Annotated in this window: 106 protein-coding genes and 2 pseudogenes (1 of these 108 cut by a window edge); 47 read left to right on the top strand and 61 right to left on the bottom strand. The window is 63.8% G+C overall.

The annotated features are described in order from the left end of the window. The 8 genes from FJ417_RS16695 to FJ417_RS16660 form a co-directional block, all read left to right on the top strand. On the top strand, positions 1-540 hold the 3' portion of the coding sequence (locus FJ417_RS16695) for an ABC transporter permease (protein ID WP_140784216.1). 474 nt of this gene lie to the left of the window's left edge; 540 of the gene's 1,014 nt are visible here — the last part of the coding sequence; its start codon lies beyond the left edge, outside the window; it ends in the stop codon at positions 538-540. 10 nt (positions 541-550) lie between these two features. Next, positions 551-1,402: an ABC transporter permease gene (locus FJ417_RS16690; protein ID WP_181183231.1), complete on the top strand. Its 852-nt coding sequence runs from the start codon at positions 551-553 to the stop codon at positions 1,400-1,402. Then, the gene (locus FJ417_RS16685; protein ID WP_140784215.1) at positions 1,399-2,451 is read left to right on the top strand and encodes an ABC transporter ATP-binding protein; all 1,053 of its coding nucleotides are present in this window, start codon (positions 1,399-1,401) and stop codon (positions 2,449-2,451) included. Before FJ417_RS16690 ends, FJ417_RS16685 begins: the two co-directional genes overlap by 4 nt. Continuing rightward, positions 2,444-3,478, top strand: a complete 1,035-nt coding sequence (locus tag FJ417_RS16680; RefSeq protein ID WP_140784214.1) for an oligopeptide/dipeptide ABC transporter ATP-binding protein — start codon at positions 2,444-2,446, stop codon at positions 3,476-3,478. The genes FJ417_RS16685 and FJ417_RS16680 overlap by 8 nt, the downstream gene beginning before the upstream one ends. 37 nt (positions 3,479-3,515) lie before the next feature. Next, entirely contained in the window at positions 3,516-4,769 is a 1,254-nt protein-coding gene (locus FJ417_RS16675; RefSeq protein ID WP_140784213.1) for a CaiB/BaiF CoA-transferase family protein, read from the top strand. Positions 4,770-5,015: 246 nt separating this feature from the next. Further along, on the top strand, positions 5,016-6,323 hold the full coding sequence (locus FJ417_RS16670; protein WP_140784212.1) for an LLM class flavin-dependent oxidoreductase: 1,308 nt from the start codon (positions 5,016-5,018) through the stop codon (positions 6,321-6,323). A gap of 63 nt (positions 6,324-6,386) precedes the next feature. Further along, positions 6,387-7,271, top strand: coding sequence for a transketolase (locus tag FJ417_RS16665; protein ID WP_140707821.1), 885 nt, complete (start codon positions 6,387-6,389; stop codon positions 7,269-7,271). 1 nt (position 7,272) lies between these two features. Beyond that, on the top strand, positions 7,273-8,250 hold the full coding sequence (locus tag FJ417_RS16660) for a transketolase C-terminal domain-containing protein (RefSeq protein ID WP_140707819.1): 978 nt from the start codon (positions 7,273-7,275) through the stop codon (positions 8,248-8,250). Positions 8,251-8,353: 103 nt separating this feature from the next. Here FJ417_RS16660 and FJ417_RS16655 read toward each other — a convergent pair whose 3' ends face one another. From FJ417_RS16655 to FJ417_RS16645, 3 genes are all read right to left on the bottom strand, one after another. Then, positions 8,354-9,010, bottom strand: a complete 657-nt coding sequence (locus FJ417_RS16655; protein WP_140784211.1) for a DsbA family protein — start codon at positions 9,008-9,010, stop codon at positions 8,354-8,356. A gap of 81 nt (positions 9,011-9,091) precedes the next feature. Beyond that, positions 9,092-9,430, bottom strand: a complete 339-nt coding sequence (locus tag FJ417_RS16650) for a hypothetical protein (RefSeq protein ID WP_140784210.1) — start codon at positions 9,428-9,430, stop codon at positions 9,092-9,094. A gap of 161 nt (positions 9,431-9,591) precedes the next feature. Next, positions 9,592-10,104, bottom strand: a complete 513-nt coding sequence (locus FJ417_RS16645; RefSeq protein ID WP_140784209.1) for a flavin reductase family protein — start codon at positions 10,102-10,104, stop codon at positions 9,592-9,594. Positions 10,105-10,284: 180 nt separating this feature from the next. On the opposite strand from FJ417_RS16645, the gene FJ417_RS16640 reads away from it, so the two are divergent. Both FJ417_RS16640 and FJ417_RS16635 read left to right on the top strand, forming a co-directional pair. After that, entirely contained in the window at positions 10,285-11,355 is a 1,071-nt protein-coding gene (locus FJ417_RS16640; protein WP_140784208.1) for a LysR substrate-binding domain-containing protein, read from the top strand. Positions 11,356-11,517: 162 nt separating this feature from the next. Continuing rightward, a complete protein-coding gene (locus FJ417_RS16635) occupies positions 11,518-12,189 on the top strand; it encodes a TetR/AcrR family transcriptional regulator (protein ID WP_140707809.1) in 672 nt (223 codons plus the stop codon). A gap of 110 nt (positions 12,190-12,299) precedes the next feature. On the opposite strand, the gene FJ417_RS16630 is transcribed toward FJ417_RS16635, so the two are convergent. Next, positions 12,300-13,616 carry an LLM class flavin-dependent oxidoreductase gene (locus FJ417_RS16630; RefSeq protein WP_140784207.1) on the bottom strand — a complete coding sequence of 439 codons (1,317 nt, stop codon included), beginning with the start codon at positions 13,614-13,616 and terminating at the stop codon, positions 12,300-12,302. A gap of 176 nt (positions 13,617-13,792) precedes the next feature. On the opposite strand from FJ417_RS16630, the gene FJ417_RS16625 reads away from it, so the two are divergent. From FJ417_RS16625 to FJ417_RS16615, 3 genes are all read left to right on the top strand, one after another. After that, the gene (locus tag FJ417_RS16625; RefSeq protein ID WP_140707805.1) at positions 13,793-14,689 is read left to right on the top strand and encodes a shikimate dehydrogenase; all 897 of its coding nucleotides are present in this window, start codon (positions 13,793-13,795) and stop codon (positions 14,687-14,689) included. 62 nt (positions 14,690-14,751) lie between these two features. Then, a complete protein-coding gene (gene otnK, locus FJ417_RS16620; RefSeq protein ID WP_140784206.1) occupies positions 14,752-16,089 on the top strand; it encodes a 3-oxo-tetronate kinase in 1,338 nt (445 codons plus the stop codon). Further along, positions 16,086-16,739 carry a class II aldolase/adducin family protein gene (locus tag FJ417_RS16615; protein WP_181183230.1) on the top strand — a complete coding sequence of 218 codons (654 nt, stop codon included), beginning with the start codon at positions 16,086-16,088 and terminating at the stop codon, positions 16,737-16,739. Before otnK (FJ417_RS16620) ends, FJ417_RS16615 begins: the two co-directional genes overlap by 4 nt. 51 nt (positions 16,740-16,790) lie before the next feature. Here the strand turns inward: FJ417_RS16615 and FJ417_RS16610 are convergent, their stop codons facing one another. From FJ417_RS16610 to FJ417_RS16595, 4 genes are all read right to left on the bottom strand, one after another. Beyond that, positions 16,791-17,909, bottom strand: a complete 1,119-nt coding sequence (locus tag FJ417_RS16610) for an ABC transporter ATP-binding protein (protein WP_140784205.1) — start codon at positions 17,907-17,909, stop codon at positions 16,791-16,793. 10 nt (positions 17,910-17,919) lie between these two features. Beyond that, positions 17,920-18,726, bottom strand: a complete 807-nt coding sequence (locus FJ417_RS16605) for an ABC transporter permease (RefSeq protein WP_140784204.1) — start codon at positions 18,724-18,726, stop codon at positions 17,920-17,922. After that, positions 18,723-19,562: an ABC transporter permease gene (locus FJ417_RS16600; protein ID WP_140784203.1), complete on the bottom strand. Its 840-nt coding sequence runs from the start codon at positions 19,560-19,562 to the stop codon at positions 18,723-18,725. The genes FJ417_RS16605 and FJ417_RS16600 overlap by 4 nt, the downstream gene beginning before the upstream one ends. A gap of 187 nt (positions 19,563-19,749) precedes the next feature. Beyond that, on the bottom strand, positions 19,750-20,808 hold the full coding sequence (locus FJ417_RS16595; protein ID WP_140784202.1) for an ABC transporter substrate-binding protein: 1,059 nt from the start codon (positions 20,806-20,808) through the stop codon (positions 19,750-19,752). A 293-nt stretch (positions 20,809-21,101) separates the two neighbouring features. Between FJ417_RS16595 and FJ417_RS16590 the strand changes: the two genes are divergently transcribed. Both FJ417_RS16590 and FJ417_RS16585 read left to right on the top strand, forming a co-directional pair. Beyond that, positions 21,102-22,385, top strand: coding sequence for an aminotransferase class III-fold pyridoxal phosphate-dependent enzyme (locus FJ417_RS16590; protein WP_140784201.1), 1,284 nt, complete (start codon positions 21,102-21,104; stop codon positions 22,383-22,385). Between the two features lie 104 nt (positions 22,386-22,489). Further along, positions 22,490-23,083: a malonic semialdehyde reductase gene (locus tag FJ417_RS16585; RefSeq protein ID WP_140707793.1), complete on the top strand. Its 594-nt coding sequence runs from the start codon at positions 22,490-22,492 to the stop codon at positions 23,081-23,083. A gap of 109 nt (positions 23,084-23,192) precedes the next feature. Here FJ417_RS16585 and FJ417_RS16580 read toward each other — a convergent pair whose 3' ends face one another. The 15 genes from FJ417_RS16580 to otnK (FJ417_RS16510) form a co-directional block, all read right to left on the bottom strand. Then, positions 23,193-24,152 (bottom strand): aminotransferase class IV, encoded by a 960-nt coding sequence (locus tag FJ417_RS16580; protein ID WP_140784200.1) that lies wholly within the window; start codon positions 24,150-24,152, stop codon positions 23,193-23,195. 226 nt (positions 24,153-24,378) lie between these two features. Then, positions 24,379-25,929: an ABC transporter substrate-binding protein gene (locus FJ417_RS16575; protein ID WP_226892237.1), complete on the bottom strand. Its 1,551-nt coding sequence runs from the start codon at positions 25,927-25,929 to the stop codon at positions 24,379-24,381. Positions 25,930-26,017: 88 nt separating this feature from the next. Then, positions 26,018-28,195 (bottom strand): alpha-ketoacid dehydrogenase subunit alpha/beta, encoded by a 2,178-nt coding sequence (locus FJ417_RS16570; protein ID WP_181183229.1) that lies wholly within the window; start codon positions 28,193-28,195, stop codon positions 26,018-26,020. A 21-nt stretch (positions 28,196-28,216) separates the two neighbouring features. Next, positions 28,217-29,752 (bottom strand): 3-hydroxyacyl-CoA dehydrogenase, encoded by a 1,536-nt coding sequence (locus tag FJ417_RS16565; RefSeq protein ID WP_281405336.1) that lies wholly within the window; start codon positions 29,750-29,752, stop codon positions 28,217-28,219. 1 nt (position 29,753) lies between these two features. Beyond that, positions 29,754-30,545: an enoyl-CoA hydratase-related protein gene (locus FJ417_RS16560; RefSeq protein WP_140784199.1), complete on the bottom strand. Its 792-nt coding sequence runs from the start codon at positions 30,543-30,545 to the stop codon at positions 29,754-29,756. Positions 30,546-30,875: 330 nt separating this feature from the next. Further along, positions 30,876-32,543: a N,N-dimethylformamidase beta subunit family domain-containing protein gene (locus tag FJ417_RS16555; protein ID WP_140784198.1), complete on the bottom strand. Its 1,668-nt coding sequence runs from the start codon at positions 32,541-32,543 to the stop codon at positions 30,876-30,878. Positions 32,544-32,580: 37 nt separating this feature from the next. Further along, the gene (locus FJ417_RS16550) at positions 32,581-33,426 is read right to left on the bottom strand and encodes an SMP-30/gluconolactonase/LRE family protein (RefSeq protein ID WP_140784197.1); all 846 of its coding nucleotides are present in this window, start codon (positions 33,424-33,426) and stop codon (positions 32,581-32,583) included. A gap of 26 nt (positions 33,427-33,452) precedes the next feature. After that, positions 33,453-34,472 carry an ABC transporter ATP-binding protein gene (locus FJ417_RS16545; protein WP_246680777.1) on the bottom strand — a complete coding sequence of 340 codons (1,020 nt, stop codon included), beginning with the start codon at positions 34,470-34,472 and terminating at the stop codon, positions 33,453-33,455. 2 nt (positions 34,473-34,474) lie between these two features. Then, positions 34,475-35,461 carry an ABC transporter ATP-binding protein gene (locus FJ417_RS16540; RefSeq protein WP_140707781.1) on the bottom strand — a complete coding sequence of 329 codons (987 nt, stop codon included), beginning with the start codon at positions 35,459-35,461 and terminating at the stop codon, positions 34,475-34,477. Next, a complete protein-coding gene (locus tag FJ417_RS16535) occupies positions 35,458-36,294 on the bottom strand; it encodes an ABC transporter permease (protein ID WP_140707779.1) in 837 nt (278 codons plus the stop codon). The genes FJ417_RS16540 and FJ417_RS16535 overlap by 4 nt, the downstream gene beginning before the upstream one ends. Continuing rightward, positions 36,291-37,304: an ABC transporter permease gene (locus FJ417_RS16530; RefSeq protein ID WP_140784196.1), complete on the bottom strand. Its 1,014-nt coding sequence runs from the start codon at positions 37,302-37,304 to the stop codon at positions 36,291-36,293. Before FJ417_RS16530 ends, FJ417_RS16535 begins: the two co-directional genes overlap by 4 nt. A gap of 30 nt (positions 37,305-37,334) precedes the next feature. Beyond that, complete coding sequence (locus tag FJ417_RS16525) at positions 37,335-38,840, bottom strand: ABC transporter substrate-binding protein (RefSeq protein ID WP_246687479.1); 1,506 nt, start codon at positions 38,838-38,840, stop codon at positions 37,335-37,337. A gap of 245 nt (positions 38,841-39,085) precedes the next feature. Next, positions 39,086-39,796 (bottom strand): GntR family transcriptional regulator, encoded by a 711-nt coding sequence (locus FJ417_RS16520; protein WP_140784194.1) that lies wholly within the window; start codon positions 39,794-39,796, stop codon positions 39,086-39,088. Positions 39,797-39,932: 136 nt separating this feature from the next. After that, positions 39,933-40,577 carry a class II aldolase/adducin family protein gene (locus FJ417_RS16515; protein ID WP_140784193.1) on the bottom strand — a complete coding sequence of 215 codons (645 nt, stop codon included), beginning with the start codon at positions 40,575-40,577 and terminating at the stop codon, positions 39,933-39,935. Between the two features lie 5 nt (positions 40,578-40,582). Beyond that, positions 40,583-41,860, bottom strand: a complete 1,278-nt coding sequence (gene otnK / locus FJ417_RS16510; protein ID WP_140784192.1) for a 3-oxo-tetronate kinase — start codon at positions 41,858-41,860, stop codon at positions 40,583-40,585. 109 nt (positions 41,861-41,969) lie between these two features. On the opposite strand from otnK (FJ417_RS16510), the gene FJ417_RS16505 reads away from it, so the two are divergent. After that, entirely contained in the window at positions 41,970-43,202 is a 1,233-nt protein-coding gene (locus FJ417_RS16505; protein WP_140784191.1) for an aminotransferase class III-fold pyridoxal phosphate-dependent enzyme, read from the top strand. Positions 43,203-43,208: 6 nt separating this feature from the next. On the opposite strand, the gene FJ417_RS16500 is transcribed toward FJ417_RS16505, so the two are convergent. From FJ417_RS16500 to FJ417_RS16490, 3 genes are all read right to left on the bottom strand, one after another. Next, entirely contained in the window at positions 43,209-43,886 is a 678-nt protein-coding gene (locus FJ417_RS16500) for a GntR family transcriptional regulator (protein ID WP_140707769.1), read from the bottom strand. A gap of 102 nt (positions 43,887-43,988) precedes the next feature. Next, positions 43,989-44,966, bottom strand: coding sequence for a transketolase C-terminal domain-containing protein (locus tag FJ417_RS16495; protein WP_140784190.1), 978 nt, complete (start codon positions 44,964-44,966; stop codon positions 43,989-43,991). Then, positions 44,963-45,850 carry a transketolase gene (locus tag FJ417_RS16490; protein WP_140784189.1) on the bottom strand — a complete coding sequence of 296 codons (888 nt, stop codon included), beginning with the start codon at positions 45,848-45,850 and terminating at the stop codon, positions 44,963-44,965. Before FJ417_RS16490 ends, FJ417_RS16495 begins: the two co-directional genes overlap by 4 nt. Positions 45,851-45,953: 103 nt before the next feature. On the opposite strand from FJ417_RS16490, the gene FJ417_RS16485 reads away from it, so the two are divergent. Together FJ417_RS16485 and FJ417_RS16480 are read left to right on the top strand one after the other, a co-directional pair. Then, positions 45,954-47,321, top strand: a complete 1,368-nt coding sequence (locus FJ417_RS16485) for an aminotransferase (protein WP_140784188.1) — start codon at positions 45,954-45,956, stop codon at positions 47,319-47,321. Positions 47,322-47,363: 42 nt separating this feature from the next. Next, positions 47,364-48,797, top strand: coding sequence for an NAD-dependent succinate-semialdehyde dehydrogenase (locus tag FJ417_RS16480; protein ID WP_140784187.1), 1,434 nt, complete (start codon positions 47,364-47,366; stop codon positions 48,795-48,797). Between the two features lie 21 nt (positions 48,798-48,818). Here the strand turns inward: FJ417_RS16480 and FJ417_RS16475 are convergent, their stop codons facing one another. Both FJ417_RS16475 and FJ417_RS16470 read right to left on the bottom strand, forming a co-directional pair. Next, complete coding sequence (locus FJ417_RS16475; protein WP_140784186.1) at positions 48,819-49,499, bottom strand: GntR family transcriptional regulator; 681 nt, start codon at positions 49,497-49,499, stop codon at positions 48,819-48,821. Positions 49,500-49,579: 80 nt separating this feature from the next. Next, complete coding sequence (locus FJ417_RS16470) at positions 49,580-50,128, bottom strand: VOC family protein (RefSeq protein ID WP_210240651.1); 549 nt, start codon at positions 50,126-50,128, stop codon at positions 49,580-49,582. Positions 50,129-50,267: 139 nt separating this feature from the next. Here FJ417_RS16470 and FJ417_RS16465 point away from each other — a divergent pair, with 139 nt between their 5' ends. Both FJ417_RS16465 and FJ417_RS16460 read left to right on the top strand, forming a co-directional pair. Then, on the top strand, positions 50,268-51,188 hold the full coding sequence (locus FJ417_RS16465) for an aminotransferase class IV (protein ID WP_140784185.1): 921 nt from the start codon (positions 50,268-50,270) through the stop codon (positions 51,186-51,188). Further along, positions 51,185-51,952, top strand: a complete 768-nt coding sequence (locus FJ417_RS16460) for an SDR family NAD(P)-dependent oxidoreductase (RefSeq protein ID WP_140784184.1) — start codon at positions 51,185-51,187, stop codon at positions 51,950-51,952. Before FJ417_RS16465 ends, FJ417_RS16460 begins: the two co-directional genes overlap by 4 nt. A gap of 3 nt (positions 51,953-51,955) precedes the next feature. Here the strand turns inward: FJ417_RS16460 and FJ417_RS16455 are convergent. The 3 genes and pseudogenes from FJ417_RS16455 to FJ417_RS16445 all read right to left on the bottom strand — a co-directional run bounded on the left by FJ417_RS16455 (position 51,956) and on the right by FJ417_RS16445 (position 56,140). Continuing rightward, positions 51,956-54,143 (bottom strand): annotated as a pseudogene (locus FJ417_RS16455) (dehydrogenase E1 component subunit alpha/beta). Positions 54,144-54,326: 183 nt separating this feature from the next. Further along, positions 54,327-55,448 carry an NAD(P)/FAD-dependent oxidoreductase gene (locus FJ417_RS16450; protein WP_140652814.1) on the bottom strand — a complete coding sequence of 374 codons (1,122 nt, stop codon included), beginning with the start codon at positions 55,446-55,448 and terminating at the stop codon, positions 54,327-54,329. A gap of 2 nt (positions 55,449-55,450) precedes the next feature. Continuing rightward, a complete protein-coding gene (locus tag FJ417_RS16445; RefSeq protein ID WP_140652816.1) occupies positions 55,451-56,140 on the bottom strand; it encodes a GntR family transcriptional regulator in 690 nt (229 codons plus the stop codon). A gap of 163 nt (positions 56,141-56,303) precedes the next feature. Between FJ417_RS16445 and FJ417_RS16440 the strand changes: the two genes are divergently transcribed. From FJ417_RS16440 to FJ417_RS16405, 8 genes are all read left to right on the top strand, one after another. Further along, positions 56,304-57,680 (top strand): aspartate aminotransferase family protein, encoded by a 1,377-nt coding sequence (locus FJ417_RS16440; protein ID WP_140784183.1) that lies wholly within the window; start codon positions 56,304-56,306, stop codon positions 57,678-57,680. 255 nt (positions 57,681-57,935) lie between these two features. Next, positions 57,936-58,994, top strand: coding sequence for a TMAO reductase system periplasmic protein TorT (gene torT / locus FJ417_RS16435; RefSeq protein ID WP_140784182.1), 1,059 nt, complete (start codon positions 57,936-57,938; stop codon positions 58,992-58,994). A gap of 109 nt (positions 58,995-59,103) precedes the next feature. Further along, the gene (locus tag FJ417_RS16430) at positions 59,104-60,591 is read left to right on the top strand and encodes a sugar ABC transporter ATP-binding protein (RefSeq protein WP_140784181.1); all 1,488 of its coding nucleotides are present in this window, start codon (positions 59,104-59,106) and stop codon (positions 60,589-60,591) included. Further along, a complete protein-coding gene (locus FJ417_RS16425) occupies positions 60,588-61,613 on the top strand; it encodes an ABC transporter permease (RefSeq protein WP_140640376.1) in 1,026 nt (341 codons plus the stop codon). The genes FJ417_RS16430 and FJ417_RS16425 overlap by 4 nt, the downstream gene beginning before the upstream one ends. Next, on the top strand, positions 61,610-62,599 hold the full coding sequence (locus FJ417_RS16420) for an ABC transporter permease (protein ID WP_246687472.1): 990 nt from the start codon (positions 61,610-61,612) through the stop codon (positions 62,597-62,599). The genes FJ417_RS16425 and FJ417_RS16420 overlap by 4 nt, the downstream gene beginning before the upstream one ends. Positions 62,600-62,625: 26 nt before the next feature. Then, a complete protein-coding gene (locus FJ417_RS16415; protein ID WP_140784180.1) occupies positions 62,626-64,686 on the top strand; it encodes a hydantoinase/oxoprolinase family protein in 2,061 nt (686 codons plus the stop codon). A gap of 26 nt (positions 64,687-64,712) precedes the next feature. Then, complete coding sequence (locus FJ417_RS16410) at positions 64,713-66,506, top strand: hydantoinase B/oxoprolinase family protein (protein ID WP_140784179.1); 1,794 nt, start codon at positions 64,713-64,715, stop codon at positions 66,504-66,506. A 227-nt stretch (positions 66,507-66,733) separates the two neighbouring features. Continuing rightward, entirely contained in the window at positions 66,734-67,627 is an 894-nt protein-coding gene (locus tag FJ417_RS16405; protein ID WP_181183227.1) for a DMT family transporter, read from the top strand. A gap of 32 nt (positions 67,628-67,659) precedes the next feature. On the opposite strand, the gene FJ417_RS16400 is transcribed toward FJ417_RS16405, so the two are convergent. Further along, entirely contained in the window at positions 67,660-68,187 is a 528-nt protein-coding gene (locus FJ417_RS16400; RefSeq protein WP_246687471.1) for an RraA family protein, read from the bottom strand. On the opposite strand from FJ417_RS16400, the gene FJ417_RS33530 reads away from it, so the two are divergent. Next, positions 68,186-68,386 carry a hypothetical protein gene (locus FJ417_RS33530; protein WP_246687470.1) on the top strand — a complete coding sequence of 67 codons (201 nt, stop codon included), beginning with the start codon at positions 68,186-68,188 and terminating at the stop codon, positions 68,384-68,386. The genes FJ417_RS16400 and FJ417_RS33530 overlap by 2 nt on opposite strands. On the opposite strand, the gene FJ417_RS16395 is transcribed toward FJ417_RS33530, so the two are convergent. The 3 genes from FJ417_RS16395 to FJ417_RS16385 are packed head-to-tail and all read right to left on the bottom strand — an operon-like array spanning position 68,356 to position 71,010. After that, positions 68,356-69,471, bottom strand: a complete 1,116-nt coding sequence (locus tag FJ417_RS16395) for a mannonate dehydratase (protein WP_140784177.1) — start codon at positions 69,469-69,471, stop codon at positions 68,356-68,358. The two genes, FJ417_RS33530 and FJ417_RS16395, sit on opposite strands and share 31 nt — an antisense overlap. 2 nt (positions 69,472-69,473) lie before the next feature. Continuing rightward, the gene (locus FJ417_RS16390; RefSeq protein ID WP_140784176.1) at positions 69,474-70,259 is read right to left on the bottom strand and encodes an SDR family oxidoreductase; all 786 of its coding nucleotides are present in this window, start codon (positions 70,257-70,259) and stop codon (positions 69,474-69,476) included. A 13-nt stretch (positions 70,260-70,272) separates the two neighbouring features. After that, complete coding sequence (locus FJ417_RS16385) at positions 70,273-71,010, bottom strand: FCD domain-containing protein (protein ID WP_181183226.1); 738 nt, start codon at positions 71,008-71,010, stop codon at positions 70,273-70,275. A 186-nt stretch (positions 71,011-71,196) separates the two neighbouring features. Here FJ417_RS16385 and uxuA point away from each other — a divergent pair, with 186 nt between their 5' ends. From uxuA to FJ417_RS16325, 12 genes are all read left to right on the top strand, one after another. After that, positions 71,197-72,381 (top strand): mannonate dehydratase, encoded by a 1,185-nt coding sequence (gene uxuA / locus FJ417_RS16380; RefSeq protein WP_140784175.1) that lies wholly within the window; start codon positions 71,197-71,199, stop codon positions 72,379-72,381. Positions 72,382-72,481: 100 nt separating this feature from the next. Beyond that, positions 72,482-73,624 carry an extracellular solute-binding protein gene (locus FJ417_RS16375; protein ID WP_140784174.1) on the top strand — a complete coding sequence of 381 codons (1,143 nt, stop codon included), beginning with the start codon at positions 72,482-72,484 and terminating at the stop codon, positions 73,622-73,624. After that, a complete protein-coding gene (locus FJ417_RS16370) occupies positions 73,624-74,475 on the top strand; it encodes an IclR family transcriptional regulator (RefSeq protein ID WP_140784173.1) in 852 nt (283 codons plus the stop codon). Before FJ417_RS16375 ends, FJ417_RS16370 begins: the two co-directional genes overlap by 1 nt. Before the next feature lie 26 nt (positions 74,476-74,501). Beyond that, positions 74,502-75,533, top strand: coding sequence for a sugar ABC transporter substrate-binding protein (locus FJ417_RS16365; protein WP_140652841.1), 1,032 nt, complete (start codon positions 74,502-74,504; stop codon positions 75,531-75,533). 224 nt (positions 75,534-75,757) lie between these two features. Then, positions 75,758-76,741, top strand: a complete 984-nt coding sequence (locus tag FJ417_RS16360) for an ABC transporter permease (RefSeq protein WP_140784172.1) — start codon at positions 75,758-75,760, stop codon at positions 76,739-76,741. Beyond that, on the top strand, positions 76,731-78,263 hold the full coding sequence (locus tag FJ417_RS16355) for a sugar ABC transporter ATP-binding protein (protein ID WP_140784171.1): 1,533 nt from the start codon (positions 76,731-76,733) through the stop codon (positions 78,261-78,263). The genes FJ417_RS16360 and FJ417_RS16355 overlap by 11 nt, the downstream gene beginning before the upstream one ends. 63 nt (positions 78,264-78,326) lie before the next feature. Next, entirely contained in the window at positions 78,327-79,322 is a 996-nt protein-coding gene (locus FJ417_RS16350; RefSeq protein ID WP_140784170.1) for an ABC transporter permease, read from the top strand. 1 nt (position 79,323) lies between these two features. Further along, the gene (locus FJ417_RS16345) at positions 79,324-80,109 is read left to right on the top strand and encodes an SDR family oxidoreductase (RefSeq protein ID WP_140784169.1); all 786 of its coding nucleotides are present in this window, start codon (positions 79,324-79,326) and stop codon (positions 80,107-80,109) included. A gap of 19 nt (positions 80,110-80,128) precedes the next feature. Continuing rightward, positions 80,129-81,334, top strand: a complete 1,206-nt coding sequence (locus FJ417_RS16340) for a CaiB/BaiF CoA-transferase family protein (RefSeq protein ID WP_140784168.1) — start codon at positions 80,129-80,131, stop codon at positions 81,332-81,334. Between the two features lie 2 nt (positions 81,335-81,336). After that, positions 81,337-82,119: an enoyl-CoA hydratase/isomerase family protein gene (locus FJ417_RS16335; RefSeq protein WP_140652853.1), complete on the top strand. Its 783-nt coding sequence runs from the start codon at positions 81,337-81,339 to the stop codon at positions 82,117-82,119. Continuing rightward, positions 82,116-83,972, top strand: a complete 1,857-nt coding sequence (locus tag FJ417_RS16330; RefSeq protein WP_181183225.1) for a CoA-transferase — start codon at positions 82,116-82,118, stop codon at positions 83,970-83,972. Before FJ417_RS16335 ends, FJ417_RS16330 begins: the two co-directional genes overlap by 4 nt. A 10-nt stretch (positions 83,973-83,982) precedes the next feature. Continuing rightward, positions 83,983-84,831 (top strand): SMP-30/gluconolactonase/LRE family protein, encoded by an 849-nt coding sequence (locus tag FJ417_RS16325; RefSeq protein WP_140784167.1) that lies wholly within the window; start codon positions 83,983-83,985, stop codon positions 84,829-84,831. Positions 84,832-84,884: 53 nt separating this feature from the next. Here FJ417_RS16325 and pqqE read toward each other — a convergent pair whose 3' ends face one another. The 4 genes from pqqE to pqqB are packed head-to-tail and all read right to left on the bottom strand — an operon-like array spanning position 84,885 to position 88,010. Further along, on the bottom strand, positions 84,885-86,027 hold the full coding sequence (gene pqqE / locus FJ417_RS16320; protein ID WP_140784166.1) for a pyrroloquinoline quinone biosynthesis protein PqqE: 1,143 nt from the start codon (positions 86,025-86,027) through the stop codon (positions 84,885-84,887). Continuing rightward, positions 86,024-86,320 carry a pyrroloquinoline quinone biosynthesis peptide chaperone PqqD gene (gene pqqD, locus FJ417_RS16315; protein ID WP_140784165.1) on the bottom strand — a complete coding sequence of 99 codons (297 nt, stop codon included), beginning with the start codon at positions 86,318-86,320 and terminating at the stop codon, positions 86,024-86,026. Before pqqD ends, pqqE begins: the two co-directional genes overlap by 4 nt. Then, a complete protein-coding gene (gene pqqC, locus FJ417_RS16310; protein ID WP_140784164.1) occupies positions 86,317-87,075 on the bottom strand; it encodes a pyrroloquinoline-quinone synthase PqqC in 759 nt (252 codons plus the stop codon). Before pqqC ends, pqqD begins: the two co-directional genes overlap by 4 nt. Further along, the gene (pqqB, locus tag FJ417_RS16305) at positions 87,072-88,010 is read right to left on the bottom strand and encodes a pyrroloquinoline quinone biosynthesis protein PqqB (RefSeq protein ID WP_140784163.1); all 939 of its coding nucleotides are present in this window, start codon (positions 88,008-88,010) and stop codon (positions 87,072-87,074) included. Before pqqB ends, pqqC begins: the two co-directional genes overlap by 4 nt. Here pqqB and FJ417_RS33120 point away from each other — a divergent pair. Next, positions 87,994-88,485 (top strand): hypothetical protein, encoded by a 492-nt coding sequence (locus FJ417_RS33120; protein ID WP_181183224.1) that lies wholly within the window; start codon positions 87,994-87,996, stop codon positions 88,483-88,485. The two genes, pqqB and FJ417_RS33120, sit on opposite strands and share 17 nt — an antisense overlap. Here FJ417_RS33120 and FJ417_RS16295 read toward each other — a convergent pair. The 3 genes from FJ417_RS16295 to FJ417_RS16285 all read right to left on the bottom strand — a co-directional run bounded on the left by FJ417_RS16295 (position 88,428) and on the right by FJ417_RS16285 (position 91,886). Beyond that, a complete protein-coding gene (locus FJ417_RS16295; RefSeq protein WP_140784162.1) occupies positions 88,428-89,330 on the bottom strand; it encodes a substrate-binding domain-containing protein in 903 nt (300 codons plus the stop codon). The genes FJ417_RS33120 and FJ417_RS16295 overlap by 58 nt on opposite strands. After that, positions 89,302-89,826: a c-type cytochrome, methanol metabolism-related gene (locus tag FJ417_RS16290; RefSeq protein WP_140640331.1), complete on the bottom strand. Its 525-nt coding sequence runs from the start codon at positions 89,824-89,826 to the stop codon at positions 89,302-89,304. Before FJ417_RS16290 ends, FJ417_RS16295 begins: the two co-directional genes overlap by 29 nt. A 158-nt stretch (positions 89,827-89,984) precedes the next feature. Further along, on the bottom strand, positions 89,985-91,886 hold the full coding sequence (locus tag FJ417_RS16285) for a methanol/ethanol family PQQ-dependent dehydrogenase (protein WP_140784161.1): 1,902 nt from the start codon (positions 91,884-91,886) through the stop codon (positions 89,985-89,987). Between the two features lie 696 nt (positions 91,887-92,582). On the opposite strand from FJ417_RS16285, the gene FJ417_RS16280 reads away from it, so the two are divergent. Then, the gene (locus FJ417_RS16280) at positions 92,583-92,936 is read left to right on the top strand and encodes a hypothetical protein (protein WP_140784160.1); all 354 of its coding nucleotides are present in this window, start codon (positions 92,583-92,585) and stop codon (positions 92,934-92,936) included. A gap of 53 nt (positions 92,937-92,989) precedes the next feature. Here FJ417_RS16280 and FJ417_RS16275 read toward each other — a convergent pair whose 3' ends face one another. From FJ417_RS16275 to FJ417_RS16265, 3 genes are all read right to left on the bottom strand, one after another. Further along, positions 92,990-93,730, bottom strand: a complete 741-nt coding sequence (locus FJ417_RS16275; protein WP_140784237.1) for an ATP-binding cassette domain-containing protein — start codon at positions 93,728-93,730, stop codon at positions 92,990-92,992. Beyond that, on the bottom strand, positions 93,699-94,445 hold the full coding sequence (locus tag FJ417_RS16270) for an ABC transporter permease (protein WP_140784236.1): 747 nt from the start codon (positions 94,443-94,445) through the stop codon (positions 93,699-93,701). The genes FJ417_RS16275 and FJ417_RS16270 overlap by 32 nt, the downstream gene beginning before the upstream one ends. Before the next feature lie 77 nt (positions 94,446-94,522). Beyond that, the gene (locus FJ417_RS16265; protein WP_210240650.1) at positions 94,523-95,512 is read right to left on the bottom strand and encodes an ABC transporter substrate-binding protein; all 990 of its coding nucleotides are present in this window, start codon (positions 95,510-95,512) and stop codon (positions 94,523-94,525) included. A 540-nt stretch (positions 95,513-96,052) separates the two neighbouring features. Between FJ417_RS16265 and FJ417_RS16255 the strand changes: the two genes are divergently transcribed. Then, positions 96,053-96,433 carry a cytochrome c family protein gene (locus FJ417_RS16255; protein WP_140640321.1) on the top strand — a complete coding sequence of 127 codons (381 nt, stop codon included), beginning with the start codon at positions 96,053-96,055 and terminating at the stop codon, positions 96,431-96,433. A 42-nt stretch (positions 96,434-96,475) separates the two neighbouring features. Here FJ417_RS16255 and gph read toward each other — a convergent pair whose 3' ends face one another. The 10 genes from gph to FJ417_RS16205 are packed head-to-tail and all read right to left on the bottom strand — an operon-like array spanning position 96,476 to position 106,356. Further along, positions 96,476-97,174, bottom strand: a complete 699-nt coding sequence (gph, locus tag FJ417_RS16250) for a phosphoglycolate phosphatase (RefSeq protein ID WP_140784157.1) — start codon at positions 97,172-97,174, stop codon at positions 96,476-96,478. Further along, entirely contained in the window at positions 97,171-97,728 is a 558-nt protein-coding gene (locus FJ417_RS16245) for a thioredoxin family protein (RefSeq protein ID WP_140784156.1), read from the bottom strand. Before FJ417_RS16245 ends, gph begins: the two co-directional genes overlap by 4 nt. Before the next feature lie 19 nt (positions 97,729-97,747). Beyond that, complete coding sequence (gene rpe / locus FJ417_RS16240; RefSeq protein ID WP_140677572.1) at positions 97,748-98,434, bottom strand: ribulose-phosphate 3-epimerase; 687 nt, start codon at positions 98,432-98,434, stop codon at positions 97,748-97,750. After that, positions 98,431-99,369 (bottom strand): CbbX protein, encoded by a 939-nt coding sequence (cbbX, locus tag FJ417_RS16235; RefSeq protein WP_140784155.1) that lies wholly within the window; start codon positions 99,367-99,369, stop codon positions 98,431-98,433. Before cbbX ends, rpe begins: the two co-directional genes overlap by 4 nt. Positions 99,370-99,393: 24 nt before the next feature. Beyond that, positions 99,394-99,813, bottom strand: a complete 420-nt coding sequence (locus tag FJ417_RS16230; protein WP_140784154.1) for a ribulose bisphosphate carboxylase small subunit — start codon at positions 99,811-99,813, stop codon at positions 99,394-99,396. 11 nt (positions 99,814-99,824) lie between these two features. Then, positions 99,825-101,285, bottom strand: a complete 1,461-nt coding sequence (locus FJ417_RS16225) for a form I ribulose bisphosphate carboxylase large subunit (protein WP_140784153.1) — start codon at positions 101,283-101,285, stop codon at positions 99,825-99,827. Between the two features lie 35 nt (positions 101,286-101,320). Then, on the bottom strand, positions 101,321-102,400 hold the full coding sequence (gene fba / locus FJ417_RS16220) for a class II fructose-bisphosphate aldolase (protein ID WP_140784152.1): 1,080 nt from the start codon (positions 102,398-102,400) through the stop codon (positions 101,321-101,323). Between the two features lie 11 nt (positions 102,401-102,411). Next, positions 102,412-104,415, bottom strand: a complete 2,004-nt coding sequence (gene tkt / locus FJ417_RS16215; RefSeq protein ID WP_140784151.1) for a transketolase — start codon at positions 104,413-104,415, stop codon at positions 102,412-102,414. A 10-nt stretch (positions 104,416-104,425) separates the two neighbouring features. Further along, entirely contained in the window at positions 104,426-105,298 is an 873-nt protein-coding gene (locus FJ417_RS16210) for a phosphoribulokinase (protein WP_140784150.1), read from the bottom strand. A gap of 8 nt (positions 105,299-105,306) precedes the next feature. Continuing rightward, on the bottom strand, positions 105,307-106,356 hold the full coding sequence (locus tag FJ417_RS16205) for a class 1 fructose-bisphosphatase (protein WP_140652887.1): 1,050 nt from the start codon (positions 106,354-106,356) through the stop codon (positions 105,307-105,309). 119 nt (positions 106,357-106,475) lie between these two features. Between FJ417_RS16205 and FJ417_RS16200 the strand changes: the two genes are divergently transcribed. Further along, positions 106,476-107,465, top strand: a complete 990-nt coding sequence (locus FJ417_RS16200; RefSeq protein ID WP_140640303.1) for a LysR family transcriptional regulator — start codon at positions 106,476-106,478, stop codon at positions 107,463-107,465. Positions 107,466-107,678: 213 nt separating this feature from the next. Beyond that, positions 107,679-107,879, top strand: coding sequence for a hypothetical protein (locus FJ417_RS16195; protein WP_140640301.1), 201 nt, complete (start codon positions 107,679-107,681; stop codon positions 107,877-107,879). A 17-nt stretch (positions 107,880-107,896) separates the two neighbouring features. On the opposite strand, the gene FJ417_RS16190 is transcribed toward FJ417_RS16195, so the two are convergent. From FJ417_RS16190 to FJ417_RS16165, 6 genes are all read right to left on the bottom strand, one after another. Continuing rightward, a complete protein-coding gene (locus FJ417_RS16190) occupies positions 107,897-108,523 on the bottom strand; it encodes a hypothetical protein (protein WP_140784149.1) in 627 nt (208 codons plus the stop codon). Then, positions 108,523-109,383: an ABC transporter permease gene (locus FJ417_RS16185; protein WP_181183235.1), complete on the bottom strand. Its 861-nt coding sequence runs from the start codon at positions 109,381-109,383 to the stop codon at positions 108,523-108,525. Before FJ417_RS16185 ends, FJ417_RS16190 begins: the two co-directional genes overlap by 1 nt. An 11-nt stretch (positions 109,384-109,394) precedes the next feature. Further along, positions 109,395-110,234, bottom strand: a complete 840-nt coding sequence (locus FJ417_RS16180; RefSeq protein ID WP_246687469.1) for an ATP-binding cassette domain-containing protein — start codon at positions 110,232-110,234, stop codon at positions 109,395-109,397. Then, positions 110,231-110,677: a hypothetical protein gene (locus FJ417_RS16175; RefSeq protein WP_140784147.1), complete on the bottom strand. Its 447-nt coding sequence runs from the start codon at positions 110,675-110,677 to the stop codon at positions 110,231-110,233. Before FJ417_RS16175 ends, FJ417_RS16180 begins: the two co-directional genes overlap by 4 nt. A 32-nt stretch (positions 110,678-110,709) precedes the next feature. Further along, entirely contained in the window at positions 110,710-111,636 is a 927-nt protein-coding gene (locus tag FJ417_RS16170; protein ID WP_181183233.1) for a YVTN family beta-propeller repeat protein, read from the bottom strand. 67 nt (positions 111,637-111,703) lie between these two features. Next, positions 111,704-112,951 carry an ABC transporter substrate-binding protein gene (locus FJ417_RS16165; protein WP_140784234.1) on the bottom strand — a complete coding sequence of 416 codons (1,248 nt, stop codon included), beginning with the start codon at positions 112,949-112,951 and terminating at the stop codon, positions 111,704-111,706. 414 nt (positions 112,952-113,365) lie between these two features. Here FJ417_RS16165 and FJ417_RS16160 point away from each other — a divergent pair. Next, positions 113,366-113,542 (top strand): annotated as a pseudogene (locus FJ417_RS16160) (alcohol dehydrogenase catalytic domain-containing protein); the annotation flags it as partial.

The raw sequence follows: 113,542 nt of genomic DNA, 5'->3' as shown, positions 1-113,542 counted from the left end.
GTCAAATATCAGATACTGCCCGGGCCGGGTCGCATAGATCCCAGGCTTTCGCCGCCGCCCGTCGTCACCGGTTTCATGACCATCGATACCCTGCTCGCCGGGGATTTTGCCGCCTTCAAGGATGCGCTCGCCCATCTTGTGCTGCCGTCGGTGGTTCTCGGCTGGACCGTGGCGGGGACGATCTCGCGCCTCGTGCGCGCCAACATGCTGGAGGTGATGGAGCGCGAGTTCATCCTCACCGCACGGGCCAAGGGAGCCGGCGAGATGCGCGTGGTGCTGCGCCATGCCTTCCGCAACATCTTGGTGCCGGTGCTGACGGTGATCAGCTACTCGTTTGCCTATCTCATCACGGGCGCGGTGCTCACGGAGGCGGTCTTTGCCTGGCCGGGAATGGGCAGCTACGCCGTTACAGCCGCGCGTTCGCTTGATTTTCCGGCGATCATCGGCGTCACCATCGTCGGCGGGGTGATGTTCCTTATCACCAATCTGCTCACGGATATCGCCTATGTCCTGGCCAATCCGCGCGTGCGCCTGAACTGAGAGAAAGCCAGTGTCTTCGGTTCAAGCCTCATCATCGGTGCGCCGCCTTCGCCTTCTCGAATGGGCTTCGCCCGCCTTCGTAGTCGGCGGTGTCGTCGTTCTCTTCTGGCTCGGGGCCACCCTGTTTCCGACATGGCTCGCGCCCTATGACCCGCTCAAGCTTGCGGGCCGGCGGCTGCAGGCGCCGAATGCGAGCTATCTGCTCGGAACCGACGCCCTTGGCCGCGACGTGCTTTCGCGCACGATCCATGGCGCGCAGCATTCGCTGCCGATAGCGCTTCTTGTCGTGATCAGCGCCGTGGTGATCGGGTCGGCCGCGGGCGCGATTTCCGGTTACAGGGGCGGCATCATCGGTGCCGCCATCATGCGGCTGGTCGACATCACCCTTTCCTTCCCTCCGATCCTGCTGGCGATGGCCGTGGCAGCCTCGCTCGGCCCGGGACTGGGCAACGCGGCAATCGCGATGGTGGTCGTCTGGTGGCCGGTCTATGCCCGGCTGATGCGCGCCCAGGTGCTCGAGGTGCGCGAGCGCGAACATGTCGAGGCCGCGGTCGCGGCCGGAGCGGGCCATTTCCGCATTCTCACCAAGCATATCCTGCCGCTTTGCTGGACGCCCATTCTCGTCAGCGCGACGATGGACCTCGGCCAGGTGATCCTGCTCGCGGCGTCGCTCTCCTTCATCGGCCTCGGCGCCACGCCTCCCACACCCGAATGGGGCGCGATGATCTCCGACGGAGCGACGTTCTTCTACAGCTGGTGGATCGCATTCGGCCCGGGCATGGCCATCCTGACCGTCGTGCTGGGCTTCAATTTCATAGGTGACGGCCTGCGCGACTACTTTGACCCGAGGTTGTCCAAATGAGCGCGGCCGAAATCAATCAAAATGCCGCCGGTCAGCCATTGCTGCGCATTCGCGACCTGAAGGTCGGCTTCGCATCGCGGGACCGCGTCCTGCCCGCGGTGCGCGGCCTCAGCATCGAACTGTCCAAGGGCGAGGTCCTGGGCGTCGTCGGGGAATCCGGGTCGGGCAAATCGCTCGGCATGCTCGCCTCGCTCGGCCTGCAGGCGCGCAACGCGATCGTCAGCGGCTCCGTCGTCTTCAAGGGGCAGGAGCTCGTGGGGCGTCCGCGCCGGGAGATGCGCGCGCTGCGCGGGGCCGAGATCGGCATGATCTTCCAGGACCCGCTTTCGTCGCTCAATCCGGTGATGACCGTGGGCGACCAGATCCGCGAGGCGCTTCTTCTCCATAACAGGGGCATGAGCAAAACCAAGGCGACCGAGCGCGTGCTCGAGCTTCTGCAGCTTGTCGCCATTCCGCAGCCGGACCGTCGGATCAATCAGTATCCGCACGAGTTCTCCGGCGGCATGCGCCAGCGTGTCATGATTGCCATGGCGGTTGCCAACAATCCCGAATTGCTGGTTGCCGACGAGCCGACGACGGCGCTCGACGTCACCGTGCAGGCGCAGATCATGCGCATGCTGCGCGAACTCAAGGAAAAGCTTGGGCTTGCTCTGATCCTGATCACGCATGACCTCGGCGTCGTCGCTGGGCACGCGGACCGGGTCGCGGTCATCTATGCGGGACTGGCGGTCGAGGAGGCCGAGGTGCGGGAACTCTTCGCCAATCCCCGTCATCCTTACACGCGCGGTCTGATCGATTCGATCCCGAAGCTGACGGCCTCGAAGGAAAAGCTCTATTCGATCCCCGGCGCGCCGCCGATGCTTGGCGCGCTGCCGGAAGGCTGTGCCTTCCATCCGCGTTGCAGCTTTGCCCAGGATATCTGCCGCAAGACTGCCCCTCCCGTCATCGAGCTTGGCCGGCACCGGGCGGCTTGTCACTTCGCAGAGAGCCTGCCGTCTTGGAGCGATGTCGGCCTGACGGCGCCGGCGGAAGAGCGCGCAAATGTCTGAAGCATCAAGCAGCATCCAGCTCGCGTCGGACGAGGGCGTTGCCCTGTCGGTGCGCAATCTGTCGAAGACGTTCCCGATCATGGGCGGCACCGTGGTTCGCCGGGAAGTCGCGCAACTGAAGGCCGTCACCGACATCTCCTTCGACCTGAAATCCGGCGAGACGCTGGGCCTGGTCGGCGAATCCGGCTGCGGCAAGTCCACGCTTGGCCGATGCCTGCTGCGTCTGATCGAGCCGACGTCCGGCAGCGTGAGCGTGAACGGCGTCGACGTCATTTCGCTCGGCCCTCAACAGATGCGCAAGATGCGCCGCCATCTTCAACTGGTCTTCCAGGACCCGTACGGCTCGCTGCATCCTCGCATGCGCATCGAGGACAGCATCGCGGAGCCGCTGCGCATATCGACTATGAACCGCGCGCAAAGGCGCGAGTGCGTGCTGGAGATGCTCGACCTAGTCAGCCTCAGCGCCGCGCATGGCCGGCGCTATCCGCACCAGTTGTCAGGCGGCCAGCGTCAGCGTGTCGTGATTGCCCGCGCGCTCGCCTTGAAGCCGGAAGTGCTCGTCCTGGACGAGCCCGTCTCGGCGCTCGACGTGTCGGTCCAGGCGGGCGTGCTCAACCTTCTCCAGGAGATACAGGAGAAGATGCGGACGGCTTATGTCTTCATCGCCCATGACCTGTCGGTGGTGCGCCACATCTCCCACAAGGTCGCCGTGATGTATCTCGGCCGCTTCGTCGAAGTGGCGCCGGCGGAGCAGCTCTACGGCAGGCCGCTTCACCCCTATTCGCAGGCTCTGATGTCGGCGGTGCCGGTCGCCGATCCGGATATCGAGCGCAGCCGCAAGCAGATACTGCTGAAGGGCGACGTGCCCAGTCCGATCGACCCGCCATCGGGCTGTCCGTTCCGGACACGCTGTTTCAAGGCACAGGATAAATGCGCCGAGGTGGCGCCGCCGCTCGTCGAGATCGAGCCGGGGCATCACGCGGCATGTCATTTCCCGGGTCCGGCGGATATCGGGCTCGCCGCCTGAGCGCCGGAATTCCAGCAGAGCAAGAAAGCGAGAACGAATGTCGCAATCCCTTAGGCCCGCGGGCGAAGCCGCCTCCGGTCTGCCGCTGGCAGGCATTAAGGTGCTGGACCTTTCCCGTGTGCTGGCCGGCCCCTGGGCGACGATGACGCTGGCGGACCTTGGCGCCGAGGTCTGGAAGATCGAGAACATCGACGGCGGCGACGACACGCGTGCCTGGTCGGTGCCGAGCTACAAGGGCGTCAGCACCTATTACCTCTGCGCCAATCGCGGCAAGTCCAGCATCGCGGTCGACATCAAGCATCCCAAGGGTCACGAGATCATCCATCGTCTGGCCGCGAAGGCCGACGTGGTCATCGAGAATTTCCGCGCCGGCACGGTTCAACGGTTGAAGATGGACTACGAGACGCTCAAGGCCTTCAACCCGGGCATCATCTATTGCTCGATTTCCGGTTACGGGCAGACCGGTCCCGAATGGGATCGGCCCGGCTACGATTTCGTCGTCCAGGCCGAGAGCGGCCTGATGTCGATCACCGGCCCCGTCGACGGCGAGCCCCAGCGCATCGGCGTTGCGATGACCGACATCATCGCGGGCATGGTCTCGGTGCAATCGGTGCTGGCGGCGCTTTATCAGCGCCTCGAGACCGGCCAGGGGCAGTATATCGACATATCGCTGCTGGAGTGCGCGCTGAACACGCTGATCAATGTCGGCAGCGGCTACCTCAACGCCGGCGTCATTCCACGCCGCTACGGCAATGCCCATCCAACCGTCGTGCCCTACCAGATCTGCGAATGCTCGGACGGCAACTTCGCGCTGGCCGTGGGCAACGACAGGCAATTCACCGCCCTGTGCGAGAAGGTCGTCGGCATGCCCGAGCTCGCCCAGGATCCGCTTTACAAGACGGCCGCGGCGCGTGCGCTGAACCGCGAAAGCCTGCTTGCCAAGTTGAGCCAGTCGTTCCGCGCGAACACGCGTCACCATTGGATGGAAGCCTGCCTACGGCACGGCGTTCCCGCAGGCGAGGTCAAGTCCGTGCCGGAGGCCTTCGAAAGCCCGACTGTGAAAGCGCGCGATGTCGTGCAGACCTTGCACAACCAGCATATCGGACCGGTCTCGCTGGTCAGGCCGGCCCAGGGCCTCAGCGCGCAGCGCGACGCAAACTACAAGGCGCCGCCCATGCTTGGCGAGGATACGACCGCTGTGCTGTCCGAGGAGCTTGGCTATGCTCCCGAGGAGGTCGAAAGCCTCATCAGCCAGGGCGTCGTGCGCCAGTATTCACCTGCCGCCGCCTGACGGCGCAATGCGAGCGCCATCCCGGCGTCTAGCATAACGAAAGGTTATCCTGCCCAAAGGTTTTTGCCAGTGTACGGCATAGCGGGGGAGTGCAAGAAGCAGACGTAAATCGGTGGTCTTGTCGCGGTTCGACGAAAACATGCGCAAGGCGACGACGCGCCCTGACGCATAAGAGTTTCTTTCGCAGCGCGGGGCTCGCCGGGCACTTCCTTCGAGCCCGCGATGGGCGGATTTTGGGTGAGTTCAATGGGACGTCAGCTGCATTTCGTAGGCTATTGCACGATCGGGCCGTCCTGGCACAACAACGGCAGCTGGCGTCACGATGAAAGTGACGGGACGGATTTCCTGAATCCGGTTCGCTACGAGAACATCGCCCGCATCCTGGAAGACGGGAAGTTCGACGGGCTCTTCTTCGTCGACGTCCAGACGCTCTACGACACCTATGGCGGCGTCACCGATCCTTGCATCAAATATGGCGGGCATATGTGCATGCTCGACCCGATGCAGATGCTGACGGCGATGGCGCGGGTGACCAATCACGTCGGCCTGTCGGCGACGATGTCGACCTCGCTCTACCATCCGTTCCACATTGCCCGCGCCTTTGCATCGCTCGACCACATCAGCGGCGGCAGGGCCGCCTGGAACATCGTGACGTCGGCGACCGATCGCGAAGCGCAGAACTACGGCATGGATCGGCTGCTGGATAAGGCGCAGCGCTACGATCATGCCGACGAGGTGGTCGAGGCCTGCACGGCGCTCTGGAACAGCTGGGGGCCCGATGCGCTGGTGCTTGACCGCCAGGCCGGCATTTTCGGCGACCCCTCGAAGGTCCACTACGCCAACTACGCCGGCAAATATGTGAAGACGCGCGGCCCGCTGATGACGCCGCATTCGCCGCAGGGCAGCCCCGTGCTGATGCAGGCGGGATCTTCGGACCGCGGGCGTCAGTTTGCGGCGCGCTGGGCCGAGATCGTCTTCACGCTGCAGAACAACAAGGCCGACATGCAGGCCTTCTACCGGGACATCAAGGATCGCGTCGCCAATGCCGGACGCGACCCTTCGCACTGCGCTATCCTGCCGGCGACGGACATCGTCATCGGCGAAACGGAATCGATCGCGCGCGAGCGCGCCGACTATATCGACTCGCTCGCCAATGCCGAGCTTGGCCTCTCTGAGATGTCGAACCACATCGGCATCGACCTTTCCGGCTTCCCGATGGACCAGCCGCTGAGCGAGATGGAGATCACGCAGGGCGCGCGCGGTGTCTTCGACATCATCATGAGCGGCGGCAAGGGCAAGACGCTGCGCGATGCCGGCCACCAATACGCGACCACGCAGATGTCGCCGCAGCTGGTTGGAACGCCGATGATGATTGCCGATCACATCCACGAGCTGTTCGAGTCCGAAGCCTGCGACGGCTTTGTCATCTGCCCGTCCATCACCCCGGGATCGTTCTACCAGTTCGTCAAGTCGGTGGTGCCCGAACTGCAGCGCCGTGGCATTTACCGCCGGGATTATTCCGGCAGGACGTTCCGGGAAAATCTGCGTTCCTGACGCAGTCGCGCCGCGGCTTAAGAGGCCGTGCCGCGGAACCATGAACTTTGATCGAGGGATGATATGAGCGGTTCTTCTGGAGGCACGGCGCGCGGCAACAGCTTCGAGCCAACGCCGGACGTGGTGGCGATGCTGAAGGAGCGCGCCCGCTTCGTGCGGCTGGAGACGATCCGTCTGATCGAGATCGCCAAGACCGGTCACTACACGTCGGTGTTCTCGGCCGCGGAAATATTCGCCGCGCTTTATTACGATGTCATGCGATTGCGTCGTGGCGACCCGAAATGGGCCGGCCGCGATCGCTTCACCATCGGCAAGGGGCATGCCGCGGTGGGCCTGTTTCCGATCTATGCCGATCTCGGCTTCTTCCCGAAGGAGTGGCTCGATCAATACACGCGCCTCGGCAGCCCGCTTGGCGATCACCCCGACATGAGGAAAGTGCCCGGGGTCGATTTTTCGTCGGGCTCGATCGGCCATGCGCTGTCGAACGCGCTGGGCATGGTGCTGGCGCAGCGCTGGACCGGCGAGAAGGACTACCGGGTCTTCTGCATGATGGGCGATGGCGAGATGCAGGAAGGACAGGTGTGGGAGGCCGCCATCAACGCTGCCCAGCATCGGGCCGGCAATCTCATCGCCATCGTCGACCGCAACGGCTACCAGTTGGACGGCCGCGTCGATGACTTGATGAACATCGAGCCGCTCGGCGAGAAATGGCGCGCCTTCGGCTGGGAAGTCCATGAGGTCGACGGCCATGACGTGGCGAAGGTGACGGAGCTGCTGCGCCGGGTTCGGGCCGACGACGAGCGTACTAGGCCCTGCATGATCATCGCCAGGACCAGCAAGGGCAGGGGCGTTTCCTACATGGAGATCGAGCCGGGCTGGCACCTGGGCTATCTCGACCCGTCCGATGCCGAAAAGGCCATCGCCGAGATCAACGCGCTGGATGCTTGAAATGAACGGTCCGCTCTCTCCCAATTCCTGGCAATATCGCGGCCTCAACGCCGTCAATCCGGGCCTTGATCACCTGTCCAACGGACTGATCGACCTGGTGAAGGCAGGCCATAACGTCATGGCCGGATCGGCCGACCTTCAATACTCGAACGGCCTGAACCGCTTCGCGGCCGCGTATCCCGACCGCTACGTCTCCTTCGGCATATCGGAGCAGAACATGGTCAGCACCGCCGCGGGCATCGCGACCTGCGGCGTGGTGCCCTTCGTGGCGACCTTTGCTTCCTTCCTGGCCTTGCTTGCCTGCGAGCAGATCAGGATGGACGTTGCCTATTCCGCGCAGCCGGTCCGGCTCGTCGGCCATCACACCGGTATCTCGCTCGGCTTCTACGGCACGTCGCACCATGCCACGGAAGACATCGCCATCATGCGCTCGATCGCCGACATCGCTGTGGTGTCGCCGGCGGACGGTCCGCAGTTGGAAGCGGCGATCCGCGCCTCCGCCGATTACGACAAGCCGATCTACTTTCGCATCGGCCGGGGCCGCGATCCCGTCGTCTATCAAGGCACCCCGACATTCACGTTCGGCAAGGCGCATGAGCATTTCAAGGGCGAGGAACTGACCATCATCGCCTGTGGGATGGCCGTGCACGGCGCGCTCGAGGCCGCCAAGGCAATGAATGCAGGCGGGCGCTCCGTCGGCGTGATCGACATGGCGTGCATCAAGCCTCTCGACCGGGAGGCCATTCTCGATGCGGCATCCCGCTCGAAGAAGATCATGACGGTCGAGGAGCACAATGTCATGGGCGGACTTGGCAGCGCGGTCGCCGAAGTGCTCGCCGACGAGGGAATGGGCGTGAAGCTCAAGCGTCACGGCATCTATGACGAATACAGCCTGATTGCGCCGCCCACCCATCTCTACGCTCATTACAAGCTCGATGCCGCGGGCATTCGCAGCGTCGCCGAAGCGTTCATTGCCTAAGCCATGTGGGCTGGGTTGAGATTTCGCATCCGATCCGTTCGGCCATGAGCACGACGGAGGCCGTCGCGCCAACTGGCCGGCGGCCTCCTGCGAATAGGGCGTGCTACTTGCCGCCCGACGCCTTCTTTCTACGGCGCGCTTCCGCCACTGCTTCCCGCAACTGGGCGTGGCTGAGGCCGCCGAAGACGATGAAGGACTCCACCAGCCAGGACGGTGTGCCTTGCAGGCCGATCGTATCGGCCTGCAGGGCGTTTCGGGCAAGCAGCTTGTCGATGTCGGCCTTATGCGCCGACGCGTCCCTGTTCAGTCTCGACATGTCGATGCCGGCCCTGGTCAACACAGTCGTGACTTCCTTATTCTGCTGGAAGCGTTTGGGCGACGACATCAGCGCGTCGTGCGCGGCCTCGTACTTTCCCTGCCATTTGGCCGCGATCGCCATGCGGGCCGCGTATTCGGAAACCGGACCGAACACCGACCAGTCCTTGTAGACGACACGCACCTTGCGGTCGCTCGCAAGCAGCTTCTTCAGTTCCGGGTGGCTCTTGCGGCAGTAGGGGCAGTTATAGTCCATGAACTCCGCGATCGTGATGTCGGGACTGCTGGCGCCGACGAACGGCATGTCGGGATCGTTGAGGACCTGTTCAGGTGTCAGACCTTCCTGGGCGCGAGCCGGCAGGAAACGCAGGAGCGTCGCGGCTGCCGCCAGGGTGGAGGCGCCGAGCAGGAGACGCCGGCGGCCGATGGGAGTTTCGTTCAGCATGAAATGACCTTTGAGACGGCATCGCCACTCTTCATGGGATGAAAGAAGCGTGCCGGCGGGATCCGCCGACGCGCACCGGATTCAGGCGATGGAGGAAGGCTGGGGCGGTCTCGGTTCCGCCTCGCGGAAGACGGACTTCGTCGCGGGCGGACTCATCACGGGAATGCAATGCCTGGAGGTTTGCGCCTCGCCGCCGGTCGCGTCTTCCGGCAGGCCGATCTGAAGAAAGCAGGACACAGCCGACGTCCGCACTGTGCGGTAGCAGGGCCTGAAGGCCGAACGCTCCATGGTGGCGGCCGATGAAGCGACGACGACGGCGGGCCGCGACGGCGACGAGGCCAACGCCCAGGACGGCCACATGCCGGCGGCGATCGCCACCAGCAGGAAGCCCAATGCAGTCACGGATGCATAAAGTCGCATGGCATCATCCTAGCCCAAGCCTCCCGAAGGTGGGAACGGGTTTCGGGAGACATGCTTTGGACCAGGAAAGGCCTCGGTCGTCCGGCCAGGTTGAGAGCTGGATGCGAACCGTACTTCGCGCCACGAACCAAGGGGAGACGTTGTCTAGGAGAGCATGTCGCTCAGCCGGGCTGCACCGTGTGGAACGATCGCTTGAAATGGATCAGCGGCTCGCCGCCGAAATGCTCCATATCGCGGACATCGCCGATCATGATCTCATGGTCGCCGCTCGAAATGATGCTGTTCACGTCGCAGCTGATGCAGGAAACCGCGCCGTCGATCTTCGGCAAGCCCAGATCGGAAAGCCGATGGCCGACGGAAGCGAATTTGTCGGCGGCCTTGCTGGCGAACAGCATGCAGATGTCGCGCTGATCGCTGTTGAGGAAATTGATGCAGAAGCGCCGCTTCTGTTTCAGCACCGGCAGCGTGTTGGAAGTCTTGTCGACGGAGATCAGGAACTGCATCGGTTCCAGCGAGAGCGCGATGACGGCACTCATGGTCAAGCCGTGCAAGGTCCCGTCGCCGGCCGCCGTCGTGATGACCGCCACGCCGGATGGCCAATGGCTGGACACGGTCTTGAACAGATCGCGGCCGATCGGCACAGCGGCAGGCGGGATGACGACGGGAGCATTCATGTTCGGTGCGTCCTATTATCGCGCTTTTGGTATTGCGAGCATGCCGAAGGGCGGTGACTGAGTAAACGCGCAAAATTCTTGGTATCCCATAACAATTCCTTTTGTCAGCGCTCACCGGAAGAAAGCCCGCGTCGAGAGCTAAGCCGCTGAAATAATTGCAGTGAGCCGCCGATACAGGTTTTGGCGAGGCTGCCGGCCAGGTCTCGAAAATGTACGCATCAAACGGGTAGCCGGCTCAAGCGCCGACTTGCGGATGGCATCCGATTGGCATTAAAATTCGTTATGTCATTGCTGCGCAAAAGCATTCCCTCTCTCGTCTCGCTGATCTCCTTCGAGGCGGCCGCGCGGCTGATGAGCTTCACCAAGGCCGCGGACGAATTGAACATCACGCAGGCGGCCATCAGCCGGCAGATTCGTGAGCTGGAAAACTTTCTCCAGATTCCTCTTTTCGAAAGAGGGCACCGGTCGATCGAGCTCACGCCCGCGGGCGCCATGCTCAATGCATCGCTGCCGGTGCATCTGACGGCGATAGCGTCTCTCGCGGACCGCATAAGGGAACTGCGCGATCCGCAGGCGATCGTCGTCGGCACGACCCATGCTTTCGGCGCCTACTGGCTGGCGCCGCGGCTTGCCGAATTCAGCAGTCTCCATCCCGATGTGGATCTGCGGCTGGCGGTGAATGACGAACTCGTCGACATTTCGAAACAGCGGATCGACATGACGGTCCGTTTCGGCGGAGGCTCATGGTCGTCCATGTCCGCCAGCTTCCTGGTCGGCTGCGAGGTGACACCCGTCTGCCATCCGTCCTATTGGGACAAGCGCAATCGTCCGACCCGCCCGGCCGATCTTTTGGGCGAGAAACTGCTCGACATAGAGGGACGGTCCGTGCAGGGCGGCGGATGGAGCGACTGGTTTCATGCCCATGGCATCGACGCCACGAAAGGCAAGCATCAGATCACGGTCAACAACTTCTCGGTCCTCATGCAGGCGGCGCTGAGCGGCCAGGGCATCGCCCTGGGAGGCAGCCCTCTGATCGACGATCTCTTTGCGAGCGGGGTTCTGGTGCCGGCGCTCGACATCGCCCCCTACAGGGTGCGGGGTTCCGACTATTACGTCGTCGAGCCGGCTGGACAGCTGCGCAAACAGAGTTGCGAAATGTTTTGCACCTGGCTTTACGACAGGATGCGCCGGGATGCGACGATGACGAACAACGAGCATCTTCTGGCGGAAATTCATCCGCCGGCTCTATGAAATCCAATCTATCGAGACGTCTTCACTCATCGAAAACTGCTGCTTCGGCTGCCGCGCGACGAATGGCGAAGACTGGCTTGATTGCTTGAAATCTTTGGTGTCTTGACCTTCAGGCGCGTTTCTTCTTGTGTCGGACTCAAGGCTCCGCAATTCGAGGTGACGATGAGCAACGATGTCGAGGAAAAGGCGGATCGGCAGCCGAAGCGCATTGTCGCTCGGCGCCCTCAGCGCAAACCCGGCCAGTTGCGCTTCCGCAAGCTGCTCGATGCCTTGGACGAGTTGCTTGCAACCAGCAACGTCCAGGATATCGGCCTCTATCAGATCGCTGCCAAGGCGAAGGTACCGAACGCGTCAGTCTATCATTTCTTTCCGAGCACCGAGGCCGCGCTGCTTGCCCTGGCCGAAGTGCATCACAACGCGTTGCTGGAGCTCTCGAAGCTGCCGCTCGAGGTGCGGCCGGCGCGTTGGCAGGACCTGTTCCGGCTGAAGGTGACCAGCGCGGCTCACTACCACAACAACCATCCGGCCGCGTTGCGATTGTTCCTGGGCGCCAACATCAGCCTGGAAGTCAAAACCGCCGACATATCGCAGTTGCACCGCCTCGTTGACGGCAGGTCGCAGCTTCTGTCCTACTATTTTCACATGCCCTCGGTCCCGGATTGGGAACGCCGGCTTGCCACGTACTTTTCGATGATCGACGGGGTCTTTTCGCTGTCATACAGCGAGCATGGCTATATTCGCGACGACTATATCGCGGAAGCGCATCTCGCGGGCGTTGCCTATCTGCGCTGCTATCTTCCGGAAATTCTCATGCCGCGGGAACAGAGCGAATAGCGATTGGGCCGCGAGCAATTTCGGCGGCTTGCCGTCCTGAGCGCACAAAACTTTGGCGGCCCGGCAATCTTGATCGCCGAGCGGCCTGATAAACTGCCGGATCGCCGCGATCAGTTCTGCAGGTTTTCGCGGAAGGTCGCGTACTGGTACTCCTTGCGGAACACCCCGCGACGCTGCAGTTCCGGAACCACTGTCTTGACGAACTGGACATAGGTTCCCGGGCTGACCGACGGGCAGATCATGAAGCCGTCGCAGCATTCCGCTTCGAAGAAATCCTGCAGGTGGTCGGCAATCTGTTTCGGCGTGCCGATGAGCTGCGGGGTCATCTGGCTGGTCGCCCAGGCCTTGCCGGCCTGGCCGAGCGTCAGCCCATCCTTCTTGGTTCCCTGCAGCATCACGTCGAGTATGCCGCGGCAACCTTGCGTCAGCTCCAGGTCCTCCAGCGGCTTGTCGAGGGGCTCCTTCGACATGTCGACGCCGAGGGCGTTGGAGATTTCGGCGACGCCGAGCGTGGGGCTCGCATATTCATTGATGGCCGCGGCGCGTTCCCTGGCGATCGATTCCGTGTCGCCGAGCACGATGTCGACGGCAGGCACGATGGCGCACTCGTTCGGCTTGCGCCCGCTGGCGACGACCCGATCCTTGATATCGCGGTAGAAGGCCTGCATGTGCTCCTTGGAGTTCTGCAGCGTGAAGATGACCTCGGCCCAGCGGCCGGCGAACTCGCGGCCGCGAGGCGAGGAGCCCGCCTGCATGATGACCGGCTTGACCTGCGGCGAGCTCGGCACCGTCAGCGGGCCGCTGGTGCGCACATACTGGCCCTCATAATTGGCGTAGTGAACCTTGTCGGCGTCGGCAAAGATGTTGTTCTCGCGATCGCCGACGAGCGCTCCCGGCTCCCAGCTCTGCCAGAGCTTGTCGCAGGCTTCCAGCACTTCGTCGGCCATGTCGTAGCGCTTGTTCTTGTCCATCAGCGCATCCATGCCGAAATTCTTGGCCTCGCGCTCCATCGCCGAGGTGACCACGTTCCAGCCGGACCGGCCCTTGCTGATATGGTCGAGCGAGGCGAAGGTGCGCGCGATGTGGAAGGGGTGGTAGAACGTCGTCGACATGGTCGAGGCAAGCCCGATGCGCGAGGTGACGCGGGCCATGGCGGCAAGAAGCTGCATCGGGTCCATCATGCATTGCTGACCGCCTTCCTTCAGGTTGGTGCGGTAGCCGCCGGCGTAGGAATCGAACAGCATCAGGAAGTCGACGAAGAACAGCCCGTCGAATTTGCCGTGCTCCAGGACACGGGCGATCTCCTCGTAACGGACAGGATCGAGCATATCCAGGCCGTCGCTTTCCGGGTGCCGCCAGCTGCCGTAGTGATGCCAGGTCGGCCCCGCCAGCACATAGCCTATCAGGTGCATTTGCCGCTTCGACATGGGTGGGAATCCTCCGCGTGGCCGGGACAGTCATGGTATGAGTGAGTGCTAGAATTACAGAGAAACTTATTCATTATCAACAGGCATTCTGGGCGAAACGACGGTGCCGGCGATCGCGGTGGGCGACTGCCGAAGTCTTACCAAAACTGCTTGAATTTCATGAAAAATGGGCGCAAATGCTGCCGATATGGATCTCATTCCGGATTGGCAGCCATAAAGTCATTAGTCGATATTTATCATACTATTTGAACCGAGGACCACGGGAGGGACTTATGGATGCGCGCCGCATAACCGGGCATACGAAAATCATGCTGCTGATGGCGGATCCGGTCTCGCATGTGGTCGGCACGGAAGCCATCACCGCCTTCATGCGCGCCGCCGGCCATGACTTCGTTTGCGTACCTGTTCATGTGGGCGCGCGGGATCTGGCCACCGCCATCCAGGCGCTGCGCGGATTTCAAAACTGCGTCGGATCAGGCGTCACCATCCCGCACAAGATCTCCGTTCTGCCGCTGCTCGACGAACTCACGCCTCGCGCCCGGACGATCGGCAGCGTAAACTACATCCGGCGCGATGCGGATGGAAAGCTGACCGGAGACAATGTCGACGGCAGCGGTTTCGTGCGCGGCGCCACGGAGGCCGGCATTCAGCCTGCAGGACTTCGTGTGCTTCTGCTCGGCGCCGGCGGTGCCGGGCGCAGCCTGGCTTTTGCGTTGGCCGAGGCGGGCGTGGCGGAACTGGTCGTTTCAAACCGCGACCATGCCAGGGCCGTTGGGCTCGTCGATGCGGTTTCCGCCGCCTATCCGGGGGCGTCGGTTCGAACAGGTGAGGCCGACGCCACCGGCTTCGACATGGTCGTCAACGCGACTTCGCTGGGGATGATCGGCAAGGAGGATGGAGATCCCGTGGATTTCGCGACGCTATCCGCGGATATGATCGTTGCCGACATCGTCATGAAGCCGGAAAAGACCAGGCTCCTGCAGGCGGCCGAAGCCAAGGGTTGCCGCTTGCTGGTCGGTCGCCAGATGATGGACGGTCAATTGGCCCTGGCTCGGGCATTTCTGGGTCTTTGACATATGGCGTATACGACCGCCCACGGCTTCAAGCCTGGACGGGACTTCAAGGGAATGAATCAATGACAGAACGAAAGCGTCCGCTGCTGTTCGGCGCGATCGCCGATGACTTGACCGGCGGGTCCGAACTGGCGGCCATGCTGGTGGCGCGGGGCGTGCCGACGAGTTTCGCGACCAGCATCGAGGCGGACATCCCTTCCGCCTCGCTCGCGCATGTGATCGCGCTGAAAACGCGCGTGATACCGGCGCAGGATGCGGTCGATCTCGTTCTGCGGGCAGCGCGGCGGCTACAGTCGGCTGGCTGTGATCAGATTTTTTTCAAATACTGCGCGACCTTCGATTCCACGCCGGCCGGAAACATCGGTCCGTGCGCCGAGGCGCTGGCGGATCTGCTCGACGCGAAAATGGTCCTGTTTTGTCCGGCTCTCTGCGAGACCCAGCGAACGGTGTTTCAGGGCTATATGTTCGGCGGCTCGCAGATCCTGGCGGAGTCTCCCAAGCGGTTCGACCCGCTGACGCCGATGACGGATTCGAACATCGTCCGCGTCCTTGCGGCGCAAAGCCGGAGCCGGGTCGGGCTCGTTGCGCACCCGGTTGTCGATCGCGGCGCGGAGGCCATCGTCAAGCATTGCGAGAATTTGATCGGGGAGGGCGTTCGCTTTGCCGTCGCCGACACGATCTATGAGCGCGATCTGGCTTCGATCGCGGAGGCCGCGGCGCCCATGCCTTTGCTGACCGGGAATGCGTCGGTGGCGGCGCATCTCCCGACGTCATGGCGGCGCGGCGGCAAGCTTGCCAGCCCCGAGGCTGCCGCGTTGCCGGGCGTCGAAGGGCCTGCCGTCGTGCTTGCCGGCAGCGTGGCGCCGCGCACCGCCGAGCAGCTTGCGCATTTCGGCCGGCAGAATGAAGTCGTCACGATCGATCTCGGCCGCGTCATGGAAGGCGAAGATCTGCTTGCTTCGGCTTTGGCGTCGGCCGATCGAGCGATCGGCGCGGGGCAGGCGATTGCCATCGCCACGATGGCGCCGCAGGAGGAAGTCGAACGGCTGCAGGGCAAATATGGACGCGATGTGGTGGCGCGCGCGGCGGAGGATTTCCTCACCGGTCTCGCGCAACGCCTGATCTTTGAACGCGGCGTCCGTCGGCTCGTCATCGCCGGCGGCGAAACTGCTGGCGCCATCGTCCCCAAACTGCCCATCACCCGCTTCATCGTCGGGCCATATCAGGGCCTGGGCACCGGACGCATGGTGGCCGAAATGCCGTTTCCCGTCGCGCTGATGCTGAAGTCCGGCAAGCTCGGCGGGCTGGACGTCTTTTCGGCGGTGCTCGACGAAATGCGCCGGCCCGTAAGGATCGCACCCTATCTCGAACAATGGCCGCCACAGGCGAAAATCCAATGACCGATCAATCAGCAGCCATGCGTCAATCTCTGGTCAATGCCGTGCGCGCCATCGCGTCGAAGGGCTTGAACAGCGGAACCTCGGGGAACGTCAGCCTGCGCTTCGGGGTCGGCGGCATGCTGATAACGCCGACGGGCATCCCGCCCGAAAAGCTCGACCAGGCCGCGATGGTCGAGATGACGCTCGACGGCGGCTGGAACGGCGAGATCCGTCCGTCGAGCGAATGGAACATGCATGCGGCGATCTACAAGGCGTGCCCTCAGGCCCAGGCCGTCGTGCATGCCCATCCGGATCACTGCGTGGCGCTGTCCTGCCTGCGGCAGGGCCTTCCGCCATTCCACTACATGATCGCGTCGTTCGGCGGCGACGATGTTCCATGTTCCGACTACGCGCCGTTCGGCACGGCAGAATTGGCGGAGGTGGTGGTACGGGCGCTGCCGGAACGAAACACCTGCCTGATCGCCAATCACGGCATGATCGCCTACGGGCCGGATCTCGCTACGGCGGTCGCGCGCACCGAAAAGCTGGAGACGCTGGCCAGGCAGTACATGCTTGCCTCGATGCTCGGGCGCCCGGTCATGCTGACGGACGACGAGCTGAGCGTGGTCAAGAACCGGTACAAGACCTACGGCCAGCAGAAACCGAAGTAAAAGCGCAACTGGCCGGAGCCAATTTGCCGTTTAGCCGACGAACGCTTGCGGCTACTCCGCGAGGATGGTCATGTCATCGGCCGACCAGCCGATGTCGACGGCACTTCCGGTTTGGAAGACCTCGGTATTGCCCTGCGGCAGCACGCGCACTTTGAGCGTGGAGCCGGTGCCGTTCAGCTCGATCCGGTAGCGGATGCTGCCCGGCGTGTAGAGGCTCTCGCGCACGATGCCGGTGTAGGTGTTGTCCAGGCCTTGCGCTTTCGGGCCGACGGTAACGCGTTCGGGCCGGATGCAGGCGAAACGGCCGGGACCTGCGTCCTCGTCCGTGCGGATAATTGCCCGGGTGCCATCCTCCAGGACGATCTGGCAAGGCTGACCGGCCTGCTTCCCGGACACCGATTTGACGGGGAAGATCGAAGCTTCGCCGAGGAACTCGGCGACGAAGCGGCTGTTCGGCTGTTCATAGAGCGCGCGCGGGCTGCCGATCTGCGTCATGGCGCCGTCGCGCATGATGGCGATGCGGTCGGCCAGGAATGCCGCTTCCTGCTGGTCATGGGTGACATAGATAACGGTCGCGCCCAATTCCTGCTGGAAGCGTTTGATCTCTTCCTGCATCTCGTCGCGAAGGTTCTTGTCCAGCGCGCCGAGCGGCTCATCCATGAGCAGGATTGACGGATGATAGATCGATGCCCGGGCCAGCGCGATGCGCTGTTGCTGCCCGCCCGAGAGTTCCGACGGCTTGCGCGACGCGAATGCTTCAAGCCGCACCATGGCAAGGCTCTCGCGCACGCGCCTTGCGATCTCGTCCTTCGCCACACCGCGGATCTTCAGCGGATAGGCGACATTCTGGGCGACCGACAGATGCGGAAACAGCGCATAGTTCTGGAACACCATGCCGATGTTGCGCCGGTAGATCGGTTCGGGAACGATGTCGCGCCCGTCGACCACGATCTGCCCTTCGGTCGGGTCGATATAGCCCGCGATCATGCCGAGCAGTGTCGACTTGCCGGAGCCGCTCGGTCCGATGATGGCGAAGAAGTCGCCGGAATCGATCTCGACGGACGTGGGGACGACGGCCTCGAAATTGTTGTAGTGCTTGCAAAGATTTCGAATGGAGACTGCGGCGCCCCCTGCGGCACGGTTCTGACCTGTCGCGGATCGACTTGGCATCTGCAGCATCCTAGTTGTCCTTGCCGAGACGGGGCAACAAAGTTGCCGCGAGAATGAGTAGGCTTGTTACGGCGAGAATGACGCTGGCCGCGGCAGCGATTTCGGGAGTGACCTGGAAGTTGAGCTGTTCCCAAAGAAGCAAAGGCAATGTCCGCGTCGATGGGCTGCTCAGGAAGAGCGCCAGCACCAGTTCGTCGAGCGATGCCGCGAACGCGAAGATGAAACCCGCGATCACGGCCGGCCTGATCATCGGGAAGGTGATCAGCCGGAACGTCTGGAAGGAATTGGCGCCGAGCGTCATCGAGGCGATCTCGATCCGGTTCGAATAGGATGCAAGCGCGCCGCAGACAGTGATGAACGGAAAGGGCAGGCCGATGACGGCATGCGCCAGGATCACAGCCCATAGCGTGCCTTGAAGTCCTAGCCACACGCTGATCGGGAAAAGCCCGATAGCCAGAACGATCTGCGGCAATATCGCGGGCGCGACGGAAAGCGCGCTGACGATGGTGGAGCCAGGCACGCTCGCGCGAACGACCGCCAATGCCGTCGAAATCCCGGCGATCGTCGCCAGTGCCGCGGCCGCCGCTCCGATCATCATGCTGTTCAGGATGGCGGAGCGGTAATCGTCGTTGCCGATGAACTGCTGGTGCCAGCGCAGCGAAAAGTCCGTCGGCGGAAACGACAGGTACGACTTGCTCTGGAAGGATACGGCGACGACGACCAGGATGGGCACCAGGAAACCAATGAGCATGGCCCCGACGAGGCCGTTCAGGAGACGGCTCCAAGCGGCCCAAAGCTTCTTCTCGGAGACGTTCATGCGAACACTCCCGCCTGTGCCTTGCCCTTGCGGCGGGAAGCCAGTTGGCTGAACCGCAGCAGCGCGAAGATGATGATGGTGAGGAGAAGCACAATGATCGCCAGCGCCGAGGCGAGCGGCCAATCCAGCAGCCTGTTGGCCTGTTCGCTGATCAGCATCGAAACCACCGTCAGGTCTCCGCCCAGAAGCGACGGCGTGACAAAGAAACCCAGCGAGGTGACGAAGACGATCGTGCAGCCCACCGCCACGTTGGGCATGGAAAGCGGCAGGGTGACGGCGAGGAACTGGCGCCATGGATTGGCTCCGAGCACCGCCGCCGCGCGCGGAAGGTTGGGGTCTATGGCGCGCAGGCCATTGAGGATTGGCACGACGATGAACGGCACCATGATGTAGGTCATGGCGATCATCAGCCCCAGGCCGTTGTCGATGAAGCGGATCGGATCCTCGATAAGGCCGATGCCGACCAGGATGGAGTTGACCGGGCCCTTGCGGCCGAGAAGGATCATCCAGGCAAAGGAGCGGATCACCGTACTCGCCCAGAAGGGCAGGAAGATCAGGAATATGCCGATGGTGGCCCATCGGCCCCTGAGCCGCGCCAGCACATAGGCTATCGGGTAGCCGATCAGCAGCGAAAAGATCGTCACCATCGCCGCGACATAGAAGGTGTTGTAGAGGACAGTCCTGATGCCCTGGTCGGTCACGACCTTCGCGTATTCCGCCCCGATCCCTTGCTGGCCGCTGAAACTCTCCGTCCCGATCACCGCCATCGGCGCGAGGAAGAAGGGCGTCAGCAGCAAGGCGACGGGAAGGTAGAGCAGGAAGCTGCGGTGCTTCATGACGTCAACATATCCTCACATGCGGATCCGGGCGTGTTGGACGGCGCAACCACTTCAACAGATTGTCAGGCTCTCGCACAAGCGGCGCTGGCGGCGTCGAATTGGCGAGCAGTGTCGAATTGGCACGAAAGACGGGACTGCGCGGGTAACGAGTCGCCCGCGCAGTCCCGTCCCGGGAGGGTCCCGCTTATTTCGTCACGACCCAGGTGTTGAAGCGGTCGTAGATCTTGGTGCCGTTCTCGAGCCAGTAATCGCCATCAATCGCGACCGAAAGCTTACGGTTTTCCGGCGAGCTCGGCATGCGCGCGCGCTCCTCCGGCGATAGGATGTCGAACGCCTTGTCGTTCGTCGGTCCATAGGGGATCAGCTTGGAGAAGGCGGCTTGGACTTCCGGGTCCATGCAATGCGCGATGAACTTCATCGCGGTGTCGCGGTTGCGGCCACCCTTCGGCAGGCTCCAGATGCCGGGCGTGTGCAGCGAGTAGTCGAACGTATAATCGATCGGGCCGCCCTGCTGCTTGACCGGGTCGACACGGCCGTTCCAGCACATGCCGAAATCGGCGTCGCCATTGGCGAGAAGCTGGGCGCTCTGCGCGCCGGACGTCCACCAGGTGATGGACGAACGGATGCCGTCGAGCATGGCGAAGGCGCGGTCGATATCCAGCGGATAGAGCTTGTCCAGAGTCTGGCCGGCGCCCAGCGCCGCCACTTCCATGGTCTGCGCGGCGTTCTTCCAGAGTGTCCTGCGACCCTTGATCTTCGGATCGAAGAATTCCTGCCAGTTCTTCGGGCGGCCGTCCTTGGAATCGGTGTTCCAGCTAAGGACGCAGCCGGCGATGTAGCACGACGTCCAGTATTTGCTGGCGGCGCCAGCGATGAGCCCTTCCTTCGGAACGACGCTGTAGTCGATCTCGTCGAGGAGGCCGGCAACGGCCAGCGGCGCGGCTTCCGAGGAATCCGTATCCGTGACGTCGATGTCGACTGCGCCGGCCTCGACCATCGCCTTCAGGCGGGCGCCTTCCATGTAAGGGGCGCTGATGATCTTGATGCCGGTTTTCTTCTCGAAGGTGTTGAAACATGCGGCCTTGAACGCATCGCCCAGCGCGCCGCCGCCATTGGCGACGGAGAGCGACGTCGGCGCTGCCCGGCCGATCGCCGGCATTGCAAGAAATGATGCCGCGGCGGCCGTACCGGCGCCCAGCTTCAGCACGCTGCGTCTGCTCAGACCATTCTTGGTAGTGTTCATGGATTCCCCTTTGGATTTTTGATTTCCGGTTTCGGTGACGCCGCGTCTTTAGCCGACCGGCCGAGCTCGGAGCCCCCAGGCAAGGCTGGCTTCTCCGACGATCGATCCTGCCATCAGCTTTTCTCCTCGGACGCTCGGCGCAGCGAGCCGGTCCGCGGTGGCGGCGAATGCGTCCGCATTGCCCGGCTCCCGGGTTTTGTAGCGGAAAAGCAGCCGGCAATCCATCGGATTCATCATTGATAGCAGATATTTTTCTTGCTATAGGCTGCATCGCAAATAGGGAAATCACATCAATGACTTGGTCTAACCGTCGGAATTCAGAGCTGCTGGAACGCGCCCGCCGCGTCATACCGGGTGGTATGTATGGCCATGAATCTACAGCGCTTTTGCCTTCCGACTTCCCGCAGTTCTTCAGCCGCGCCAGCGGCGCGAGGCTGTGGGATGTCGATGGCAATGAATATATCGACTATCTGAGCGCTTATGGGCCTAATCTATTTGGCTATGGAAATGCCGACGTCGAGGCCGCCGCGCGCCGGCAGGCCGAACTCGGCGACACTATGACCGGACCGTCGCACCTGATGGTCGAACTGGCCGAAGCGATGGTCTCGATGGTCTCCCATGCCGATTGGGCGATGTTCTGCAAGAACGGCAGCGACGCCACGTCCATGGCGATGACGATCGCGCGCGCCTATTCCAAACGCCGCAAGATCCTGGTGGCGACCGGCGCGTATCACGGCTCCCAGCCCTGGTGCACGCCGAACCGCACCGGCATCGTCGATGACGAGCGGCGCCAGATCATCGCCTACGAGTACAACAACATCGAAAGCCTCGAGGCCGCGGTGCGGTCGGCCGACGGCGACGTCGCCGGCATTTTCGCCACGCCGTTCAAGCACGAGGTCTTTGCCGATCAGTTGATCCCCTCCGAAGCGTTCGCCAAGGCCGCGCGCAAGATTTGCGATGCCGTCGACGCGCCGCTCATCGTCGACGACGTCCGCGCCGGTTTCAGGCTGGCGCGGGACTGCTCGTGGTCAATCCTGGGAGTGGAACCCGACATCAGCTGCTGGGGCAAGGCCATTGCCAACGGCCATCCGATCTCGGCGATGATGGGGTCGCAGCGTTTCTACGCCGCCGCTCGTTCCATCTTCGCCACCGGCTCCTTCTGGTTCTCCGCCGTTCCGATGGCGGCCGGCGTCGAGACGCTGCGGCTGATCCGCGAAACCAAGTATCTGGAACATACCGTGGAGTTGGGCGACAAGTTGCGTGCGGGCCTCGATGAGCAGGCCGCCGCCTTTGGCTTCTCGTTGCGCCAGACCGGTCCGTCGCAGATGCCGCAGATCCTGCTCCATGACGATCCGGACATGCGCCTCGGCTATGCCTGGGTGACGAACGCCCTCAAGCATGGCGTCTATTTCCATCCGTATCACAACATGTTCCTGAACGCGGCCATGACGGCGGCCGACATCGAGCAGACGTTGAAGGCGAGCGAGCAGGCCTTCGCGGAGCTCAAGGCCGAGCGCACGCGAATTCCTGCAAACGAGAATCCGCTCGTCCTGGCAAGGCTCAAAGTCGCTCGCTGAAGACGGACCTTGCGGCGGTCCGCCGGATACGGAGCGCCGTATCTTCGGGGGAATATCACCGAATCGTCAGGCACCCTGGTCGCATGAGACGGGGGCCTGAATTCATGCCCAAGGACGCGCGGATCGCAATGAACGACTACAGCATTTTCACGGAAGCCCGCACACATAACAAGTGGACGGACAGGCCGGTCTCCGACGATACGCTGAGGCAGCTCTACGACCTCTTGAAGATGGCGCCGACTTCGGCGAATTGCTCTCCCGGCAGGTTCGTCTTTGTCAGGTCGCCCGAAGCCAAGGAAAAACTCCGGCCGGCCCTAAGCAGCGGCAATTCTGCCAAGACCATGGCGGCGCCGGTCACCGCGATCGTTGCTTATGACGAAGCCTTCTACGACCGATTGCCGGAGCTCTTCCCACATACGGACGCGCGCTCCTGGTTCACGTCGAGCCCCGATATCGCGCATGAGACCGCCTTTCGCAACGGCACCCTCCAGGGCGGTTACCTCATCCTCGCCGCCCGCATGCTGGGGCTCGATGCCGGACCGATGTCCGGTTTCAAGAACCATCTCGTCGACGAGGCCTTCTTCGCGGGAACGACCTGGAAGAGCAACTTCCTGGTCAATCTGGGCTATGGCGATCCGGCAGGCCTGTTTCCGCGGTTGCCCCGGCTTGCCTTTGAAAATGCATGCCGGATCGCTTGAACAGGCAATCCTGGAAATGCGAAAGGCTGCGGCCCTCATGGTCCGCAGCCTTTTTCGTCCGAGCGGCCCGCTGTCCGCCGTTCGAGCTGAGGCGGCTGTCCGTCGGCTTTCAATAATTGATGGCGAAGCTGCGCATCGGATCGTAATGAGCTTCCCAATAAGCCTTCCAGATTGTTTTGCTGATCGGACCGACTTCTCCGCTGCCTACCGGCACCCCGTCCAATTTGGTGATCGGCATGACGCCGCCGGCCGTGGTGACGAACAACAGTTCATCGCAATTATAGGCGGCGCTCACCGGGACGTCCTCGACATGGCACTCGACGCCATGCGCCTTGGCGACTTCCAGCACGGTCTTGCGCGTCACGCCTTCCAGCACGCCACGCTTCGGTGTCCGCAGCACGCCGTCCTTGATGATGCAGACGTTGAAGCCGGAACCTTCGGTCAGATTGCCGTCCCCGTCCGTCAGGATCGGGTAGTTGGCGCCGCGATCACGCGCCTCCAGCATGCCGCGCACGAAATCGCCCCACTGCAGGTTCTTCACAGTCGGGTCGATGGCGCCTGGCGGCACGCGACGAACGTCGCGTGCGATGACGGCCGAGCCGCCGGTCTTCTGAAGTTCTTCCCCCATCACCCACAAGAAGGGCTGCACCATGAGGTAGAGGTTGTTCTCGATTTCATCGGGGCTGTACTGGCGGATGAATTTCAGGCCGCGCGTCACGATCATGCACACATAAGCGTCCCGAATGCCGCTCCTTGCCGCCATCTCCACCAGCTTCTGCCGGATGCCGTGGCGGTCGAGCGAGCTGCGCAGCCGCAACTGCTTCAGGCTGCGCTCGAAACGGTCGAGATGATCATCGAGCCGGAAGAAGCGGCCATCCCAGATCGAGGGTACATCATAGGTCAGATCGGAATGGAGGAATCCCTGGTCGAGAATAGGGATGCGGGCTTCGTGGATCGGATAAAGCTCACCCTCGACATAGGCCACCCCCTTCGCGAACGGATTGTCGCTGGCCTCGAGTTCGGCAACGCGATTGCGGTAGGCGTCGAAAATGAAGTCGGTATATGCCACGGGGCAGCCTCCACGTTAGTCGATTTTTATCGACTAACCAAAAATGCGATCAAGACATTGATTTGTCAACGAGATTCGAGCGGCAATTCACTGCTATGATTGTGCCAGGATAGCAATTGCGGTGGCCAGGACAGGCGCCCCCACCACTGCGGCAATCCAGGAATCTGGTCGAATGGACTGTATCCGCGAGGATTCCTCAAAGGCCTCGCGGATACAGGGATGTCGCTCAGTCGTCGAGCGTGATCTCGTAGAGCGGAACGTTTGAGCTCGGTGAATTGCGAACCCCGTGGACCTTGCTGCCATAGGCCAGGATCGTGTTCGGGCTGATCATCGGAATGATGACGTTCTGCGCTTTGATCTTCTCGCCGATATCGAAATAGATTTTCTCCGCCTTTTCGGGCGCTGATTTGAGCGCTTCCGCCAGCATCGTCTTTGAGTCAGGAAGGACGAAGGAGGGGTCGGTGGCGGCACCCGCGCGCTTGGCCCAGGGTGTATCCGGGGCAAGGCCGAAGTAGTTCACATACTGGGAGGTGCCGTAGAAGTCGGGCGCGAAGAAGACGAAGGTGATCGGAATGTGATCCTTCGTCGCCGCCTCGCGCCAGTTCGGGAACTCGACGGGCTTGAGCTCCAGCTTGATGTTCACCGCCGCCAGATCCTGCTGGATCTTCTGCATGGCCAGGGTGAAATCGACGCCGTAGACGTTGAGCTTCGGATAGGTCGCCTCTAGCGTGAAGCCGTCGGCGTGCCCTGCCTTGGCCAGCAATTCCTTTGCCTTGTCGGGGCTGTATTCCGGGATCGAGTGCCCGGCCCCGCCCGGGAAGTCCAGAGGGAAGGGCACCGAGATCAGCCGGCCATTGCCTTCGCCCAGCGTGAAGTCGACAAGCGATTTGCGGTCGACGGCGAGCGAGATGGCTTCACGGATATCGGCCGTGATCGGGAACGGGTTGGCGACCGCGCCTGGGCTGATGGCGAGGTAGACGAAGTTGTTGGACGGAGCCGACTCCGTCTTCACGTTCGGACCGGTGAGCGTCTTGGCCGTTTCCGGATCGATGTTCATGGCGACGTCGGCCTGGCCGCTCTGCAGAAGCTGGGCCTGAGCCACGGCATCGCCGACCTGACGGATGACGATCTCGTCGACCTTCGCCGGCTCGCGCCAGTATTTCTCGTTCCGCTTCAGCCTGAGCTCGGCCCCCGGCTGGTAGGATTCGAGCACGAACGGACCGGCGCCGGCCGAATGCGCGAGGAACCACGGTTCGGCCTGGTCCGACTGCGCGGCGTCGGCCGCTGCCGTGGCCTTGCCCTCCGACTGGGCGACGTCGCTGTTGATGACGCCAAAATAGCTCGCCGCCAGCACGTTCAGCAGTTCGGAATTGGGCTCGGCGGTCTTGACCACTACGGTCTCGGCGTCGGGAGTCTCGATCGACGAGATGCTGGCGGCGAGGTCGGACGGGCTGCCCTTGATGTTCTTCAGGCGCTCCCACGACCATTTCACGTCCTTCGCCTCGACCTTGGAGCCGTCGGAGAAAGTCGCTTTGGAATTGAGCTTGAAGGTGAAGACCGTCTGGTCGTCGTTGACCGTCCAGCTCTCGGCGATGACCGGAACCAGCTTGTTGTCCTTGTCCAGCGCCAGCAGCCCGTCATAGACGGCCGCATTGTAGATCATGCAGGTGTCGCACCAGCTCCTGTCGATATCGAGCGAATTGACGTCCATGTCGCGGGCGATGACCAGCGTCTTGGCCTCCGCCGGCATTGCCGTGGCGGCCAGACCGCCAAGCATCGTCGCCGCCGCAAGGCTCTTCCAGTGTCTAGAAATACGGTTGAAGTTCCCCAGTCTCATTATCATGCTCCTTCTGGCATTTTTCAGTTCAGGCACTTTGGGCAATCAACTCCATCGCCTGGCGCAGTCTCTCGGCGGATCCCAGCGCGGCCTTGTTTAAAACGGCCGAAACGACAGGCGCTGAAAGGCTGCCGGTGACGTGGAGTATTTCGTGGTCGAGATCGTCGAAGGCGCGCGCCTGGATCTCGGCGATCCAGTGGCGGCCAAGCGAAAGGCCGCTCGCGACCTGTTCGACGATGATGACCCGGTTTGTCTTGGCTACGGACGACAGCACGAGAGCCCAGTCGGTCGAGAGTTGGCCGATGCTGCGCATGTCGATTATTTCGGCGTCGACGCCGGTTTCCTCCGCGACCTTCACGGCGGTGGGAACCATGACGGATGTCGCGAGAACCGTGCAGGCGCCGCCAGGCTGGACGATCTTGGCCTTGCCGAACGGGATGCAGTAGTCGCGCTCGTCGCGCGGAACCAGGCTTTCGCGCTGATAGAACTCGACATGTTCGATGATCGCGACGGGGTCGTTGGTCTTCAGCGCCGTGTTCAGCAATCCGACATAATCGAACGCCGTCGTCGGCGAGACCACGTGCCAGCCGGGGAACATCCTGAACAGCGCCGCCGGGTCGCTCGAATGCTGCGAGCCGTAGCCGGTGTGCGGGGAAACGCGCACCCGCATGATGAGCGGCACGGGAAATCCATCGCCGAACATGTGCCTCACCTTGGCGATGCCGTTGGCGATCTGATCGGCCGCCACGAAGCAGAAATCGCCGAACATGATTTCGACGATGGGCCGCAACCCGCGCAGCGCAGCGCCAAGCGCCACGCCGGTGAAGCCGTTCTCGGCGATCGGCATGGCCAGCACGCGACCGGGAAACTGCTCGAGGGCGGACCGGGTAAAGCCGCTCACCCCGCCATGCAAGCGATGGACGTCCTCGCCGAGCACGATGATGGTCGGGTCGGCGGCCATCGCCGCGCCCAGCGCTTCGCCGGCAGCGGTGACGAACCGCGCCTTCACCAATTGGTCGGGCGCAAAATCTTCGATCTCGCGATATTTTAGCCCTTCGGCTTCGGCGGGCGGCGCCAGGATGCCGGTGTCGACGGACTGCGCGGCGGGCCAGAGGCCGTCCGGGATGCGAAGCTGGTTGCTGCCTGGCGCCGTTTCGGTCAAACGGCTGGCGGCCGACTGGACGACCGTCGTCACGCGCTCATCGATCAGGGCCAGCGCGGCGCTGTCGAGAATCCCCAGTTTGCCGAGGCGCGCCTCCGCCAGGCGAAGCGGATCGCGCTTCAGCCATTCCTGCTCTTCTTCCTTGCCGCGATAGCCAAACTCGCTTCCGGCCTTGCTGCCGCTCTGATGGAAGTATCGGTAGCATTTCGCTTCGATGACCACCGGGCCGCGCCCCGCGCGGATCGTCTCGACGGCGTCGGACATCGCGCGATGCACCGCGACCACATCCATGCCGTCGCATTCGATGCCGGTGAAGCCGAGCATCGGACCGCGCGAGGCGATCCGATGTTCGGCCGTCACGTCGTCGATATGCGTGGACACGGCGTAGAGATTGTTTTCGACGAAGAAGATGACGGGCAGCTTGTAGGCGGCCGCGATGTTCATCGATTCATAGGTTGCGCCCTGCAGCGAGGCGCCGTCGCCGAAGAAAGCGACCGAGATCCCGTCCCTGCCGAGGATGTCGTCGGCAAGCGCGTATCCGACGGCATGCGGAATGTTGCCGCCGACGATGGCGCTGGTGCCGGCCACGCCGGACTCCGCGTGGCGCATATGCATCGAGCCGCCGCGGCCTCCGCAATAGCCCGGCGAGAGACCCATGATTTCGGCCATGAAGCGGTGCACGGCGTCATCCATCGGCGGCGTGAAGTCCTGGCTCAGTATGTCGAAATCCGGCTCGGTCTGCGCGTTGACCAGCTTGGTCAGCACCTGGTGATGCGCGCGGTGCGTGCCGTTGATCTGATCGCAGGCGCGCAGCATCGAAACGGCTCCCACGGCCGCCGCCTCCTGGCCGATGCTGGCATGGGCAGGGCCATGGATGAGGCCGGCCTTCTCCAGGTCGAGGATCTTTTCCTCGAAGCGCCGGATCAGCTTCATCTGGGCGTAGAGGCGAACCAGCTCTTGCGCGGGCAGGCTCGACCAGTCGGACTCGTCCGCTTCGATCCGGTACCACGGCGCCGAAGGCTTCAACTCATGCTTTTGGACCAACTCAACTCCTCCCCGGCATGCTTATTCTTCCAGCGCCAATCCCAATTCCGCGCGCCGGCGCAGCCATAGACTTGCGCGGTAGCGAGGGTCCCGGGTGCGCTCATGCACCGTATCCAGGATGCGCAGAATGCGGGCAGGGCCGAGCTTGTTGCCCCATTCCAGCGGTCCGTGCGGGTAGCCGAGCCCCAGCCGCACGGCGGCGTCTACGTCCGCTGCCGATGCGATCTTCTGCTCAACGATCTCGCAGCCGATATTGACGATCATCGCCACGACGCGCTGGCAGACCGCGCCGCAGCTGTCGTTCACCAGCGTCGCCTTGCGGCCGGTGCTTTGGACAAGCGCGACAGCCGCGCTCCTGGCTTTTTCCGATGTCGCCGCAGACGCGACGAGCGTGACATGCCGACCCAGACCGAAATAGGAATCGTACCCGACGCATAGAGATGGGGACAAGCCGAGGCGGATCGCCGCGCCGGCGACATCCTCACCCTCCAGTCCCACGAGGATGAGATCATCCTGCTTGGGCGTCCGATCCTCGGGACTCAGGACCGTGGCGCCGGTCGACGCGACCAGCTTCTGCATATCGCCCGCGTCATTGTCGGCGAGCACGGCGACACGCTTCGGAAGTGCCGCGGTCTCGGCGGCCTGCGCGGTCTCAAGCGGCATCGCTTGCCGGTTGGCGTCGTAGCTGTAGAAGCCGCGTCCCGTCTTGCGGCCAAGCAGGCCTGCCGCCACGCGCTGCGCGGCGATCACGGAAGGACGGTAGCGCGGGTCCTGGTAGAACTGGGTGTAGATGCTTTCCATCACCGGGTGCGAAACGTCGAGGCCGGTCAGGTCCATCAGCTCGAACGGCCCCATCTTGAAGCCGGCCGCATCGCGCAGGATCGCGTCGATCTCGCCGATCGAGGCCACGCCTTCGCGCAGCATCGCCAGGGCCTCCGTGCCGAAGGCGCGTCCGGCGTGGTTGACGATGAAGCCGGGGGTGTCGGCGGCGACGACGGGACGATGGCCGAAGCGGGCGGCAAGGTCGACCAGCGCGCGCTCCACCTCGGGCGATGTGTGAGCGCCGGAGATGACCTCGACCAGTTTCATCACCGGCACGGGATTGAAGAAATGGTAGCCGGCGACCCGCTGCGGCCGTTTCGCCGCCGCCGCGATCGCCGTCACCGAGAGGGAAGAGGTGTTGGTCGCGATGATCGCGTCGGGCCCGACGATCTCCTCCAACGCCTTGAAGAGCTGACGTTTGGGCTCGATACGTTCGACGATGGCCTCCACGACCAGATCGGCGTCAGCCAGGCGGTGGAGGGTTTCGACAGGCGCGATGCGGGCAAGCAGTTTCTCGACGGCGTCCGGGCTGATTTTGCCTGCCTGCGCCCTGGCGCGCTGGCGCGACGCGATCTGCTCGACGGCGGCAGCTGCCTTGCCGGCCGCTTCATCGACGATCAGCACGTCAATGCCCGCCGCCGCCAGAACTTCCGCTATGCCGCAGCCCATCACTCCGGCGCCCACGACACCGGCTTTTTCGATCCGACTTGTTGAGACCCCTCCCGCGTCCGCCAAGTCAGCGCCCCTTGAACGAGGGCTTACGCTTGTCGATGAAGGCGCCAATGCCTTCCCGCTTGTCGGCGGTATCGAAAAGCAGTTGGAAGGCTTTGCGTTCCAGCCTCAACGCCGTCTCCAGCGGAGCGTCCTCGCCGTTGACGACGGCTTCCTTGATCTGCTCCACGGCCAGCGGCGGGAGACGGCTGATCTTCTGGGCGATCTGCAACGCCTGCTGCAAGGCCTGGCCCTCATCCGTGAGGGTACTGACGAGGCCGGCACGCTCGGCATCCTCGGCCGAAAACATGTCGCCGGTGAGAACGAGCATCAGCGTCTTGTATTTGCCGATCGCCCGCAGCAGCCGCTGGGTGCCGCCGGCGCCCGGCATCAAGCCAAGCTTGACCTCGGACTGCCCGAACGTGGCTGTGCGTGCGGCAACAATGATATCGGCGTGCATGGCAAGTTCGCAGCCGCCACCGAGCGCGAAGCCTTCGACCGCGGCAATGACCGGCTTCGGACATCTGGCGATCACATCCCAATAGCGGTGGGTGCGTTGCAGAAGCATATCGGCCGAGCCGAGTTTTTCGAAGGCCTTGATGTCGGCGCCCGCCACGAAGTTGCCGCCGCGCCCCGCAATCACGATCGCCCGGACTTCCGGATCCTCCGAAAAGCCGGCTACCGCGGTGGCCAGCTTCTCCCGCACTTCCAGATTGAGAGCATTGCGCGCTTCGGGACGATTGATTTCGACCAGCCCCACATTCTCGACAGGGCGGCTCTCGATGACAACGAGAGATTGATCGTTCGTGGAGCTCATTCGTGCCGCGTAATCAGCGAGTGGAATTTAATTTCATATCTGCGCGACTATAGTCAGCAGCCACGAAGGCCGCAAGGGTATTGTTCGTTGCGGCCGGCGCGATCTGGGGTGGTTTCGCGGGCGGGGGCCGGTTTGTCGGCACGGCATTTTCCTCGCGTTCCGAGGCGCTTTCAGGTCCTTGGTCCAGGTCGTCGGTCCGTTACCCGAAATGTTTGAGTGTCCGTGCTTGTGGGAGCGCGGTGGCAGGACAAACAGGCAAGCAGAGTGGCGGAGCCAGGCCTGCGTTCCGATGATCGTTCGCCGATCAAACGACAAGCCCGCCGCGCAATTTCATGCGTTGGTAAAACGGTCGAGCACGTTGCGGGTGATCTGCTCGGTGAAGCGGTCGCCGCGCTTGAGGCCCATCACCCACTCGCAAGTCGCGGCGGTCAGCACTTCGCCTTTGCCGCGCGTCATGTGCACCATCATGCCGGCGCCGTATTTATAGCGGGCAAGCCCTTCCGGCGTCACCTCGCCGGTGACGCATTTCACCAGGCCCTCATGGTCGCTGCTGCGGACATAGTAACGGAAGCCTTCGCCGTCCGGCTCGTCCTCGGCAAGCACCGCCGGCGCCATGGCGAGGATTTGGATCGTTTCCGGCTGACCGTCGACCGGGACAGGATAGGGGAGGCCATGCCTGAATGTGTAGTCGAGGCCGTCGACCTCGTAGGCGAAGATGCGCTCCTTGTCGCCGAAGATATCGGCATAGTGAAGCCCGGTGCGGGCAAACACCCAGTGCTCGGGACGGTAGACGGTGAAGCCCTTCTGGCCGTGCGGCGCGAAGCCGCCCCAGGACGCGTAGAGCCCATGCAATCCGTTGACGCCGACCGTCGAGGCGCCCGGCCAGGCAACGTCCTTGTCTTCCCATGCTGTCGACAGCAGATGCGCCTTATCGGTGCCGGCGACCGGGTCGTTGTTGATGGCGTTGAACTTGTGGCAGATCTGGCGCTTGCCGCCGTCCTCCAGGCGGATCTGCCAGAGGAAGTTGGCGCCGAAGCGCGCAAGCCTGCCGCCGCGTTCGACATAGGCTTCGACCGCCAGCCGCATCTCGCGGGTCCAGTATTCGTCATGACCGACAATGGTCACGCACGGATAGGCGTCGAGCAGCTCCGGCCTGTAGTGAAGGTCGGTCTGCGTGATCATGTCGAGCTCGTAGCCTTCCTTCTCCGCCCACAGCACGAAGTGGCGGTCGAACTGCGCCCAGCCGGCGGCGGCGTAATACTGGCCGAAGCCGTTGGCATAGGCCCATTCCTTCATCGGATAGCGCGGCGCGTCACCGAATTCCGGCAGCGGGTCGGCGCAGATGCGCGGCGCGCCAGGCGGCAGCCAGACGACGCCGCGGGTCCACGGGCGCTCGAGCGAAAGCACGGGCGAGGGCTGGTCCTTGCCCGGACCGGCAACACCGAAATAGTGGTTGGCGCCGCCGAAATCATTGTAGGCGGTCCAGGTGCCGGTCGGCAGGATCATTAGGATCTTGGCGCGGCGCGTCGCCGCTGTCGGACGCACGACGAAGAAATGGTGCTGGACGAACTTGCCGCCATTGGCGCGGGTGCAGGTCGAGACGACCCGGTAGAAGCCCGAGCGCAGATCGGCCGGCAGCCGCCAGCGGTGGCTGACGGGCCAGCCGCAGCCGGAGCGATATGCATCCGCCGGCGTCGGCGCGAAGACACCAGCGATGTCCTCGACCTTGCGGACGGTTTCCGGCCGATAGCCGTCGCGGTAGATCTCCAGCGTCCAATGCGGCGCGGTAGTCGAGGAATGGAAGACCACCTCGTCGCCCGGGTCATAGGACATCGTGTCCGTGTAGGTATAGACCTCGGGCAGGGCAGGGTCGCCGCGCGGCGCTTCGTACCAGGGGTTGGAGTGCCAATGCTCGTCGGCGGACATGGCCCAGGCTTTGCGTGGGCGGATGTTGACGGGGCCGAGTTCGGGCGGAACGAAATCGTCTTCACGGGACATTGGCTAGCTCACTCAGATCATCTGCAGGGAAGGTCGGTTAAAGCGTGTACGAGACGAGCTCGCCGGGCAGGCCGCGCGTCACCCAGAGCCGGCCGTCATGGACGCAGCAATTGGTCGGGTCGCCGCCCTCGCCGCAATCGATCATCTCGACCAGCCGTCCAGTGGTGTCGAGGATCGCGACCCGGTCGCCGGTGCTGCCGGTGACGTAGAGCAGGCCTTCATGGAAGACCATGCCGTCCGGATTGAAGCGGTCGTCGAAACGAACCCATTCGGTCATCGCGCCGACGCTGCCGTCATTCCAGTCGAAGCGCAGCAGACGATGCTCCATGGTGATGCCGACGATCAGCGAATCGTCGGGATGGAAGACAAGCCCGTTGGGAAAGCCGGTCATCTTGGCCAGGGCACGGACCTTCCGGTCCCGTCCCGCCGCAAGCAGCTGTCCGCCATGGTAGGCCGCGTCGTCGGCGCCCAGAACCTCCCAGTTCTGCGGATCGGTGAAGACGATCCCGCCTTCCGGCGTGAAGATCAAATCGTTTGGCCGCGAAGGCTTTGCGCCGGGCAGCTGGTCGGCGAAGTTTTCCCAGCGGCCGTCGAGCTCCAGGCGCTGGATGCAGCCGGGGATCAGCGGCGCGGCGAAATGCAGCTTCTCCAACGATTCCGGTGCAAGCCCGCCATTGTTGCAGATATAGAGCGCGCCGTCGGGGCCGAGCCGCATACCGTTCGGCGCGCCGGGAAGCGTGGCCAGCTCGCGCACGGCACCGTCCTTGAAGGCGCGGACCTTGGCGTGCAGCAGGTCGACGAAGGCGATCGAACCGTCCGGAAGCGCCACCGGTCCCTCCGGAAAGCCCAGGCCTGTCACGTGGATTTCCTTCGACCGTTTCATTGCTCCTCCCTCCCTTCGGTGTGCTTCTAACTGGCGGCGGCTAGCCCGCGTCGCGCTCGCACAACCTCGGCCCCAGCGCGCGCCGTCTCTTCGGGCGCGAGGTGGCAGGCCACCATCTGGCCGGTGCCGGGCATGGCGCGCAATGGCGGCACTTGTTCCCGGCAAATGTCGCGCGCCAGATGGCAACGCGGGTGGAACCGGCAACCGGATGGCACGTCGGCAGGATTGGGCGGATCGCCGGTGAGTATGATGCGCTTCCAGCCGACCTGGCGGCGCGCGGCAAGCGTCGGCGCGGCCGACAACAGCGCCTGCGTGTAAGGATGCAGCGGCCGCCGCATGATCTCGTCGGCCGTTCCTTGCTCGATGATGGTGCCGAGATACATCACAGCGATGCGGTCGGCGACATGGCCGATGACGTCGAGGTCATGCGAGATGATCAGGTAGGAGATGCCGCGCTTGCGCTGGATCTGCAGCATCAGGTTGACGATCTGCGCCTGGATCGACGGATCGAGCGCGGAAGTCGGCTCGTCGGCGACGATGATTTCCGGTTCGAGCGCCAGCGCCCTTGCAATAGCGATGCGCTGCAACTGGCCGCCGGAAAACTGGCCGGGCAGTTTTTGGATATCGATGTTCTCCAATCCGACGAAGGAGAGAAGCTCGCGGATGCGCCCCTCGAGCCCGGTGCCCAGCTTGACGCCATGCGTGTCGAACGGCTCGCGCATCACTTCGGCAATGGTCATGCGCGCGTTGAGCGAAGCGAGCGGATCCTGGAACACGGCTTGCAACCGGCGACGTATCGGCAGCATGCGCCGGCTGGCGAACCCGGTCACGTCGACGCCGTCGAAGCGCACGCGCCCATCCGTCACGTCGACCAGCTTGAGCGCCAGCCGGGCGAGAGTGGACTTGCCGCATCCGCTCTCGCCCACCAGCCCCAACGTCTCTCCCTTGCCCACGGTGAGCGAAACACCGGCCACCGCCTGCACGCCATGGCCGCCGCGGCGCTGCGAGAAGGTTTTCGAGACGGCATCGAGTTCGAGAAGCGCCATGGTCAGCTCCTCGCGATTTCAAGAGGCTTGGCTGCCTCGATCGGATGATGGCAGGCCAGCTCCACGGCGCCGAATTTGCGCCGCGGCGGCTCGACGGCCTTGCAGTCGTCTTGCGCGCGCGGGCAGCGCGGATGGAAGCGGCAGCCGGACGGGAAGGCGCCCAGCCCGGGCGCGCCGCCCACGATGGCGTTGAGATCCTGCTTGGCCGGCGTCTGCGAAATCATGGCGCTGGTCATCAGTGCCGCCGTGTAAGGATGCGAGGGCTGCAGCATGATGGAATCGGCCGGCCCGACCTCGGCGATACGGCCGGCATAGAGCACGAGGATGCGGTCGGCTACTTCGGCGACGACACCCATGTCGTGGGTGATCAGGATGATCGTCAGCGCCAGCTCGCGCTTCAGTTCGGCAAGCAGCTCAAGCATCTGCGCCTTGATGGTGACGTCGAGCGCCGTCGTCGGCTCGTCGGCGATCAGCAGGCTCGGGCCGGCCGCCAGAGCCATCGCGATCATGGCGCGCTGCCGCATGCCGCCGCTGATCTCGTGCGGATAGGCGGAGGCGACGCGGCGCGGGTCGGGAATGCGTACGCGCTCCAGCATTTCCACGGCGCGCTTGCTTGCCTCGGCGCGGCCGGCAAGGCCGTGCGCGACGAGGGTTTCCGCAATCTGGTCGCCGACCGGCCAGACCGGGTTCAGCGAGCTCAGCGGATCCTGATAGATCAGGCCGATCTCCGGGCCGCGCAGCTTGCGCAATTCGGCGTCGGGCCGCTTCAGCATTTCGCGATCCTTGAAGCGGATCGAGCCGGAGACGAAGGCGGTGGGCGGCTGCAATCCGGCGATCGACATGCCGGTCAGCGACTTGCCCGAGCCGGACTCGCCGATGATGACGAAGGTCTCGCCGTCGGCGACGTCGAAGGAAATGCCATCCACAGCGACGAGGTTCTGGCCCTCGCGCTGGAAACCGATTGCGAAGTCGCGGACCGAAAGGATCATGCGGCCCGCCTCGACGCGAGCGCGTCGCCGATCAGCGAGAAGGCGGTGGCGGTCAGCATGATCATGGTGCCGGGAAAGACCAGATACCACCAGGCCGAGCCGAAATAGGGGCGCGAGTCGCGGATCAGCAAACCCCATTCCGGCGTCGGCGAATTGGCGCCGAGACCGAGGAAGGAAAGGGCGGTGACGGCGACCAGCGCGTAGCCGATGTCGGTGGTGACGCGCACATTCACCTCCTGGACGACGAAAGGGATGATGTGGCGGCGCAGGATGGTCATCTCCGACACGCCGAGCGCGCGGGCGGCCTCGACATGCGGCCGCTCGCGCAGGCGCAGCACCTCGCCGCGCACCAGCCGCGCATAACCCGGCCACCAGATGATGGCGAGCGACAGCGCCACGCTGTCGAGGCCGCGTCCGATCGAGGCGGCGACGGCGAGCGCCAGCACCAGCGCCGGGAAGCCGAAGAACAGATCGACGATGCGCATCATCAGGTTGTCGATGCCCTGGCGCGCCATGCCGGAGACCGCGCCGTAGATCACGCCGAACAAGGCGGAGGCAAAGACGATGGCGATCGCCACGCCGAGCGAATAGCGGGTGCCGTAGACGATACGCGAGAAGACATCGCGGCCACCCTCGTCAGTGCCGAAGATGTGCGTGAGGCTCGGCGGCTTCAGCCGGTCGGTCATGGCGAGCGCGATCGGGTCGTGCGGCGCGATCAGGCCGGGCAGAAGCGTGAAGGCCGCCAGGATCGCCAGCACCAGCAGCGCGAGCGGCAGCAGCACGCCTTTCGGCCTCGCGATGGTCCGGCGCGTAGGCTGTGTGGAAACGCTCATGAGCCGACACTCTGCACACGCGGATCGATCACCGGATAGAGCAGATCCATCACCAGGTTGATGATCACGAAGCCGGCCGTCGAGACGATCGCCAGCGCAATCACTGGCGAATAGTCGAAGACCTGGAACGACTGGTAGGCGTAGAGGCCGATGCCGGGCCAGTCGAAGATGACCTCGACCAGGATCACCCAGCTGATCATGTAGCCGAACTGCATGGTGGTCGCCGTCAGGATCGGCGACAGCGCATTGCGCAAGATGTGCTTGAACAGGATGCGATTGGGCGACAGGCCCTTGCCGCGCGCCGTGCGCACATAGAGCCGGCTTTGCTCCTGGATGAGGGCGGCGCGCGATAGCCGGGTGCCGACCGCAAGCAGGTTGACGACGATGGTCGCGGCGGGAAGCGCCAGGTGTTTCAGGCTGGCGAGAAAGGCCGAGAGGCTGCCGGCCAGCAGGGAATCGATGAGCAGGAAGCCGCTGACCACGGGCGGCGCCGTCTCGCGGATCGGGAAGCGCGCGCCGAGCGGCAGCCAATGCAATTTGTAGAAGAAGAGGAACTGCAGCGTCATGCCGAGCCAGAACACCGGGATGCCGGTGCCGATCATGGTGATGAGGCGGATCGCGCCGTCCACCGCGCCGCCGGGGCGGCGGGCCGCGAGCACCGCCAGCGAGAAGCTGATCGCCAAGTAGAGGACGAAGCTGACGATCAGGAGCTCCAGCGTGGTCGGCAGGTACTGCTTGAGGTCGGTGCTGACGCTGCGGCGTGTGCGGATCGACTCGCCGAGGTCACCCTTGGCGAGGCCGATCATATAGGTGGCGAATTGTTCCGGCAGCGGGCGGTCGAGACCGTGCTCGACGCGGATGCGCTGCACGGTCTCTTCGGAGGCGTTCTGGCCGGCCAGGAAGGCGGCGGGGTCGGCCGGGACGACACGACTGAGGAAGAAGGTTATGACCGCGACGGCGATGAGGACGACAAGACCCCAGACCAGACGCTTGAACAGGAAGGCGATCACAACCGTGCTGTCCGCATGCTTACCCCGCTGTTACTTGCTGTACATTTCCCAGAAGCGGGCGTTGATGTACTCGGCCGGGTCGATGCGGTAGCCGCCGATACGGTCAGGTTCGGGCACCACGGTCTTGGGCCGCGCGGTCCAGATGATGTAGTGGGAGTCCACCACGATATCGGCCGCCTGCTTGAGCAGCTTGCCGCGCTCGGTCGGGTCGGCGATCGTCGGCAGCTTCGCCACGAGGTCCTGCAGCGTCTGGTCGAAGAATTTGCCCGAATTGTAGAACCCGCCCTTGAGATAATGCGCCGCGAAGAACTTGGTCGCGTCGGACGGACTGAGGTTGGCGTTGCCGAGCACGAAGCAGTTGCTCTTGTCGGATTTGATGGCGGTGATCGCCTCGACGAAGGGCTGCTCCTCGATCTCGACGGTGACGCCGAGCTGCTGGGCCGATGATTGGAGCACGGTCGCGGCAAAGCGGAATTCCGGGAAGCCGGCGGGGACCGAGCACTTCATCTTGGCATTGGCGAGACCCGATTTGGCAAGTGCTGCCTTGGCGCCGTCGAGATCGGTCTTGATCTCGGCCTCCTCCTTTTCCGGGCTGCCGGGGAACCAGGAAGGCACCGGGCCGCGGCCGACTTCGGCCTTGCCCTGGAAGGACTGCACCATGGCGTTGTAGTCGAACGCCTTGACCAGCGCCTCGCGGAAATCCTTGTTGTTGGTTGGCGCCAGATCCATGTTGAGATAGATCGCCGGCCATGCCCACAGATTGTTGCCTTCGACGAGATGGAAGCCGCTGCTGGTGCCGATGCGAAGCGCCTCGTCGAGCGGAACGAAATTGGCGAGGTCGAACTCGCCGCCTTCGAGGCCACGGGCGCGGTTGGCGCCGTCGGTGACGAAACGGTCGAGCACGCGGTCGAACGGCTTTTCCGGGAACTTGCCCCACCATTTGTCGTTGCGTTTCAGCTCGATCTGGGTGCCGCGCGTCCAGGACACGAATTCGTAGGGACCGGTGCCGTTGGCGTTCTCGTTGAACCACGCCTGGCCGAGGTCGTCCTTGTGCTTGGCGATGTCCTCGTCGGACAGCATTTCGATGCGGCTGAGGTTGGAGGCGAGGAAGACGGTCGGCGCCTTGGTCTCGATCTTGACGGTCTTGGGGTCGACCATGGTGACGCTGGCGATGTCGTCGACCAGATAGGACTGCCCCTGGCCGATCTTCAGCAACCGGTCGAGCGTCGCCTTGACGTCGTTGGCGTCAAAGGCGGTGCCGTCGTGGAAGGTGACGCCGTCGCGCAGCTTGAAGGTCCAGACCTTGCCGTCCTGCTGCCATTCCGTCGCCAGGGCCGGCAACAATTTGGATGGATCATTAAGATCGAAGTCGATCAGGCGATCGTAGATGTTGCGGGTGACCGTGAACTCCCAGTTCACGTTGGCCTTGGCCGGGTCGATAGTGCTCGGCTCGCCGGCATCGGCATAGACGAAGGTGGACGCGTCGTCGGCGAATGCCGAGTAGGAGACGCCGCCCATCAAAAGGCCGAGCGCCATTCCCAAAATCCCATTGCGAAGCTTCATTGTTCTCCCCTTATTTTTGACCTCTGGAAATAGAATATATCATATATGATGAAGGTCGCAAGCGCGCATGATGACGTTTCCGCGCCGCGTGGCGAGCGGTGAAATCGAGGATAGACGCAAGCGTTGCGACACGGCGGAAAGGCTCGGTCCTCACGGCCCATCGGAGATTTTCCTTGAATGAAGCGAGGCCTGGATGTCGGGTTTCTGTGGGGTGCCGACTAGCGCCGCGACCGCCGCGGAGGCTTGTCTTCGGTATCTTCCTTGCTCTCGATACCGGCGAGATGCTCGATGAATTTGCGGCCGCCCTCGATCAGGTCCTGTTCGAAGGCGCCGCGGAGCGCCGCCTCGTCCTTGGCGCGCAAGGCCGCGATCACGTTGACATGCTGATGCTGGCCTTCATAGGTCGGGTGGCCATGCGGGTAGAGCAGGCTGAGCAACGGGCCGGCCTGGATCCACAGTCTCTCGATCATCTCGATCAGATGCGGCATTTCCGATTTGCGATGAACCGCGAAGTGGAAGTCGTAATTGTGCTGAAGCGCGGCCGCGTAATCCTTGGTGCGCTCAGCCTCGATCAGCTTGTGATGGATATCTTCGAGGGTTGTCAGGAACGGCTCGTCGATATGCGGCATCGCCTTGGCGGCGGCATAGGGTTCGAGCACCAGCCGGATGTCGCGAAGCTCCAGATATTCCTTGAGGCTGATCCGCCGCACGCGGATATAGTAACCCGGCTTCATCTCGAGCGCGCCGTCCTTGACGAGTTGGAAGATAGCCTCGCGCACAGGCGTCTCGCTGGTGCCGAGTTGCTGGGCCAGGTCGCGGATCTTCAGCCGGTCGCCGGGATGAAGCCGCGCCGACATCAACTCCTGGCGAAGACGCAGGTAGATCTGCGAAGACAGGCTCGTCGCCTGAATCTCAGGCAGGTTCTGCATTTTCAGCGGACTCGCTTTTGCATCTGGCCGACTGTCCTCATGACCATACAGCACCAGGCATGTCCATATCGCGTCCCCGGCAGCGTTCGAAAATCCGGTTCATAACGAGGCTCATCGCTCCTTGCGGCCACGCTCGTTAGCCGGGCAGCAAACCCGTCCCATAATTGCCGTAACGCTCGCCGACACGCAGCATTTCTTCTTCCGGGAGCAGCACCGGCTCGCCGCCTTGCAGCGCCATCAGGTACTGGCGCGCCAGGGTTTCGAACTTCACCGTGGTCTGGAAGGCAGCTTCCAGCGTCTTGCCGATGGCGATCATGCCGTGATTGGCGAGCAGGCAGGCCGTGCGATCCTTGAGCGCCTCGACCGCCGATGTTCCGAGATCGACCGTGCCAAAGGTGGCGTAGCGGGCGCAGCGCACATCGGCGCCGCCGAAGGCCGCGACCATATAGTGGAACGACGGCAGCGGCTTGCGCAGGCAAGCCAGCGCCACGCAGGCATCGGCATGGGTATGGATCACCGCGTTGGCGGCCCGATAGGCGTCGAGGATCGCGGCATGCATGTGCCATTCGCTCGACGGAATGCCGCCAATCGCACCGCCGTCGGCTTCGACGCGGACAAGCCTGGACGGCGTCAGATTGGCGCTGTTTGCCCCGGTAGGCGTGATCAGCATGCCGCCGGCAATCCGGCAGCTCACATTGCCGCTGTTGCCGTGATTGAAGCCCTCGTCCTGCAGACGCTTCACTGTGTCGACTATCGCCTGGCGCGGTGTGTCTTCGTCCATCGTCGTCAGTGCTCCGGATGCCGCATGGATTCCAGCGTCGGCAGGAACATGTCCACAGGGCCAAGCTTTCCCGATTTGAGGCTGAGGGCGACGATCTCGCCATCTTCCGTTGTCGCTCGCGCAATGCCAGGACCCTGGTAGGCGCCGATCCTCAAGCGATCTATTCCAAGCTGCTCGACCACCGATCCGGACGTCTCGCCGCCCGCGACGAGGAAGCGCCGGACGCCGCGCTTGCGCAGTTCCACGGAGAGCCTGCCAAGAATAGCCTCGGCGAAGGCCGCGGCGCCTTCGCGCCCATGTCTTGCCTGCGCAGCGCCGACCTGCTCCGGGCCGACGGAGGTGGCGAGCGCGATCGGGCCGTCGTCGAGATGTGTGCCCGCCCAGGCGAGCGCCTTCTCGACCGCCGCATCGACGCTTCCGACGGAAGCGATGTCGATGCGATGCACCGGCCTTGCCTGCTCGAACACAGCGAGCTGCTCCAGCGTTCGTTCCGCGCAACTGCCCGCCAGCACGACGCCCGGGCTTTCCACCGCCGGCAGCGGTCGCTTCGGCGGCGCGTGGTCCAGCCAGCCGCGCTCGCGCCAGAGCGCGGGATAGTGGCGCATGACCGGCGCATTGCCGGTCATCAGCGGCCAATCGACGGTGAGCGCCGCGACCGCGGCAAGATCTTCCGCATAGATTGCGTCCATGACGACGTGCCGGATGCCTTGGGCGGCCAGTTGGTCGACATAGGCGCGCCGGGTGGAAGGCTCGGCCCGGACGACATTGTGCGGCAACAGCCCGACGGCGAGTTTCGACTGCCGCTGCAGCACGCGAACGAGATTGGGGTCGGTCATCGGGGTCAGCGGATCGAACCGTTTGGGCGATTCCGAAACGAGCTGCGCGCCGACGAACAGATGGCCTTGGAAGACACTGCGCGCGAGATCGCCGGAACTCGGGCAGAAGCCGGTGTGGGTGGCCCGCGTCAAGGCAAGCAGACTGTCGGCCACCGGACCGATATTGCCATCATCGGTAGAATCGAAGGTGGCGCAATATTTGAAGAACAGCCGTCTCGCGCCGATGTCGAGCAGCCGCTGCGCGGCATCTTCCGATTTCCGCAGGGCCTCGGCGACCGGAACGACGCGGGTCTTTTGCGCGACGACCACAGCGGGCGAGTTGGCGAAATGCTGGACCAAAGCAGGCCTGGTCACGAATCCGCAGTCGACGCCGAGCGCCACCAGCATCGCGGCTGTCTCCATGCCGCCGGTGAGATCGTCGGCAACGATGCCGATGATGGGCTGCATTTTCTCCGCGTCCCCGAACTATTGTACGCGGATGATACATGATATATCGAATGCTGCAAACAAGTCTTGGCGAGTCGGGCGGCACGGCGCCAGACGGGGGCACCCTTCCATGGACCAACATTCGAAGAGCATCGACGGCGCCTTGCGTGCCCGCGCAAAGCGCGTCATCCCCGGCGGCATGTGGGGGCATCAGAATGCACCGCGCTTGCCGGCCGGCTATCCGCAATATTTCTCCCGCGCGCAAGGGTGCCGTACCTGGGACGCGGACGGGCGTGAGTACATCGATTTCCTCTGCGGCTGGGGGCCGATGATCCTGGGCTATGGCGACGCCGACGTCGAGGCGGCGGCCGACAGGCAGCGGGCGCTTGGCGATGCGATGAACGGGCCGAGCGAGCGGCTTGTCGAATTGGCGGAACTGATGGTCGAGACCGTTCCGCATGCCGATTGGGCGATGTTCTCCAAGAACGGAACCGACGCCACGACAGCCTGCCTGACGATCGCGCGCGCGGGCACCGGGCGCCGCAAGATCCTGGTCGCGCGCGGCGCCTATCACGGCGCCATTCCGTGGTGCTCGCCATCGGTCGCAGGCGTTACCGAGGAGGACCGGACGCATCTTGTCTATTACGACTACAACAACATCGAGAGCCTGGAGGCCGCGGCAGAGTTGTGCAGGGGCGATCTCGCCGCGACCCTGGTCTCGGCCTTCAAGCATGACCTTGGCAAGCCGCATGAATTGCCGACCGTGGCGTTCGCGCGAAAGGCACGTGCGCTCGCCGATGATGCCGATGCCGCGCTGATCGTCGACGATGTGCGCGCCGGCTTCCGCCTCGACATGGGCGGCAGCTGGGAACCGGTTGGCGTGCGGCCCGACATGGCCGCCTGGAGCAAGGCGATCGCCAACGGCCATGCGCTGGCCGCTGTCACCGGCAACGATCGGTTCCGCGAAGGAGCGACACGCATCTTCACCACCGGCTCCTTCTGGACCGCCGGCGTGTCGATGGCGGCGGCGATCGCTACGATCCGGAAGCTCGGCGCGGTCGATGCCGTGGCGCATATGCAGGCCATGGGCCAGTGTTTCCGCGACGGTCTAGACGCGCAGGCGAGGAAGCACGGTGTGCCCTTACGGCAAAGCGGGCCGGTGCAAATGCCGGTGCTTTTGTTCGAGAACGATGTGGATCGGAAGCTCGGCGACACGTTCTGCCTGGAAGCGCTCGCCCGTGGCGTCTACCTGCATCCGGCACACACGCTGTTCCTGTCGGTTGCCCACCAGCAGGCCGATATCGATCAGGCGCTGTCGGTGACGGACGAGGCTCTGGCGGCGGTCGCGCGGTTGCTGGCCTGATAAGGGTTACGGCGCGACGAAGCCTTCGTGCCCCTGCAGGAAGCGCAGAAAATCCTCGCCGCCCAGGATGAGGTCCTGCTCCATGGCGGCGCGCGCCTTTTCCGAATTCTTCTCGCGCAGGCCCTCTATCACCGTCTCGTGCTGGGCGGCGCCCACATATTTGTGCTCGCCTTCCTTGAAGAAGACGGTCAGCATCGGCCCCATCGAGACCCACAGGCTCTCGATATGAGCGACCAGCATTTCCATGCCGGACAGCCGATAGACGGTGAAGTGGAAGTCGCGGTTGTAGCGAAATGAAAGTTCCGGATCACTGGCTCGGTCCGCCTTCTCGAACACCTTCTGGATGGCGGTCAGCTTGTCGATGTCATCCTTCGTCGCGTTCTGTGCCGCGAGTCCGGCGGCAAGGCCCTCCAGCGACAGCCTTATGGTGCGGACCTCCATGTAGCGCGCCAGCGTCAGCGCCGGCACGGTGACGAAACGCCCCGAGCGCAGTTCCAGGCCGCGTTCGCTGACCAGCCGCAGGCAGGCTTCGCGGGCAGGGGTGACGCTGGTGCCGAGCTGGTCGGCGAGATCCTGCATCACCAGGCGCTGCCCGGGCCGGAACTGCCCCGCGATCAAGCCTTCGCGAAGGGCGACATAGGCGCGTGCGGAAAGGTTGCCTTGCTCGAGCGGCTGAATGTTCACGGCAAAGGTCTCCTCGGCATTGTTGTTTGGCGTCTTCTGCCGGCAGTGATTCTACAGGATATAACCAATAGACGCTTTTTCCTTCACTGTATTGTCGGCCTGCTAAGCGAGCAGGGATTGCGCGACGCTTTCGACGCCGGGAGCGTCGAGCTTGTAGTGGCGATAAAGGTGGGTCGGCGGCGCGATCAGGCTGTATTCGTCCTTGATGCCATGCCGCACAAGCCGTGCGCCGCCGCCTTCCTCGGCCAGCACTTCGGCGACGGCGCCACCCAGGCCGCCGAGGATATTGTGTTCCTCGACGGTCAGGATGAAGCGCGACTTGCGCGCCGCTGCCATCACCGCCTCGCGGTCGAGCGGCTTAATCGTGTGCATGTCGATGACGCCGACGGAATGCCCCTTGGCGTTCAATGCTTCCATCGCCTGTTTGGCCGAGTGCACCGCCATGCCGCAGGCGATGATGGTGAGATCGTTGCCGATGCCGTGGATCACGGCCTTGCCGAATTCGAATGGCGCATCCTCGGCATAAACGACGGGATCGTGGCCGCGCGAGATGCGGAAATAGATCGGCTGCGGATGGTTGACGGAAGCGCGCAGCGCCGCGGCGAATTGCGGGCCGTCCGCGGTGGAGACGACGGTGAGGTCGGCAATCGAGCGCATGATCGCGATGTCTTCCGTGGCGTGATGCGAGGTGCCGTAGAAACCGAGCGAGATGCCGGTGTGGTGACCGATCAGGCGAACCGGCTGCGCGCAATAGGCGACGTCCATGCGGATCTGCTCGCAGCAAAGCAACGCCAGGAAAGACGCGAAGGTCGCCACATAGGGCATGACGCCGGTCGTCGCCATGCCGGCCGCGGCCGAAACCATGTTCTGCTCGGAAATACCGAATTGCGTAAAGCGCTCGGGAAAGCGCCGGGCAAAGCCGACGAGTCCGTTGGAGTGCTGCAGGTCGGCGGTGCCGGCAACGACCGGATGGCCGGCTTCGGCAAGCTCGATCAGCGTGTTGGCCAAAGTGGCAAGCGAAGGCGCGCGCTTGTTCAACTCGCGGTACTGCCAGCTGTCGGGATGCAAGGCCGCGCTCATTCCGCACCTTCGAGGATCATATCACGGGCACGCGCTTCGTCCTCCGGCGCGAGATAGCCGAGATGCCAGCCGGGTTCGGTTTCCATGTAGTCGATGCCTTTGCCCTTGACCGTTTTGGCGATGACGCAGCAGGGTTTTTCGCGGCCGGTGTCGGCCTTGACCTTGCGCAGCAGGTTGGCGAGCGCGACGATGTCGTGGCCGTTGACCTCATGCACTTCCCAGCCGAAGGCGCGCCACTTCTCATCGAGCGGTTCGACCGTCGCGACGTCGTCGACCTTGCCGTCGAGCTGGTAGCCGTTGCGATCGATGATTGCGACGAGCTTGCCCAGCCGGTGGGTGGTGGCGCTGATGGCGGCCTCCCACACCTGCCCTTCCTGCATCTCGCCGTCGCCGAGCAGGACGAAGACGTTGAAGTCCTTTCCGTGGAAGCGGCCGCCCAGCGCCATGCCGACGCCATTGGACAGGGCATGGCCGATCGAACCGGAGCTGAAGTCGACGCCGGGCACCTTGCGCATGTCGGGGTGATCGCCGAGCGGGTTGCCGAGGCGGGTGTAATCGTCGAGCCAGGAGCGGTCGAAGAAGTCGAGATCGGCGAGGATCGGAAACTGGCCGACCGCCGCATGACCCTTGCCCATCAGGAAACGATCGCGTTCCGCCCAGCCCGGCTCGCCGCGGCGCAGCCGCATCGTGTCGTAGTAGAGCGTCGAGAAGATCTCGGCGCAGGAGAAGACCGACGAGTAGTGGCCGACCTTGGCGATCGAAATCAGCCTGATCGTCTCCAGCCGCACGAAGCGCGCGCGCTCGCGCAAGCTGGCAGCCTGTTCGTCCGATATCCCGTCACCGCCGCCGTTGCTCGGCCATCGGCTCTCGCCTGAAGACGCCATGCTCGATCTCCTCCGTTTCCAGTATCTGACCCTCGACAACTTATAAGTTATAAGATATCTGGTTGAGCCGCAAGAACAATCATCCGCTCTTAGGGAACAGGAAATGCTGCACAATTCGGCTCGGGCAATCGACATGAGCCTGCATCTGCATTCGCAGACGGACCCGCGGCGGCACGAGCAGGATGGGCCGCTGATCATCTCGGGCGGCGACGGCGTCTATGTCCGCGATGATGCCGGAAACCGCTATATCGAAGGCATGGCCGGCCTGTGGACGGCATCGCTCGGCTTCAACGATCAGAGATTGGCCGCCGCTGCGGCTGCTCAATTCGCCAAGCTCGCCAACTACCATACGTTCAACCATCGTTCGAACGAGCCCTGCATCGATCTGGTCGAGCAGCTCGCGGCGGTCTCGCCAATTCCGGACTGCAGGATATTCCTGGCCAATTCGGGCTCCGAAGCCAACGATTCCATGGTCAAGCTAGCCTGGTACTATCAGGCGGCGCGCGGCAAGCCTGAGAAGCGGCGCATCATCAGCCGCAACGGCGCCTTCCATGGCAGTACGGTGATGGGCGCTGTGCTGAGCGGCCTGCCGCATATGCACCGCTCGTTCGGCATGAACACCGACGACGTCCTCTTTGCCGGCAAGCCGCATTTCTACCGCGAGGCGCGGGATGGGGAGAGCGAGGAGGCGTTCGCCGACCGGCTGATCGCCGAACTGGAGGCGATGATCTTGGCGGCCGGCCCCGAGACGATCGCGGCGATGATCGCCGAGCCGGTGATGGGGGCGGGCGGTGTCGTCGTGCCGCCGCAAGGTTACTTCCCCAAGCTGCGCAAGCTGCTTGACGAGCACGACATCCTGCTTCTGGCCGACGAAGTGGTCTGCGGCTTCGGCCGTACGGGCAATTGGTTCGGCAGCCAGACTTTCGGTTTCAAGCCCGACATGTTCTCGGTCGCCAAGGGTCTGTCCTCGGGCTATCTGCCGATCGCGGCGGTGGTCGTGTCGGACGCGACCTACCAGGCGATCGCGGACGAAGGGCACCGGAACGGCGTCTTTGCGCACGGCTTCACCTATTCAGGCCATCCCGTCGCCTCGGCCGTCGCCGCCGAAGCGTTGCGCATCTATCACGAGATCGATGTCGTTGGCCGTGCCAGGACGCTGGGCGCGCAGATGTTGGAAGCGCTTCGCAACGCGCTTGCCGACCATCCGATGGTCGGCGAGATCCGCGGTGTCGGCCTGCTGGCCGGCATTGAGCTGGTCGCCGACCGGCGCACCAAACAGGGTTTTCCGGCCGAGGCCAGGGTTGGCGCGCAGGTTGAACGCGCTTGCCGGCAACGCGGCATCATCCTGCGCAACATGGGCGGCGTGTTGGCGCTCTGCCCGCCTTACATCATCGAGCCGGACCAGATCGACGAACTCGTCCGCGCGCTTTTTCTCGCTATCGAAGACACCAGGGAGAGCCTCTCGCTCTGAGGCTTGGCTGCCATGACAATCACCATCAGACAGGACAAAAGCATGTACCCAGAAGTCGAGCTTTTCATCGACGGCAAGTGGGGACCGGCGGCTGGCGGCAAGACGCTCGAGGTTCGCAATCCCGCCACTGACGAAGTCATCGGCTCGGTTGCGGTGGCTGGCGCCGCCGATCTCGATCGGGCGCTCGCAGCAGCCGAACGCGGCTTCAAGGTCTGGCGCAAGGTCTCGGCCTTCGAGCGCGGCAAGGTGATCCGAGAAGCCGCACGGCTGATGCGCGAGCGTGCCGGCAGGATCGCCGGCCTGCTCTGCCTCGAACAGGGCAAGCCGCTGAGCGAGGCGACGATCGAAGTTCTTGCCTCGGCCGATATCCTCGACTGGTTCGCGGAGGAGGGGCGTCGCACCTATGGGCGCATCGTGCCGGCGAGAGCCAGCAACGTCCATCAATTGGTCGTGCGCGAGCCGGTCGGGCCGGTCGCGGCGTTCACGCCGTGGAACTTCCCGGTGTCGCAGACGATCCGCAAGATCGGCGCCGCGCTCGCCACCGGATGCTCCATCATCGTCAAGCCACCGGAAGAAACGCCGGCTTCGCCCGCCTGCCTCGCCGACGCCTTCAAGGATGCCGGGCTTCCCGACGGCGTGCTTAATCTCGTCTATGGCAACCCGCCGGAGATTTCGAGCTACCTGATCCCGCATCCAGTGATCCGGAAGGTGTCCTTCACAGGCTCCGTCCCCGTCGGCAAGCAACTCGCGGCGCTCGCCGGCCAGCATATGAAGCGCGTAACAATGGAACTCGGCGGGCATGCGCCGGCGATCGTCTTCGACGACGCCGACCTCGACAACGCGGCGGCCCTGCTGGCGGCTGCCAAGTTCCGCAATGGCGGCCAGGTGTGCGTCTCGCCGACGCGTTTCCTGGTCCAGGACAAATCCTACGCGCCGTTCGTCGACAAGCTCGTCGGCCATGCGCGCGCCATCAAGGTCGGCGACGGGCTGACCGACGGCACCCGCATGGGGCCATTGGTCAATGAACGGCGGCTGCAAGCCGTCGAGGCGATGATTTCCGAAGCGGTGGCCGAGGGCGCCAAGCTCGAGACCGGCGGCAAGCGCATCGGCAACAAGGGCGCTTTCTTCGAGCCAACCGTGCTCAGCGACCTGCGCCCCGGCATGCGCATCATGAACGAGGAGCCATTCGGTCCGGTGGCGCTGGCGATGCCGTTCGCGACGTTCGACGAGGCGGTGGCCGAGGCAAACCGGCTGCCCTACGGGCTCGCGGCTTACGCCTTCACCCGTTCGCTGAAGACGGCGACCGAGCTTGGCGCGGAGATCGAGACCGGCATGCTGACGACGAACCATCTCGGCCTGGCGCTGCCGGAAGTACCCTTCGGCGGCGTGAAGGACAGCGGCTACGGTTCCGAAGGCGGCTCGGAAGCGCTGGAGGCTTATCTCGTCACCAAGTTCATCAGCCAGGCGGGATTCTAGTGGCTCCCGCCAGTGCGTGGGCTAGGCGAACATCTCGTTATGTTGTTCGAGCTGCAGGCGGGTGCGACGGATGTGGCCGTAGAGAATGAGGCCGGCCTGTTCGCCGTCGCGACGCTTGAGCGCCTCTAGGATCAGTCGATGCTCGTGATGCACCGCCGCCATGCCGGCCTTGCCGACCGATGCGGCGAAAGCGCGGCGGTATTGCTGGGTGGTGTTCCAGAATTTGTGGATCATCTGGGCGAGCTGAGGCATCCGCGCGCCCTCATAGCTCAGGAGATGAAACTCGCGGTCGAGCTGCAGGAACTCGTCGATGCCGTCAGCGGCCTCGATGCGCGAGACGAGGTCTTCCAGGCGCGCAAGCGTTTCGGGCGAAAGGTTGGCGCTGCTTTCGGACAGCGCCAGCGGCTCCAGCCGCTCGCGGATCTTGTAGATCTCGATGCATTCGGCGCGGTCGAGCTTGGAAATCCAGGCGCCGCTGTTGGGCACGAGGATGACCAGCCCCTCGCTTTCCAACTGCCTCAGCGCCTCGCCCACCGGAATGCGGCTGATACCGTACTCTTCGGCGAGCTCCTCCTGGCGGACGCGGCTGCCCGGCCGCAGCCGCCCCGACAGGATGGCGTCGCGCAGCGCGTCGGTGACGCGGCCGCTGGCCAGGGCGGCGCCGTTGCCCTCGATTCCGCCGCTTGTGCGTCTGCCGGCCATGATCTCAATTCCCGCATCGTGTCGATCCCGAAGATGTTAGTGCATCGGCGAGCGGGTGGGAATCGGCACGAACCAACCACTCACAGATGAGGGCTGGCGGGATGCCAGAGCCGGCGGTCCGTCTCGCGCTCATAGGCCTTGCCCTTGGGGAAGGAGACCAGCTCGAGCTGCATGCCCCAGGGGCTCAGGAAATAGACCCAGCTCTGACCGGCGCTCGGCCCCTCGATGCGCACCGTCGGCTCGCCGAGCACACGCACGCCATGCGATCTGAGATAGGCCACAGCCTCGCCGATATCGTCGACATAGAAGGCGAGGTGGTGTCCGCCGACGTCACTGTTGCGGGGCTGGGCGCCGTTCCGGCCGGGGGCGGAATATTCGAAGATCTCGAAGTTGGAGCCGTGACGGCAGCGCAGGAATTTGAGCCGCTTCATCACCGTCTGGGGGTGGACGTTGAGATGGGTTTCCATCCAGTCGCCGTCGGACTGGAAAGGCCCGAGCTCGTAGAACGGCTCGCAGCCGATCACCTCGACGAAGAAACGGACGGCTTCGTCGAGATCGGGCACGGTGAAACCGATATGCTCGGTGCCGCGCAGTCCGGGCAGGCCTTTCATGGTATCCGTCGCTTCCATGCTCATGATCGGTACGATGTCTCGCGATTCCTGCAGAAACGTATCCAATTGATGGTCGTTGGCAAGAGAAATAGCCGTACTGGCCGAATAAATCGAAGTCATTGTATCCAATACTAGCGCCGTTTTGGAGGAGGTTTGCATGCACGACAGGACAGAATACGATCCCGCATTGGGCATAGCCTTCGTCAACGGAAGCTACGTGCCGCTCGCCGAGGCCACGATCCCGATCACCGACCGGGGTTTCGTCCGGTCCGATTCGACCTATGACGTCACCCATGTCTGGAAGGGCCGCTTCTTCAGGCTCGACGATCATCTCGAGCGCTTCCTGGCTTCCATGCGCGGCCTGCGCATGAGCCTGCCGCTGTCCAAGGCGGAAATGGCCGATATCCTCGTCGAATGCGTGCGCCGCAGCGGACTTCGCGACGCCTATGTGCAGATGACCTGCACACGCGGCGTGCCGCCGGCAGGCACGCGCGATCCGCGGCTTTGCCAGAACCGGTTCTATGCCTTCGCGCAGCCTTTCGTCTGGATCGCCAATGACGAGCAGCGCCGCGACGGGCTGAAGATGGTGGTGAGCTCGGTGCAGCGCATCCCGCCCGAATCGCTCGATCCGCGCATCAAGAATTTCCACTGGCTCGATCTCACCATGGGCATCTTCGAGGCCTACGACAAGGACGCCGTCGTCGCCGTGCTCAACGATGGCAAGGGCAATGTCACCGAAGGCGCGGGCTTCAATGTCTTTTCGGTGAAGGGCAACGTCATCGCGACGCCGGACCGCGGCGTCTTCGAGGGCATGACGCGCCGCACGGTGATCGAGATGGCCGGCGAAGCAGGCGTGACCTGCGAGGTGCGGCCGCTGCCGATCGAGGAACTGCGCGACGCCGACGAGATCTTCATCTCCAGCTCCGCCGGCGGCATCATGCCGGTGACGGTGCTTGACGGCCGCATCTACGGCAACGGCAAGCCCGGACCGATCACCAACCGCATCCACGATCTTTACTGGGCAGCACACAGGGCGGGTCCGCTCTGCACGCCGGTCAGTTACGAGACGGCCGCATGAGCGCGCAAGCACAACGTGTCTTCCTGGTGACCGGCGGCACGCGCGGTATCGGCGCGGCCTGCGTCGAGCGGCTGGCGGCGGATGGCGCGCGGGTCGTCTTCACCGGGCGCGACCGGGCCGCCGCCGATGATGTGATCGCCGCGGTTCCCGGCGCCGTCTTCGCCGCCGGCGACGCGACCAGCGAGGCCGACTGCAAGCGCGCGGTCGACGTCGCGCTGGAACTCGGTAGGGGGTGCATCGCCGGCCTGGTCAACAATGCCGGCGCCGGCGGGCGCGGCGCCTTCGACCAGACGACGCTCGACGATTGGAACAGGACGATGACGGCCAACGCGACCTCGGCATATCTGTTCACGCGTCATGCGCTCGCGGGTCTGCGGGCCGCTCGCGGCGCCGTGGTGACGATCTCGTCGGTGGCCGGCCTGGTCGGCGAGGAGGGGCTTGCGATCTACACCGCCTCCAAGGCAGCGCTGATCGGCCTGACACAAGCGCTGGCGCTCGAATACGGCTCGGAGGTGCGCTTCAACGCTGTCTGCCCGGGTCAGATCGCAACGCAGATGATGGCAAAGACGCTGGCCATTCCGGGCCGGCGCGAGAAGCTGGAAAAGCGCATTCCCGCGGCGCGCCTCGGCGCACCGGAAGATGTCGCGGAGGCGGTCGGCTGGCTGCTGTCTCCCGCGGCGGGCTTCGTCAACGGTGCGGTGCTCAGCGTCGACGGTGGCGAGACCGCCGGCTTCATGACGCCGCGCGACGATCCGAAGGCCTGACTTTCAGCCAAGCGGCCGACCTTGGTCGGCCATCACCTGGCGCAAGCCGCGCTCGATGTCGGCGGGGCGTGCGCAAGCGGCGCCCTCGAGCACCTTGGAAATGCTCGGCGAGGCCTCGCCGCCATGGACACGCTGGATCGGCTGGTCAAGCCAGTCGAAGCAGCGGTTCTGGATCTCGGCGGCGAGCAGGCCGCCATAAGACGTGCCGCGCGCGCCTTGCTCGACCACCAGCACATTGCCGGTCTTGCGGATCGAAGCTTCGATGGTCTGCCAGTCCAGCCCGGCGCGATCGAGCGAGCGCAGGTCGATGACCTCGGCGTCGACGCCGAGACGTTCGACCGCTTCAAGCACTGGCCGCACCGTGGCGAGGTAGGTGAGGATCGTCATGGCCGTGCCCTGGCGCACCACCTTGGCCTTGCCGAGAGGGATGAAGTAATCGAGGTCGTCGATCGGCGCCGGTCCGGTCGAATTGTAGAGATCGACATGCTCGATGACGAGCACCGGGTCCTTGCAGCGCAGCGCGCTGTTCATCAGACCGACATAGTCGAAGGGCGTCGATGGGGCGACGATGCGCCAGCCGGGCGAGGTGGCGAAGATGCCGGCCGGATCCATGGAGTGCTGCGAACCGTAGCCGGTGCCCATGGCGACCTTGGTGCGCAGCACCAGCGGCACGTCGATATCGCCGCCGAACATGTGGCGCGCCTTGCCGATCTGGTTGAAGATCTGGTCGGCGGCCACCCACATGAAGTCCGGATACATGAACTCGACAACCGGAATATAGCGGCCATCCATGGCGATGCCGCCGCCGAGCCCGGTAAAGGCGGCTTCGCTGATCGGCGTGCCGAGCACCCGGTCCGGGAAAGCGGCGGCAAGACCGCGCGTCGCGCCGTTCGTACCGCCCTTCAGCCGATGCACATCCTCGCCCATGATCACGATCCGGTCGTCCGTCGCCATGCGCCGCTGCATGACATTGGCGACGGCGTCGATGAATTTGGCGTTGCCGTCGATCGCGCCGCCGAAGGTTTCCAATTCCTCGGTGCGCGTCCTCGCGAATTCCGAGAGGTCGCCGCGTATGCCGTGGTCGCGGAAACCTTCGTCCGGCCAGAGCGCGGGCTTGATGCGGTTCTTGCCGTCCACCTGCTCGACGAGTTCGGCGCCGACATCGGCCATCAGCGCAAGCGCGCGTTCGCGCAGAGCGGCAACGCCCGAGCTGCCGATGATCTGACGCTGTTCCATTTCGCTCGCCAGCCGGTCGAGCGGGTCGCGCGCCCGCCAGGCCGCTTCCTCCGCCTTGTCGCGATAGCCGAAGGCGCTGCCGGGCAGAGGGCCGTTCTGATGGAAGTAGCGATAGACGTCAGCCTCGACGATGGTCGGCCCGCCGCCGTTGCGCATCAGCTCCATGGCTTCCTTCGTCGCAAGATAGACGGCGAGGGGATCCATACCGTCGACTTTCCAGGCGGGAATGGCGAAGGCCGATCCGCGTGCCGACAGGCGCGGCTCGGCGGTCGCTTCCTCGACACGGGTCGAGACGGCATAGCGGTTGTTCTCGATGAAGAAGCAGAGCGGCAGCTTCCAGGCGGCGGCAATGTTCATCGTCTCCAGCACCGAGCCGATATTGACCGCGCCGTCGCCGAAATAGGCAAAGGCGACGTCGCCTTTGCCTGCCCGCTTGTGCGCCCAGGCGGCACCGGCCGCCAGCGGCACGCCGCCTCCGACGATCGCGTTGGTGCCGAGATTGCCGGCCTCGGCCCAGCGCAGATGCATCGAGCCGCCGCGTCCCCGGCAAAAGCCTTGCGCCAGGCCGAGGATCTCGGCGAGCGACCTCTGGGCCAGACCGCGGATTTCCGATGAAAACTCCGCTGCGGGCAAGAGGCCGTCGGGCGCGATATAACGGATCGACTTGGCGAGAAACTGGTGATGCGCGCGATGGGATCCATTGATCTGATCGCCAGCGCGCATCAACGCGGCCGAGCCGACGGCGCCGCCTTCCTGGCCGACCGCGGAATGGGCCGGACCGTGCACCAGGCCCTGGCCCGCAAGCTCCAGCACTTTCTCCTCGAAGGCGCGGATCAGATGGGCCGAAACAAGCATCGATTCCAGCGCGGCCGGATCGGCGTCGTCCCAGTCGGGCGCGTGTCGTGCGCAGTTCGCGCCAGGGGGCTGATGGGGCCAATGTTGCGTAGTCGGGCATCAGGACTTCCTGGCGGGCTCGTGGCTGGGTTGAGAAGCGTATTGGATACGATAGAGACGTTTATTGCCTTTTGAAAGGCGAAAATTGCCAAAATAGGTTTGCCATTGGATACAATGAATATGTCAGCTTTCGTCGCGGTAGGCGCGGGTACCGACCGGCCTTGAATGCTGCGCGTCGGCGCCGTCAGTCCGCCTCAGGCGCGAGAATGCGTGTCACATGTTCGGCAATCGCCAGGCTAGAGGTCAGGCCGGGGCTTTCGATGCCGAACAGATTGACCAGCCCGGAGCTCTCATGGGTCGTGGCATCCTGGATGACGAAGTCGCTGTTTTCTTCACCGGGGCCGGAGAGTTTCGGCCGAATGCCGCTATAGGCCGGCTGCAGGCTGTCGTCGGCCAGATCCGGCCAGTATTTGCGGATCGCATCGTAGAAGCGTTTGCCGCGCGCCGGATCGACGCGGTAGTCGAGCGTGTCCGTCCATTCGACGTCGGGCCCGAACCGAGCCGTGCCGCCGAGATCAAGTGTCAGGTGGACGCCAAGCCCGCCCGGTTCAGGCACCGGGTAGACCAGCCGCGAGAAGGGCGCCCGGCCCACCACCGAGAAGTAATTGCCCTTGGCGTAGCGAAGCGTCGGCAAAAACCGCCGGTCGAAGCCTTCGAGCGAGCCCGCCAGCGCAACGGCGCCGAGGCCGGCCGCGTTGACGAAGCGCGACGTCGCGATCTCGAAACCCTCGCCGCTTGCCGTGTCCATCGTCTGGAGCACGATGCGGCCGGCATCGATGCGGCCCGAAACGATGCGCGTGTTGAGCGACAACATGGCGCCGCTTTCCTCGGCGTCGCCGAGCAAGGCGAGCATGAGCGCGTGGCTGTCGATGATGCCGGTGGAGGGCGATAACATGGCTTTCGTGCAATGAAGCGCCGGCTCCAGGGCCTGCGCTTCAGCCGCGGTAACGAAGCGCAAATCTTCCACGCCGCAGGCTGCGGCGCTGGCGCGGATCGCGGCAAGCACGGGTTCCTGGGCCTCGTCGGTTGCGACGATCAGCTTGCCGGAGCGCCGATGCGGGATAGCGCGTTCCGCGCAGTAGCGGTAGAGCATGTCGCGGCCGGCGACGCAGAGCCGGGCCTTCAGCGATCCTTGCGGATAGTAGATGCCGGCATGGATCACTTCCGAATTGCGCGAGCTCGTCTCGGTGCCGATGGCATCCGCCGCCTCGACGATGAGCGTGTCCAGGCCGCGCGCGGCCATCTTGCGCGCAATCGCCAGACCGACGACGCCGGCACCGGCGACGATGCAGTCGATCTGTTCCATTCTCAGCCCGCCTTGGCCGTGTCGGCGGCGCGCCTGCTGAACAGCCGTTCGAGAATCACGTTTCCGCCCTCGGTGATGTCGGCGATGATCGCACGTTCGGCGGCATCGGCATCTTTCCTTTCGACCGCGGCGAGCACTGCGTGGTGATTGTCGATCATGGTCCTGCCGCCTTCATGATAGGATTCCGCAATCAGGGGACCCATCTGCAGCCACAGCCGGTTCAGGATGCCGCGTAGCACAACCATGTCGCCGATGTCGGCAAGCGCGAAATGGAAGGTCTGGTTGAGCTCCAGCGCTTCCGTCCAATTCCTCTCGGTAATGGCGCTTTCGTTGCGGGCAATCAGATCGCGCAGCCGCTCGACATCCCTGGCCGTCGCCTTGAGCGCGGCCTCGCGCGCGGCGAGGCCTTCGAGCTTCAGCCTGATCTGGCGGATCTCCCGATAGCGTTCCAGCGTGATGATGGGCACGCGCACCTCGCGCGCCGATTTCTGCACCAGCGCCTCGTCCTGGATAAGGCGCAGGATCGCATCCCGCACCGGCGTGACGCTGGTTCCGAGCGACTGGGCGAGGTCGCGGATGGTCAGCCTGGCATCCGGCGCGAAGCGTCCCTTGACCAGCGCCTCGGCGACGCGCGCATAGACGGTCTCGCCGAGATTTTCACGCTCGAGCGTTTCGAAGCTGAAGCTCGCCATGCCGTTCCCGTCCCGTTTTTGGCTGCCGGCCCAAAAGGGCTTGACAGTATATCTTATAAGAAACATGATGCATCAAACAGCATAAAGCAAGAGGGAACTGCGACCCTTGGACGAGGGGAAGGCAGGGCAATTCCCGCTTGGACGCCTGCAGACAGGAGCCGTGATGGACGCCAGACCGAATTCCCCCGAAGCCCGCGACATCCGCTATCACCTGCATGGCTATACCAATGCCCGCAAGCATCAAGAGACGGGTCCGCTGGTCATCGAAAAGGGCGATGGCATCTATGTCGAGGACATTGCAGGCAATCGCTACATCGAGGCGATGGCGGGCTTGTGGAGCGTCGCCGTCGGCTTCTCGGAAAAGCGTCTGGTGGACGCTGCGACAAGGCAGATGTCGAAGCTGCCCTTCTATCACGACTTCGGCTCGAAGGCGCATTCGCCGCTGATCGACCTGGCCGAGCAGCTGGTGCAGATGGCGCCGGTGCCGATGAGCAAGGCCTATTTCACCAATTCCGGTTCCGAGGCCAACGATACCGCGATCAAAATGATCTGGTACCGGTCGAACGCGCTCGGCCAGCCGGCGCGCAAGAAGATCATCAGCCGCAAGCGCGGCTATCATGGCGTCACCATCGCCTCGGCGAGCCTGACCGGGCTGCCCAACAATCATCTCTCCTTCGACCTGCCGATCGCCAATATCCTGCATACGTCGACGCCGCATCATTGGCGCGACGCCCAGCCCGGCGAGAGCGAAGAGCAGTTCTCCGCGCGGCTCGCCGACGACCTGGAAAGACTCATCCTTGCCGAGGGGCCTGAAACGATCGCCGCCTTCATCGGCGAGCCGATCATGGGCGCCGGCGGGGTCGTCGTTCCGCCCGCCGGCTATTGGGAAAAGATCCAGGCGGTGCTGTCGAAATACGACATCCTGCTGGTGGCCGACGAGGTCATCTGCGGCTTCGGCCGCACCGGCGAGATGTTCGGTTCGCAGACCTTCGGCATCAAGCCCGACATCATGGTGCTGTCGAAGCAGATTTCCTCCTCCTACCTGCCGATCTCGGCGCTCATCATCAACGACAAAGTGTTCGAGCCGATCGCCGACGAGAGCGACCGCATCGGCACCTTCGGCCACGGCTTCACCGGCGGCGGTCATCCGGTCGCCGCGGCCGTCGCGCTGGAGAACATCAAGCTGATCGAGGAGCGCGACCTCGTCGGCAATGCGCGCAAGGTCGGCGCGCATCTGCAGGCAAGGCTCAACAAGCTCGCCTCGCATCCACTGGTGGGCGAGGTGCGCGGCGTCGGTCTCATCGCCGCGGTCGAGCTCGTCGCCGACAAGGCAAGCAAAGCGCCGTGGGGCAAGCCGGCGGCGCTCGGCGCGCTGGTCAACGGCTTTCTGCAGCAGAACGGCGTCATCTCGCGCAATATGGGCGACGCGATCGCCTTCTGTCCGCCGCTGATCATCACCGAGGCGCAGGTCGACGCTTTGGTCGATGCATTCGAGCGATCGCTCGACGCCGCCCTGCCGCAGGTTCATCCGCGGGTCTAAGCCAGCCTATGGCAGTCGAAACGCCCTGTCGGGTGACGGTCTATCGCGCATTGACACATAAGATATAAGATGTAAGTTGTGAATTACGCGGTTGAATGGGCTGAATGGATACATTTGCACGAAATTCAGCGTTTGAAATTTGAAATGCCAAACGAAGAAGTGGCAGATTGGATACAAAAATGATCGGGCTAAACCGGTCGATCGGGTCAACAACTCCAGGCCCTCCAAGGGCAGCTGTTCAAATGGGAGACTGATATGAGTGGATTGAAGAAGTCACTGGCTTTTGCGCTGTCGGCGACGGTGCTGTCGGCCGGAATGGCGCATGCCGCCGACTGGTGGCCGTTCAAGATCGCCTCGGCGAAGGATGGCGACCTCAAGAACGTGGGAGAGATCGAATACAAGCCGCTCGACAAGGCAGAGAAGCCCTGGAAGCTCTGCGTGCTCTTTCCGCATCTGCAGGACAGCTACTGGGTGTCGGTGGACTACGGCATTGTCGAGGAGGCCAAGCGCCTGGGCGTCAAGGTGACGGTGCTGCAGGCGGGTGGATACACCGCGCTGCCGAAGCAGATCTCGCAATATGACGACTGCGTCGCGGCGGGCGCCGACGCCATCCTGATCTCGGCGATCTCGGAAGCCGGCGTGGCAGCCAAGATCAACGAGGGCATGGGCAAGGGCATCGTCAACATCGCCGTCGCCAACCCGATCCTCGAGACGCCGATCACCGCCCGCATCACGCCCGATTTCTACCAGAAGGGCTTTCAGACCGGCGAGTATGTGAAGAAGTTCCTCGGCGACAAGCAGGGCACCGCCGTGGCGTTCCCGGGCCCGCAGGGCAGCGGCTGGGCCGAAACCTACATGAACGGCTTCCGCGACAGCACCAAGACCGGCAACATCAAGCTGGTCGGCGAAATGTTCGGCGAGGCCAGCGTGCCGGCGCAGCTCAAGCTGGTCGAGGATGCGCTGCAGACCCATCCGGACGTCAACGTCATCTGGGGCGGCGCGCCGACGGCGGAAGCCGCGATCGGCGCCGTCGCCGACGCCGGCCTGAGCAACGTGACGATCATGTCCTCCTACGAGAACCAGACCATGCTGAAGGCCGTCAAGGACGGCTCGGTGCTGGGCTTCGCCACCGAGTATCCGGTCATCATGGGACGCATCGGCGTCGACCTCGCGGTTCGCGCGCTGGAAAAGAAGGATCACGAGAAGGTCCTGCTGGTTGCCCCCGGCATCGTTACCAAGGACAATGTCGACAAGATCGACACGACCCAGATCTTCGCGCCGGACAACTGGCGCCCCGAGTTCTCGGTCGAATAGCGTAGCCGCTTACGCGGCCCGCACATCGCGGTTGGATCGCGATCCTCCCGGCCTGGCCGCTTCGTCGGAAGCGGTCAGGCGACTTAGCTCGCCAGCCTTGGGTTTTTGGATGCTGGAAGTTACAGGGTTCACCAAGAGATTCCGCGGCATCGCCGCGCTCGACAATGTCGACTTCTCCCTCAATGAGGGCGAGGTCCACGCGCTGCTTGGCGAAAACGGCGCCGGCAAGTCGACGCTCATCAATCTCATCGCCGGCACCTTCCCGTGGGCGGAAGGCGTCTACCGCATCAATGGCCGCACCATCACGAGCCTGACGCCGCAGGTGGCGCAGGAGATCGGCATCGCCGCCGTTTTCCAGGAATTCAGCCTGGTGCCCGACCTCACAGTGGTCGAGAACATCTTCCTCGGCCGCGAGCAGTCGTCCGGCCTGTTCCTCAAGCGCAAGCAGATGCGGCAGGCGGCGGCGGAGCTGCTGGACAGTCTCGGCTTCCATCTGCCGCTCGACGAGAAGGTCGCCTTCCTGTCGCGCGCGCAAAAACAGATGGTCGAGATCGCCAAGGCGTTGCGCATGCGGCCGAAGGTGCTGATCCTCGACGAGCCCACGGCCTCGCTCACCGACGGCGAGGCGGAAAAGCTCTTCAATGCCGTAGCGCTGCTGAAAGCGCGCGGCGTCGGCATCATCTATGTCTCGCATCGCATGAGCGAGATCCGTAATCTCTCCGACCGCGTCACCGTGCTGCGCGGCGGCAAGAAGATCGGCACCGTCGTGACCGCCGAGATTTCGGACGAGGGGCTGATCGAGATGATGGTCGGTCGTCCTGTCGAACAGCTGTTTCCGAAGATCGAGCACAAGCCCGGGGCAGTCAGGCTCGAGGTACGAGATATCACGACGGAAAAGCACTCGGTCATTGGCGCGTCCTTCACGGCGCGCGCGGGCGAGGTGGTCGGTCTCGCCGGTCTCGTCGGCTGCGGGCGCAGCGAGCTCTGTCGCGCCGTCTTCGGCCTGGAGGCCATCGAGGCGGGGGCGATCATGCTGGGCGACAAGGCGGTCGAGCGGCCGACGCCCACGTCGATGCTCGCCGCCAATGTCTGCTATTTCCCGGCCGACCGCGGCTCGGAGGGTCTGGCGCTGGCGCGCTCGGCGCGCGAGAACGCAACCATGAGCTCGCTCGACCTGCCGGAACTGTCGTCCGGGCCGGTGCTGAAATTCTGGCGCGAGAACGAGACGATCAAGACGCCGCTCGCCAATCTTGCGCTCAGACCCATGGCGCCCGAGCGCAAGGCGTCCGCCTTCTCCGGCGGCAACCAGCAGAAGCTGATGCTGGCGCGCGGGCTGATGAAACCGTTCGACGTCTACCTGTTCGACGAGCCGACCGTCGGCATCGACGTCGGCGCCAAGGCCGATGTCTACAACCTCATCAAATCGCTGGTCGAGGCCGGCGCCTCGGTGGTGGTCTCGACATCCGAATTGCCGGAGCTGATCAATCTCGCCTCGCGTGTCTATGTCATGCATGAAGGCAAGGTGGTCGCCGAGCTTGCCCAGCACGAGCTCAGCGAAGCTCAGGTCCTGTCCCACTATTTCGGAGGGCGCGCATGAGCTCGGAAACGGCGACCATCACCGTTGCCAACGCGCCATCGCATCGCGCGAGCCGGCTCGACCGCTTCCTCATGCAGGGCGGCATCGTCATCACCTTCCTGATCGTGGCGGTGGTCGCGACCGCGCTGATCGAGCCGCGCTTCCTCAACCGGCTCAACCTGCTCAACGTCATGCGCAATTTCGCGCTGCTGCTCATTCCGTCGCTGGCGCAGATGCTGGTGATGACGGCCGGCGGCTTCGACCTTTCCGTCGGCGCGGTGGTGGCGGCGACCTCCGTGGTGACGGCTGCCGTGATGCTCGTCGGCAGCGGCTATTTCCCAGGCATGGAGCTGGTCGTCATCCTTGCCTCGCTGGTCATCGCGCTCGGTGCCGGCGCGCTTGTCGGGCTGGTCAATGCCGGGCTTGTGGCGACCTTCTCGCTCTCACCCTTCATGGTGACGCTGGCGATGATGTCGGTGCTGATGGGCATCGCGCTCTATTTCACGCAAGGCATCCCGATCTATGGCGTGGCCGACTCCTTCATCGCCAATGTCGGACGCGGCCAGTTCCTGGGCCTGCCGATCGTGCTCTGGGTCGGGTTGGCGGTGCTTGCCGCCTGCATCGTCATGCAGCGCTTCACCGCGCTCGGCCGCCATATCTATGCGGTCGGCAGCGACCAGCGCTCGGCGCGCTTGTCGGGTGTCGCCACCGGCCGCACGCTGATGGCGGCCTATATGCTTGCCGGCCTGCTCGCCGCGCTCACCGGCTTCCTGATGACGTCGCGGCTCGGCTCCGGCCAGTCGACGATCGGCGGAACCCTGGCGCTCGAAACCATTGCCGCCGCCGTCATCGGCGGCGTCTCGCTGCGCGGCGGCGTCGGCCGCGCAGAACTGGTGGCGCTCGCAGCGCTGTTCCTGTCGGTCATCGCCAACGCGATGAACCTGGTGCAAGTCGACAGCAAGTACCAGACGCTGGTGCTCGGCGCCGTCTTGATCATAGCCTTGGCCATCGAACGGCTTCTGCTGAGGAAGCGGCAGTCATGAGCATGGAGGCCAAGACACAACCGATGGCACAGAGCTCCGGCCTTTCGCTGAAAGAGATCTTGCGCGCGGCGCGCCTGCCGATCGCCATTGTCGTTGTCCTCATCCTGTTTGGCCTGGTCGAGCCGCGTGTTCTGTCCCTCGGCAATTTCCGCAACATCGCGCTGCAGGCGAGCTATCTTGCGATCTTCGCCATGGCGCAGACTATGGTGCTTCTGACGCGCGGCTTCGATCTTTCGCTCGGCCACACCGTCTCGCTGGTCAGCGTCGCCGCCTCGATGGCGATGGTGGCAATGGGCGGCGGCGATGTCTCGATCCTCTACGGCGTCGGCGCCGCGGTGCTGATCGCCGGTGCGATCGGCCTCGCCAACGGCGTGCTGATAGCCGGCATCGGCATCAACCCGCTGGTGACGACGCTCGGCATGGCCAACATGGTGCTGGCCTTCGCCTCGACGATCAGCGGCGGCTTCCCCGTCACCGGCCTGCCGAAGAGCCTCACCGCCGAATTCGCGCAGGGATCGCTGCTCTCGATTCCGATGCCGATCTGGATTGCCGCCCTGGTGTTCGTGCTCTTGTTCCTCGTGCTCAAGGCGACGCGCTTCGGCCGCAGCCTCTACATCATCGGCGCCAATCCAAGGGCGGCGGTCGCGGCGGGCATTCGCACCGTGCCGGTGCTGGTGCTGGCCTACACGCTGTGTGCGCTGCTTGCCGCGCTCGGCGCGCTTCTGCTCACCGCGCGCACCGGCTCGGGTGAGCCCAATCTCGGCGGCAATCTCACCTTGGAGGCGATCGCGGCCGCCGTGGTCGGCGGCGTGCGCCTCTCCGGCGGGGAGGGCGGCGTGGGCGCGGCCGTGCTCGGCGCGCTGTTCGTCACCGTGCTCTCCAACGGCATGAACCTCGTCCAGATCGACGGCTATCTGCAACAGATCTGCCTGGGCGTCATCATCATCGTCAGCCTGATCGTCAATCGCGACGAAGCCAGGCGCTGATACTCCAACCTCTTCGGGAAGCTCGTATGGCCTATCAAGTTTGCATCGATATCGGCGGCACCTTCACCGACTGCCTTGTCTCGAACAGCAAGGGCGAGATCGCCATCTTCAAGTCGCCGACGACGCCCGGCGAATTCGAAAAAGGCTTCATCAACGTGCTGCATGTCGCGGCCGAGGGCTATGGCCTCAGCGGCGCCGATTTCATGAAGCAGATCGACCTCGTCGTGCACGGCTCGACCGTGTCGACCAACGCGCTTGTCGAGCGCAAGACGGTCAAGGTCGGCCTCATCCTGACCGCCGGTCACCAGGACATACTGGTGCTGCGCGAAGGTCCGCGCAAAGGCGCTTTCCAGTGGCGGCTGAACTATCCCGATCCCTATGTGCCGCGCCATCTCACCAAGACCGTCGCCGGCCGTATCGATGCCCGCGGTCGCGAGCTCGCGCCGCTTTCGCTGGATGACGTCCGCAAGGCCGCCGCCGAGTTTCGCGGTCTCGGCGTCGAGGCGATCGCCGTCGGCCTGCTGTGGTCGGTGGTCAATCCGGCGCATGAGCTCGCCGTGCGCGAGATCCTGAACCAGGAGTTGCCCGGCGTCCCGGTGACGCTCAGCCATGAGATCAACCCGATGCCGCGCGAGTACAAGCGCATCATCGCGGCCGCGATCGATGCTTCCATCAACCCGATCGTGCGCACCTATATCGAGAAGCTGAAGACGGCGCTCGACGAGGAAGGTTTCGAGGGCGAATTGCTGCTTGCCAACTGCGTCGGCGGCATGATGCCTTTGGCCGACATGATCCGGAAGCCGATCTACAGCGTCATGTCCGGTCCGACGCTGGCGCCGATGGCGGCACTGGCATTGTCCGACGAGCCCGACATCATCGTCGGCGACATGGGCGGCACCACCTTCGACGTCTCGGCGCTGCGCGACCACCAGATCATCGTCACGCCCGACAGCATGATCCACGACGATTCGCTCGGCATTCCCAAGGTCGATGTGCGCTCGGTCGGCGCCGGCGGCGGCTCGATCGCCTTCGTCGATGAAGGCGGCCTGCTGCAGGTCGGCCCGCGCAGCGCGGGCGCCCGACCGGGTCCTGCCTGCTACGGCCAGGGCGGCACCGAGCCGACAGTGACCGATGCCAATGTCGTGCTCGGCATCGTCGATCCGGATTATTTCCTCGGCGGCAAGATGCAGCTGAAGCGGGAGCTGGCGGAGGCGGCGGTCGACAAGATCGCGATGCGGCTCGGCGTGTCGCGGCAGGAGGCGGCCTACGCGATCTACACCACCAGCAATCACAACATGGTGGCGGCGATCGAAGAGATCACGGTGCGCGAGGGCATCAATCCGCGCGACTCCTTCTTCGTTTGCGGCGGCGGCGCCACCGCCATCCACATCGCCGAGATGGCCGACATCCTCGGCTTGAAGCGCTACATGGTGCCGCGCTTCATGGCCGGCCTCAGCGCTTTCGGCGGCCTGATCTCCGACATCCGCTCCGAAGAGAGCGCGGTGCTGCTCACCTCCGATGCCGACTTCAACGTCGCCGGCGTCAACGATGCGCTGAAGCGGCTGAAGCAGGCCGGCAACTACTTCCTCGCCGAAGCCGGCGTCGCGGTGGAGAATCGTCAGTTCGAGTTCTCCTTCCTCGGCCGTTACGAATACCAGTCCTTCGAGATCGAGGTGCCGTTCGAGGCAAAGGACGGCATGGTGTCCGAGGGCGATCTGCCGGGTCTGGTTGAAGCCTTCCACAAGATGCATGAGCGCATCTATTCGATCCGCGCCGACAATGACGTCGTCGAGTTCACGGCCTGGAAGCTGCGCGCCATCGGCAAGCGCTCCGGCCAGGACATCTGGCAGAAGAACACGCTGCCCGACCAGGTCGGCGCCATCGACCTGAAGGCCAAGCGCGGGATCTACCAGCAGGAGAGCGGGCGTGTCGAAACGGTGCCGGTCTACGAACTTGCGCAGTTGCGCGCGGGTGCGCAGGTTGCCGGCCCCTGCCTGGTCGAGGCCGAGACCTTCACCGCCTATCTCAAGGACCAGCACCAGGGCCAGATCGACCGTTACGGCAATCTCGTCGTGAACATCGCCTAGTCAAATCTACACAAGGGAACGATCCTATGGACTCCATCAACAGGCTCGAACTCGACGTCGCGGAACGGCGGGTCGACCCCTTTCTGATGTCGGTGCTGAAAAGCCGCTTCGAGGCGATCGTGCGCGAGATGACGCTGGTCGTCATGCGCGCCAGCCGCTCGGCCGTGATCAAGAACGCGCGCGACTTCTCCTGCGCCATCCTGACCTATGATCATCGGCTGGTCTCGGTCGAAGACGCGCTGCCGATCCACGTCATGTCTATGGACATGGCGACGCGGCCGCTGACCGATCTGTTCGACGACATCACGCAGGGCGACATCTTCCTCAACAACTGCCCCTACACCGGTGGCACCCACCACGCCGACCTGATTATGGCGATGCCGGTGTTCTTCGAGGGCGAGCCGCTGTTCTGGGTCGTGGCGCTGTCGCACCACGCCGACACCGGTGCGCCGGTGCCGTCGACCTATCTGCCCTTCGCCAAGAACATCTTCGAGGAGGGGATGCATTTCCCTTGTGTGCGCGTCGCGCAGAATTACGAGGAGAAGAAGGACATCCTGCGCATCGGCACGATGCGCAACCGCGTGCCGGACATGTGGCTGGGCGACGTGCGCGCGCAGATCGGCGCCTGCCGCACCGGCGAGCGCCGCATCGGCGAGCTGTTCGCCCGCTACGGCCGCGACACCATCCTCGGCTTCGTCGAGGACTGGTTCGATTACGGCGCGCGCTGCGCCAAGGCGGCGATCGCCAAGCTGCCGGCCGGCAGCTACAGCTACGAGACGCGCCATGACCCGGTGCCCGGCGTCGCCGACGAAGGCATTCCGGTCAGGGTGACGATCAATGTCGATCCGGAAAAGGGCGAGATCGTCGTCGACGTGCGCGACAACATCGACAATGTGCCGGGCGGCCTCAACCTGTCGGAAAACACCGCAACCGGCTCCTGCCGGATCGGCGTCTTTAACAATCTCGACGAGAGCATCCCGCATAATGAGGGCGCGAAGTCGCAGATCAAGGTGCTGTTGCGCGAGGGAAGCGTCGTCGGCAAGCCGAAATATCCGGTCGGCACTTCGGTCGCCACCACCAACGTCAACGACCGCCTGATGATTGCCGGCAACTGCGTCTTTTCGCGCATGGGCGCGCCTTACGGCCAGGCCGAGAGCGGCTCGCACCTGCCGGCCGGCGTCGGCGTCATCTCCGGCGAGGATCCGTTCAAGCACGGCAAGTCCTATGTCAACCAGGTCTTCGTCGGCTACGCCGGCGGCGGCGCCCGCCATGGCTTCGATGGCTGGCTGACCTATTGCGGCCCGGCCAATGCCGGCCTCATTCAGCTCGACTCGGTCGAGGTCGACGAGTCGATGTATCCGATCGTCATCGAGCGCCGTGGCGTGCTGCCTGGATCGCAGGGTTTCGGCGAGTTCGAGGGCGCGCCGGCGACCGGCGGCGTCTTTTATCCGCTCGACCACGACATGACGATCGTCTACGCCGCCGACGGCACCAGCTTCCCGCCGCGCGGCGTGCTGGGGGGCGGCGACGGCAAGGAGAGCGAGACGATCAAGGTCCGGGCCGACGAGAAGATCGTGTTGCCGGCCTTCAGCGAAGAGACGATCGAGAATGGCGCCCGTATCGAGTTCACCGCTTGCGGCGGCGGCGGTTACGGCGACCCGCTGAAGCGCGATCCGAAGCGTGTCGCGGCAACCGTCAATCGCGGCTGGCTGAGCCGCGAGGATGCCGAGACGGTCTACAAGGTGGTTCTGGTCGATGCCGACGAGCCTGGCCTGCTCAAGGTCGACGAAGCCCGTACAGCCGCCCTCAGAACGGTTTGACTCCGATAGAGCGTTTCACCGTTTCACGGAAACGGCGAACCGCTCTATCCCTTTGTTTTTACGCAATTCCGGACGGAAGGTTACGGCGAAGACGCCGAACTTAACCGCTCACACTTTTCCTGGAATTGCTTAGGCGCGGAACAGGTCCGCAAGAGACCTCGAATTCCGGGCCGGTGGTTCGAGAGGGAGCGCCTGCCCGGCGGTGTGCGATGCATGACGACCGACCCGTGCCGGGCAGCGGCCTGCCACCGATAGACGCTGCTCTTCTGCTCCTGGCAGCAGCGATCTACGGCGGCATCTTTCCGGTCAACCGGCTGGCCGCCGAGACGCAATGGCCGCCTATGGGTTTCGCCTTTGCCCAATCGCTTGCGGCAGGCGTGATCCTGGCCCTGGCGGCGGTAGCCGCCGGCGGTCGGTTCGCCGTCACCGTCGGGCAGATGGGCACGTACTTGATCATGGGCGGCCTGGTGGTTGGCCTGCCGATCGGCATACTGGTGTCGGCCGCTCCGCATGTCGACGCCTCGGTGCTCACCCTGGTGCTTTGCCTATCTCCCATATTCACCCTCGCCATCGGCGCGCTGGCGGGCCTTGATCGCTTCGATTGGCGCACTTTCGCCGGCATGATGCTCGGAGTGGCCGGCGTGGCTGTCCTCGCGCTGCCCGGTGTAGGCGTTGTCGGCTCGGACGGCATCGTTTGGTTTCTGGTGGCCCTCATTGCCCCGGTCATGTTTGCTGCCGCCAACAACTGCGCCAAATGGCTGCGCCCCGAAGGTGCGTCCTCCGTAATGATGGCGGCTGGAACGTTGCTGGGAGGGGCCGTCGTTGCCGGCGTTGTCATGCTTGCGCTCGGCGGTGCGGCGTTGCCGTCCGAGTGGACGGGCAGGACCGCGATACCGCTCGTCCTGGCGACGGCGATCAATGCCGTCTTCTTCGTCCTGTTCTTCGTATTGGTCGCTCGTATTGGGCCGACGCGCTTTTCGGTCTTCAACTATCTGGCCGTGGCCGCCGGTATCCTCTGGAGTCTGGCCGTCTTCGACGAACGACCGGCCGCCTCGTTCTGGGTGGCCCTGTTCCTGATGCTTGCAGCCATGTACCTGGTGCTGTCGCGCAAGCTCGACTGACCATCTGGTTACCGCTGGTCGGCCACGGCCTTTCACATGATGCCGAAGGTCTTGTAAGCATCCACCGCGCTCATTCCCTCGCGGATCGCCTTGGCCACGCGTTTTTCTCCGCGGACTTTTTCGAGGGCCAGGCGCACCACCTCTTCCTCGGCTTCAGCGGGGACAACAAGGACACCTTCCTTGTCACCGAACAGCAGCGTTCCCGGCTCTATGCGCACGCCGCCGATTTCGAGCGCGCAGCGATAGTCGACGACTTTGCCGCGCACGCCCTGGTCCTGCGCGTAATAACCGGTGCAGAAGCAGGGAAATCCCAGCACCTTGATGCCATCCGTGTCGCGGGCGAAACCGTCGACCAGCGCGCCGCGCGCGCCAAGGATCTTCGCACGCGTCGACATCAACTCGCCCCACAACGCGTAACGGGGCGAGGCGCCGCTGGCGACGTAGATCTCGCCGGGCTTCAAATCGTCGAGCGCTTCGAACATCAGCCCGAACGGCTTGCTCATCAGTGGGTTGTGCGTCGGTCCGTTGGACGGGAAGATATCGGTCTCGAGCACGGGCATGGCACGGCAATCGCGTGCTTTCGTCGACCGGCTTGAACACCGGCGGCAGGAACTGATGCTGCAGCCCCAGCGTGTCCATTACGTCGCCGACCACCGCAACGAAGAGTTCGGTTTCGAACAGGCGGTACATTTCGGCGTCGTCGGCATAGAGGCGCGTCGATCTGGTCATCAGGCATGCATCCGGATGTTGGTGGATTGAATGGTCCGCGAAGGTCCCAGCGCTGCGGCATTCTGCACCAGCGCGCGCATATAGCCGAGCGCAAAGGCCTTCCCCGCGTGCCAGGGCGCGTCGCAGGACATTTCCGGCGTGTGGTCGGGGATGATGACGCCCTCATAGTTTTCGTCGCGCAGGATGCGGACGATCTCGGCCATGTCGATGTCGCCGTCGTCGACGAAGGTCTCGTGATAGTTCGGCACCTTGCCGCGCACGTTGCGGAAATGGATATAGCCGATGCGCTTGCGTCGGGCGAAGCGCCGGACATGCCCGTAAATCTCGTCGGCGCCCGGCATTTCCTGCAGCGAGCCGAGACAGAGCTCCAGCCCGTTGGATGGTGAGTCGAGGATGTCCATCAGCCGGTCGTATTTCTCCGGCCGGTTGACGAGCCGCGCCGCGCCCCGCAGCGCCTCGGCCGGCGGATCGTCCGGATGCGCGGCGAGCACCACGCCGGCTTCCTCGGCTACCGGAACGACTTCCCGCAGGAAGGCGCCGAGCCGCTGCCAGAGCTCATCGCTGCTCACCGTCACCGGCGCGGCGGCCGGCCGGCCGGCGCGGTAGCGCATGTTCCAGACCACGCCGTCGGGGAGGGGCAAATCGGGGTCGATGGCCGCAAGGTCGAGCCCAACCGACATAGCCTCGCCGCGCGCGAAGGGCCCGCGCGACCAGCCCCAGACACCGGCGATGGAGAAGTTGTAGCCGATGCACGGGATGCCGGCGCGGCCGGCATCGCGGATAAGCCGCTTCAGCCCTTCGATCTGCTTCGCCCTGTCGGGACCATCGAGCAAAATGTCGGACCAGAAGCGCGGCGAGAAATTCTCGATCGCGGCGATTTCCAGCCCGTTGTCGCGCACGGTCCTGACTAGGCCGGCGAAGTCCTCGTAGTTCCACAGCGCATCGGTGGAGCAATCGCCCCAGCCTTCCGTCTCGCTGCCGGCCGACAGCGAAGGATCGCGCCCGCGAAAATAGTTGGTGAGGTGAGCAACGATGTGGGTGGCGCCCGCCTGGCGGGCGAAGCGGAAATTGTCTGGAGTCAGCGACTCCCGGTAAAGGCCAAGTCCGATCTTCATGGTCATTTCACGCCAATGCCAGCGGTCAGGCCGCCATCTATTTTGTAGTCCGCGCCGGTGCAGAAGCCGGCCTTGGAAGAGCACAGAAAGGCGATAAGCTCCGCCACTTCCTCGGGCTCGCCGATGCGGCCGAGCGGATGGGCCGCGCCGAAGCGCCTGTAGGCTTCCTCGACGTCGGCATCGCTGCCGTTTTCGCCACGCGCGGCCTTCTCCAGGATCGGCGTGCGGATCGAGCCGGGGCTGATCGAATTGATCCGGATGCCGGCCGCCGCATAGTCGAGCGCCAGCGAACGCGTCAGCGTGTGGATGGCGCCCTTGGTGGTGGCATAGGCGGCGACGTTCTGCTGGCAGGCGAAACCCTGCACCGAGGCGACGTTGACGATGGCGCCGCCGCCGCGCTTGATCATTTCCGGGATGCCGAAATGGGCGGTCAGATAGATCGAGCCGACATTGACCGTCATTGCCTTGTTCCAGGTTTCCCAGTCGGTCGTCGTCGCGGTTCCATAGGGATGGACCGCCGCCGAATTGACGATCACGTCGAGGCCGCCGAAGCGCTCGACGCCGGCAGCGACGGCGTCGCGGACCTGGTCTTGCACGGAGACGTCGGTGTCCACGACCAGCGTGCCGGCCCCTGAACTTCCCAGCTCCGCTCGCATCGCGGCATTGGCCAAGCGGTCGATGCCGCAGGCGACGATCGCGGCGCCGCCGGCGGCAAGGCGCCTGGCGGTCGCGAGACCGATCCCGGTCGTCCCGGTAACCAGCGCGACCTTGCCTTCAAAATCCTTCATTGCGGAAACTCCCTCAGTCATTGTCGGAAGCCGGTTCTTCCGGCAGGAATCGCAGGGCGAAATCGAGATGGCGGCTCATCAGATAGGCGTAAGCCAGCCTGTCGCGCGCGCGTAGCGCGGCGATGATCTCGCCATGCGCGGCACGGGTGTCGGCCAACACCGGGCGCATTTCCTTGCCGATGGTCATGATCCGCAGGATCACGGGCGACAGGAAGGAATACATGTCGGTGAGCATGCGGTTGTCCGCCAGCCCGATCAGCGCCCTGTGGAAATTGAAATCGTTCTCGGCGGCTTCCTCGATCGAGCGGCTGTCGACGATCCGGGCATTGATCTCGTCGAGCGCCTCGATCTGCTCGCTCGTGGCATTGAGCACGATGTGGTCGCCGATGCCGACCTCGATGATGCGCCTGAAACCCTGGATGTCGGCAAAGGACGAGCGCGAAACATCCATGTGGGCGGCGAAGAAATTCTGGATGGCGATGCTCTGCCCGTCGGCGAGCACCGCGCCGACGCGCGGTTTGGGCTCGATCAGTCCATAGGTGCGGATGGTGCGCAACGCCTCGCGCACCGTGTTGCGGCTGGCGCCGGTGATCTCGCTGAGCTCGCGTTCCGTCGGCAGCACGTCGCCGACATTGAGCTGTCGCGCGCGAATAAGGTCGAGGATCCGTCCTGCCGCAGTGTCGACCGCGGAGCTGCCGCCGGCGCGGCGGGCGGCGACGTTATCGCGCACGGCTTGCGAATTTTCCGGCATCGATCCTCCTAATTGTTGGACCAACATATCGTATGATTTGAGGAAAACAACCGGTTTTGGGCTTGATGTTGGCGAATTTTCCCGGCTTCCCCGAAAGATCAGCCCATTCGTGAGCGCCAAATTTTAATTTGACTCCCATTGTGGTCCAACAATAAGTTGCCGACCTCTCACGGAGGAAAGCGGCAAATGGAACAAACCTGGCGCTGGTACGGTCCGGACGATCCGGTGACCCTCGATCACGTCAAACAGGCGGGCGCGACGGGCGTGGTCTCGGCCCTGCACGGCATCTATGACGGGCGCGTCTGGCCGCTGGAAAATATTCTCGAGCGCAAGCGGATCATCGAGGCGGCAGGACTGACCTGGTCGGTGGTCGAGAGCATTCCTGTCCACAACTCAATCAAGATCGGATCGCCGGAGCGGCTCCGCTATGTCGGCTTCTACAAGGACACGATCCGTGCCCTCGCCAAGGCCGGCATCGCGACGATCTGCTACAACTTCATGCCTGTGGTCGACTGGACCCGCACGGATCTGGCCTACCGCCTGCCGACGACAGGTTATGCGCTGCGTTTCGATGCGATCGATTTCGCCGCCTACGACCTGTTCGTACTGAAGCGCCGGAATGCCGAGGCCGGCTATACGCCTGCCCGCATCGCCGAGGCGGAAGCGCGGCTGAAGGAGCTTAGCGACGAGAAGATCGACGGGATCGAGCGCAATCTCATCGCCGGCCTGCCCGCCACCGAGCGCGCCTACAACCGCGACAGCTTTCGCGAGGCCTTGGCCGACTACGATGCGATCGGGCCGAAGGAATTGCGCGAGAACCTGGCCTGGTTCCTGCGCGAGATCATTCCGGTGGCCGAGGAGGAAGGGGTGCGCATGTGCATCCATCCCGACGATCCGCCATTCTCGCTCTACGGCCTGCCGCGCATCGTCTCGACCGCCGAGGATGCGCGCTTCATCCTCAATGCCGTCGACAGCCCGGCCAATGGCCTGACCTTCTGCACCGGTTCCTACGGCACGCGCGCCGACAACGACATTGTCGCCATGATCAAGGAGTTCGCTGAGCGCATCCATTTCGTCCATCTGCGCAACGTCACAATCGAGGATGACGGCTCGTTCCACGAGGCCGAGCACCTCGAGGGCGGCACCGACATGGCGCATGTCATCCTCGCGCTGATGCAGGAGGAGGCTCGCCGTCGCAAGGAAGGCCGCGCCGACTGGCGCATCCCGATGCGGCCGGACCACGGACATCTGCTCGCCGACGACATCGGCAAGGCCAGGATCAATCCCGGCTACTCGCTGATCGGCCGGCTCAAGGGTCTCGCCGAGTTGCGCGGCATCATGCGGGCCGTCGAACGGTTCGGGCTGGCTTGAGACGGTTTGCGTATGTAAAAACTATTTGCTCAGGTAAAAATACCTGCTAGTGGTTTGCGGACCGGGCACATGCCCGGTTTGCAGGGAGGAATTGCCGGATATGACAAGACTGCGCGGTCTTGCATGGGATCATCGACGTTGCTGGGGTCCGCTGGATGCCAGTGTCGGGCCGTATCGCGCCGCCAATCCCGGCCTAGAGATCGAATGGGACCGGCGCAGCCTCTATGAATTCGGCGAGGGCGCGCTCGGCCCCGTGCTCTCGGCCTACGATCTGGTCGTGTTCGACCATCCCTTCATCGGCGACATCGCGCAGGACGAGCTGATGGTGCCGTTCGACGCCTATCTGTCGGCGGAGCAGGTCCGCTTCTTCGAGCAGGATTCCGTCGGTCCGTCCTGGCGGTCCTACGAGAAGAGCGGGCGCCAATGGGCATTGCCGATCGATGCCGCCTGCCACGTCGCTTCGTATCGCCCGGACCTGCTGGAACGCTACGCACCGGTGCCCCACACGCATGAAGAGGTGGTCGCGCTCGGCCGGCTGGCGCGCAAGGACGGGAAATGGCTCGGCCTGCCTTTCGTGCCGACGGACGCCATGTGCCTGCTGTTGACGCTTGGCGACCCACAGGAGGACGGCGAGCAATTCATCGCGACGGACATGGTCGAGCAGGTCGTCGGGCAATTGCGCGAGCTTGCGGCGCTGTCGCATCCGAACTCGTCCGGTTGGAATCCGATCCGCTGCTACGACCACATGGTCGCGCATGACGACGTCGTCTATGTGCCGTTCGCCTTCGGCTACGTGAACTATGCCGCGAAGACCGACAGGCCGTATCTGCGCTTTGCCGACGTGCCGACCCCGCGATCGGCCGGCGCCCTGCTCGGCGGCGCCGGCATCGGCGTCAGCGCCCAGTCGAAGCACAAGCAGCAGGCGATCGACTACGCGCTGTTCCTGTGCTCGCCCGACTATCAGCGCGGCGACTATGTGAAGTCGGGTGGACAGCCGGGATCGCTGGCAGCCTGGAAGGACGCCGAGGTCAATCGTCTCTCCGGCAATTTCTTCTCCTCGACGCTGCGCACGATCAGCTCGTCCTATCTGCGTCCGACACATCCGGGCTTCATCGCCTTCTTCCGCGAATGCGCGCCGCGCGCGGCCGCGGCCATAGCCGGCGACATCGACGCTGCGGAGCTCGCCGGCCACGTGAACCGCCTCTATCGCGAAACCAGGCAACCGGAACGGAGCGTTGCGTGATGGCTGCCGGTATTGCCGAAACGCTCGAGGAAAGTGAAAGCGGCCGCAATGGATATCGCGTGCCGGCGGTGGAGAAGGCGCTCGACGTGCTGGAGTTCATGGCCTCCAGCGCCGATGCGATGACCCAGACCGAGATCGCGACCGGCCTTGGCAGGTCCATCCACGAAATCTACCGCATCCTGCTTTTGCTGGAGAAGCGCGGCTACATCTTCCGCACGCAATCGGACCGCTTCCGGCTGTCGCTGAAACTGTTCGAGCTGGCGCATATGCATCCGCCGGTGAACAGGCTCGTCGAATCCGCGCTGCCGGCGATGCGCGAATTGACCGCCAATGCCGACCAGAGCTGCCACCTTGTGGTGCGCGAAGGGCAGAACGCGCTGGTGGTGCTGCAGATCGATTCACCGCTGCCGATGCGCTATTCGGTTGCGCTCGGATCGCATTTCCCGATCCTGGAAACCAGTTCCGGCGCGGTGCTGCTCGCCCACTCGAACCGGGCCGAGCGCGACCGCATCGTCGAGCGCATCGTCGCCGCCGGCGAAGGCCAGGGAACGCGCGCGGAAATCGAGGCACGGCTGAACGAGGTGGCCAGGCTCGGCTACGAGATGCGCGCGTCGCTGGCCGTCGAGGGCTGCACCAACATCTCCATGCCCGTGCGCGACCATGTCGGCGCCGTCATCGCCGCGCTCACGGTCCCGCTGCTGCCGCAGAAAGCAGCACGTTTCGACCGTCAGACCGTTTTCGAACGAACCCGGACAGCCGCCGAGAAGATATCGGCCGCGCTCGGTTGGGGCGAAGCCAACAGCTCTTCACGTGCCGACCCGGAACGGCGGGATTACCCGTTCAGCGACTGAGACAAACGAAAACCTGGGAGAGAAAAATGCACTGGTCCAAATCAATCCTGCTCGCATCCGCGGCCATGCTGGCCATCGGCGCGGCGGCGGCGCATGCCGAGAACATGCCCAAGCACATCGGCTACGTCACCAACTACGCCACGCATGAGTGGTACCAGAACGTCATCAAGGGCATGAAGGCGCATGGCAAGGAACTGGGAATCGAGGTCGAGGTGCAGGACGCCAATCTCGACATAGCCAAGCAGGTCGCCGCGGCCGAAGACTTCATCGCCAAGGGCGTCGACGTGCTGATCATCACCCCGGTGAATGAGGAAGGCGTGGTGCCGCTGCTGCGTCAGGCCAAGGCCGCCAACATCCCGGTGGTGCTCGAGGGCAACCCGGTCAAGGGCATGACCACGATGGTTGCCATCTGCGACTACGACACCGGCTATTTCTCGGGCGTCGAGGCCGGCAAATATGCCAAGGAAAAGCTCGGCGGCGTCGCCAAGGTGATGAATGTCGGCCTGCCGTTGCTGTCGGCGACGGTGCTGCGTTCGCAAGGCTTCATGGACGGGCTGAAGACCATCGTCCCCGACGCGGTCATGGTCCACGACCTTGACGGCGGCGGCAATCCGGACCGCGCGCTGGAAGTGTCTTCGGCCGCACTCGCCAAGAATTCCGACGTCAACATCATCTACGGCATCAACGATTCGTCCTCGCTGGGCGGCCTGCAGGCCTGGAAGGCTGCCGGCAAGTCGCAGGACGGCCTGCTGACGGTCGGCACCGGTGGCGAAGGACTTGCCTTCATCAACGCCATGCAGAACGAGCCGTCCTACCGCATCGAGGCCGCCATGTTCCCAGAAAAGGAAGGTTTCACGACCATCGACGCGGCGGTCAAGCTGTTCAACAACGAGCAGGTGCCGGAGCACATCGTCAGCCCGACCGCGCCGATGACTGGCGACGAGTGGAAGAAATACTATGATTATGACGGCACGACCCGCACCATCAAATGGGATGCCGTCAATGCGCTCCAGCCGCCGGCAAAGTGCATGAAGACCTCGGCCGACCTGAAGAAATAGGTCGATCGACACGGTCCTTCCCGCGTCGCGGGAAGGACCACCAGCCAGGCGCCGACGGCCAGCGAAAACACGGCGCCGGCGCCTGACCTTAGAGCCGGATGATTTCAGGTCTGTTCGACCTGAAATCTGAATCCGTCTCTCAATCCGAGAGATAGAGCATGATGTCGTCCGAAAACCGCTTCACACTTTTCGGCATCATGCTCTAGCGACGGGAACGGACTGATATGAGCGAGCTTACACACGCTTCCGCGCAGAAGCGTTTCATCGGCGGCCAGCTTCTCGGCAGCAGCCAACTGGTGCTGGGCGGCATCCTGACGGTGCTTTGCATCGCCATATCGATCGTGGCGCCGCAGTTCTATTCGGAGGCCAACATCATCGCCATCCTGCGCCAATGCGCGCTGGTGCTGATCGTCGCTTCGGGCATGACCATGCTCATCATCACGGCGGAGGTCGACCTGTCGGTCGGCGCCTCGCTTGCCTTTGTCGGCTGCATCGGCATGGCGGTGCTCAATTCCACCCATAGCCTCGCGCTCGGCATGCTGGCGGCACTCGCCTTTGCCGGCGGCGTCGGCCTGTTCAACGGGCTCGTCGTCACCAGGCTCAGGGTGAATTCGCTGATCGCCACCATCGGCACGATGATGATGCTGCAGGGCGGCGTCTATCTGTTCACGCGCGAGGCGGTGCAGAACCACAATCAACTGGCAAGCTTCACCGATCTCGGCGCCGGCTATGTCGGCGCCGTGCCGGTTCCCGTCATCCTGGCGGCGCTGATCTTCCTTGTTGCCTATGTGACGCTGCGCTTCACCACGCTCGGCCGCTATCTCTACGCGGTCGGCGCCAATGAAAAGGCGGTGCGCCTCTCCGGCCTGCGTTCGGAACGGCTCAAGCTGCTTGCCTTCGTCGTCACCGGCCTGTGCGTCGGCGTTGCCGGCATGATCCTGTCGTCATTGATGAATGCCGGCCAGCCGACCGCCGGGCGCGGCTTCGAGCTGACGGTGATCGCCGCCGTCATTCTCGGCGGCACCAGCCTGCTCGGCGGCCGCGGCTCGCTGTTCGGCACGCTGCTCGGCGTGCTGGTGCTGAAGGTGATCGACAACGGCATCATCATCCTCGGCTGGAACCAGGACCTGCAGATGGTGGTGCCGGGCATCGTCATCATCCTGGCGACCTATCTCGACATCATCCGGAACAAAGCCAATGTCCGTTGATTTCCTTCATCCCGGCGAAGGCGCGGCCATCGACACGAATGTGTCGGCGCTGGAGATGCGCGGCATCGGCAAGCGGTTTCCGGGCGTGGTGGCGCTGGACAATGTCGACTTCACCCTGGAGCCCGGCAAGATCCACGCCCTGATGGGCGAGAACGGCGCCGGCAAGTCGACGCTGATCAAAATCATGGCAGGCGTTTACGGCAAGGACGCCGGCACCATCCGCATGCGCGGGCGCGAGGTCGACATCAAGTCGCCGCGCGACAGCCTGAAGGAGGGCATCAAGGTCGTCTTCCAGGAGATCGCGTTGATCTCCGAATTCACCGTCGCGGAAAACATCTTCCTCGAAGGCTATCCGACCGGCAGGACCGGCTCGATCGACTGGAAGAAGATCCGCGCGGACTCGGCGGCGCTGTTCAATCGCATCGGCTTCAACGTCGATCCGGCGGCGCGGACGGGATCGCTGCCGGTCAGCCAGCAGCAGATGGTCGAGATCGCCCGCGCGCTCGCCCACGAGGCGCGTGTGGTGGTGATGGACGAACCGACATCCTCGCTGACGCCGAACGAAGTCTCGCTGCTGTTCACCGTCATCCGCCGCCTGGCATCGCTCGGCATCGCCGTGGTCTATGTCAGCCACAAGCTCGACGAGGTGTTCGAGATCGCCGACACGGTGACGGTGCTGCGCGATGGACGCCACATCTCGACCAAGCCGATCGGCGAGCACACCAACGACACGCTGATCCAGGACATGATCGGCCGCCGCATCGACAACCTCTTTCCCCGTCAGCGCGGCGCGGCGGGCAGCAAGGTGGCGCTCTCCGTCGAGGAGCTCAGCACGGCGAAGAAGCTCATCGACGTGTCATTCGAGGCGCGCGCCGGCGAGGTGCTCGGTTTCTTTGGATTGATGGGCGCCGGCCGGACCGAGCTCGCCAAGGCGATCGTCGGCTACGATCCGATCATTTCGGGCACCATCACGGTCGACGGTCAGCGCCTCGCGCCGCACGACACGCGCACCGGCGTGCGGCTCGGCATCGGCCTGCTCACCGAGGACCGCAAGAGCGAAGGCCTGATGGGCGAGCTGCCCGTCTACCAGAATGCCAGCCTCGCCTCGCTCGGCGCATTCGCCCGATTGGGCTTCGTCGACAAGGCGAAAGAGCATCAGGCGGTGCAAGACTATGTCGACCGCTTCCGCATCAAGACGCCCAGCCTGTTCCAACAGATCAAGAATCTGTCGGGCGGCAACCAGCAGAAGGTGCTGATCTCGCGCTGGCTGATGCGCGGCCTGAAGGTCATCGTCGTCGACGAGCCGACACGCGGCATCGATGTCGGCGCCAAGTCGGAAATCTTCGCGCTGATCGACCGGCTCGCCGGCGAGGGCCTGGCGGTCGTCATGATGACGTCGGAGATGCCGGAGCTGCTCGGCCTCGCCGACCGCATCGCGGTGATGTGCGAGGGCCGCCTGACCTCGATCATGTCGCGCGAGGAAGCCACGCAGGAAAAGATCCTCAATGCGGCGATCGGATAGAACCATGGCGCATCGCCGCAGCACTTCTTGCGATACGCGCCATTCCCTTGGAGGAGGCAAGCGATGAGCCTTGCAAGCACGGCTTCCGCAAAAGACCGGCCATCCATGCTGGCGCGGCTCTTTGCCCGGCAGGAACTGGCGCTGCTCGTCTGCCTGATCCTGGTGCTGGCGTTCTTTTCCGCGACGGTCGAGAATTTCTTCTCCGTGCGCAACATGACCAACGTGCTGGGCCAGGCCTCGCTGGCGCTCACCGCCGGCATCGGCTGCGCCATCGTCTTCATATCCGGCGAGGTCGATATCTCGATCGGCTCGCTGCTGGCGACCATCGCGCTGCCGCTGATCATCATCATGAACGATACCAATTCGCTGTTGCTCGGCGTCGGCGGAGCGCTGCTGTTCGGCCTGATCATCGGTGTGGTGAACGGCTATCTCGTCGCCTATGCCGGCATCAACTCGCTGATCGTGACGCTGGGCACGATGTTCATCATGCGCGGCGGCGTCTATCTCTACACCGGCCAGCGCGCGATCCCCGACGACGCCAGCCTCGACAGCTTCATCGCGCTGTCCGACGGGCGTCTGTTCAACATCATCCCATATTCGGCGGTGATCGCCATCATGCTCCTCGCCGCCTTCGGCTACATGATGCAGCACCGGCCGTTCGGGCGGCAGATCTACGCCGTCGGCGGCAATCAGGAAGTGGCGCGGCTGGCAGGCTACGACGTACGGCGCGTCAAGTTCGTCTGCTTCATCATCAGCGCGCTGCTGGCGACGGTTGCCGGCATCATCCTGGCGGCGCGTGTCGGCTCGGCGCAGCATACGGCGGGGCTCAACTTCGAATTCCAGGTCGTTGCCGCGACGGTTCTCGGCGGCGTGAGCCTTGCCGGCGGCATCGGCAGCCTGACAGGGATGGCGCTGGGCGTGCTGATCCTGCAATTCCTGTCGAACGGCCTGCGCGGGCTCGGGCTGCCGACCGAATGGCAGCTTGTCATCACCGGCATGATCATCATTGCCGCGGTCGCCTTCGACGAAGCGAAGCGCCGGCGCGCGAATGGAGGCTGACATGGCTCGTCTTGAAGGAAAAACCGCAGTCATCACGGGTGCGGCCGACGGCATCGGCCACGCGATCGCCGAGGCGATGGCGCGGGAAGGGGCACATGTCTTCCTCGGCGACATCGCCGACGAGGCCGGCGAGGCGTTCGCCGCGGCACTTCGCGCGGCCGGCCGCCGCGCCGATTATGTCCATTGCGACGTCTCCCAGGAAGCCGATATCGCCGGCCTGATCGACAGCGCGGTGAAGAAGACCGGACATCTCGACATCCTGGTCAACAACGCCGCCATCGCCATCGGCGGAATGCCGGTGCACGAGATGACCGACGAGCAATGGCACCGGCTGATCGCCGTCAACCTGACCAGCGTGTTCCGCGGTTGCAAATACACGCTGCCGCACATGATCGCGCAGAAGTCGGGATCGATCATCAACATGGCCTCGGCGCAGGGCCATATCGGCCTCGACGGCTGGACCGCCTATGCCGGCGCAAAGGGCGCGGTGATGGCGATGACGCGCCAGATGGCGGTGGAGTTCGGGCCGATGAACATCCGCGTCAATTCGATCTCGCCCGGCACCATCAACACGCCGATGAACGACAGGCTGATCAAGGAGATCGGCGGCAGCCTAGCCAAGGCCTGGGTCAAGATGCATCCGCTCGGCCGCATCGGCGAGCCTTCCGAAGTGGCCGAGGCCGCCGTCTATCTCGCCTCCGATGCGGCCGGCTTCACCACCGGCACCGACCTGCGCGTCGATGGCGGGCTGACGGCGGCACCCCGCTACGTTCCCGAACTGCTTTGAAAACGAAACGAGACATGAAATGAACAAGGCCCTCGAAGGCGTCCGTATCCTCGATTTCAGCCATCTGCTGCAGGGGCCGTTCGCCACGCAGCTTCTCGGCGACATGGGCGCCGACGTCATCAAGATCGAGCGCGCCGGCGCCGGCGACATGTTCCGCGGCATGACCTTCTTCGCCAAATGGGTCGGGGGATCCGAGAGCCCGAACTTCCTCGCCTGGAACCGCAACAAGCGCTCCATCGCGCTCAACCTGAAAAGCCGCAAGGTGCACGCCATCATCATGGAGATGGCCCGGACCGCGGATGTCGTGGTGCAGAACTTTCGCCCTGGCGTGCTGGCCAAGCTCGGCTACGGTTACGAGGACTTCAAGGCCGTCAATCCCCGCATCATCTACTGCTCGGGTTCGGGCTATGGCGAGGAGGGGCCCTACGTCGAGCGCCCCGGACAGGACATGCTGATCCAGGGACTGGCCGGGCTGATCGCCAACACCGGCCGCGGCGACCAGGCCCCGGTTCCCGCCGGCGCCGGCCTCGCCGACCAGATCGGCGCCATGAATATGGTCTACGGCATCCTGTCGGCGCTCTATTATCGCGAGAAGACCGGCAAGGGCCAGAAGATCGAGGTCAATCTGCTGGCCGGCCTGCTGGCGCATCTCAACCAGGAATATGTCGCCGTGCTCAATCTCGGCGAGGATTTCGTGCGGCCGAATTCCGGCATCGGCCATCCCGGCATGCAGGCGCCGTTCGGCATCTACGAGACCAGGGATGGCGGCTATGTGTCGATCGCCATGAGCCCGTTCAAGACGCTCTACGAAGTGCTGGAGGCGCCGCAACTCGCCGTCTACGACGATCTCAAGACGCTGTTCGACAAGCGCGACGAGGTGTTCGAAAAGGTCAATGCCGAGACGAAGAAATTCGCCACGCAGGACCTCTTGGCGCGGCTGCTCAAGGCAGACATCTGGTGCGCCGAGGTGAAGGACATTCGTCGCGCGGCGGAAGACCCGCAGGTCACGCATATGGGCATGATCACCAGCTACGATCATCCGCGCGGCGGCAAGGTGAAGGTGGTGGCGCCAGCCGTCAAGATGAGCGAGACGCCCGCGACCATCGAGCGACCGGCGCCGTTGGTCGGCCAGCATGGCCGCGAGATCCTGGCCGAGTTCGGTCTGTCGAAGGACGAGATCGCTGCACTCGAAGCGTCGGGCGACATGACCGTGGACGCGGTCTGAGGATGGGCGCCTACCAGACACTCACGGTCGAAACCCAGGGCCGGGTCGCGGTCGTCACCTTCCGCCGCGCCGACCAGCTCAACGCCATGAACCGGATCATGCAAGGCGAGATCACGGAGGCGTTCGAGGCTCTCTCCTCTGACCCCGGCGTCGGCGCGATCGTGGTGACAGGCGAGGGGCGCGGCTTCATGGCCGGCGCCGACATCAAGGAATACGCCGCCCAGACCGCCGCCGAGTTCGACACGTTCCAGGCTGCCGGGACGCGCATGTATGCGGCGATCGAGAACAACCGCAAGCCGGTGATCGCGGCGGTCAACGGCTTCGCGCTGGGCGGCGGCATGGAGCTGGTGCTGTGCTGCGACATCGTGATCGCCAACCAGTTCGCGAAACTCGGCCTGCCGGAAATCAAGCTCGGGCTGATCCCCGGCGGTGGCGGCACGCAACGCAGCGTCGCCAAGCTCGGCCGCAACCGCGCCAATCTTCTGCTGATGACCGGCGCCATCGTGCCGGCCTCCGAATTCGTGAGCACCGGCCTGGTCAACGAGATCGTCGATGTCGAAAGGCTGATGCCGCGCGCGCTGGAACTGGCCGGGATGATCGCCGCCGAGCCCGCCGCCGCGATCGAAGGCCTGAAGGCCCTGACGGCCCATGCCGAGTCCGGCGATCTGGCGGATGGCCTCGCCATGGAGCGCAACATATTGGGCGGCCTCTACCGCAGCGAGATCGGCCAGCGGCGCGTCAAGGAGTTCGCCGAGAGGAGCGCCGTGAAGAAGGCCGGCTCATGAGTGGCGACGACAATCGCGGCCTCGGCTGGGCGCATGGCGCGCTGACCGTGCAGCGGCTCGGCGCTGTGACAGATCGCAGGTCAGTTTCCCTGGTCAAGCCGAACCGGCCCCGCTTCACCGATATCGAGGGGCTGGCGGCGATGGTCCGCGACGCCGACGCTTTCGGCGTCGGCGGCCACCACTTCGCCCGGCTGCCGATCGCGTTGCTGCGCGCGATCGCCAGGTCCGGCGTCAAGGATCTGCGTTACGTCTCCTGGGCCGGCGGGCTGCCGCTCGAGCTGCTGCTCGATGCGGGCGCGGTGGCGGAAGTCGAGCTGTGCTTTTCCAGCCTCGACATCTTCGGGCTGCCGCCGAGGTTTCGCGCGGCGGCCGAAAACGGCGCGATCCCCGTCCGTGATTGGACGGCACTGGCCATGATCCAGGCGCTGCGGGCGGCGCAGCAGAACCTGCCTTCGATGCCGTTCCAGTTGCCTCAGGGCTCCGACATGCTGGCGCGCGTGCCGGGTGTGGTCGCCAGGCCCGATCCGCTTGCCGGGACCGAGACCGGATTTGCCCCACCGCTCAGGCTCGACACCTTCATCGTCCACGCCCAGCGCGCCGACCAAAGCGGCAATGTCGAGATCATCGGGCCGCGGGCGCTGGACTTCGCCATGGCGGGCGCGGCGCGCCAGGTGCTGGCCACGGTCGAGGAAATCGTCCCGGTCGGAGCGCTGCGGCGGGACGGCCGCCAGAGCGTGCTTACCCGCAACCAGGTTTCGGCGATAGCGCTGGTCCCGGGCGGCGCCTATCCGGCCTCGTGCCTGCCATTCTACGTCACCGACTATCAGGCCTTGTCGGAGGCGTTTGCGGCGAAGGACGCAGCTTTGTCGGACAAGCTCGACCTGCCTGCTGACGGCCTACCGGAGCGGCTTCAAAAAGCGGCCAAGGTCACCGCCGAAACGGTCCTCGCGATGCCGGTGCCCGCACAGGGGAACGGGAAGGCAACCGTCGACGAGATCGTCGCCGCCCGCATCGCCGCCGAGCTCGACAATGAGAGCTTCGCCAGCGCCGGGGCGGTATCGCCGCTCGCCAACGTCGCCTACCGGCTGGCCAAGGCGACGCACGCGCCGGACATGATCATCGCGACGATGAGCTGCGGCCACCTCGACATCGCGCCGAGCCCGATGGTGCTGTCGCTGATCGAAAGCCTCGATTGCGAGACAGCCGTGGCGCATGCCGGCGGCGACGACACCTATTCGACCTATTACCAGGCGGGCGCCGTGACGCATGAGATCGTCGGCGCGGCGCAGGTCGACCGGTACGGCCGCGTCAACACCATCGCGCTCAGCAAGCCGAGCGGCGGCCTCATCCGGCTGCCAGGGCAAGGCGGCATGGCCGACGTTGCCAACATGCATCGCGACTACTTGCTTTACGTCCCGCGTCATTCGGTCCAGTCGCTGGTGGACGCGGTCGACATCGCAAGTTCCGCCCGCGGACTGCTGACGCCGGCCGAACGCGAGCCGATGGGCTATCGGACAGGCAAGGCGCTGGTTTTCACCGATCTCTGCATCTTCCGGCTCGACCAGACATCGCGGGAATTGACCGTCGTCGAAACCATGCCAGGCGTTACCCAGCAGCAGGTCCGTGACGCCACCGGGTTCGAAGTGACATTCGATGCCGATTGTCGCGAGGTGCCGGTGCCCTCCAGCGATACGCTCGCCGTGTTGCGAAACCGCATCGACCCGCTTGGCCTGCGTCGTCTGGAATTCGTCAGCGCCAAGGAGCGTGGCGCTCTGATCGTCGAAATCCTCGCGGCCGATCGCGCGATGGTCGAGCGCTGCATCGCCGCGCGGACGTCGTCCGCCGCAAGCTGAGGAGCGTTCCATGGCAAAGCCGTTGCTCGACATGTCGGCCGCCCGTGTCTTCTTCGACGGCATCTTCACCAATCCACGCGTCGCGCATCCGGAGGGCGTGGCAGTCCATCGCGACGGATCGATCTGGTGCGGCACCGAAACCGGCGATCTGCTGAGGCTGGCGGCCGACGGCGGCTCGGTCGAGCGCATGGGCGGCACCGACGGTTTTCTGCTCGGCATTGCCTTCGACCGTGCCGGCAACTGCTTTGCCTGCGATCTCAGGCATGCCGCGATCTTCCGCTGGGATTCCGTGACAGGTCGCATGGAGCGCTTCGCTTCGTCCGGTATCCGCGTGCCCAACTATCCGATCGTCGACGAGGCGAGAGGCTGGCTCTTCGTTTCGGACAGCGTCGGCCAGGACAATCGCTCGGGTATCTTCCGTTACGATCTCAGGACGGGCGAGGGCGGCCTGTGGTGCCGGGAAGCGATGTCCTTCGCCAACGGCATGGCCATGGCGCCGGACGCCAACGGGCTCTATGTGGTTGAGAGCGATGCGCCCTGCATCAGTTATGTGCCGATCCTCACCGATGGTACGGCGGGACGCCGGCAGGTCGTCGTCGAAGACGTGCGCAATGTTCCCGACGGGCTCGCCTTCGCTTCCGACGGCTCACTGCTCATTTCATGCTACGAGCCGAGCCGCATCTATCGCTGGCGAAAGGACAGCGGTCTCGAAGTGCTGATCGAGGATCCGTCTGCGACGACGCTGGCGCATCCCACCAACATCGCCTTCAAGGGCGACAAGCTCTACACCGCAAACCTTGGCCGCTGGCACATCACCGAGATCGATCTGGCCGGGATTCCGGGCTTGAGCGGCGCCTAATCGGCAAGAGACACAAGGCGATACCGCCAAGGGCCAAGGTATCCTTCGGGCCGTTATCGGTGGGCAGGCTCGGCGCGCGTGTCAGGTCGGGTTGCGGCGCCGATCCGCCGGAAAATGAAGCTTTCATTTCCCTTGGGCGCTGCCTCCGCCTGCGCAGCGTCGGTCAGTATCGCCATTCGATTGTGGATCGGCGACTTGACGCAGGCCGGATCCGTTGCGGTGGCATCGCCGGCAATCGCCATCGCCTGACACCTGCAGCCGCCCCAATCGACCTCGCGCCGTTCGCAGCTTCGGCAAGGTTCCTGCATCCATTCGGTGCCGCGGAAGGCGTTGAATGCCTCTGAATCGGTCCAGATTTCGGCGAGCCTGCGTTCTCCGAAGCGCTCGAAGCGGAGCGAGGGAATCGTCTGGGCGGCATGGCACGGCAACACGGTGCCGTCGGGAGCCACCATGAACGCGTCGCGCGCCCAGCCGCCCATGCATGGCTTGGGATAGATGGCAAAATAATCCGCCGTGACGAAGTCGATGTCCATGATGCCGGCGAGCCTTTCGCGCGCCGCCGCGACAATGTCCGCCTGCCGGTTGACCGCTGCCAGGTCGGGCATCAGCCTGTCGCGGTTGGCGAGCGCCCAACCGGCATACTGGACGTTCGCGATCTCGAGCCGCTCGGCATCCAAGGAGAGGGCGAGATCGATGAATTCCGGCACTTCCTCGATGTTGTGCCGGTGGACCGGCGCATTGATGGTGAGCGGCAGCCCGGCCGCGCGGGCGCGGTGCGCCGTCTCCAGCTTTTTCTCGTGGCTGCCCCGGTGGTTGCCGATACGGTCGGTGGTCACTGGTCGGGCGCCCTGGAAGCTCAGTTGCAGGTGGTCGAGTCCGGCTTCGGCAAAGGCCTCGATGCGGCCCTCGGCAATGCCGACGCCGGCGGTGATGAGATTGGTGTAGACGCCACGCGCCGAAAGCCCGGCAATCAATTGTTCGAGGTCGCGGCGCAGGGTCGGCTCGCCGCCGGAAAGATGCACCTGCAGCACGCCGAGATCGGCGGCCTGCGAGAAGAGATCGAGCCAGGTCTGCGTGTCGAGCTCGCGATTGGCCTTCAGCAATTCGAGCGGATTGGAGCAATAGGGGCACTGCAGCGGGCAGCGATGCGTCAGTTCCGCCAGCATGCCGATCGGAGGCAGAATGGGCTCGCTCATAGCTTCACCAAAAGCTTGTCCGACCATTCCTGCAGGAAGGCGATGACGTCGGCCGCCACGTCCTCCGGGCCTGCGTCATAATCGGCCGCAAGACCGGCGATGATGCTGTCGACGGTGGACTGGCCGTCGCAGCGGCGCAGTATGTCGAGGCTGATCTCGTTCGGCCAGAATACCTTCTCCGGCGAAAGCACGGCGAAGGCCTGCCGCACGGGATCGTACTGGATGCGCACATGCTTGGGCAGCGATGGCGCAGACCGCAACGACACAATGGCTTTTTCGCGCAGCGCCATCATTGGGCCGCCTCCGGGCGGAAGGCGCCGGGCGGGATGTTTCCCGGCGCGCTATAGGCATGCTGGAGAGCATCGAGCATGGCCCAGAGTATATCGCATTTGAACACCAGCGCATCGATCGCCTGCTGCTGGCGTTCGGGCGTGTCGGCGTGAGCCATCACGTAGGCGAGGGCGAAGTCTGCGTCGCGCGAGGCCTGTTCGGGCCGCCGGCTGAAATAGGCCAGCGTATCCTCGGTGATGTAATCGTATTTCGCCAGCATCGCCGGCACCCGCTCGCCGATGATGCGCGGCGAGAACATCTCGGTCAGCGACGACGCGACCGCCTCGAGCAGCGTCCGGTTGGTGCAGAACGACAGGTAGGCGCCGACGGCGAAGCGGGTCGCCGGCAGCGCCAGCCTTTCGCTTTTGACCGCTTCGGCATCGAGCCCGAGCGAGGTCGCCAGATGCAGCCAGCGCGCGATGCCGCCGCTCCAGCCGTCCTCGCCGTCATGGTCCTCGATGCGTTTGCGCCAGGCGGCGCGAAACGCCGGATCCTCGGCATGTGCCAGGATCATGGCGTCCTTGCGCGGAATGACCGCCTGGTAGCAATATCGGTTCAGCGCCCAGGCCTGCATTTCGGCTTTCGACAGCGCGCCGCCGGTCATTCTGTGATGGAAAGGATGGCGGTTGTGATAGCGCTCGTCACCGACCTGCCGCAGCACAGCCTCGAGCTCGCTCTTGGACAGGCCACCTCTGGTCGCGTCGCGGAAATCGCTCAAAATTCCATCTCCATGCCATCGCCGGCGATTTCCCAGCCAGCCGCCCTGACCGCCGCGTGTTCGGCGGAATTCTCGTCCAGAACAGGATTGGTATTGTTGATATGAATGAAGATACGGCGAGCGATCTTCACATCGGCCAGGCCGGCAATCGAACCCGCTTGTCCGGACATTGCGATGTGCCCCATGCGCGCGCCGGTTTTCTGGCCGACACGCGCCGCGATCATCTCGTCGTCCGTGTAGACGGTGCCGTCGAACAGAAGGCAGCCGGCATTGGCCAGGCGCGCGCACAGCGCGGCATCGATGCGCGCGCAGCCCGGAATGTAGAAAACGGCGCCGCTGCCGTCGGCCCCGCTGATACGGACCCCGATCGTGTCGCCCGTGTCGGAGCTGAAGTCGGCATCGGGATCGCCTCCTTGCTCGAGATAGAGCGCGACCTTCCCGGGCACCGGAAAGCTGCCGACGACAACGCCGGTCGGATGGCCGTCCGCGTCGCGGATCGCCATTTCCTCCGTCGGCGCCAGCAGGCGCCGCGGCACGATCACCGGATCGAGGACATTGAAGATCGAATTCGCCTCCAGCGTCGCCAGCACCTGTGCCGTCGCATAGATCGCGAAGGGCTGTCGTTCACGCAGGCTGAGCAGACCGGCGATATGGTCCACGTCGGCATTGGTCAGCACCACCGCGCGGATAGGCGTCGAGCGCAACGGTGCGTCGGCCGCGGGCTGCAGCTCAGGCGTGTGCGCAATCTGCTGGCGGATGTCGGGCGATGCGTTGAAGAGAACCCAGCCCGTCCCGTCCGCCGATGCGGCAATGGATGATTGGGTTCGCGAATGTACGCCGAACATCTCGCTGCGAGCCGCGCGACTCAGGCGGTGATTGCAGTTCCATTGCGGAAAGCCGCCTCCGGCCGCCGATCCGATGATCTTCACGCGCATGGCAAATGCGTGCTCCGCGGCCAGTCTGACCGGCTTGTCGGCGTTAGAAAGCTTTGTATCCGCGTTGTTTCCCGCTGCAAAGCCTGCGGCGGGGTGCATGCCCCTGCTGCCAGGGACATGCACCCTTGCGGCCTACTTCCTGGGAGGAATTTCAGCAGGCAGATACCGCGAAATTTCGAAGCCCGCAGCGACTTGGCACATGGTCGGTTTCTTCCAGCTCTTCTTCATGGCATTCTCCTCTTCTGCCAGCCCGAAGGGGCCGGTCATGTCATTGACGCCATTGCGGGCGGTGCAATGGCTCGTCCATCACTTCACAAATGGACAAATGAAACACTGGGTTCTCAAAACAACTAAAGAAAACTATCTGCCTCGAAGATCGGTTCCTTCCCTCCATCGCCGTTTTCGCGCCGATCGCGCTCACCCCGGCGCCGCCGTGATCGGGTTGTCATGTTCGTCGATCAGCGGCACGTTGTAGTCGAGCAGGAGCTTGTTGATCTCCGCCTGGTTCTCGCGGATCACCTTGTTGAGCATACGCTTCCATTCCTGGTCGGATGGACGCACGCCCATGGTGATGCGGTAGGACATGCGCGAACCGGTCTTTTCCTTGACCAGCGGGACGATCGTGACATTCGCGCCGAGCTGCCTTGCGTAGTAGCCTGCCATCGGCCCCCACAGGATCGCCGCGTCGATCTTGCCGGCAAGCATGTCCTTGAGCACGACTTCTCCCATCGACGGGGTGACGCGCGTATCGACGGCCAGCGGGTAGATCTTGGCCGTTCGCAAGAGCTTGTTGGCGGCCATGTTGGCGGTCGGCGGCGTGCGTTCGACGACGCCGATCCTCTTACCGGTGAGTTTCGGATCCTCGATCGTCTCGACACCCTCGAGATCATCGCCCTTCGGGTGCACAAGCACGTAGGAGGAGCGATAGTAGGCGTTGGTGTTCTGCACCAGCTCGTCGCCCTGGGCATAGCCCATGATGATGTCGCATCGGTTGGCGGCAAGCGTGTTGCGCACGAAGCCCATGACGGTCGGAAACCATGTGTAGGCGACCGACTTCCGCCCTGTCTTCCTGGCGACCAGCTCGGCCAGCTTGTTTTCGAATCCCTTACCGTTCTGGTCGGTGAAGGGCATGTTCGAAGGATCGGCGCAGACGCGCAGAATGTCGGGATCGACCAGCTCTCCCGCTGCGCCAAGGCCGGCGCCTTGCGCCCAGGCGGCCGATGGCAGCAAGGCGAGCGCGCCGAGCAGGGGCAGAACGAAACGTGGCTTCGATGCAACCCGGCCTGTCACGTCATCCCCCCATGCAGGATTTTTCGGCATCCTTGGCCGCTTGGGGTTTGTCCTCGTGCTTGGGCGGCCTGCCGCGCGGCGCGGCGCCGTCGGCGCGGGCGCGCAGATAGACGTAGAGGTCATCCAGGTAGCAATAGACGTTCTTGTTGTCGCCAAAGGCCGGCATGACGTTCTCCTTGCCGTTGGCGGTGTTCTTGCGGCCCTGGGCGACGATCGAGAGGAAGGTAGGGTAGTCAATTGTCTTAAGGCTGTTCGCCAGGGCCGGGGCATAGGTCGAACCCATCCCGTCCTGTCCGTGGCAGACATGGCAGTCCGAGTGATAGCGGCGATAGCCGCTGAAGGTGTACCAATCCACGGTTCCGTTCTCGATCTTGTAGGTTGGATTTCCATCCGCATCCAAATATTTGCCGCCCTCGTCCTTCACCGCCTTGGCTTTGTCGGCGCTGTCCTCGGCCTGCGCCGAAGTCGGGCCGGCCAAAGGCAGAAGGGTCAGGGCTAGAACGGAAACTGCGATGCGGATGGACATTCAGACACTTCCTTATTTTGCCAAGGACGAAGGGTTGCCGTCGCGAAGCGGCGTTGACCGGTGTTCGGGTGTGCTGCAGATCGAGAGCCCGGCCGTTGCCTGCGGATGATCCGGGCTCTCGATCTTTCAGCCTTCGGTCTTAAGGTTTTCCCGGGATATCAATCCGGAAGACCGAAGACGGTGAGCTGGCCGCCCAGCGTCGTGTAGTCGGCGAGTGCCGCGTAGCCACCGACCGCTCCGAGACCGGCCGTTCCAACGACCGCGGCCTGATCGCCCTGCGCGCGGCCCTGATCGACGGCGCCATGCCAAGCGGCGGCGTTGTCGGGTGACAGCAGTCCGCCGGCGAGGCCGATACCTGCCCATCCGCCGACACCGGACAGAACGGCGATGTACTGCTTGCCGTCATGCTCGAAGGGCGTGACATTGCCGATGATGCCGGACGGGGTCTTGAACTTGTAAAGTTCCTTGCCGTGCTCATCGACTGCCTTGATGTAGCCTTCGAGCGTCCCGTAGAAGATGACGTCGCCAGCGGTCGCCAGAGCGCCCGACCACACCGAGAACTGCTCGGGCTTCGACCAGACGATCTCACCCTTGGCGGCATCCCAGGCAATGAAGTTGCCCATGTTGCCGTCGCCGCCAGGCGCCGGATACATCGACACCGTAGCGCCCACATAAGGCTGGCCGGCCGTGTAGCTCACCTTATACGGCTCATAATCCATGCAGACGTGGTTGGTCGGCACATAGAACAGCCCGGTCTTCGGCGAGTAGGCGGCCGGCTGCTGGTCCTTGGTTCCAAGCGCTGCCGGGCAGATACCCGTCGAGTTGGTGTCTTCGCCGTTCTGCTGCGTCGAATATTTCGCCACGACCTGCGGGCGGCCGTATTCCTTGCTGTTGGGGTCCATATTGACTTCGGTCGCCCAGTTCACCGCCGGGTCGTACTTCTTGGCGACGAGAAGTTCGCCGTTGGCGCGATCCATGGTGTAGGCGAAGCCGTTGCGGTCGAAATGCACCAGCACATCGTGCTTTTTGCCTTTGACCTCCATGCCGTCGACGAGAATCATCTCGTTGATGCCGTCAAAGTCCCATTCGTCATGCGGGGTCATCTGGTAGACCCATTTGGCCACGCCGGTGTCGGCATCGCGGGCGAAGATGGTCATCGACCAGCGATTGTCTCCGGGGCGCTGGACCGGGTTCCAGGTCGAGGGATTGCCGGTGCCGTAGTAGACGAGGTTCAGCTTGGGATCGTAGGAATACCATCCCCAGGTCGTGCCGCCGCCCGTCTTCCACTGCTCGCCTTCCCAGGTATTCGTGCCGGAGTCCTTTCCCACCGGCTTGCCGAGCTGCGTGGTCTTCTCGGGATCGAGCAAGGTGTCCGCATCCGGACCTTCCGAATAAGCCTTCCAGGCGAGCTTGCCGTCTTTCAGATTGTAGGCGGCCAGCCAGCCGCGGACGCCGAATTCCGCGCCGGATACGCCGACGAGGACCTTGTCCTTGATGACCACCGGCGCCGATGTGCCGGACTCACCCTTGCCGCCGTCGGTCTGTTCGCCGTTCTTGACCGACCACACGACCTTGCCGGTCTTGGCATCGAGCGCAACGACGGTGGTGTCGGCCTGGTTGAGAATGATCTTGCCGTCTCCGTAGGCGACGCCGCGATTGACCGTGTCGCAGCACATGATCGGAATGACGTTGGTGTCTTGCTTGGGTTCGTACTTCCAGAGGATCTTCCCGTCATTGTCGAGATCGAGGGCGAAGACGGTGTTCGGGAACGGTGTGTGAACATACATGACGTTGCCGATGATCAGCGGTCCGCCCTCGTGTCCGCGCAGCACGCCGGTCGAGAAGGTCCATTTGACCTGCAGGTTCTTCACGTTTTCCTTGGTGATCTGCTTGAGCTTGGTATACCGGGTGTTGGCGTAGTCGCCAGTCTGCATCACCCAGTCTTTCGGATTTTCGGCCATCTTCACGAGGTCTTCGTTGGCTGACGCTGTATAGAGTGCGCCTAACGACAGTAGCGCGGCGGTTGTTGCGATGTAGGTGGCTTGAGTAAGTGCGCGCATCAAATTCCTCCCATGTTGACAACAAGAAATCGGCAATCAAGCTCGCAAGAGCTTGTTCAGGCGATTGGTATTGGGAAGTATTTCCGGCAGCTGTCACGACCTAAACTGCAAGTAGCAGAGGAACTTTCCTATCCTCTACCAAATCAGCCTAGCCTGCACCCGCCCGGTTGGCCTACGAAAGACTGCCGCCGCTCCCTTGTTACAGCGATGTCCTTGAAGCCGGAAACAGGGTAAGGCTATGTCATTGCAAAATGTCAGGCAAGGAAAAACCCCCGCCTGAATTGTGCGCTGCAGCATTTATCTAGTGCGACGCAATATAAAATTTAGAGAAAAAAGACATTCAAAATTTCACCATGGTTAGAAGTTTAAAATCGAATGATTTCATACGCAATATCTAATATGATCGTATTATAGGCGTGATAAACTTCTAAGTATATTTCTAAATATTCTTGTGTCTCGTTTCGCTTGATATCTCTGGTTGTCCGCATTGATCTGGCTATGAAAAAATACTCGCTAAGATGGGCGCTGGGACGAGCCGTGAAGCTGCTTTGGAGAGCTGCCGTCGGTGGGCAAGGCATTCCTCCTTTGGTCCTATACCGGGACGGTGAGAACTTGACCGGGCTTGCGGCATGCCGCCAACTGGGCACGATGGTGCTGCCTCGCTGCAGCGCGCGCGGGCAATAGGAGGAATTTCTCATGGTCAGATATGTTGGATTTTCGATCCTTCCGCTCCTCTTTTCGCCGGCAATGGTCCTTGCAAACCCGGCCGGCACCGCGGGGGACTACCCGACGGCGACGATTGTCGACTACGTGCTCGGCTGCATGCAGACGAACGGCCAGACGCGTCAGGCGCTGGAGAGTTGTTCATGCTCGATCGACGTCATCGCCTCGATCCTCCCTTACGACCATTATGAGAGGGCCGAGACCTTCAAGAGCCTGTCCCTGACGACAGGCGAGAATGCAGGTCTGTTCCGCGAAAGCGCGCCGGCGAAGGCCGCGCGGACGGAGCTGAAGCAGGCGCAGGCCGAAGCCGACGTGCGCTGCTTCTGAAGCATCTAGGCAAGCTGCGGCGGTTTCCGTCTGGAACTGCATAGACCAGGCGGTCAGGCCACGCCCGGAAATTTCTGATGGAACGATCGCAAAAGGCCGTTCGTCGCCTCGGGGCCGCGGTGTTGCCGGGGCAGCCCTATGTCGAAAACGCCGAGCACGTGCGAGGGCCGCGGCGCAAGCACGATGATGCGGTCCGCCAGCGTTAGCGCCTCGGTCAGGTTGTGTGTCACCATCAGGGCGGTCGTGGGCCTGGCCGACCAGACGTCGAGAAGCAGGCGCCGGAGTTGCCCGGCGGTCGGTCCGTCGAGCGAGACGAAAGGCTCGTCGAGGAACAGCACCGCCGGCTCGGTCGCGAAGGCGCGCGCGAGCGCCGCCCTTCGCGCAAGGCCTAGCGAAAGCTCCGCCGGATAGAGCGAGCGCATGCCGGCGAGACCGAGCGTGTCAAACAGCGCGTCGAGATTTTTCGCGCGCAGGTCTTTCGGCAGTGCTAGCCTGACGTTCTGTTCCACCGTGCGCCAGGGCAGCAAGGTGGGTTCCTGGAACACGGCGGCTATGCGGTTCGAGCCGCCTTCGGGCAGCTGGAAAGAACCGGAGAACTGCCTGTCGAGCCCAAGCAGAATGCGCAGCGTCGTGGTCTTGCCGCAGCCCGATGGCCCGAGCAGGCAAGCGAATTCGCCTTGTTGGACCTCGAAGGAAAGGTTCTTCAGCGCCATGACCGAGACGCCCTGCGCGGACCTGAAGGTTTTTTCGGCGATGTCGACCCTAAGCGGAGCGGCGGCGCCAACGGGTTGCATGTCGTTCAACGGGCTGCACCAGAAGAAGTTCGATCACGAGCATCACCGCCACGAATGCCAGCGTGTAGGCAAGAATGGCGGCGACGTCGAAAAGCTGGAAATAGAGGTGGATCTGAAAGCCGACGCCGTTGGAGCGGCCGAGCAGTTCGACCACCAGAACGATCTTCCAGATGAGAGCGATACCGGAGCGCGAGGCCGCGGCCAGATAGGGCTGCAATTGCGGCAGCAGGATATGGCGAAGGCGGTCGAGGGGACCGAAGCGGTAGACGGCCGCCATTTCGGCGTAACTCGGGTCCAGCGCCCTGGCGCCCTCGCGCATGGTCACCACGACATTCGGGATCTTGTTCACGGCGACCGCGCTTATCGCCGCCGCCTCGTTGAGGCCGAACCAGATATAGGCCAGCACGATGACCACCAGCGCGGGGATGTTGAGGAACAGGATGACCCAGGGGTTGAAGAACCGGTCCGCGCGGCGGTAGCTGCCCAGGAGGATGCCGATCGCCGATCCGACGATCATCGCGACGAGATACGCCGCGGCGACCCGGCCCAGCGTTGCGCCGAGGTGGTAGAAAAGGTCGCCGCTCGCCGCCTCTCTCAGCAACACCTGCCAGACCTCACCTGGTCCCGGAAAGGCGGGACTCGGCCAGGTATTCGCCGCCAGGCTCCACAGCAGGCCAAGCCCGAGCAAGGAGACTGTCACCGTCAGCGCGGGCATCAGCGTCGCAGCGGAGCCGGAACGGCTGGAGATGCCGGCCGCTTCGCCGAGCGTGCGATCGCCGCCGTCTCTTGCGGTCATTGCGGCGGCTCCCGCCAGAATGTGCCGGGCGCCATCTCCGGCGCGCTGCCGACCAGCTTTTCGCCGCCGATTCGGGCCAGCACCCGATAGAGCCTGCCGGCATCGACCGCCTCCTCGGCGACCGGACGCCTGGGGATGCCCTCGCGGTAGCGGTCGCGCAGCTTGGCCAGCTCCTTGCCGTCGGCGCGGATGACCGGCGCGAGGCGCAGCCACTCTTCGTCGGACCTTGCCAGCAGATCCTTGGCCTGCGCGGAAGCCTTGAGGAAGCCGCGGACGGCTTGCGGATTGTCGTTCGCCCATTTGTCGTGGAAGACATAGCCAAGCGCGGATACCGGCCCCGATGCTCCGAGCGCCATCTGCGCGTCGCCGGCGCCGATCAGCCGACGAAAGCCGTCGGCCTCGAGCCTGGCGCAGAAGTGCCAGAAATTGAGCACCGCATCGAGCTCGCCCTGAATGGCCTTTTGCGAAATCAGCGGCGGCGCGCCAAAGACGACATCGCTGACCGCCGGCAGGTCGATGCCGTGATCGCGCCTGGCTAGCGCCTGTATCAGCAGCCAGCTCTTGTCGATGGCTCCGCCGGCGACGCCGATCTTCTTCCCCTTGAGGTCTGCGACCGTGCGGATCGGCGACGCGTCCTTCACCATGATCGCCCCGACGGCGGTCGAATAGGGGGCCAATGTCACGTCGCCGCCCACCGAGCGCTGGCGCGAGACCCACAGCCAATCGGTCACGATCACGTCGATCGCGCCTGCCAGCATCGCCACATTGGTCGCATCCTCCCCGGCGAAATTGATGACGTCCAGATCGATCCCGTTGGCGGCGTCGAACTTGTGCTGCTTCAGCGTATCAAGCTCCCAGCTCACCGTGCCGAACTTCAGCACGCCGATGCGAAGCTTTGACGCGGCGGAGGCGTCAACGGCGTGTGAGCCGACAATCGCCGCCGTTCCAAGAGCCGCCAGACGGAGCGCTTCCCGCCGCGAAATCATGATGCGTCCTCCCGGGACTGCAACAAACCAGGGCGCCGGTCAGATTGCCCGGTCCTTCGTTGGGAAAGCGCATTTCCAGCGCCTGACCTTCAAGGCCGGGTGTTCCTGCGACCATTTCGCGATTTCGCTGGGCGCCAGCATCATGCATTGGAACAGGGAGCCGCGGCTTTCAAAATAGAGATGCTCGTCTCGGCAATCGCCGGGATTGGCACTCAGGCAAACCGTCAATATGAGGTCGACCAAATTCATTCAGCACCTCTTGCGCGCGCGAAAACGCCCGCTCTGGCGAAATGCCGCCGCCCCCATTGCCTGGGCAAATCCCAGCCTGGATAAAACCAGCCTGACCGGTGTCCCGAGGTGCCCTTGGGAATCCAGAACGGCCTGAAGCTACGCGCTCGCCCCAGGACCGTCAACAAAGTCGAAAGTACAGGATGGGCTCTCTCGGGTGCGGCAGTCTGGACCTTCGTATGATTGACTTCCGCCATCCGCCGGTTAGCTTTTTGCTCGTGCCGGGGATTTGACGATTAATGAGGAATTGCCATGCGCGCTATCGCATTTTTCGCCGCCATATTTCTGGTTACTTTCATTACGGACCAATCCTACGCGCAGGATGCGGCGGCAGGCGAGAAGGTCTTCACCAAATGCAAGGTCTGCCACGTCGCGGACAAGGACCAGAACAAGGTCGGTCCGTCGTTGAACGGCGTCATCGGCCGCACGGCCGGCACGCATCCGGGATTCAGCTATTCCCAGGCCATGGTCGCGGCCGGAAAGTCCGGCGTCAAATGGGACGAGCCGACGCTGACGACCTATCTCCATGATCCAAAGGCCATGGTGAAAGGCACGAAGATGGCGTTTGCCGGCCTCAAGGACGACAAGGACGTGGCCAACGTCATCGCCTATCTCAAGCAATTCTCGAAGTGACGGCCTAGAGCGGTTCAGCGTTGATAGAATCGCCGAGCCGCTCTACGCGGCGTCACGCAGCCTCCGCATGGCGGAAGGCAGATCGAGCAAGCTGTCGCATACGAGGTCCGCGCCCAGCTCCTCGACGGGGACATGGGTGTAGCCGCCGCGCAGCAGAACGACCGGCATGCCGGCCGCGCGCGCGGCGCCGACGTCGCTGATGCTGTCTCCAACCATCAGCGCCTCGTATGGTTCGACGCCAAGCTGGTCGAGCGCCAGAAGCAGAGCGTCAGGCGCCGGTTTCAGGTTTGTCACGGCATCTCCGCCGACGATCGCGCCGAGATATTCCGTCAAGTGGAAATGCAGCAGGATTTCGCGCGTCGCCAATTGCGGCTTGTTGGTGGCAACGCCCATGGCCGTTCCGTTCAGATGGAAGTGGGTGAGAACTTCCCTGACGCCAGGCATCAGCTTCGTCAGCCCGGTCAGATGTCTGCGGTAGATCGGCGCCATGTCGCGATTGGCTTCCTCGAGAACGCTGCCGGCAAGCGGCGACCCCGAGGCGGCGAAAGCCCGCTCGACCAATTTCATGACACCGCCGCCGATCATCGCCCTGACCCGATCCACGCTGAGCGGCGGCAGATCGCGGCCGGCCAGCAGCTCGTTCACAGCCGCCGCGATGTCGGGCGCCGAATCGATCAGCGTGCCGTCGAGATCGAACAGGATCGCCCTTGGCGACCCAAACGGCTTGCTTGCGTCTTTCATGCGGCTTCCTTCCATTTGATCGAGCAGCCGATCGAAGCGATCTGGTCGCGCGGACCGTTACCCGTTCGGGCAACCTGCTTCATCGCCTCCAGCAGATCGCGTCTCAGCCCAGGCTGTCCGGCCTCGCGTCGCGATGCATCCAGCCGGCCACGATATTGCAGCGTCAGTTCGCCGTTGAGGCCGAAGAAATCCGGGGTGCACACGGCGCCATAGGCGCACGCCACCGCCTGCGACTCGTCATGGAGATACGGGAAGGTGAAGGCGTTCGCCCTGGCGAAGAGCTTCATGTTGTCGAAGCCATCGTCAGGATAGGCGTCGGCATCGTTGGCGTTGACCGCAACAAAGCCGATACCCTCGGCCTTGAGGTCGTTGGCGTCGCGCACGATGCGCGAAATCACCGCCTTCACATAGGGGCAGTGATTGCAGATGAAGGCGACGACCAGCCCGTTGGGTCCGGCCTGGCCTAAGATCGAATGCGATCTGCCGTCGATGCCGGGCAAGACGGCGTCGACGCCTTGCCAGCCGAAATCGCAGACCGGTGGGATTGCCGCCATGTCATCCTCCGCAGGTGGTTCATGCGGCTCGCCGGACCGCTCCGTCGGCCGCCTGTCTGATCGCGCCGATATTGGCGCGATAGGCGGCCTCGGCGCCACCCTTGAAAACGGCGGAGCCGGCGACAAGCACATTGGCGCCGGCCGCGGTAACAAGGGGAGCCGTCTCGGGCGTGACGCCGCCGTCGATCTCGATGTCGATCGGACGCTGGCCGACGAGCGCCTTGACACGCCTGACCTTGTCGATGACCGCCGAAATGAAGGCCTGACCGCCGAAACCCGGATTGACGGTCATCAAAAGCACCAGGTCGAGCCGGTCGAGGACATATTCGATGACGCTTTCCGGCGTCGACGGGTTGAGCGACACGCCGGCCTTCTTGCCGAGGTTCCTGATCGCCTGCAGCGAGCGGTCGAGATGCGGCCCGGCCTCGGCGTGCACCGTGATGATGTCGCAACCGGCGTCGGCGAAGGCGGCGAGATAGGGATCGGCCGGCGCGATCATCAGATGACAGTCGAAGATCTTGTCGGTTCGGTTGCGGATCGCCTTGATCACCGGCGGGCCGAAGGTGATGTTGGGCACGAAATGTCCGTCCATCACGTCGAGATGGATCCAGTCGGCGCCCGCCCGCGCGACCGCTTCGACCTCGTCGCCGAGCCGCGAGAAATCCGACGACAGAACGGAAGGGGCGATGATGGTCTTTGCGGTCATTTGCCTTCTCCTTCCCCGGCGGGCAGCGTGAAGACACGGCTGGCGGTGATGTCCTCGGCGGAGATCGTCGACAGCGCCTTGGCGTCGAGCGGTCCCTTGGCGCTCTCGAACAGGCGATTGGCCTGCCGCAGCCGTGTCCGGTCGAGCGCGTTGCGGATCGAGCGGGCATTGGCGAAATGCGGTTGTGCGCGGCGGCGCGCGATGTAGTCGGCCATTGCGGCGGTTGCCTCGGTGTCGAACAGGTAGTTTTGCTTTTCGAGCATTTGTTCCGCGATCCTAAGAAGCTCGTCGTCGGAATAATCGGGAAAGTCGATGTGGTGGGCAACGCGTGAACGGAATCCCGGATTGCTTTCGAAGAAGCGATCCATGCGCTGCGCATAGCCGGCGAGGACGACGACGAGATCGTCGCGCTGGTTCTCCATCACCTGCAGCAGGATCTCGATCGCTTCCTGGCCGTAATCCCGTTCGTTCTCAGGGCGATAGAGATAATAGGCCTCGTCGATGAACAGCACGCCGCCCATTGCCTTCTTCAGGATCTCCTTGGTCTTGGGGGCCGTATGGCCGATATACTGGCCGACCAGATCGTCGCGGGTAACCGAAACCAGATGGCCCTTGCGGATATAGCCCAGGCGATGCAGCAGGTCGGCCATGCGCAGCGCGACGGTCGTCTTGCCGGTGCCCGGATTGCCGGTGAAGCTCATATGCAGCGTCGGCGTTTCGTGCGCGAGGCCCATGCGGCGGCGGGCCCGCTCGACCAGCAGGAGCGCCGCCGTCTCGCGGATGCGTCGCTTGACCGGGGCGAGCCCGATCAGATCGCGGTCGAGCTCGGCCAGGACGTCCTTGACGCCGGACGTTTCGAATTCCTCGCGCAGATCGATCGCCGCCGGGGCGGCGGCTTGCGGCACTTGCGTTTCGGCTAAGGCTGGCGCCGGCATGGTATTTTCCTCCTGTCGCGATGATTAGCCGTATCTCGCCCCGGCCGGCCTGTCGGCGGCGTAGGGCCTGGTGGTGTAGCGGATCATGCGGCCCGCGGTTTCCTGCCTGTCGAGTCGGTAGCCGGGTTCCTCGTCCGGGCGGTTCACGATGAAGGAGAGCTTCACCGATTCCCAGCCCTGCGAGGAATCGAAGGCGACGACGCGGATATAGCGATCGCCATAGAGCTTGCGGCATGCGTTGAGCTCCATCATCAGCGCCGCCGCGTCCGGATTGTCGAACATCGGGTGGCCCCACATGTCCCAATAGGTGTTGCGCGGGTGCGGGTCGTCGGTGAACTCGAGGCTGACGGCCCATTTGTTGTCGATGCAATACTGCACCTGCGCGCGGATCTGATCGTCGGTCAGGTCGGGCAGGAAGGAAAAGGCCCCTTGGGTTATGCGCATTGTCTGTCTCCTTATTCGGCGGCTGTTGCCACCGGAACGAAGTCCGGCGTGTCGGTCGAGGCGTAGTTGAATGTCACGTCCTTCCAGACGTCGAGAGCCTGTCGCAGAGGCAGGCATGAGCGGGCGGCGCGCTCGAGGATCTCAGGCCCTTCCCGCAGGTAGTCGCGACCCTCGTTGCGGGCGAGGATCATCGCTTCGAGAGCTACCCTGTTGGCGGTGGCGCCGGCCGCGATCCCCATCGGATGGCCGATCGTGCCGCCGCCGAACTGGAGCACGACATCCTCGCCGAGCAGGTCGATGAGCTGATGCATCTGGCCGGCATGGATGCCGCCCGACGCCACCGGCATCAGCTTGTTGAGCGAGGCCCAGTGCTGGTCGAAGAAGATGCCGTTCTCCAGCCGCATCGGGTTATGGTCCTCGCGGCAGATGTCGTAGTAGCCCCTTGTCGTCGCCGGATCGCCTTCGAGCTTGCCGACGACGGTGCCGGCATGGATGTGATCGACGCCGGCAAGCCGCATCCATTTGGCGATGACGCGGAAGGAAACGCCGTGCGACTTCTGCCGCGTGTAGGTCGAGTGCCCGGCGCGATGCAGGTGCAGAATCATGTCGTTCCTGCGCGCCCACTTCGCCATCGACTGGATCGCCGTGTAGCCGATCACGAGGTCGATCATGACGATGTTGGAGCCGAGCTCCCTGGCGAAGTCGGCCCGTTCGTACATGTCCTCCATGGTGGCCGCGGTGACGTTGAGATAGGTCCCCTTGATCTCGCCGGTCTCGGCCTGCGCCTTGTTGACCGCCTCCATGCAGTAGAGGAACCGCTCACGCCAATGCATGAAGGGCTGCGAGTTGATGTTTTCGTCGTCCTTGGTGAAATCGAGCCCGCCTTTCAGCGCCTCGTAGACGACACGGCCGTAATTGCGGCCGGAAAGGCCGAGCTTCGGCTTGACGGTGGCGCCGAGCAGCGGGCGGCCGAACTTGTCGAGGCGCTCGCGCTCGACGACGATGCCGGTCGCCGGACCCTGGAAGGTCTTCACATAGGCGACGGGAAAACGCATGTCCTCCAGCCGCAATGCCTTCAACGGCTTGAAGCCGAAGACGTTGCCGATGATCGATGCCGAAAGATTGGCGATCGAACCCGGCTCGAACAGGTCGAGATCGTAGGCGATATAGGCGAAGTACTGTCCGGGCGCGTTCGGCACGGGGTCGACCCGATAAGCCTTGGCGCGGTATTTTTCGCTCGCCGTCAGCCGGTCCGTCCAGACCACAGTCCAGGTTGCGGTCGAGGATTCGCCGGCGACTGCCGCGGCGGCCTCAATCGGGTCGACGCCGTCCTGCGGCGTGATCCTGAACACCGAGAGTATGTCGGTGTCCTTGGGCTCGTAGTCGGGCTCCCAATAGCCCATCTTCTTGTATTCCATCACACCGGATCTGTAGCGGTCCTTGCCGGTCACGGTCTCGGATTTGTTGGGCATGAGTCTGGTCCTTTCCTTGCTTGGCGGACCGCCGCTCAGGCGGCTTTCGCGGTTGCGATCTGCGGGTCGAGCTTTCCCGCGGCGTAGCGCTTGGCCATCTCGTCCATGGCGACGACCTTGATCTTCGAGGCGTTGCCCGCGGTGCCGAAGCGTTCGAAGCGATCGCGGCAGAGGTCGCGCAAGGCGTCCATGGCGGGCTTCAGGAATTTTCGCGGATCGAATTCACGCGGATCCTGCGTCGCGACGCGGCGGAACTGCCCGGCCATGGCCATGCGGCAATCGGTGTCGATGTTGACCTTGCGCACGCCGTAGCGGATGCCGCGCTCGATCTCCTCGACCGGAACGCCGAAGGTCTGGGGCATCTCGCCGCCGTACTTGTTAATAATGTCCTGCAGCTCCTGCGGCACGGAGGACGAACCGTGCATGACCAGATGCGTGTTAGGCAGCTTCTCGTGGATCGCCTCGATCACCTGCATGGCCAGGATGTCGCCGTCCGGCTTGCGCGTGAACTTGTAGGCGCCGTGGGAGGTGCCGCAGGCGATGGCGAGCGCATCGACGCGAGTGGCGGTCACGAAGTCGACCGCCTGATCGGGATCGGTCAGGAGCTGGTCGTGCGACAGCGCGCCCTCCGCTCCGTGACCGTCCTCCGCTTCGCCCTGGCCGGTTTCCAGTGAGCCGAGCACGCCGAGCTCGCCTTCGACGGAAGCGCCGACCCAATGCGCCATGCGCGCGACGCGTTCGGTGATGGCGACGTTGTAGTCGTAGCTCGCCGGGGTCTTGGCGTCCGCCATCAACGACCCGTCCATCATCACCGAGGTGAAGCCGTGGCGGATCGCCGAAAGGCAGGTGGCTTCGTTGTTGCCGTGATCCTGATGGATGCACAGCGGAATGGCCGGATGGATCTCGGTCAACGCCTCCATCATCCTGGACAGCATGATGTCGTTGGCATAGGAGCGGGCGCCGCGCGAAGCCTGGATGATCACCGGCGCGTCGCAGGCCCTGGCCGCCTCCATGATGGCGAGGCCCTGTTCCATGTTGTTGATGTTGAATGCCGGCACGCCGTAACCGTGCTCGGCGGCATGGTCGAGGAGCTGGCGAAGGGTGATGCGGGCCATTGTCGGTCCTCCTAGATGATGAGTTTCAGCGCCGCCGCGGCGACGGCTTCGGGTGTGATGCCGAAATGCCGATACAGGTCAGGGGCGGGGGCACTGGCGCCGAAGCCGGTCATGCCGACAAAAGCGCCTGTGTCGCCGATCCAGCGGTCCCAGCCGAGACGGGCGGCCGCCTCGATGGCGACGCGCGGCGCCGAGCCGAGGACGGACTTGCGGTAGTCGGCTTCCTGTTCCTCGAACAATTCCCAGCACGGCATCGAGACGACCGCGGCGGCGACGCCGTGCTGGGTTTCCAGCCGTTCGGCGGCGGCAACGGCGATCTCGACCTCCGAGCCGGTGGCGATCAGCGTCACGGCGCGATGCGCGGATGGCTCGCGCAAGACGTAAGCGCCGCGGCCGGACCGGTTCCCGTGGCCATGTACCTGGCGCAGCGTCGGCAGGTTCTGGCGCGAGAGCGCGAGCACGCTTGGCCGCTTCCCGCTCTTCAGCGCCAGTTCCCAGCACTCCGCCGTTTCGATGATGTCGGCCGGGCGGAAGACATTGAGGTTCGGCGTGGCCCGCAGCATCGCTAGGTGCTCGACGGGCTGATGGGTCGGTCCGTCCTCGCCGAGGCCGATGGAATCGTGCGTCATCACATAGACGACGCGCTGGCTCATGAGCGCCGAGAGCCGCATCGCGCCGCGAGCATAGTCGGCGAAGCACAGGAAAGTGCCGCCATAAGGTATGAACCCGCCATGCAGGGCGATGCCGTTCATGGCCGCGGCCATGCCGTGCTCGCGAATGCCGTAATGAATATAGCGGCCTGCATAGTCGCCCGGCGCTATGCGATCCATGCCTTTGGTGATCGTCAGGTTCGAATGGGTCAGATCGGCGGAGCCGCCGACTGTCAGCTCGGTTGCGCCGTTGATCGCGGCGAGCGCCATTTCGGAGGCCTTGCGCGTTGCGACCTTGGTCGCCTTCTCGACGTGCTCCGCGCGGAAGGCGTTCAACGCTTCGAAGACCGCATCGGGCAGCTTGCCGGAAAGCGCGCGCTCGAAATCTTCGCGGCGCGCCGAGGCGGCAAGCCGCCGCTCCCAAGCGCGCCGCGCCGCCTGGCCGCGTTCGGCGATCTCGCGCCAAGCCGAAAGGATGTCGTGCGGCACGTCGAACGGCGCGTGGGCCCAGCCGATGTTTTCGCGCGTCGCGGCGATCTCCGCATCGCCCAGCGGCGCGCCATGCGTCTTTTCCGAACCGCCGAGATTGGGGGCGCCCTTGCCGATCACCGTACGGCAGGCGATCAGGGATGGCTGATCCGAATGCTGTGCTGCCTCGATCGCCGTGGCGACGGCTTCCATGTCATGGCCGTCCACCGACTGCACATGCCATCCGGCGGCTTTGAACCGGGCCGGCTGATCCATCGATGTCGACAGCGAGGTCGGTCCGTCGATGGAGATCGCGTTGTCGTCCCAAAGCACGATCAGGCGGGAGAGCTTCAGGTGACCCGCGAGGTCGATCGCCTCGTGGCTGATGCCTTCCTGCAGGCAGCCGTCGCCGGCGATCACATAGGTGTAGTGGTCGACGAGATCGGCGCCGTGGCGGGCGGCAAGCATGCGCTCGGCCAGCGCCATGCCGACAGCGGTCGAAATGCCTTGCCCGAGCGGGCCGGTGGTCGTCTCGATGCCAAGCGCGTGGCCATGCTCCGGATGCCCGGCGGTACGGCTGCCCAGCTGACGGAACCGCTGCAACTCCTCGATCGGCATGTCCTGGTAGCCGAGCAGGTAATGCAGCGCATATTGCAGCATCGAGCCGTGCCCGGCCGAAAGCACGAAGCGGTCGCGATCGGGCCAATCCGGCGCCGCCGGGTCTATGGCGATGAAGCGGCTGAACAACACCGTCGCGACATCGGCCATGCCCATCGGCATGCCCGGATGTCCGGAACTGGCCTTCTGCACGCTGTCCATGGCCAGCGCGCGGATGGCGTTCGCCATGTCGCGCTCGGACACGGCGGCTGCGGACTTCAATGCTGCCAGGCTGGTCATGGCATCCTCCTCACGACACACGTTTCTTGCGTTCGATCAATTGCAGGATGAGCGGCGTCAGGATCAGCTGCATGGCAAGGTCGAGCTTGTTGCCCGGCACCACTATGGAATTCGGCCGCGACATGAAGGAGTCGTGGATCATTGAAAGCAGGTAAGGGAAATCGATGCCGCGAGGATTGGCGAAGCGGATCACCAGCATCGATTCGTCGGGGGTCGGAATCCAGCGCGCGATGAACGGGTTCGACGTGTCGACGATCGGCACGCGCTGGAAATTGATCGCGGTCTGCGAGAATTGCGGGACGATGTAGCGGACATAGTCCGGCATGCGGCGCAGGATCACGTCCATCACCGCCTCGGTGGAATAGCCGCGCGTGGCGCGGTCGCGATGGATCTTCTGGATCCATTCGAGATTTATGACCGGCACCACGCCGATCTTGAGGTCCGCGTGCCTGGCCAGATTGATCTTTTCGGTGACGACGCAGCCATGCAGGCCTTCGTAGAAGAGCAGGTCGCTCGGTGCGAATTCGCGCCATTCGGTGAAATGGCCGGGCGGTGTGCCGTACTGCTTCTCCTCATCCTCGTCATGGATGTAGGTGCGGGTCTTCCCGCTCCCCCGGCGGCCATATTCCTCGAAAACCTCCTCGAGGATATCGAGCTCGTTGGCCTCGGCATGGAAGTGGGTGAAGTTCGGGTTGCCTGCCTTTTCCTGCTTGGCGACCTCCACCTTCATCGCAGCGCGATCGTAGCGATGAAAGGCGTCGCCTTCGATGAAGGCAGCCTCGATGTTCTCGCGCCGGAAGATCATCTCGAAGATGCGCTTGACCGAGGTCGTGCCCGCGCCCGACGATCCGGTGATGGTGATGATGGGGTGCTTCGCCGACATGGTTCCGCTCAGGCCCTGAAGAGTCCGCGGCGGCTGAACAGCGGCGCACGCTCGCCGATGGCGCTGGGCTCGGTGTGGTAGCGGGCGATCCGCGCGACTTCCCGCGCGGATCCGAAGACCACGGGTACGCGCTGATGCAGGCTCTCGGGTTCGATTTCCAGGATGCGGGTGATCGCATCGGTCGCGGCACCGGCCGCCTGTTCGATCAGATAGGCAATCGGATTGGCCTCATAGACCAGCCGGAGCCGTCCCTGGCTGTAACCCCGGCGTTGGTCGCCGGGATACAGAAACACGCCGCCGCGCATCAATATGCGGTAGCATTCGGCAACCAAAGAGGCGATCCAGCGCATGTTGAAATCCTTCTCCCGTGGGCCTTCGGTGCCTTCCAGGCAGTCGTCGACATAGAGGCGCACCGCCTCGTCCCAGTGGCGGTAGTTGGCGGCGTTGATGGCGAACTCCTGGGTCCGCTCCGGAATGATCCGGCTTTCGTAGGCCTGGACGAAGGTGCCTAGCCTGGTCGAATGCACGAAGACGTGCGTGCCGCTGCCGAGCGACAGAACGAGCGCCAACTGCGGCCCGTAGATAAAGAAGCCGGCGCCCAGCATGTTCGCGCCTGCCTGCAAAAAGGAGGCGGCCGGATCGGCGTCCGGCGCGCCAGTTGCAGGGAGGAGCGAGAAAATCGTTCCGACCGACACGTTGGTGTCGATGTTGGAGGAGCCGTCCAGCGGGTCAATGGCGACGGCGAGGGGGGCTTGCCTGTCGAGCAGGACAGGCTGCTCCAGCTCCTCGGAGGCATAGAGCGCGACCGGGGCGCGACGCATGGCGTCGAGGAAGATGTCGTCGGCAAAGACGTCGAGATCCTTCTGGACATCGCCGTCGGCATTGGCGCCTCGGGTCCCGGCAAAAGCGGCGCCGAGCGCTCCCTGGTTGATGGCATTGCGGACCTTGGTAGCCGCCTGCGTGAACTGACGGACGGTGGCGACGACCGCGGATCGGCGTTCGTCCGGCTGATCGCCGAGATAGGAGTTCAGAAAAGCGTCGAGCGTTGCCGCTGGCATCGTAACCTCCCGGTCCGGCGTATTTCCCAGGCGCCGGATGGAGAGATGAAACCAAACGGTCCAAGATAAGTAAAATTCAATAACTTTACCTTGGCGCTAAAAATAATTTAGTATGCTGCATGAGGACTCTCACGCTCAAGCAATTCAAGACCGTCCAGGCCATCGTCAGCCACGGGAAAATCGTGAGCGCGGCCAAGGTGTTAGGCCTCTCTCCTCCAGCGGTTACGATCCAGTTGCGACAAGTGGAGGAGGAGTTCCAGCTGGCCTTGTTCGACCGGACGTCGGACGGCATGCGTCCTACTACCGCAGGGCTGGCCTTCGTCGAGGCCGCGCAGGCCATCGAGGAGCGGTTGCGCATGCTCGAGGACGAGATGGACGCCATCAAGGGCGTGCGCGCCGGCAGCCTGAGGCTCGGCGTCGTCTCCACCGCCAAATATTTCGCGCCGCGGCTGATGGCCGGCTTCATGAAGGAGCATCCCGACATCGACATGCGGCTTGCCATCGGCAATAGAGCCGAAACGATCGACAGGCTGAAGAATCACGACATCGACATCGCGCTGATGGGCCGTCCACCCAAGGAAGTTTCGGTGCGGGCTTCGGTCTTCGGCGACCATCCGCTGGTCATCATCGCGCCGCCCGAACACAAGCTGGTTTCGGCACGCGACATTTCCAAGGAAAGGATCGCCGAGGAGCATTTCCTGATCCGCGAGCCAGGCTCGGGCACGCGCATCTCGCTGGAGATATTCCTGAGCGACGTGCCTGGCCGGATCGACGATCTCGGCGTCGAGATGGGGTCGAACGAGACGATCAAGCAGGCGGTGATGGCAGGTCTCGGCATTGCCTTCATCTCCGCCCACACCATCGCCGCGGAAACGGAAGCCGGTCGGCTCGTCATTCTCGATGTGGCCGGGATGCCGATCCGCCGGCAATGGTTTTCGGTGATGCGCACCGATCACGTGATCTCGCCCGCGATGGCGACCTTCAACGATTTCCTGATGCGCAAGGGCGCGACTTACCTGCCCCTGTTCGGCAAACTGTATCCACATGCCGAAGCGGATGAAGCAGCGCCGACACGGCAAGCGAGAACGCCTGCAAGGCGGCCCAAGTGAAACGCCTGACATATCGGCTGTCGGGGTTCGTGCGAAAAGGTTGGGGAAGGGCGTGAGCAATGGGTCATCGCCATGGCGGTCGGCAGGCCTGCATGGCATATTGCTGATGGAAGGGTAGGGCAGCAATTCACACAAGGCGGAAGGGCAGCCAAACCCGCAGGCAAATCGCATGCGTCCCGGCGTGGGGTTCGGGATTTCGAAGGGGAAGGGGCAATGCTTTATACAATCGTGATGATGGTCTGCATGACGACCGTGCCGCAGACCTGTGAGCAACGCGAGGAAATGGCGGACGGCCTGGCCATGAATCCCGGAGTGGCCTTCATGCAGGCACAGCCGCTGGTCGCGCATTGGCTGGACACACATCCCGGCTATTTCGTGCAGCGCTGGCGCGTATTGCCCGGCCGGAGCAGCTAGAGCAATTCCAGGAGGAGTTATTTCTTCGTGGCAAGCGTCTCCGAGACGGTCTTGGCCAGCTGGTAAAGCCGCTGCTCGATTATCGTCGGCACGTCACAGACGTAGGTCAGTGATTGCGCGCGCTCCGTGAAGATGCGCGTCGCGAAATTTAGCTGGTCGGTCCGCCGCTCGACCTCGTCCTGATCCGCGTCAGGTTTTGTCCGCAACGCATCGACGTCGGACGCTTGCTTGCGCAAGTCGGCGGCCATTTCGAGCTGCCTGTGGGCATAACGGGAAATGCCGGAAATGACGTGCGAACGCTCGGCGTCCATGTGGTCGAACATGCCCTGCACGAGCATCGCCATTTTCGGCGCAAGCTGCTCGGCCGGAAGCGATGCCGCAAAATCCCTGATTTTCTTCTGAGCGTCGCCGAGCGGCAGCCGCCGCGCCGAGACGTCCTCGACAAGAGCGGAGACCGATGAGTCGTTTGACCAGTCCTTGGCCGACGGCGGAAGGTCCGGCCCGTTCCAGACCTGGCCGAGCGACAATTGCGGCACCTTGCGCTGGACGCAGGGCCAGCCCGGATCGGCGGTCGCCGCCCCGGCATTCGCGCCCGGCGCTAGCATGGCGACCACAACCAGGCTGCGAGCAAGCATTCCCGTCATCAGGCATTTCCTCCCGTATCCTGCTTGCGGGTCATCAGGCCGCGCGAGGGGTCGTAGGCGATGATGGCTCCGGCCAGAAACAGCAGCGTGCATCCGGCGACGACGCCCAGCGACACCCAATCGATCTGCCCGTAAAAGGCGAAGCGGATGAGTTCGACCGCGTAGGTGAACGGATTGACGATGCAGATCTTGTAGAGGAGAGGGCTGGCTTCCTGGATGCGCCACAACGGATACAAGGCGGGTGAGGCGAAATAGCCAGGGAATATGACGAAGTTCATGATGCCGGCAAAGTTTTCGAGTTGCTTGATCACCGAGGATAAAAGCATCCCGAGGGCGCAAAGCATCATGCCCGACAGAAACAGCGCCGGCAGCACGAACAGGTAGCCAAGGGGCGGCGCCTTGACGCCCCAGAACCAGGCCACGATCAGGAACGCGTAGACCTGCGCGATCGATACGGCGACGCCGGCGAGCATCTTGGACACCAACAGAAACCAGCGCGGAAATGGGCTGACAAGCAGGGTGCGCATATTGCCCATCTCGCGGTCGTAGACCATCGACAGCGAAGACTGCATGCCAGAGAACAGAAGGATCATGCCGCACAGGCCGGGCGTGATGTAGACCTCGTAAAGGACGTAGGTTTTATAGGGCGGTATGATCGAGACCCCGAGCACCTGGCGAAAGCCGGCGGCGAAGATGAACAGCCAGACGAGCGGCCTGACCAGCGAGGAGATGAAGCGCTCGCGTTGATGCAGGAAACGCAGGCACTCGCGCAGGACGATGCCCTTGAGGCAGACGAGATAGTGGCGCAGACCGAACGCGTCCGACCTCACCGGCGTGACGGAGGCGACCTTTTGCGGCATCGCGGACGTGCTCATGGCGAAATCTCCGCAATGCCGGTCGTCTCGCCGCGGTTGAGCTTCGAGAAGGCGTCGCGGATCGAACCGGCGCCGCTGGCCTGGATGAGATCGGACACCGTGCCGCTGGCGACAAGGTTGCCCTGTCGCAGCACGACGGCATGGTCGCTGTCGTCGACTTCGTCGATCAGGTGCGTGGCCCACAGAACGCCGATGCCTTCGGTTTCGACGAGCCTGCGGATGGTGGCCAGGATGCCGGCGCGCGACTGGACGTCGAGACCGACGGTCGCCTCGTCGAGCAGCAGCAGGGAGGGGCGGTGGAGCAGAGCCCTGGCGATTTCGATCCGTCGCATCTGGCCGCCGGAGAGAGAACGGGCCTTGTCATGCTCACGGCCCTGCATGTCGACCGTTTCGAGCAGGGCGGCGATGCGCTGCCGGGCTTCGCCGCCGCCGATACCGTGCAGCGAGGCGTGGTAGGAGAGGTTCTGGTACACGCTGAGATCGAGGTCGAGCGTACGTGCCTGGAACACGATGCCGACACATCTGAGCGCTTCGCCGGAAGCGCGGCGGATGTCATGGCCGAAGATGCGGATCGATCCATGGCGGGTGTCGTAAAGGTGGCTGATCAGCGAGAACAAGGTTGTCTTGCCCGCCCCGTTGAGGCCGAGCAGCACCGTGAAGGTCGCCGGGGCGATCGAGAAGGACACGTTGTTCAGCGCCCGTTTGGGACCGTAGGAATGGCTGACGCCGACGACGTCGAGCGCCGCCACCTCATTTCCCGAACCGCCTGTCCGTACATGCTGCACGCCCATCACCCTGTTCTCATGTGCGCCCGGTCCCCATTTGCCGGTTTTCATTTGATTGTGATCTTTCCCTTCAGGCCCTTGTCGGCAAGGTCGGGGACGGACCACGTGTATTCGCCGGGGCGCACGGTGTGGAACTGAACCAATATGGTTCCCGCATCGTCGAATTCGAGCCAGGCCGGTGCGCCGGCCATGTGCACCTCGAGATCGTTTATGACGATCTGGTCGATCCAGACGTTGCGCCAGAGATCGGTCATGAACTTGTATTCGAAGCCGCCGTGAGATGTGATCTTCCAGCGATAGCCTTGGCCGGCGACCAGTTCGAAATCCGTCCGATTGACGTCGTAGCTGGATTTGTCCGAGCCCAGGACAAGCTCGGGGAGGTTCTTGCTGGATCGCGTCACCTTCGGGGCATCATCGTCGTCGGCACTGGCCGCGAGCGGGGCAACCGCCAGTCCGACAAGAACGGCGAAGGCAATCATGCGACTGGTCTTCATGGAACGAACTTCCTGGCTTGCTTGGGACATCGCTAGTTCGGCGATATGGCGACGCCCCAGGGCTGCTGGCCGACGGTGAGCGACTGGACCGGTTCATCGGTCGCCGTGTCGATGAAGGTGATGTCGTTCGAGTTGCCGTTCGTGGTGATCAGCGTCTTCTGGTCGGGGGTGAAGGCGAGATGCCAGACGCGCTGGCCGACGAGGATATATCTTTCCACTTCGTAGGTTTCGGTGTTGATCACCGCGACATGGTTTGCCGGGCCGAGCGCGACATAGGCCTTCTTGCCGTCGGCGGTTATGGCGATGCCGACGGGCTGGATGGTCTCGGCCCGCAATCCGTTGATCGCGAACTGGATTTTCTTCACCACCTGACGCTTGGCGTTGTCGATGACGCTTACCGTGCCGCCGACCTCGGCGCTGACCCAGATCTGAGAGCCGTCGGGCTTGAATTCGGCGAAGCGCGGGCGTGTATCGACCAGGACGTTGTCGGTCACCTCATGGCTTTGCGTGTCGATGAAATGGGCCATGCTGGTGGTTTCGGAGGTGTTGACCATGGTCTTGCCGTCGGGGCTGACGCCCATGCCTTCCGGCTCGACGCCGACCGGGATCTCCGAGAGCACCGCCTTGCTCGCGACATCGACGACGGTCACCAGATTGTCGTCCTCGTTGGCGATGTAAAGCGTCTTGCCATCAGGCGAGAGCACGAACAATTCAGGATCGGGCCCGGAGGGCAGATCGCCCACGATTTGAAGGCTCGACGTATCGATGATCTGGACCGTGTCGTCGTCGCTGGCGCACAGATAGACGAACTTGCCGTCGGGCGAAATCGTGATGCCGCGCGGCCGCTGCCCGACATCGACGGTCTTGATCACCTTCATCGTCGCCGTGTCGACGACGGTCATGGTGTTGTCCTTCTCGTTGGAGACATAGGCCGTATAGGCCGATGCCGGACCGGCCATGAGGCCGGTCGCGAGAAAGGCGAGTGCACAAGCTCGTCCTTGCACCGATTTTCCTCCCGATTGCTTTTTACTTAAGGGCGCATTTCGTCTCCGGCTGGTCGACGCCGAGCGTGTCGAGCTCGGAAACCTGATGGAGATAGCCCTCCTGCGGCGAGGTCGAGACGACCGACTTGGCGTCGCTGAGCAGGATCGGCTGGCGCAACTGAAGGTTCCATTTGCGGAAGGTCAGCTTCTGGCCCTTGAAGGCGGCGACCGAGAAATCGTCCGAGCGGATATAGTCACTGATCTTTTTCGGATCGTCGCCATTGGTGCGCGTGGTGGCTTCGCCGACGGCCCGCACGGCCGTCCAGGCCGACATGTCCTTGGACAACATTCGCCGGCCCGTCGTCCTCAGGAACCGGCTTTGCATCTGGATGCCGCCCCACTGCTCACTCGCGGGATGCCATGACGAGGCGACAAGCCCCGCCGTGCCCGCGACCGGGCGCGGTGTCCAGGTGCGGTAGGGCACATAGGTTCCGAACACCTCGCTCTCGTCGGCGACCAGCACCACGTCGTGTTCCGGCAGGTCCTGCGTGAACACGGAAATCTGCTGCTGGATCTGCGTGGCGCCGGTGTCGGTGCGCCTGGCGGTGCCGGAGTCCTTGAACTCCTTCTCCGCCACGATCTGGCCACCGAAACGGGCAGCCGCGCGGCGCAACGCATCGGCATAGAGATGGTCCTGCTCATGCGAGCCGTAGAGCAGCACCCAGTTCGGCCACTTCTTCACCATGAGATATTGCGCCAGCGCGTCGGCCAGCATGCTGCGCGTCGGCGCGATGTGGAAGACGTTTATGCGGCAGTCCTCCTCGCGCAGGCTGTCGTCGGTGGCGCCGATGTTGAAGATCAGCATGCCCTTGTCGCGCGCGATGTCGGCGATGGACAGCAATTGCCTGGCCGAGAGGTCCGCGACCACATAGCGGTCGCCCTTGACGATCAGGTCGTCGAATGCCTGAACCACATCGGCGTTCGGCTTTATTTCGGTGATGTCGAGGCTGAATTTCTGGCCGAGGAACGTTCCTGTCGTATTATTGTCGCTGATCGCCACCTTGGCGCCGGCAACACCCTCGTCCCTTGGCGGCAGGTCGAGCAGGGAAAGCGTCAGCTGCGGCGCGTATGCCCGCAAATAGCCTATCTTGATTTCGGTGATCTTCTTTTCAGACTTGGCCGTTGCGGCCGGTTGCTTGCTCGCTTCCTGAGCCGGCGCACCGGAAATGTTGGCGGCCAGGAAAAGAAAGCACAAAAAGGTCGTGAGAGTGCTCGGCACCGCGCTCGTCATCGATAACATTACCCACTCTCGTGCCGGGTCCAATCCTATCGGACCGGCGCCAAGCCAAGGTGCCCGCGGAAAACTTAGCGGACGTGTTGGATTTATCAAACCTTGTAAGCTGACCTGCCACTTCTGCTTTAGTCCTATTCGCCGCCGGCAAGGCGGCCGGCGATCAAGTGGATCGCGGCATGCCGAACTGCGCGGAAAGTTCCCGGTTGATCCTCGAGATCAAGCAACGCGTCTATCGGGTGGCCACCTCGAAACAGGTGAAGGGTGGGGGGACCTTGGTAGAATAGACTTATGAGGTAGACCGTTCGATTATTGCTAGCTCACTATGGCTTGGAAACGGTATTTTTTGTTGTCCGGCGGACGTCAAGTCCGCCGGAACATGAAGTTTTTCGATTGCCCTGGGAGGAGTGCCTCATGAAGACGCGTGCCGCCGTTGCCGTTGCCGCCGGAAAGCCGCTCGAGATCATGGAGGTGGACCTCGAAGGGCCGCGCGACGGCGAGGTTCTGGTCGAGATCAAGGCGACCGGCATCTGCCATACCGATGAGTTCACGCTGTCGGGCGCCGATCCGGAAGGGCTGTTTCCGGCCATC

Origin of the sequence: Mesorhizobium sp. B3-1-7, from assembly GCF_006439385.1 — a bacterium.
Classification (GTDB): Bacteria; Pseudomonadota; Alphaproteobacteria; order Rhizobiales; family Rhizobiaceae; genus Mesorhizobium.
Note: the sequence above shows the minus strand (reverse complement) of the source record. Positions and strands in the feature narration are given on the sequence as shown.

Coding starts and splice junctions, on each gene's coding strand:
- FJ417_RS16675 (WP_140784213.1), top strand. CDS start 3,516: ATGTCGCAATCCCTTAGGCCCGCGGGCGAAGCCGCCTCCGGTCTGCCG.
- FJ417_RS16440 (WP_140784183.1), top strand. CDS start 56,304: ATGGACGCCAGACCGAATTCCCCCGAAGCCCGCGACATCCGCTATCAC.
- pqqE (WP_140784166.1), bottom strand. CDS start 86,027: ATGAGCGAGCCCATTCTGCCTCCGATCGGCATGCTGGCGGAACTGACG.
- FJ417_RS16545 (WP_246680777.1), bottom strand. CDS start 34,472: ATGGCGCTTCTCGAACTCGATGCCGTCTCGAAAACCTTCTCGCAGCGC.
- FJ417_RS16195 (WP_140640301.1), top strand. CDS start 107,679: ATGCTTTATACAATCGTGATGATGGTCTGCATGACGACCGTGCCGCAG.
- FJ417_RS16480 (WP_140784187.1), top strand. CDS start 47,364: ATGTACCCAGAAGTCGAGCTTTTCATCGACGGCAAGTGGGGACCGGCG.
- FJ417_RS16410 (WP_140784179.1), top strand. CDS start 64,713: ATGGACTCCATCAACAGGCTCGAACTCGACGTCGCGGAACGGCGGGTC.
- otnK (WP_140784192.1), bottom strand. CDS start 41,860: ATGCAGCCCATCATCGGCATCGTTGCCGACGATCTCACCGGCGGCATG.
- FJ417_RS16200 (WP_140640303.1), top strand. CDS start 106,476: ATGAGGACTCTCACGCTCAAGCAATTCAAGACCGTCCAGGCCATCGTC.
- FJ417_RS16505 (WP_140784191.1), top strand. CDS start 41,970: ATGGACCAACATTCGAAGAGCATCGACGGCGCCTTGCGTGCCCGCGCA.
- FJ417_RS16470 (WP_210240651.1), bottom strand. CDS start 50,128: ATGGAAGCGACGGATACCATGAAAGGCCTGCCCGGACTGCGCGGCACC.
- FJ417_RS16615 (WP_181183230.1), top strand. CDS start 16,086: ATGACCGATCAATCAGCAGCCATGCGTCAATCTCTGGTCAATGCCGTG.
- uxuA (WP_140784175.1), top strand. CDS start 71,197: ATGGAACAAACCTGGCGCTGGTACGGTCCGGACGATCCGGTGACCCTC.
- FJ417_RS16560 (WP_140784199.1), bottom strand. CDS start 30,545: ATGAGCTCCACGAACGATCAATCTCTCGTTGTCATCGAGAGCCGCCCT.
- rpe (WP_140677572.1), bottom strand. CDS start 98,434: ATGACCGCAAAGACCATCATCGCCCCTTCCGTTCTGTCGTCGGATTTC.
- FJ417_RS16540 (WP_140707781.1), bottom strand. CDS start 35,461: ATGATCCTTTCGGTCCGCGACTTCGCAATCGGTTTCCAGCGCGAGGGC.
- FJ417_RS16290 (WP_140640331.1), bottom strand. CDS start 89,826: ATGTCCATCCGCATCGCAGTTTCCGTTCTAGCCCTGACCCTTCTGCCT.
- FJ417_RS16515 (WP_140784193.1), bottom strand. CDS start 40,577: ATGGACGAAGACACACCGCGCCAGGCGATAGTCGACACAGTGAAGCGT.
- FJ417_RS16495 (WP_140784190.1), bottom strand. CDS start 44,966: ATGAGCGCGGCCTTGCATCCCGACAGCTGGCAGTACCGCGAGTTGAAC.
- FJ417_RS16360 (WP_140784172.1), top strand. CDS start 75,758: ATGAGCGAGCTTACACACGCTTCCGCGCAGAAGCGTTTCATCGGCGGC.
- FJ417_RS16425 (WP_140640376.1), top strand. CDS start 60,588: ATGAGCTCGGAAACGGCGACCATCACCGTTGCCAACGCGCCATCGCAT.
- FJ417_RS16255 (WP_140640321.1), top strand. CDS start 96,053: ATGCGCGCTATCGCATTTTTCGCCGCCATATTTCTGGTTACTTTCATT.
- FJ417_RS16375 (WP_140784174.1), top strand. CDS start 72,482: ATGACAAGACTGCGCGGTCTTGCATGGGATCATCGACGTTGCTGGGGT.
- FJ417_RS16175 (WP_140784147.1), bottom strand. CDS start 110,677: ATGAAGACCAGTCGCATGATTGCCTTCGCCGTTCTTGTCGGACTGGCG.
- FJ417_RS16655 (WP_140784211.1), bottom strand. CDS start 9,010: ATGCTGAACGAAACTCCCATCGGCCGCCGGCGTCTCCTGCTCGGCGCC.
- FJ417_RS16365 (WP_140652841.1), top strand. CDS start 74,502: ATGCACTGGTCCAAATCAATCCTGCTCGCATCCGCGGCCATGCTGGCC.
- FJ417_RS33530 (WP_246687470.1), top strand. CDS start 68,186: ATGGCACGGCAATCGCGTGCTTTCGTCGACCGGCTTGAACACCGGCGG.
- FJ417_RS16485 (WP_140784188.1), top strand. CDS start 45,954: ATGCTGCACAATTCGGCTCGGGCAATCGACATGAGCCTGCATCTGCAT.
- FJ417_RS16595 (WP_140784202.1), bottom strand. CDS start 20,808: ATGAACACTACCAAGAATGGTCTGAGCAGACGCAGCGTGCTGAAGCTG.
- FJ417_RS16295 (WP_140784162.1), bottom strand. CDS start 89,330: ATGCCGAAAAATCCTGCATGGGGGGATGACGTGACAGGCCGGGTTGCA.
- FJ417_RS16665 (WP_140707821.1), top strand. CDS start 6,387: ATGAGCGGTTCTTCTGGAGGCACGGCGCGCGGCAACAGCTTCGAGCCA.
- FJ417_RS16590 (WP_140784201.1), top strand. CDS start 21,102: ATGACTTGGTCTAACCGTCGGAATTCAGAGCTGCTGGAACGCGCCCGC.
- FJ417_RS16190 (WP_140784149.1), bottom strand. CDS start 108,523: ATGACGGGAATGCTTGCTCGCAGCCTGGTTGTGGTCGCCATGCTAGCG.
- FJ417_RS33120 (WP_181183224.1), top strand. CDS start 87,994: ATGATCTTCACGCGCATGGCAAATGCGTGCTCCGCGGCCAGTCTGACC.
- FJ417_RS16670 (WP_140784212.1), top strand. CDS start 5,016: ATGGGACGTCAGCTGCATTTCGTAGGCTATTGCACGATCGGGCCGTCC.
- FJ417_RS16340 (WP_140784168.1), top strand. CDS start 80,129: ATGAACAAGGCCCTCGAAGGCGTCCGTATCCTCGATTTCAGCCATCTG.
- FJ417_RS16660 (WP_140707819.1), top strand. CDS start 7,273: ATGAACGGTCCGCTCTCTCCCAATTCCTGGCAATATCGCGGCCTCAAC.
- FJ417_RS16630 (WP_140784207.1), bottom strand. CDS start 13,616: ATGTCGAAGCGGCAAATGCACCTGATAGGCTATGTGCTGGCGGGGCCG.
- tkt (WP_140784151.1), bottom strand. CDS start 104,415: ATGACCAGCCTGGCAGCATTGAAGTCCGCAGCCGCCGTGTCCGAGCGC.
- FJ417_RS16330 (WP_181183225.1), top strand. CDS start 82,116: ATGAGTGGCGACGACAATCGCGGCCTCGGCTGGGCGCATGGCGCGCTG.
- FJ417_RS16585 (WP_140707793.1), top strand. CDS start 22,490: ATGCCCAAGGACGCGCGGATCGCAATGAACGACTACAGCATTTTCACG.
- FJ417_RS16265 (WP_210240650.1), bottom strand. CDS start 95,512: ATGATTTCGCGGCGGGAAGCGCTCCGTCTGGCGGCTCTTGGAACGGCG.
- FJ417_RS16205 (WP_140652887.1), bottom strand. CDS start 106,356: ATGCCAGCGGCAACGCTCGACGCTTTTCTGAACTCCTATCTCGGCGAT.
- FJ417_RS16635 (WP_140707809.1), top strand. CDS start 11,518: ATGAGCAACGATGTCGAGGAAAAGGCGGATCGGCAGCCGAAGCGCATT.
- FJ417_RS16165 (WP_140784234.1), bottom strand. CDS start 112,951: ATGACGAGCGCGGTGCCGAGCACTCTCACGACCTTTTTGTGCTTTCTT.
- FJ417_RS16600 (WP_140784203.1), bottom strand. CDS start 19,562: ATGAAGCACCGCAGCTTCCTGCTCTACCTTCCCGTCGCCTTGCTGCTG.
- FJ417_RS16465 (WP_140784185.1), top strand. CDS start 50,268: ATGCACGACAGGACAGAATACGATCCCGCATTGGGCATAGCCTTCGTC.
- FJ417_RS16345 (WP_140784169.1), top strand. CDS start 79,324: ATGGCTCGTCTTGAAGGAAAAACCGCAGTCATCACGGGTGCGGCCGAC.
- FJ417_RS16610 (WP_140784205.1), bottom strand. CDS start 17,909: ATGCCAAGTCGATCCGCGACAGGTCAGAACCGTGCCGCAGGGGGCGCC.
- FJ417_RS16395 (WP_140784177.1), bottom strand. CDS start 69,471: ATGAAGATCGGACTTGGCCTTTACCGGGAGTCGCTGACTCCAGACAAT.
- FJ417_RS16285 (WP_140784161.1), bottom strand. CDS start 91,886: ATGCGCGCACTTACTCAAGCCACCTACATCGCAACAACCGCCGCGCTA.
- FJ417_RS16185 (WP_181183235.1), bottom strand. CDS start 109,383: ATGCCGCAAAAGGTCGCCTCCGTCACGCCGGTGAGGTCGGACGCGTTC.
- FJ417_RS16385 (WP_181183226.1), bottom strand. CDS start 71,010: ATGCCGGAAAATTCGCAAGCCGTGCGCGATAACGTCGCCGCCCGCCGC.
- FJ417_RS16370 (WP_140784173.1), top strand. CDS start 73,624: ATGGCTGCCGGTATTGCCGAAACGCTCGAGGAAAGTGAAAGCGGCCGC.
- FJ417_RS16210 (WP_140784150.1), bottom strand. CDS start 105,298: ATGTCGGCGAAGCACCCCATCATCACCATCACCGGATCGTCGGGCGCG.
- FJ417_RS16490 (WP_140784189.1), bottom strand. CDS start 45,850: ATGGCGTCTTCAGGCGAGAGCCGATGGCCGAGCAACGGCGGCGGTGAC.
- FJ417_RS16575 (WP_226892237.1), bottom strand. CDS start 25,929: ATGCTTGGCGGTCTGGCCGCCACGGCAATGCCGGCGGAGGCCAAGACG.
- FJ417_RS16245 (WP_140784156.1), bottom strand. CDS start 97,728: ATGGCGGCAATCCCACCGGTCTGCGATTTCGGCTGGCAAGGCGTCGAC.
- FJ417_RS16355 (WP_140784171.1), top strand. CDS start 76,731: ATGTCCGTTGATTTCCTTCATCCCGGCGAAGGCGCGGCCATCGACACG.
- FJ417_RS16270 (WP_140784236.1), bottom strand. CDS start 94,445: ATGCCCGCGCTGACGGTGACAGTCTCCTTGCTCGGGCTTGGCCTGCTG.
- FJ417_RS16520 (WP_140784194.1), bottom strand. CDS start 39,796: ATGCAGAACCTGCCTGAGATTCAGGCGACGAGCCTGTCTTCGCAGATC.
- FJ417_RS16325 (WP_140784167.1), top strand. CDS start 83,983: ATGGCAAAGCCGTTGCTCGACATGTCGGCCGCCCGTGTCTTCTTCGAC.
- FJ417_RS16420 (WP_246687472.1), top strand. CDS start 61,610: ATGAGCATGGAGGCCAAGACACAACCGATGGCACAGAGCTCCGGCCTT.
- FJ417_RS16460 (WP_140784184.1), top strand. CDS start 51,185: ATGAGCGCGCAAGCACAACGTGTCTTCCTGGTGACCGGCGGCACGCGC.
- FJ417_RS16525 (WP_246687479.1), bottom strand. CDS start 38,840: ATGGCGCTCGGCCTTTTGATGGGCGGCGTCTCCTACTCGGCATTCGCC.
- FJ417_RS16550 (WP_140784197.1), bottom strand. CDS start 33,426: ATGAAACGGTCGAAGGAAATCCACGTGACAGGCCTGGGCTTTCCGGAG.
- FJ417_RS16180 (WP_246687469.1), bottom strand. CDS start 110,234: ATGAAAACCGGCAAATGGGGACCGGGCGCACATGAGAACAGGGTGATG.
- FJ417_RS16625 (WP_140707805.1), top strand. CDS start 13,793: ATGCTGCCGATATGGATCTCATTCCGGATTGGCAGCCATAAAGTCATT.
- cbbX (WP_140784155.1), bottom strand. CDS start 99,369: ATGCCGGCGCCAGCCTTAGCCGAAACGCAAGTGCCGCAAGCCGCCGCC.
- torT (WP_140784182.1), top strand. CDS start 57,936: ATGAGTGGATTGAAGAAGTCACTGGCTTTTGCGCTGTCGGCGACGGTG.
- FJ417_RS16450 (WP_140652814.1), bottom strand. CDS start 55,448: ATGGAACAGATCGACTGCATCGTCGCCGGTGCCGGCGTCGTCGGTCTG.
- FJ417_RS16430 (WP_140784181.1), top strand. CDS start 59,104: ATGCTGGAAGTTACAGGGTTCACCAAGAGATTCCGCGGCATCGCCGCG.
- FJ417_RS16275 (WP_140784237.1), bottom strand. CDS start 93,730: ATGCAACCCGTTGGCGCCGCCGCTCCGCTTAGGGTCGACATCGCCGAA.
- pqqB (WP_140784163.1), bottom strand. CDS start 88,010: ATGCGCGTGAAGATCATCGGATCGGCGGCCGGAGGCGGCTTTCCGCAA.
- FJ417_RS16650 (WP_140784210.1), bottom strand. CDS start 9,430: ATGCGACTTTATGCATCCGTGACTGCATTGGGCTTCCTGCTGGTGGCG.
- FJ417_RS16280 (WP_140784160.1), top strand. CDS start 92,583: ATGGTCAGATATGTTGGATTTTCGATCCTTCCGCTCCTCTTTTCGCCG.
- FJ417_RS16475 (WP_140784186.1), bottom strand. CDS start 49,499: ATGGCCGGCAGACGCACAAGCGGCGGAATCGAGGGCAACGGCGCCGCC.
- FJ417_RS16390 (WP_140784176.1), bottom strand. CDS start 70,259: ATGAAGGATTTTGAAGGCAAGGTCGCGCTGGTTACCGGGACGACCGGG.
- FJ417_RS16400 (WP_246687471.1), bottom strand. CDS start 68,187: ATGCCCGTGCTCGAGACCGATATCTTCCCGTCCAACGGACCGACGCAC.
- fba (WP_140784152.1), bottom strand. CDS start 102,400: ATGGCCCGCATCACCCTTCGCCAGCTCCTCGACCATGCCGCCGAGCAC.
- FJ417_RS16535 (WP_140707779.1), bottom strand. CDS start 36,294: ATGAGCGTTTCCACACAGCCTACGCGCCGGACCATCGCGAGGCCGAAA.
- FJ417_RS16170 (WP_181183233.1), bottom strand. CDS start 111,636: ATGGCCGGTCCGGCATCGGCCTATACGGCCTATGTCTCCAACGAGAAG.
- FJ417_RS16415 (WP_140784180.1), top strand. CDS start 62,626: ATGGCCTATCAAGTTTGCATCGATATCGGCGGCACCTTCACCGACTGC.
- FJ417_RS16225 (WP_140784153.1), bottom strand. CDS start 101,285: ATGCCCAACAAATCCGAGACCGTGACCGGCAAGGACCGCTACAGATCC.
- otnK (WP_140784206.1), top strand. CDS start 14,752: ATGACAGAACGAAAGCGTCCGCTGCTGTTCGGCGCGATCGCCGATGAC.
- FJ417_RS16680 (WP_140784214.1), top strand. CDS start 2,444: ATGTCTGAAGCATCAAGCAGCATCCAGCTCGCGTCGGACGAGGGCGTT.
- FJ417_RS16350 (WP_140784170.1), top strand. CDS start 78,327: ATGAGCCTTGCAAGCACGGCTTCCGCAAAAGACCGGCCATCCATGCTG.
- FJ417_RS16645 (WP_140784209.1), bottom strand. CDS start 10,104: ATGAATGCTCCCGTCGTCATCCCGCCTGCCGCTGTGCCGATCGGCCGC.
- FJ417_RS16230 (WP_140784154.1), bottom strand. CDS start 99,813: ATGCGCATAACCCAAGGGGCCTTTTCCTTCCTGCCCGACCTGACCGAC.
- FJ417_RS16445 (WP_140652816.1), bottom strand. CDS start 56,140: ATGGCGAGCTTCAGCTTCGAAACGCTCGAGCGTGAAAATCTCGGCGAG.
- FJ417_RS16685 (WP_140784215.1), top strand. CDS start 1,399: ATGAGCGCGGCCGAAATCAATCAAAATGCCGCCGGTCAGCCATTGCTG.
- FJ417_RS16555 (WP_140784198.1), bottom strand. CDS start 32,543: ATGTCCCGTGAAGACGATTTCGTTCCGCCCGAACTCGGCCCCGTCAAC.
- pqqD (WP_140784165.1), bottom strand. CDS start 86,320: ATGATGGCGCTGCGCGAAAAAGCCATTGTGTCGTTGCGGTCTGCGCCA.
- FJ417_RS16335 (WP_140652853.1), top strand. CDS start 81,337: ATGGGCGCCTACCAGACACTCACGGTCGAAACCCAGGGCCGGGTCGCG.
- FJ417_RS16605 (WP_140784204.1), bottom strand. CDS start 18,726: ATGAACGTCTCCGAGAAGAAGCTTTGGGCCGCTTGGAGCCGTCTCCTG.
- gph (WP_140784157.1), bottom strand. CDS start 97,174: ATGAAAGACGCAAGCAAGCCGTTTGGGTCGCCAAGGGCGATCCTGTTC.